This window comes from Arthrobacter sp. MYb213 (assembly GCF_002979915.1).
Lineage (GTDB): Bacteria > Actinomycetota > Actinomycetes > Actinomycetales > Micrococcaceae > Glutamicibacter.
This window is the reverse complement of the sequence record NZ_PCQA01000005.1, coordinates 115,343-230,685: the sequence shown is the minus strand read 5'-3', so window position 1 is coordinate 230,685 and position 115,343 is coordinate 115,343. Positions and strand designations below refer to the sequence as shown.

General features: G+C 57.7%; 103 protein-coding genes, 1 tRNA gene, 1 pseudogene and 2 riboswitches (2 of these 107 running past the window's edge). Of the genes and pseudogenes, 42 read left to right on the top strand and 63 right to left on the bottom strand.

Features of this window, described 5'->3' with window-relative positions; translation table 11 throughout:
• Positions 1–184, bottom strand: the beginning of a protein-coding gene (locus CQ011_RS13470; protein WP_181148130.1) for a resuscitation-promoting factor. It extends 1,007 nt beyond the left edge of the window; the window shows 184 of its 1,191 coding nt (coding positions 1–184); it begins with the start codon at positions 182–184; its stop codon lies off the left edge, out of view.
• 272 nt (positions 185–456) lie between these two features.
• A complete protein-coding gene (locus tag CQ011_RS13465; RefSeq protein WP_181148124.1) occupies positions 457–1,404 on the bottom strand; it encodes a TatD family hydrolase in 948 nt (315 codons plus the stop codon).
• 203 nt (positions 1,405–1,607) lie between these two features.
• On the opposite strand from CQ011_RS13465, the gene CQ011_RS13460 reads away from it, so the two are divergent.
• From CQ011_RS13460 to CQ011_RS13450, 3 genes are read left to right on the top strand one after another with little or no spacing between them, the layout of a single operon-like run.
• Complete coding sequence (locus CQ011_RS13460) at positions 1,608–2,570, top strand: AAA family ATPase (protein ID WP_105678227.1); 963 nt, start codon at positions 1,608–1,610, stop codon at positions 2,568–2,570.
• A gap of 12 nt (positions 2,571–2,582) precedes the next feature.
• A complete protein-coding gene (locus tag CQ011_RS13455; protein ID WP_105678226.1) occupies positions 2,583–3,905 on the top strand; it encodes a DUF58 domain-containing protein in 1,323 nt (440 codons plus the stop codon).
• Positions 3,902–6,310 (top strand): transglutaminaseTgpA domain-containing protein, encoded by a 2,409-nt coding sequence (locus tag CQ011_RS13450; protein WP_181148123.1) that lies wholly within the window; start codon positions 3,902–3,904, stop codon positions 6,308–6,310. Before CQ011_RS13455 ends, CQ011_RS13450 begins: the two co-directional genes overlap by 4 nt.
• A 100-nt stretch (positions 6,311–6,410) precedes the next feature.
• Here the strand turns inward: CQ011_RS13450 and CQ011_RS13445 are convergent, their stop codons facing one another.
• Positions 6,411–7,898, bottom strand: coding sequence for an NAD-dependent succinate-semialdehyde dehydrogenase (locus CQ011_RS13445; protein WP_105678224.1), 1,488 nt, complete (start codon positions 7,896–7,898; stop codon positions 6,411–6,413).
• A 138-nt stretch (positions 7,899–8,036) separates the two neighbouring features.
• Complete coding sequence (gene rsmI / locus CQ011_RS13440; RefSeq protein ID WP_105678223.1) at positions 8,037–8,897, bottom strand: 16S rRNA (cytidine(1402)-2'-O)-methyltransferase; 861 nt, start codon at positions 8,895–8,897, stop codon at positions 8,037–8,039.
• Between the two features lie 67 nt (positions 8,898–8,964).
• On the opposite strand from rsmI, the gene CQ011_RS13435 reads away from it, so the two are divergent.
• Positions 8,965–10,575, top strand: coding sequence for a dolichyl-phosphate-mannose--protein mannosyltransferase (locus tag CQ011_RS13435; RefSeq protein ID WP_105678222.1), 1,611 nt, complete (start codon positions 8,965–8,967; stop codon positions 10,573–10,575).
• Between the two features lie 387 nt (positions 10,576–10,962).
• On the opposite strand, the gene CQ011_RS13430 is transcribed toward CQ011_RS13435, so the two are convergent.
• Both CQ011_RS13430 and CQ011_RS13425 read right to left on the bottom strand, forming a co-directional pair.
• On the bottom strand, positions 10,963–12,552 hold the full coding sequence (locus CQ011_RS13430) for a TIGR01906 family membrane protein (RefSeq protein WP_105678221.1): 1,590 nt from the start codon (positions 12,550–12,552) through the stop codon (positions 10,963–10,965).
• Between the two features lie 255 nt (positions 12,553–12,807).
• A complete protein-coding gene (locus CQ011_RS13425; RefSeq protein ID WP_105678220.1) occupies positions 12,808–13,176 on the bottom strand; it encodes a DUF3499 domain-containing protein in 369 nt (122 codons plus the stop codon).
• Between the two features lie 89 nt (positions 13,177–13,265).
• Here CQ011_RS13425 and CQ011_RS13420 point away from each other — a divergent pair, with 89 nt between their 5' ends.
• Positions 13,266–13,724 carry a metallopeptidase family protein gene (locus CQ011_RS13420; protein WP_096256595.1) on the top strand — a complete coding sequence of 153 codons (459 nt, stop codon included), beginning with the start codon at positions 13,266–13,268 and terminating at the stop codon, positions 13,722–13,724.
• A gap of 5 nt (positions 13,725–13,729) precedes the next feature.
• On the opposite strand, the gene CQ011_RS13415 is transcribed toward CQ011_RS13420, so the two are convergent.
• From CQ011_RS13415 to CQ011_RS18080, 3 genes are read right to left on the bottom strand one after another with little or no spacing between them, the layout of a single operon-like run.
• Positions 13,730–15,913 carry a DUF5719 family protein gene (locus tag CQ011_RS13415; RefSeq protein ID WP_105678219.1) on the bottom strand — a complete coding sequence of 728 codons (2,184 nt, stop codon included), beginning with the start codon at positions 15,911–15,913 and terminating at the stop codon, positions 13,730–13,732.
• Positions 15,913–19,491, bottom strand: a complete 3,579-nt coding sequence (locus CQ011_RS13410) for a glycosyltransferase (RefSeq protein ID WP_105678218.1) — start codon at positions 19,489–19,491, stop codon at positions 15,913–15,915. Before CQ011_RS13410 ends, CQ011_RS13415 begins: the two co-directional genes overlap by 1 nt.
• Entirely contained in the window at positions 19,395–19,916 is a 522-nt protein-coding gene (locus CQ011_RS18080; RefSeq protein ID WP_096256780.1) for a WhiB family transcriptional regulator, read from the bottom strand. Before CQ011_RS18080 ends, CQ011_RS13410 begins: the two co-directional genes overlap by 97 nt.
• 283 nt (positions 19,917–20,199) lie before the next feature.
• Between CQ011_RS18080 and CQ011_RS13400 the strand changes: the two genes are divergently transcribed.
• Positions 20,200–20,928 (top strand): TIGR03089 family protein, encoded by a 729-nt coding sequence (locus CQ011_RS13400; protein WP_105678217.1) that lies wholly within the window; start codon positions 20,200–20,202, stop codon positions 20,926–20,928.
• Here the strand turns inward: CQ011_RS13400 and CQ011_RS13395 are convergent.
• The gene (locus CQ011_RS13395) at positions 20,925–21,482 is read right to left on the bottom strand and encodes a GtrA family protein (protein WP_105678216.1); all 558 of its coding nucleotides are present in this window, start codon (positions 21,480–21,482) and stop codon (positions 20,925–20,927) included. The genes CQ011_RS13400 and CQ011_RS13395 overlap by 4 nt on opposite strands.
• A 241-nt stretch (positions 21,483–21,723) precedes the next feature.
• Between CQ011_RS13395 and CQ011_RS13390 the strand changes: the two genes are divergently transcribed.
• The 4 genes from CQ011_RS13390 to manA all read left to right on the top strand — a co-directional run bounded on the left by CQ011_RS13390 (position 21,724) and on the right by manA (position 26,395).
• Positions 21,724–22,884, top strand: a complete 1,161-nt coding sequence (locus CQ011_RS13390) for a 5-(carboxyamino)imidazole ribonucleotide synthase (protein WP_105678215.1) — start codon at positions 21,724–21,726, stop codon at positions 22,882–22,884.
• Positions 22,885–22,938: 54 nt separating this feature from the next.
• A complete protein-coding gene (gene purE / locus CQ011_RS13385; protein WP_096256589.1) occupies positions 22,939–23,469 on the top strand; it encodes a 5-(carboxyamino)imidazole ribonucleotide mutase in 531 nt (176 codons plus the stop codon).
• Between the two features lie 17 nt (positions 23,470–23,486).
• Entirely contained in the window at positions 23,487–25,097 is a 1,611-nt protein-coding gene (locus CQ011_RS13380; RefSeq protein ID WP_105678214.1) for an LCP family protein, read from the top strand.
• A gap of 83 nt (positions 25,098–25,180) precedes the next feature.
• A complete protein-coding gene (manA, locus tag CQ011_RS13375; protein WP_105678213.1) occupies positions 25,181–26,395 on the top strand; it encodes a mannose-6-phosphate isomerase, class I in 1,215 nt (404 codons plus the stop codon).
• Positions 26,396–26,468: 73 nt separating this feature from the next.
• Here the strand turns inward: manA and glpX are convergent, their stop codons facing one another.
• The gene (glpX, locus tag CQ011_RS13370) at positions 26,469–27,503 is read right to left on the bottom strand and encodes a class II fructose-bisphosphatase (RefSeq protein ID WP_096256586.1); all 1,035 of its coding nucleotides are present in this window, start codon (positions 27,501–27,503) and stop codon (positions 26,469–26,471) included.
• Between the two features lie 146 nt (positions 27,504–27,649).
• On the opposite strand from glpX, the gene CQ011_RS13365 reads away from it, so the two are divergent.
• The 3 genes from CQ011_RS13365 to CQ011_RS13355 all read left to right on the top strand — a co-directional run bounded on the left by CQ011_RS13365 (position 27,650) and on the right by CQ011_RS13355 (position 30,566).
• A complete protein-coding gene (locus CQ011_RS13365) occupies positions 27,650–28,306 on the top strand; it encodes a DUF4245 domain-containing protein (RefSeq protein ID WP_181148122.1) in 657 nt (218 codons plus the stop codon).
• 63 nt (positions 28,307–28,369) lie between these two features.
• Entirely contained in the window at positions 28,370–28,999 is a 630-nt protein-coding gene (locus CQ011_RS13360) for a carbonic anhydrase (protein WP_105678211.1), read from the top strand.
• Between the two features lie 154 nt (positions 29,000–29,153).
• On the top strand, positions 29,154–30,566 hold the full coding sequence (locus tag CQ011_RS13355; RefSeq protein ID WP_105678210.1) for a class II fumarate hydratase: 1,413 nt from the start codon (positions 29,154–29,156) through the stop codon (positions 30,564–30,566).
• 101 nt (positions 30,567–30,667) lie between these two features.
• Here CQ011_RS13355 and CQ011_RS13350 read toward each other — a convergent pair whose 3' ends face one another.
• A complete protein-coding gene (locus CQ011_RS13350; RefSeq protein ID WP_105678209.1) occupies positions 30,668–31,234 on the bottom strand; it encodes a GNAT family N-acetyltransferase in 567 nt (188 codons plus the stop codon).
• 115 nt (positions 31,235–31,349) lie between these two features.
• On the opposite strand from CQ011_RS13350, the gene CQ011_RS13345 reads away from it, so the two are divergent.
• Together CQ011_RS13345 and CQ011_RS13340 are read left to right on the top strand one after the other, a co-directional pair.
• Positions 31,350–32,060, top strand: a complete 711-nt coding sequence (locus CQ011_RS13345; protein WP_286161196.1) for a TetR/AcrR family transcriptional regulator — start codon at positions 31,350–31,352, stop codon at positions 32,058–32,060.
• Positions 32,057–33,748, top strand: a complete 1,692-nt coding sequence (locus tag CQ011_RS13340) for an MDR family MFS transporter (RefSeq protein ID WP_105678208.1) — start codon at positions 32,057–32,059, stop codon at positions 33,746–33,748. Before CQ011_RS13345 ends, CQ011_RS13340 begins: the two co-directional genes overlap by 4 nt.
• Positions 33,749–33,845: 97 nt before the next feature.
• Here CQ011_RS13340 and CQ011_RS13335 read toward each other — a convergent pair whose 3' ends face one another.
• A complete protein-coding gene (locus CQ011_RS13335; protein ID WP_105678207.1) occupies positions 33,846–34,310 on the bottom strand; it encodes an NUDIX hydrolase in 465 nt (154 codons plus the stop codon).
• A 4-nt stretch (positions 34,311–34,314) separates the two neighbouring features.
• Positions 34,315–34,809, bottom strand: a complete 495-nt coding sequence (locus CQ011_RS13330; protein WP_105678206.1) for a prepilin peptidase — start codon at positions 34,807–34,809, stop codon at positions 34,315–34,317.
• Positions 34,810–34,893: 84 nt separating this feature from the next.
• On the opposite strand from CQ011_RS13330, the gene CQ011_RS13325 reads away from it, so the two are divergent.
• Positions 34,894–35,688, top strand: coding sequence for a hypothetical protein (locus CQ011_RS13325; protein WP_105678205.1), 795 nt, complete (start codon positions 34,894–34,896; stop codon positions 35,686–35,688).
• Here the strand turns inward: CQ011_RS13325 and phoH2 are convergent.
• From phoH2 to mca, 5 genes are all read right to left on the bottom strand, one after another.
• Positions 35,685–36,998, bottom strand: a complete 1,314-nt coding sequence (gene phoH2, locus CQ011_RS13320) for an RNA 5'-3' helicase PhoH2 (protein WP_105678204.1) — start codon at positions 36,996–36,998, stop codon at positions 35,685–35,687. The genes CQ011_RS13325 and phoH2 overlap by 4 nt on opposite strands.
• A gap of 256 nt (positions 36,999–37,254) precedes the next feature.
• Positions 37,255–38,016 carry an isoprenyl transferase gene (locus CQ011_RS13315; RefSeq protein ID WP_105678203.1) on the bottom strand — a complete coding sequence of 254 codons (762 nt, stop codon included), beginning with the start codon at positions 38,014–38,016 and terminating at the stop codon, positions 37,255–37,257.
• 99 nt (positions 38,017–38,115) lie between these two features.
• Positions 38,116–40,224 (bottom strand): thioredoxin domain-containing protein, encoded by a 2,109-nt coding sequence (locus tag CQ011_RS13310; protein WP_181148121.1) that lies wholly within the window; start codon positions 40,222–40,224, stop codon positions 38,116–38,118.
• A gap of 160 nt (positions 40,225–40,384) precedes the next feature.
• Positions 40,385–40,666: a hypothetical protein gene (locus CQ011_RS13305; protein ID WP_105678201.1), complete on the bottom strand. Its 282-nt coding sequence runs from the start codon at positions 40,664–40,666 to the stop codon at positions 40,385–40,387.
• 43 nt (positions 40,667–40,709) lie between these two features.
• Positions 40,710–41,576, bottom strand: coding sequence for a mycothiol conjugate amidase Mca (gene mca / locus CQ011_RS13300; RefSeq protein WP_105678295.1), 867 nt, complete (start codon positions 41,574–41,576; stop codon positions 40,710–40,712).
• A 207-nt stretch (positions 41,577–41,783) separates the two neighbouring features.
• On the opposite strand from mca, the gene CQ011_RS13295 reads away from it, so the two are divergent.
• Both CQ011_RS13295 and greA read left to right on the top strand, forming a co-directional pair.
• Positions 41,784–42,203 (top strand): DUF4307 domain-containing protein, encoded by a 420-nt coding sequence (locus CQ011_RS13295; RefSeq protein ID WP_105678200.1) that lies wholly within the window; start codon positions 41,784–41,786, stop codon positions 42,201–42,203.
• Positions 42,204–42,493: 290 nt separating this feature from the next.
• On the top strand, positions 42,494–42,988 hold the full coding sequence (gene greA / locus CQ011_RS13290; RefSeq protein ID WP_105678199.1) for a transcription elongation factor GreA: 495 nt from the start codon (positions 42,494–42,496) through the stop codon (positions 42,986–42,988).
• 73 nt (positions 42,989–43,061) lie between these two features.
• On the opposite strand, the gene ilvA is transcribed toward greA, so the two are convergent.
• From ilvA to CQ011_RS13175, 23 genes are all read right to left on the bottom strand, one after another.
• Positions 43,062–44,333 (bottom strand): threonine ammonia-lyase, encoded by a 1,272-nt coding sequence (gene ilvA / locus CQ011_RS13285; protein WP_105678198.1) that lies wholly within the window; start codon positions 44,331–44,333, stop codon positions 43,062–43,064.
• Positions 44,334–44,337: 4 nt separating this feature from the next.
• Positions 44,338–45,579 carry an AI-2E family transporter gene (locus CQ011_RS13280; protein WP_286161195.1) on the bottom strand — a complete coding sequence of 414 codons (1,242 nt, stop codon included), beginning with the start codon at positions 45,577–45,579 and terminating at the stop codon, positions 44,338–44,340.
• A 155-nt stretch (positions 45,580–45,734) separates the two neighbouring features.
• A complete protein-coding gene (locus CQ011_RS13275; RefSeq protein ID WP_105678196.1) occupies positions 45,735–46,559 on the bottom strand; it encodes a Bax inhibitor-1/YccA family protein in 825 nt (274 codons plus the stop codon).
• A gap of 246 nt (positions 46,560–46,805) precedes the next feature.
• Positions 46,806–46,887 (bottom strand) — tRNA-Leu (locus tag CQ011_RS13270).
• 118 nt (positions 46,888–47,005) lie between these two features.
• The gene (locus CQ011_RS13265) at positions 47,006–48,388 is read right to left on the bottom strand and encodes an NAD(P)/FAD-dependent oxidoreductase (RefSeq protein WP_105678195.1); all 1,383 of its coding nucleotides are present in this window, start codon (positions 48,386–48,388) and stop codon (positions 47,006–47,008) included.
• Positions 48,389–48,638: 250 nt separating this feature from the next.
• Positions 48,639–50,159, bottom strand: a complete 1,521-nt coding sequence (locus CQ011_RS13260) for a S8 family serine peptidase (RefSeq protein WP_105678294.1) — start codon at positions 50,157–50,159, stop codon at positions 48,639–48,641.
• A 70-nt stretch (positions 50,160–50,229) separates the two neighbouring features.
• Positions 50,230–51,153 (bottom strand): Ppx/GppA phosphatase family protein, encoded by a 924-nt coding sequence (locus CQ011_RS13255; RefSeq protein WP_105678194.1) that lies wholly within the window; start codon positions 51,151–51,153, stop codon positions 50,230–50,232.
• On the bottom strand, positions 51,153–51,845 hold the full coding sequence (locus tag CQ011_RS13250; protein ID WP_105678193.1) for a DUF501 domain-containing protein: 693 nt from the start codon (positions 51,843–51,845) through the stop codon (positions 51,153–51,155). The genes CQ011_RS13255 and CQ011_RS13250 overlap by 1 nt, the downstream gene beginning before the upstream one ends.
• 48 nt (positions 51,846–51,893) lie before the next feature.
• Entirely contained in the window at positions 51,894–52,745 is an 852-nt protein-coding gene (locus CQ011_RS13245; RefSeq protein WP_105678192.1) for a septum formation initiator family protein, read from the bottom strand.
• 100 nt (positions 52,746–52,845) lie between these two features.
• On the bottom strand, positions 52,846–54,126 hold the full coding sequence (gene eno, locus CQ011_RS13240) for a phosphopyruvate hydratase (RefSeq protein ID WP_105678191.1): 1,281 nt from the start codon (positions 54,124–54,126) through the stop codon (positions 52,846–52,848).
• Positions 54,127–54,233: 107 nt separating this feature from the next.
• On the bottom strand, positions 54,234–54,902 hold the full coding sequence (locus CQ011_RS13235) for a MazG nucleotide pyrophosphohydrolase domain-containing protein (RefSeq protein ID WP_105678190.1): 669 nt from the start codon (positions 54,900–54,902) through the stop codon (positions 54,234–54,236).
• A gap of 18 nt (positions 54,903–54,920) precedes the next feature.
• The gene (locus tag CQ011_RS13230) at positions 54,921–55,466 is read right to left on the bottom strand and encodes a pyridoxamine 5'-phosphate oxidase family protein (protein ID WP_105678189.1); all 546 of its coding nucleotides are present in this window, start codon (positions 55,464–55,466) and stop codon (positions 54,921–54,923) included.
• Between the two features lie 26 nt (positions 55,467–55,492).
• Entirely contained in the window at positions 55,493–56,035 is a 543-nt protein-coding gene (locus CQ011_RS13225) for a GNAT family N-acetyltransferase (RefSeq protein WP_105678188.1), read from the bottom strand.
• A 315-nt stretch (positions 56,036–56,350) separates the two neighbouring features.
• Entirely contained in the window at positions 56,351–57,532 is a 1,182-nt protein-coding gene (locus tag CQ011_RS13220; protein ID WP_502692888.1) for an adenosine deaminase, read from the bottom strand.
• 102 nt (positions 57,533–57,634) lie between these two features.
• Positions 57,635–58,309 carry a DedA family protein gene (locus CQ011_RS13215; protein WP_105678186.1) on the bottom strand — a complete coding sequence of 225 codons (675 nt, stop codon included), beginning with the start codon at positions 58,307–58,309 and terminating at the stop codon, positions 57,635–57,637.
• 431 nt (positions 58,310–58,740) lie between these two features.
• Entirely contained in the window at positions 58,741–60,054 is a 1,314-nt protein-coding gene (locus tag CQ011_RS13210) for a thymidine phosphorylase (protein WP_105678185.1), read from the bottom strand.
• A gap of 57 nt (positions 60,055–60,111) precedes the next feature.
• On the bottom strand, positions 60,112–60,522 hold the full coding sequence (locus tag CQ011_RS13205) for a cytidine deaminase (protein WP_105678184.1): 411 nt from the start codon (positions 60,520–60,522) through the stop codon (positions 60,112–60,114).
• An 8-nt stretch (positions 60,523–60,530) separates the two neighbouring features.
• Positions 60,531–61,811, bottom strand: a complete 1,281-nt coding sequence (locus tag CQ011_RS13200; protein ID WP_105678183.1) for an ABC transporter permease — start codon at positions 61,809–61,811, stop codon at positions 60,531–60,533.
• On the bottom strand, positions 61,808–63,040 hold the full coding sequence (locus CQ011_RS13195; RefSeq protein ID WP_219844214.1) for an ABC transporter permease: 1,233 nt from the start codon (positions 63,038–63,040) through the stop codon (positions 61,808–61,810). Before CQ011_RS13195 ends, CQ011_RS13200 begins: the two co-directional genes overlap by 4 nt.
• Positions 63,037–64,668: an ABC transporter ATP-binding protein gene (locus CQ011_RS13190; protein ID WP_105678182.1), complete on the bottom strand. Its 1,632-nt coding sequence runs from the start codon at positions 64,666–64,668 to the stop codon at positions 63,037–63,039. Before CQ011_RS13190 ends, CQ011_RS13195 begins: the two co-directional genes overlap by 4 nt.
• A gap of 123 nt (positions 64,669–64,791) precedes the next feature.
• A complete protein-coding gene (locus CQ011_RS13185) occupies positions 64,792–65,880 on the bottom strand; it encodes a BMP family lipoprotein (protein WP_105678181.1) in 1,089 nt (362 codons plus the stop codon).
• 263 nt (positions 65,881–66,143) lie between these two features.
• On the bottom strand, positions 66,144–67,340 hold the full coding sequence (locus CQ011_RS13180) for an amidohydrolase (protein WP_105678180.1): 1,197 nt from the start codon (positions 67,338–67,340) through the stop codon (positions 66,144–66,146).
• Positions 67,341–67,438: 98 nt separating this feature from the next.
• The gene (locus tag CQ011_RS13175) at positions 67,439–68,551 is read right to left on the bottom strand and encodes a mannose-1-phosphate guanylyltransferase (RefSeq protein WP_105678179.1); all 1,113 of its coding nucleotides are present in this window, start codon (positions 68,549–68,551) and stop codon (positions 67,439–67,441) included.
• A gap of 246 nt (positions 68,552–68,797) precedes the next feature.
• Here CQ011_RS13175 and sdhC point away from each other — a divergent pair, with 246 nt between their 5' ends.
• The 5 genes from sdhC (at position 68,798) to CQ011_RS13150 (ending at position 74,099) form a co-directional block, all read left to right on the top strand.
• Positions 68,798–69,211, top strand: coding sequence for a succinate dehydrogenase, cytochrome b556 subunit (gene sdhC, locus CQ011_RS13170; protein ID WP_170947871.1), 414 nt, complete (start codon positions 68,798–68,800; stop codon positions 69,209–69,211).
• A 3-nt stretch (positions 69,212–69,214) separates the two neighbouring features.
• The gene (locus tag CQ011_RS13165; RefSeq protein ID WP_105678178.1) at positions 69,215–69,658 is read left to right on the top strand and encodes a succinate dehydrogenase hydrophobic membrane anchor subunit; all 444 of its coding nucleotides are present in this window, start codon (positions 69,215–69,217) and stop codon (positions 69,656–69,658) included.
• Between the two features lie 48 nt (positions 69,659–69,706).
• Positions 69,707–71,494 carry a succinate dehydrogenase flavoprotein subunit gene (sdhA, locus tag CQ011_RS13160; RefSeq protein WP_105678177.1) on the top strand — a complete coding sequence of 596 codons (1,788 nt, stop codon included), beginning with the start codon at positions 69,707–69,709 and terminating at the stop codon, positions 71,492–71,494.
• On the top strand, positions 71,494–72,276 hold the full coding sequence (locus CQ011_RS13155; RefSeq protein WP_096256550.1) for a succinate dehydrogenase iron-sulfur subunit: 783 nt from the start codon (positions 71,494–71,496) through the stop codon (positions 72,274–72,276). The genes sdhA and CQ011_RS13155 overlap by 1 nt, the downstream gene beginning before the upstream one ends.
• 356 nt (positions 72,277–72,632) lie before the next feature.
• On the top strand, positions 72,633–74,099 hold the full coding sequence (locus CQ011_RS13150; protein WP_105678176.1) for a catalase: 1,467 nt from the start codon (positions 72,633–72,635) through the stop codon (positions 74,097–74,099).
• A gap of 88 nt (positions 74,100–74,187) precedes the next feature.
• Here CQ011_RS13150 and CQ011_RS13145 read toward each other — a convergent pair whose 3' ends face one another.
• The 5 genes from CQ011_RS13145 to CQ011_RS13125 form a co-directional block, all read right to left on the bottom strand.
• The gene (locus CQ011_RS13145; protein WP_181148120.1) at positions 74,188–74,724 is read right to left on the bottom strand and encodes a 2'-5' RNA ligase family protein; all 537 of its coding nucleotides are present in this window, start codon (positions 74,722–74,724) and stop codon (positions 74,188–74,190) included.
• 2 nt (positions 74,725–74,726) lie between these two features.
• Positions 74,727–75,749: a tryptophan--tRNA ligase gene (trpS, locus tag CQ011_RS13140; RefSeq protein WP_105678174.1), complete on the bottom strand. Its 1,023-nt coding sequence runs from the start codon at positions 75,747–75,749 to the stop codon at positions 74,727–74,729.
• 15 nt (positions 75,750–75,764) lie between these two features.
• A complete protein-coding gene (locus tag CQ011_RS13135; protein WP_181148119.1) occupies positions 75,765–76,607 on the bottom strand; it encodes an exodeoxyribonuclease III in 843 nt (280 codons plus the stop codon).
• Positions 76,608–76,675: 68 nt separating this feature from the next.
• On the bottom strand, positions 76,676–77,179 hold the full coding sequence (locus CQ011_RS13130; RefSeq protein WP_096256546.1) for a hypothetical protein: 504 nt from the start codon (positions 77,177–77,179) through the stop codon (positions 76,676–76,678).
• A gap of 75 nt (positions 77,180–77,254) precedes the next feature.
• Complete coding sequence (locus CQ011_RS13125; protein WP_105678173.1) at positions 77,255–78,088, bottom strand: GAP family protein; 834 nt, start codon at positions 78,086–78,088, stop codon at positions 77,255–77,257.
• Between the two features lie 109 nt (positions 78,089–78,197).
• Between CQ011_RS13125 and CQ011_RS13120 the strand changes: the two genes are divergently transcribed.
• Positions 78,198–79,475, top strand: coding sequence for a sensor histidine kinase (locus CQ011_RS13120; protein WP_146112621.1), 1,278 nt, complete (start codon positions 78,198–78,200; stop codon positions 79,473–79,475).
• Positions 79,472–80,116: a response regulator gene (locus CQ011_RS13115; RefSeq protein WP_105678171.1), complete on the top strand. Its 645-nt coding sequence runs from the start codon at positions 79,472–79,474 to the stop codon at positions 80,114–80,116. The genes CQ011_RS13120 and CQ011_RS13115 overlap by 4 nt, the downstream gene beginning before the upstream one ends.
• Before the next feature lie 22 nt (positions 80,117–80,138).
• On the opposite strand, the gene CQ011_RS13110 is transcribed toward CQ011_RS13115, so the two are convergent.
• Together CQ011_RS13110 and CQ011_RS13105 are read right to left on the bottom strand one after the other, a co-directional pair.
• Positions 80,139–80,495 (bottom strand): VOC family protein, encoded by a 357-nt coding sequence (locus tag CQ011_RS13110; RefSeq protein WP_105678170.1) that lies wholly within the window; start codon positions 80,493–80,495, stop codon positions 80,139–80,141.
• A 158-nt stretch (positions 80,496–80,653) separates the two neighbouring features.
• Positions 80,654–81,586 carry a LysR substrate-binding domain-containing protein gene (locus tag CQ011_RS13105; protein WP_105678169.1) on the bottom strand — a complete coding sequence of 311 codons (933 nt, stop codon included), beginning with the start codon at positions 81,584–81,586 and terminating at the stop codon, positions 80,654–80,656.
• A gap of 135 nt (positions 81,587–81,721) precedes the next feature.
• Between CQ011_RS13105 and CQ011_RS13100 the strand changes: the two genes are divergently transcribed.
• The gene (locus tag CQ011_RS13100) at positions 81,722–83,122 is read left to right on the top strand and encodes an MFS transporter (RefSeq protein WP_105678168.1); all 1,401 of its coding nucleotides are present in this window, start codon (positions 81,722–81,724) and stop codon (positions 83,120–83,122) included.
• Positions 83,123–83,216: 94 nt separating this feature from the next.
• Here the strand turns inward: CQ011_RS13100 and CQ011_RS13095 are convergent, their stop codons facing one another.
• A complete protein-coding gene (locus CQ011_RS13095) occupies positions 83,217–85,469 on the bottom strand; it encodes an FtsX-like permease family protein (protein ID WP_105678167.1) in 2,253 nt (750 codons plus the stop codon).
• Complete coding sequence (locus CQ011_RS13090; RefSeq protein WP_105678166.1) at positions 85,469–86,266, bottom strand: ABC transporter ATP-binding protein; 798 nt, start codon at positions 86,264–86,266, stop codon at positions 85,469–85,471. The genes CQ011_RS13095 and CQ011_RS13090 overlap by 1 nt, the downstream gene beginning before the upstream one ends.
• Before the next feature lie 218 nt (positions 86,267–86,484).
• Between CQ011_RS13090 and CQ011_RS13085 the strand changes: the two genes are divergently transcribed.
• Both CQ011_RS13085 and CQ011_RS13080 read left to right on the top strand, forming a co-directional pair.
• Complete coding sequence (locus CQ011_RS13085) at positions 86,485–87,771, top strand: sensor histidine kinase (protein ID WP_105678165.1); 1,287 nt, start codon at positions 86,485–86,487, stop codon at positions 87,769–87,771.
• A complete protein-coding gene (locus tag CQ011_RS13080) occupies positions 87,768–88,478 on the top strand; it encodes a response regulator transcription factor (RefSeq protein WP_286161193.1) in 711 nt (236 codons plus the stop codon). The genes CQ011_RS13085 and CQ011_RS13080 overlap by 4 nt, the downstream gene beginning before the upstream one ends.
• A gap of 129 nt (positions 88,479–88,607) precedes the next feature.
• On the opposite strand, the gene CQ011_RS13075 is transcribed toward CQ011_RS13080, so the two are convergent.
• Entirely contained in the window at positions 88,608–89,474 is an 867-nt protein-coding gene (locus CQ011_RS13075) for a bifunctional methylenetetrahydrofolate dehydrogenase/methenyltetrahydrofolate cyclohydrolase (protein ID WP_105678164.1), read from the bottom strand.
• Positions 89,475–89,528: 54 nt separating this feature from the next.
• Positions 89,529–89,616: riboswitch (ZMP/ZTP riboswitch) on the bottom strand.
• Between the two features lie 201 nt (positions 89,617–89,817).
• On the opposite strand from CQ011_RS13075, the gene purU reads away from it, so the two are divergent.
• Genes purU through CQ011_RS13060 form a run of 3 tightly spaced genes read left to right on the top strand, consistent with a single transcriptional unit; the run spans position 89,818 to position 92,328 of the window.
• Positions 89,818–90,663, top strand: coding sequence for a formyltetrahydrofolate deformylase (gene purU / locus CQ011_RS13070; protein ID WP_105678163.1), 846 nt, complete (start codon positions 89,818–89,820; stop codon positions 90,661–90,663).
• A gap of 39 nt (positions 90,664–90,702) precedes the next feature.
• Positions 90,703–91,224 carry a gamma carbonic anhydrase family protein gene (locus CQ011_RS13065; RefSeq protein ID WP_105678162.1) on the top strand — a complete coding sequence of 174 codons (522 nt, stop codon included), beginning with the start codon at positions 90,703–90,705 and terminating at the stop codon, positions 91,222–91,224.
• Positions 91,225–91,269: 45 nt separating this feature from the next.
• Positions 91,270–92,328: a Gfo/Idh/MocA family protein gene (locus CQ011_RS13060; RefSeq protein WP_105678161.1), complete on the top strand. Its 1,059-nt coding sequence runs from the start codon at positions 91,270–91,272 to the stop codon at positions 92,326–92,328.
• 66 nt (positions 92,329–92,394) lie between these two features.
• On the opposite strand, the gene CQ011_RS13055 is transcribed toward CQ011_RS13060, so the two are convergent.
• The 5 genes from CQ011_RS13055 to CQ011_RS13035 all read right to left on the bottom strand — a co-directional run bounded on the left by CQ011_RS13055 (position 92,395) and on the right by CQ011_RS13035 (position 99,183).
• Positions 92,395–93,435, bottom strand: a complete 1,041-nt coding sequence (locus CQ011_RS13055) for a bile acid:sodium symporter family protein (RefSeq protein WP_105678160.1) — start codon at positions 93,433–93,435, stop codon at positions 92,395–92,397.
• Positions 93,436–93,550: 115 nt separating this feature from the next.
• Entirely contained in the window at positions 93,551–95,251 is a 1,701-nt protein-coding gene (locus CQ011_RS13050; protein ID WP_105678159.1) for an HNH endonuclease signature motif containing protein, read from the bottom strand.
• A 59-nt stretch (positions 95,252–95,310) separates the two neighbouring features.
• A complete protein-coding gene (locus tag CQ011_RS13045) occupies positions 95,311–96,525 on the bottom strand; it encodes a cystathionine gamma-synthase (RefSeq protein ID WP_105678158.1) in 1,215 nt (404 codons plus the stop codon).
• Positions 96,522–97,826, bottom strand: coding sequence for an O-acetylhomoserine aminocarboxypropyltransferase/cysteine synthase family protein (locus CQ011_RS13040; RefSeq protein ID WP_105678157.1), 1,305 nt, complete (start codon positions 97,824–97,826; stop codon positions 96,522–96,524). The genes CQ011_RS13045 and CQ011_RS13040 overlap by 4 nt, the downstream gene beginning before the upstream one ends.
• 92 nt (positions 97,827–97,918) lie before the next feature.
• Positions 97,919–98,009, bottom strand: a riboswitch (SAM riboswitch).
• A 232-nt stretch (positions 98,010–98,241) separates the two neighbouring features.
• A complete protein-coding gene (locus tag CQ011_RS13035) occupies positions 98,242–99,183 on the bottom strand; it encodes a LysR family transcriptional regulator (protein ID WP_105678156.1) in 942 nt (313 codons plus the stop codon).
• 123 nt (positions 99,184–99,306) lie between these two features.
• Between CQ011_RS13035 and CQ011_RS13030 the strand changes: the two genes are divergently transcribed.
• From CQ011_RS13030 to CQ011_RS13020, 3 genes are read left to right on the top strand one after another with little or no spacing between them, the layout of a single operon-like run.
• Positions 99,307–100,299: a DUF1852 domain-containing protein gene (locus CQ011_RS13030; RefSeq protein WP_105678155.1), complete on the top strand. Its 993-nt coding sequence runs from the start codon at positions 99,307–99,309 to the stop codon at positions 100,297–100,299.
• 18 nt (positions 100,300–100,317) lie between these two features.
• Positions 100,318–101,358 carry a methionine synthase gene (locus tag CQ011_RS13025; RefSeq protein ID WP_105678154.1) on the top strand — a complete coding sequence of 347 codons (1,041 nt, stop codon included), beginning with the start codon at positions 100,318–100,320 and terminating at the stop codon, positions 101,356–101,358.
• On the top strand, positions 101,345–101,893 hold the full coding sequence (locus CQ011_RS13020; protein WP_286161192.1) for a flavin reductase family protein: 549 nt from the start codon (positions 101,345–101,347) through the stop codon (positions 101,891–101,893). Before CQ011_RS13025 ends, CQ011_RS13020 begins: the two co-directional genes overlap by 14 nt.
• A 75-nt stretch (positions 101,894–101,968) precedes the next feature.
• Here the strand turns inward: CQ011_RS13020 and CQ011_RS13015 are convergent, their stop codons facing one another.
• Positions 101,969–102,376, bottom strand: coding sequence for an LPXTG cell wall anchor domain-containing protein (locus CQ011_RS13015; RefSeq protein ID WP_146112620.1), 408 nt, complete (start codon positions 102,374–102,376; stop codon positions 101,969–101,971).
• A 10-nt stretch (positions 102,377–102,386) separates the two neighbouring features.
• Between CQ011_RS13015 and CQ011_RS13010 the strand changes: the two are divergent.
• The 3 genes and pseudogenes from CQ011_RS13010 to CQ011_RS13000 form a co-directional block, all read left to right on the top strand.
• A pseudogene (locus CQ011_RS13010) lies at positions 102,387–102,626 on the top strand (transposase); the annotation flags it as partial.
• Positions 102,627–102,790: 164 nt separating this feature from the next.
• Positions 102,791–103,711: a 2-hydroxyacid dehydrogenase gene (locus CQ011_RS13005; RefSeq protein ID WP_181148118.1), complete on the top strand. Its 921-nt coding sequence runs from the start codon at positions 102,791–102,793 to the stop codon at positions 103,709–103,711.
• 75 nt (positions 103,712–103,786) lie between these two features.
• Positions 103,787–105,319, top strand: coding sequence for a deoxyguanosinetriphosphate triphosphohydrolase family protein (locus CQ011_RS13000; protein WP_105678150.1), 1,533 nt, complete (start codon positions 103,787–103,789; stop codon positions 105,317–105,319).
• 35 nt (positions 105,320–105,354) lie between these two features.
• Here CQ011_RS13000 and CQ011_RS12995 read toward each other — a convergent pair whose 3' ends face one another.
• From CQ011_RS12995 to CQ011_RS12985, 3 genes are all read right to left on the bottom strand, one after another.
• On the bottom strand, positions 105,355–105,966 hold the full coding sequence (locus CQ011_RS12995; protein ID WP_105678149.1) for a maleylpyruvate isomerase family mycothiol-dependent enzyme: 612 nt from the start codon (positions 105,964–105,966) through the stop codon (positions 105,355–105,357).
• A 186-nt stretch (positions 105,967–106,152) separates the two neighbouring features.
• Positions 106,153–108,375 (bottom strand): NADP-dependent isocitrate dehydrogenase, encoded by a 2,223-nt coding sequence (locus tag CQ011_RS12990; protein WP_105678148.1) that lies wholly within the window; start codon positions 108,373–108,375, stop codon positions 106,153–106,155.
• A 216-nt stretch (positions 108,376–108,591) separates the two neighbouring features.
• Positions 108,592–109,191, bottom strand: coding sequence for a TetR/AcrR family transcriptional regulator (locus tag CQ011_RS12985; protein WP_105678147.1), 600 nt, complete (start codon positions 109,189–109,191; stop codon positions 108,592–108,594).
• 153 nt (positions 109,192–109,344) lie between these two features.
• Here CQ011_RS12985 and CQ011_RS12980 point away from each other — a divergent pair, with 153 nt between their 5' ends.
• From CQ011_RS12980 to CQ011_RS12965, 4 genes are all read left to right on the top strand, one after another.
• Positions 109,345–110,802 (top strand): MDR family MFS transporter, encoded by a 1,458-nt coding sequence (locus CQ011_RS12980; RefSeq protein ID WP_286161191.1) that lies wholly within the window; start codon positions 109,345–109,347, stop codon positions 110,800–110,802.
• A 297-nt stretch (positions 110,803–111,099) separates the two neighbouring features.
• Positions 111,100–112,473 carry a type IV secretory system conjugative DNA transfer family protein gene (locus CQ011_RS12975; RefSeq protein ID WP_105678146.1) on the top strand — a complete coding sequence of 458 codons (1,374 nt, stop codon included), beginning with the start codon at positions 111,100–111,102 and terminating at the stop codon, positions 112,471–112,473.
• Between the two features lie 285 nt (positions 112,474–112,758).
• On the top strand, positions 112,759–112,929 hold the full coding sequence (locus CQ011_RS17865; protein WP_181148117.1) for a hypothetical protein: 171 nt from the start codon (positions 112,759–112,761) through the stop codon (positions 112,927–112,929).
• A 30-nt stretch (positions 112,930–112,959) separates the two neighbouring features.
• Positions 112,960–113,310, top strand: coding sequence for a hypothetical protein (locus CQ011_RS12965; RefSeq protein ID WP_105678144.1), 351 nt, complete (start codon positions 112,960–112,962; stop codon positions 113,308–113,310).
• A gap of 96 nt (positions 113,311–113,406) precedes the next feature.
• Here the strand turns inward: CQ011_RS12965 and CQ011_RS12960 are convergent, their stop codons facing one another.
• Positions 113,407–113,958 carry a hypothetical protein gene (locus CQ011_RS12960; protein WP_146112619.1) on the bottom strand — a complete coding sequence of 184 codons (552 nt, stop codon included), beginning with the start codon at positions 113,956–113,958 and terminating at the stop codon, positions 113,407–113,409.
• Positions 113,900–114,178: a hypothetical protein gene (locus CQ011_RS12955; RefSeq protein WP_105678142.1), complete on the bottom strand. Its 279-nt coding sequence runs from the start codon at positions 114,176–114,178 to the stop codon at positions 113,900–113,902. Before CQ011_RS12955 ends, CQ011_RS12960 begins: the two co-directional genes overlap by 59 nt.
• A 546-nt stretch (positions 114,179–114,724) precedes the next feature.
• On the opposite strand from CQ011_RS12955, the gene CQ011_RS12950 reads away from it, so the two are divergent.
• Positions 114,725–115,343, top strand: the 5' portion of a protein-coding gene (locus CQ011_RS12950) for a LamB/YcsF family protein (RefSeq protein WP_105678141.1). Its footprint extends 140 nt past the window's final position; 619 of the gene's 759 nt are visible here — the first part of the coding sequence; its start codon is at positions 114,725–114,727; the stop codon falls past the right edge of the window.

Genomic DNA, 115,343 nt, shown 5'->3' with positions numbered 1-115,343 from the left:
TACCTTCTTGTTCAAGAGCAGCCTGCACGGTAGCGGCGCGAGTGGTGAAGCTCTGATCCTGCCCATCGATGGCAACGGTCACGGACTTCTGGCCGGAAATATAAAATACGGCTCCGGCGATAACCACAGCAACAGCTACGGCCTGGGCCAGATATTTGACCCAGCTTTTTTTGAGCAAGTGCATCACGGTAGTGAGGTCTCCATCGTTTGTAGGTCGAACGCCGAGGAGATGATCCCGGTACATCTTGCTCAACCTGGCGGATAATTCCGCCAATCTAAAGTTCGGTGTTGGCTTTGCGCGACCTTCGGACCAAAGGATGTGGTCCGCCGATAGGGCAACTCTTTACAGTGCGAACGGCCCGAAGGCGCGCTCGCAACTCAACGCATTCTGTTAACCGTAACCGAATTGTAATAATTGGCGCAACCTTTATATGGCCGAAAGCACATCCGGCAGTACTACAATGCTCCGTAAACTGCGCCGGTATTCTGAGAAATCTGCTCACAGAACTGCGCAAGATCCGTCGCTCGGGTCTCAGCCATAAAACGAGTGGTATACGGAATCATGTAACTGGCATTAGGCCTTCCCCTAAAGGGGTGAGGCGTCAAAAATGGTGCGTCGGTCTCCACCAGCAGTAGCTGTGGGTCCGCAAGGCGCAGGGCTTCTTGCAGGTCAATTGAGTTTTTGAAGGTCACGGTTCCCGAGAAAGACATGTACCACCCGTTGTCATTGCAGATCCGCGCCAATTCTGCGTCGCCGGAAAAACAATGGAAGACCACGCGCTCCGGTAACACCGCATCTTTGAGTACCCGCACGACATCGCTGTGTGCGTCACGGTCGTGAATTTGCACGGCCTTACCGTGCTCCACCGCGATCCGCAGGTGCTCACGGAAGGAATCTTCCTGAGCTTGGTGACCTTCTTCTCCGGTACGGAAATAGTCTAGGCCCGTCTCGCCAATGGCTCGGACCCGCTCTTCAGATGCCAAAGCCTCGATTTGTTCGATTGCGCTTTGTAGTTCGCCGGCCTCGGCCAGGCGCGCAGCATCATTGGGGTGGATAGCGATAGCGGCCAAAACATTCGAATATTCCTTTGCTGCTTGCACCGCAAAGCGTGAGGACTGGACATCGCATCCCACTTGGATCAGCCCCTCGACTCCGACCGCAGCGGCAGCATCAAGTGCTTGTTGCACCGTGACGTTCAGCGAACCGTCCCGGAAGTCCAAATGAGTGTGGTTATCAATCACCGGATAAGGCAAAGGCTCCGGCGCCTCCGGATAGCGGGTGTTCCTTTTGTTACCGCCTTTTTCGTTCTTAGGTGAGCGGGTACGGTCATTCAACAGTGTGCTGTCATCTTCCGGGAGTGGACGATAGCCCTCCGGAATTGCCGAAAAATCTGAATCGCTCATCTGCTCACCAATACCTTTATTCAAAATGCTGTCAGTTCTTGGGTCTAATTCTTCCATCACGGCCTGAGCAGTAAAGAATCGATACATTAAGACGCTGTTGATGGAGAAAAGAACCCCATATGATGTGAACACAAGCTATGGAAATTGCTTGGCGTGTCAACGACAACCTCGGCACGATAAGTTGCCCAGCCAGGAGGATGCGCATGAGCGCCCACCCAACACTGCCCTCAGTCGATTCGACCTTTAGGTCGAATTACCAGCGGATGTTTGATGCAATTCAGGAAGTCATCACCGGCAAACCGGAGGCGATTACGAACACCATCGTGGTGTTGCTTGCCCAAGGCCACCTGCTGCTGGAGGACGTGCCCGGGGTTGGCAAGACGATGCTCGCCAAATCACTGGCGCGCAGTGTTAATGGAAGCGTGCACCGCATTCAATTCACCCCGGACCTATTACCTAGCGACGTCACCGGAGTTTCGGTGTTCTCCCCGCAGGATCATAAGTTCACTTTTCATCCGGGACCAATCTTTGCAAATATCGTAATCGCTGACGAGATCAACCGTGCCAACGCAAAGACGCAATCCGCGCTGCTCGAATGCATGGAAGAGCAACAGGTAACGGTCGATTCCATTACCCATCCGCTGCAAAAACCATTTATGGTCGTAGCTACGCAAAACCCCATCGATTCCGAAGGAACCTTCGCGTTACCCGAGGCGCAACGAGACAGATTTATGGGTCGGATTTCATTGGGCTACCCCGACAGGGAAGCGGAAATCTCGATGCTTTCCACACATCACATCTCCGAACCGCTAGATGCGCTCACCCCAGTTCTCGAACTTGATCAGCTTCATCAGATGATTGAGCAAGTAAAACAGGTAACCGTCACCCAGCGACTGAGCAGCTATATCGTCGATTTGGGCCGCGCTACCCGTGAACACCCATATATTTCTCTCGGTGCCTCACCGCGAGCACTCGTACAGTGGGTTCGGGCCGCAAAATCCCATGCTGCTATTAACGGACGTGACCATGTTCTACCCGAAGATGTGCGCTCAGTGGCACCGATGATTTTGTCCCACCGCCTGATCCTCACCCGCAGGGCATTATCAGAGGGTGTGGAACCGCTGGCATTGATCCAGGATCTCGTGTCCGCTACACCTGTCGGATAGCTGAGTTTTCCCATGGATCAGATACCACGGTTCGATTCCAAAGACTCACTGTCGTGGGCGCGTACCGTCTCGGCACCACAAAACCTAAAGAAGTTCCGCCTGGACTTACTCACCCGGCGTGGTTGGTGCACCGCAGTAGGCGGGGCTGCTCTCATTTTCCTTGCCTACATTCTGGGCCGTCACGAAATGATGGCTCTCGGAACCGGACTTATTGCTTTGGTCCTGGTGAGCTGGATATTGGTGCTTCGTTTGCGTAATACTTCCTCCCTGACTCGCACGTTGCTCAGCCCAAACCCGGTAGTTGGAGACATCACCAGAGTGCAACTAACTTGCGCGGATCAGGCCACCGTACAGGAGGGTCTACCCGAGGAATTCGGACCAGGACCAAAATTTACCGGCCCCGGCACAAGCACCTACGAATTGGTCTTCCGCAGCCGAGGCATCCATTTGGTGGGTCCGGCAAAACAGATCCTGGCAGACCCTTTGGGCCTGATCTATGGTCTGGTCGACACCGGTCAGGCAACACAGATACCCGTTTGTGCCCAGATCCACCCGTTGGAACGCTTTGCCTCACTGGGTGAAAAGATGCTCACCGGCGATGCTCGCTTCTCCCGCAGCACCACCGCCGACTACTATGACGTGGCCACCCGTGACTATCAACAGGGCGACTCAATTCGCCAAGTGCATTGGAAGGCAACCGCCCGCCAAGGAAAACTCATGGTTCGCCAAGAAAACCATGTGGCCACAGCCCAAGCATTGTTGGTCTTAGACCGAACCTTTGAACACTGGCACAGCAATGGCGCTGATCTCCGGCTAAACATTCCGCAGGGCGAAAAGCCCGCCATTCAAAGCAGCCGCCGCTTCGAAACGGCGTTGAGCTTAGCGTGCAGTATCGGTCAGCGTTACGCGTCCAATGGCTACCAGCTACTCTTTCGAGATTTGGCCGGCGAGCAACTCTTGGACGCTAACAGCGTTTCACTGTCCGGAGCTTCCGCGCGCAGCGGATTTGAAGACTTCCACTCGGCGAGCGCCCAGATGTCCTTACGTGCGCCGAGCACAGTTGCTCCGGGAGCCGAGATCTTAGGCGAAGAACTTCGCAAGTTACTGCAGGGATTACCTGATGAGCCGGTCATCATGATTCTTGGAGAAATTAACAGTACGCAGGCTGCTTGGCTAGCAACACTTTCACGGTCGGTAAGACATGTAGAACTGTTCCTTCTCGTGTCTCATCCGGAGCGCTACCGAGAAATGCAACATACTCTGTCGCAAACCGGCTGGAAGGTGCACGCCTTGGCAGCCAACACAAATATTAACAACTTATGGTCCCGCTCATGAGCGCCACAATCACTGATATTCCTGCTTCGAGTCCGTCCCCTGGGGCGAAAGAGCCTGTTGTCCAGGAGTCAACAAATAACCTCACTGCACGTTTGCTTGCGGCCAGCGCTTTAACGCTCGCAATGCTCGCCGGTTTCGCGTCCCTGAGTGGTGTGGTTCAAGGTGGCGCTTGGTTACAGGCGTTGATTTGGCCGGTCTTTTTAATTCACTTCTGTGCCGGATTGTTTCGTGGGGTGCGTCAGGTGCGCTGGCTTGCGCTACCTGTAGCAGTACTCATTGCTGGTGGTGCGGTATTTCTGCATCCAACCATGCGTACCACCATCCCGGGGCTGGGTATTTTTGATTGGTTTGGCGCGGTGCTTTCCGAGGGAGCGTTGCAGTTCTCCACGCAGGTACCGCCCGTTGCTTACTCACGCTATGTCGAGTTTGTACTGTTGCTGCTGGCGGTCTTACTCAGCGTCATGGTTGAGGTTCTGGGAAGCATTAGACGGTTGGCACCGCTGGTACTGTTACCGATATCTTTTGCGCCGGTGATCGCTTCCTTGTTCAAACAAGAGGGCGCCGGAATCTGGTATGTGGTGCTGGTGCTACTCGCGCTGCTCGGCTATTTTGCTCTACTGCCCTACATCTTTCCGGTGAAGGGAACAGGTCCTGGGCTTCCGCCCAAACGTCAGTTGAATATTTTGTTGCTCACCGCGATGGTCTGCGCTTTGGTGATGGTACTAAGCAGTGCGTTCATGCCAGGGTTTCGCAAAGGCATGCTGCCTGAAGGCACTCGCCCCTCAGGAGACCTTCTAGCAAGAAACGTAGACCCATTGCTGAATCTCGGGCGAGACCTGCGAGCAAATAATGGTTCCGTGGCTTTTAGCTACCTGACGACCTCTAACGAACCGGTATATCTGCGTACCTCGGTGATCGAGGATCTAAGCGCTACCCGGTGGGAACCGGACGAGGGGCTACTGAAATCGGCCTACTTTGGTGACACCGCAATGGATACCGACTCCGATGTTTTTAACGGCAGCGCCGAGGTCACCCAACTACGCTGGAACGACCGGGTGAGCAGTCCTAGTCTGCCGATACCGGATCGAAGTTTTTTCATTTCCGGCATTAATGGCCCATGGAATTGGACCAAGGAAACATCTGTGGCACGACTTGGCGGTGACGCGTTAACAAACACCGAAGAAGTGACTATCGGACACACGCAAATGAATTTGAGTCCGCAGATCGCGCGTAGCCTGGGCTACTACGGTGACGGCATGCAGTCACAGATCGATGACGTGTACCTGTCAATGCCTGAAGACTTAGATGGACAGTTCGGGCAGTTACTTCAACGCACGCTCGCGGAGGCTTATAAACCACTTCAGGGGCCGCCGACTAATGATTTTGACGTTGCCGTTGCGATTCAAGATTTCCTGCGCTCGCCAACTTTTGGGTATTCCGAACGCACTCCCCTGCGCGAAGGCTATGACGGAGCCAACCGACAGGTGGTCAAGGCCTTCCTAGAACGCCGCCAAGGCTACTGCGTACATTTTGCGTCCACTATGGCTCTACTGGCTCGGGCCGCGGGAATTCCCTCACGCATTGTTGTTGGATATGCGCCGGGTGAGCCTACGGGAGAAACACTGAATGCCGGTGATCTGCCGGGCGTTGCAGGGAACGGACTTCCCGCAGGCACAGAGCTGACCGAATTTGAGGTGACCGGGCAGCAGGCACACGCCTGGCCGGAACTATTCCTGCCAGGTATCGGCTGGGTACCTTTTGAACCTACCCCGGGACAAGGTCAAGCCCCGGATTATGCTCCGGAAGCAACCTCCAGTCAGCCACCGGCAGAAGTACCCGAGGAATTGAACCCGTCAGGTGCTCCCACCGTGGATGATCCCGAGGCCCAAGAAAGTCCGGGAGCTACCCTCGAAGAGCCCCGAGCAGATAAGGCGCAAGATTATGGCTGGTTTGTTTTCTCAGGTGTGCTGATCCTCGCGCTTATTCTTGCGGCTATCCCTTGGCAGCGCACACGTTTGCGCCACCGCCGGACAGATCGTCTCAAAGCTGGCGGCCAACCAGCGGCCCAAGCACTATGGGATGAATTGTGTGCGGTGGGTGCCGATACGGGAACCCCCGCAGCTGAACATGAATCAGTTGGCGACTACACCAGACGCCTGAGCTCCACCCACCAGCAGCACGGCCAACAATTGCAACTGCTCAGAACTGCCATCGAAGCGAGCTTTTACGCGCAGCGGCATCCAGAGCCAGAAAATACTCCGGTTCTCGTCGAGGCGTTAGCGCAGGTGCACACACAGTTACACCACGAGCTTCCGCTCGGAAAACGCGTGGCGGCCTTCAGCTTCCCCGCATCATTACGACAGCGGCGGTTACGTCAGGTAGCGCCAACTCAAACGGTTCGCTAAGTTATCCAATACAAAAGCTGTGGCCCCAACATCTGACTAGATGTTGCGGCCACAGCTTATTGTCCTACCGCTGAATTCAGCGGTTAGTCCTGCGTTGGTGTTACTTTACCGGTGCGTACGGATCGGCAATACCGATGTACTGCACGGTGGTGTACTCGCCCAGTCCTTCGGCGCCACCTTCGCGGCCAAGTCCCGACTGCTTCACGCCACCAAATGGTGCCGCAGCGTTGGAGATGACCCCAGCGTTAAAGCCAACCAGACCAAACTCAATCTGCTCCGAGACACGGAACATCCGGTTGAAGTCACGCGAGTAAATGTATGACGCCAGACCGTACTCGCTGGCGTTGGCCAGGCGAATTGCGTCTGCTTCATCCTTGAACGTGGTCACCGGGGCAACTGGGCCGAAGATCTCCTGAGTGAGGATCTTGGCGTCATTAGCCACATTGGCCAACACGGTTGGCTGGTAGAAGTAGCCAGGGCCATCTACCGGCGCGCCACCGGTGACGGCGGTTGCGCCATCAGCGATTGCGGCTTCAACCAGTGCATGGACTTCATCGCGAGCCTTTTCCTCAACCAGTGGGCCCACGGTGGAGGTTGGGTCGGTACCACGGCCTGGCTTGAGCGCCTTCATGGCTGCTGCGAACTTTGCGGTGAATTCTTCGGCAATGTCCTCATGCACCAAGAAGCGGTTAGCCGCGGTGCAAGCTTCGCCCATGTTGCGCATCTTCGCAGCCATGGCGCCTTCTACCGCTGCGTCAAGGTCTGCGTCTTCAAAGACGAGGAATGGTGCGTTGCCGCCCAGTTCCATCGAGGTGCGCAGAACATTCTCCGTAGCATCCTTCATTAGCTGCTTACCCACTGGGGTGGAGCCGGTGAAGGAGACCTTGCGCAGACGGTTATCTTTCATCAACGGGCCGGAGATCTTCGAAGCAGAAGCTCCCGACACGACGTTGAGTACGCCTGCTGGAAGGCCGGCTTCCATCATGGTTGCCGCGAAAAGCTGGGTGGTTAGCGGGGTGAGCTTCGCTGGCTTGAGCACCATGGTGCAACCTGCAGCAATAGCCGGGCCAACCTTGCGGGTGGCCATAGCCAGTGGGAAGTTCCACGGGGTGATTAGCAGGCACGGGCCTACCGGCTTGTGGTGTACCAGAAGCTTGTTTTTGCCTTCTGGGGAAGTGAGGTAGCGGCCGTAGTGGCGCACGGTCTCTTCGGAGAACCAGCGCAGGAATTCGGCACCATAGGTAACCTCGCCGCGGGCCTCGGCCAGTGGCTTACCCATTTCAAGGCTCATCAATAGCGCAAAATCATCGGCGCGCGAGGTGACCAGGTCAAAACCACGACGCAAAATTTCAGCACGTTCACGTGGTGCGGTCAACGCCCATTCAGCCTGCACGGCATCTGCCGCGTCCAAGGCAGCCAGCGCGTCTTCGCTGGTAGCGCTAGCTAGCGTAGCCAGCTTTTCACCGGTGGCAGGGTCCAGCACGTCAAAGGTGCTGCCGTCTGAGGAATCTCGCCATTCACCGTTAATAAGTAATCCGGTAGGTACCTTGGCGAGCAGTTCTGCTTCGCGCTCAGCGGTAATCGACATAACGCGGTTCTCCTGAAATTCGTAAATGAAAAAAATCTTCGTTGATCACAACGCTAGTGCTGGATCCAACGGACTGTATATCGCCCGGTGCACTACAACCTGGTTGTTTCATTGTGCATTCAGCCTAAATGATTGCGGCTATTTTTCCGCTTCATGACGTTCGGCAAGAACCGCTTCATACAGCTCACGTTTCTTCACTCCAGCGGACTCGGCAACTTCAGCGACCGCTTGTTTCATCCGCATCCCTTCGCCTACCAATGCCGACACCTGAGGAAGTAAATCATCAATGGAAGGTGCTTGAGGAGCCGAAGCACCCGAAATTACCACCACAATCTCACCGCGTACCCCTTCATCGGCCCAGGCTTTGAGCACACCGAGTTCATCACGGCGCACCTCTTCGAACTTTTTGGTGAGCTCGCGTGCCACCGCGGCCTGGCGTTGCGTTCCGAAAACCTCGACAGCAGAACCCAAAAATTCAGCGACCCGGTGTGGAGATTCGAAGAACACCATGGTGCGCTCCTCGTGCAGCAAGGCGTTCAGACGCTTACGTCGCTCTCCCGCCTTACGCGGCAAGAATCCTTCAAAGGTGAACCGTCCGGTGGGAAGCCCGGAGAGGGCCAACGCGGTTAGTACCGCAGAGGGGCCCGGTACCGCGGTCACTCGGATACCCTCTTGCATGGCCGCGGCCACCAGTGGGTAACCCGGATCTGAAACTGCCGGCATGCCGGCGTCGGAGACCACAAGCACCGTGGAGCCTTGGCGGGCCAATTCAATGACCTCGCCGAGCTTATGCGCCTCATTGTGCTCATGCAGGCTCATGACTCGCCCTGACGGTTTGATACCCAGCGCGTGCGCCAGGTGATGGAAGTTGCGGGTGTCCTCCGCGGCGATCACATCTGCGCTTTGTATGATCTCGCGTAGCCGCGGGGATGCATCGGACAAGTTGCCTATTGGGGTGGCGCCCAGGACGATTACGCCCTCTTCGTCTGAATTCTGCACACCCTTTAGCCTACGCGAAGTACCAAAAGCACACATTTTGGTGGTTACGCCGGTAGCATGAACAACGATGAGCACCACTGCAACAAAGACCCCAGACACCGGACACGTGCGCTCTGCGCGCGTTGCCTTCACCTTTGAGAGCCTCAAACAGCGGTTATTACCGGTGGCAGCAACCTCAGGTGCGTTGATGTGGATTGTGCCGCTGGTGGTGACAATCATCGGTGGTTTATTGCGTTTTGTGCATCTGTCCCACCCAAATATGTTGATCTTTGACGAGACTTACTACGTCAAGGACGCCTACTCATTGCTGCATTTCGGTTATGAAATGGAATGGGTGGACGATAGCAATGACCAATTTGTTGCAGGAGATCCACAGCTCAAGGACACCGCCTCCTTTGTGGTGCACCCACCCTTAGGTAAATGGCTCATCGCCTTTGGCATGATGGCCTTTGGGGAATTCGACGGATTTGGTTGGCGTTTTGCCACCGCATTATTTGGTACCCTCGCGGTGCTTTTAACCACACTGTGTGCACGGTTGCTGTTCGGCTCACACCTGTTAGCAGGTATCGCGGGGCTGTTGATCGCTATCGATGGACACTCAATTGTCATGTCACGCACGGCATTGTTGGACATCTTCTTGATGTTCTTCGTGCTCGCTGCTTTTTACGCACTGCTCAAAGACCGGGTCCATGGGCGTACCCAATTAGCTAAAAAACTTTCGGTTCCCTTAGGGAACCGACCCAATGAGTTTTTGCTGGATCATGGCCCCATGCTTTGGTGGCGGCCGTGGCGGTTGGTCGCAGCGCTCATGCTCGGTGGCGCGGTAGGCATCAAATGGTCTGCCCTTGCCTTCGTTGCGGTGTTCTGTCTTATGGCCGTGTTGTGGGACTTTGGTGCGCGGCGTACCGCGGGAATCCAACGTTGGCAGTCAGCAGCATTCACTCGTGATGGCATTTACTCCTTCGTGACCATGATGCCGGTAGTGTTCCTGACCTACCTGGCCACGTGGACCGGCTGGCTGATCACCACTGGAGGCCGCTACCGTCAGTGGGCCGTGGAAAACCCTGGGGAGGGTGTCACTTGGTTGCCTGAGACGCTGCGTAGCCTCTGGCACTACCATCAGGCCGCATATGATTTCCATTCAGGGCTGAGCTCTGATCATGGGTGGGCTTCTGCCCCGTGGACTTGGTTATTTTCTGGGCGCCCCGTACTGATGTATTTTGAGGGATACGACAACGGCCAAAATGGGTGTGTACTGGATCGCTGCACCGAAGTGATCATGGATATGCCTAACCCGGTGATGTGGTGGGCTTGCACGATCAGCATGGTTCTCTTAGTTTTCTGGTGGCTTGGTGCCCGCGATTGGCGCGCTGGTGCGCTTCTTTCTAGTGTTGTCGCCGGTTTCCTTCCGTGGCTGATGTACCCCGAACGCACCATGTTTTTCTTCTACACCTTGCCATTAGTGCCATTTATGGTGCTCGCATTGACCTACGTCATTGGCAGGTTCATTCCTCGTAAACCGCGCTCCGACGTAAGCTATCGAACGAGGATCATCTTGGTCGCCGTGTCGCTAGCCTTGTTGTTGCTAGTCTCGGCCTTCTTCTGGTCGGTCTGGTCTGGAGAGCTCACTTCGGATGACTATTACCGTATGCACGTATGGATCCCAAGCTGGGGATAAGCCCTCCCGCGGCGGCTTATAGCCGTCTCCAGACGGTGGCCTGCCTTCAGATTCCTGAGAAGAGGGTTCAGGCATTAATTATCTGTCAGTCTCAGCCATGGCGTACAGCTCGGAAGGCACCCGTACCTGCGGCCGGAAACCAATCACATTGGCCTCAGGTGGGCCTGGGAACAGCCACTATCCGGAGCCGAATTCACTATATTAGATATCGAGAACTTCTACGCAAGGTATCGGCACCATCGACGAAGAGCAAGGCTACTGTCGGGTTCTGAGTCGAGAATCAGGACGTATTGCGGCGAAGGATGAGTCTTGCATAAACAAAACCTCGGGTCCCGTATCAAACGGAACCCGAGGTTTTGTTGTTTCTCGCGTTAGTGCGCAGAACGCTTAGTTGCCCAGTCCGAAGACCCTTGCTTCTTGGCGAAGACGTGAGCCTTCGCGTCGGCGAGCCGTTGGCCAGCAGGCAATGAGCACCACGAGCACGGTCAGCACCATCAGCACACCAATAGCCACGGCCGAGTCCATCCAGAATTGCTCTGGGTAGAGCCGGATGAGCGTATCGCTGACGCTAAAGGTCCAGGTCCCTTCGGAGAAGAAGAGGTTGTGGAAGCCCGTAAAGAAGGTGTTCCATCCGGTAATGGCAAGGGCCGCGACCGCTGCGAAGAGCACCACCGTGACGATAGCGCCTGCGAACAGTGCACGGCGAACTCCACCGGCGTAACGATTAGCTAGGTACACGATGAAAACTATTGCTAGGACAGCAAGTACCGCTCCGATCACATAGCCCAGTCCGATTAAGTTCTTCACGTCTAGCATGTGCTGAACTTCTTGAGCGGTGAACATAGTTGAACCGGTGGGCAATTTGAGTCCGGATAGGTATTCCGGGCCGGCGAAGTTATTGAGGTAATCCACCCCGTAGCTACCGTAGGTCAACCGTTCGGGGTCGGTGAAGCCAAAGCGATCGCTGGGGAAACCGGGACGGGCATAAGCCATGGCCAAGAATGCCGGGGTGGCGACTAAACGAATCGCCGCGATCAAGGTGAGTACGGGAAAGATGATGGCGAGAAGCACCTGGGCGGTGCTCGCCATCGGAGGTTTGGAGTTCAACGCACGTTCGCGGGCAACACGGCGTTTTACTGCGGCTTCAGAGGGCACAGACTCGGGGGTGTAATTACCAAAAACGCGAGTACGAGCCTGGGCCACAGCGGCCGAGGAAGTTTCTGGGTTGTCCTTTTGCGGTGCTGCGCTTACCGGAGGGACACCTTGTTTCGTCGGGCCGACCGGTGCTTTGGCGGTGGCTGCAGGCTTCGAAGCTGGCGTAGCCACCTGTTTTTCAGCTTCAATCTCATGCGGAAGTTTGATCGCACGGATGACATCTTCTACAGGCTCGTCAGCCTTTGGCTTGGCCGCACTGGCTGCCGCCGGTTTGGCAGGTGCAGGTTTAGTAGCAGCTGGTTTTGCGACAACAGGCTTCTTCACCGCCGGCTTGGAAGCGACAGGAGCGGTTGCAGGCTTATCGGCAGCAGCTTTGGCCGGTGCAGCAGCTGGAGCGGCCGGAGGATTAGCCGCGGCGGGCTTAGCTGGCGCTGCAGCAGGTTTGCTGACGGCAGGTTTAGCGGCGGCTGGCTTACTGGCAGGCTGAACCGTGGTTGGAGGTGTGGCGGGGCTAGGCTGGGCAGCGGCTACCGGCTTATCTTCTGCCGGCTTAGTTTCAGCAGTTTTGGACTGCGCAGGTGTAGCCCCTGTGGGATTCAAAAAAGCGGCCTTCGCGGCAGCTGCAGCCTTAGCGGCACGCTCATCTTGAGCAGCCTTAGCCTGCTTTTTGTGCTCTTCTAAACGTGCCGACAGTTCCTCGGCGCGCTGGCTCAATGAGCCTTTACTGGTTTGGTCGCTCGATTCCAAAGGAGTGGCCGCGATGGGCTTATCTGAACCTTCTGGTCCCTTAGCACCGGGGGTATTCTTCGCCGCCTCAGCCATGAGGAGTCCTCCTGCAAATCGCGCGATTTCTGATTAACATCAATAGACGAATCCTGCAGTACAGGCTCCGCGGTTTCAGCTTATCCAGCAAGCCGTGTCAATCCGCGCATTACCACACCTAAATTAGGACCGTGGTGCGGGAAACGGCTTACTGCACCATTCTCATCTGATTGGTAGGAAGGCAATCTCTTCCAAGTAATAACGACGTGGCGTCAAATAGTTCTAGCCGGTTGCCGTTCGCTACAGATTTCTTACTTAGCGCTCATCGGTTTCAGGGGGAAGCATCGCCAGACGCGGACGCGCATCAAAGCGGGTTCCACGTAGCTCACGCGGAGCAGGTGTTTCGGCCGCTTCGCGAGGCTTGCGGTCCTCGCGCACCGCGTTCATCAAGGCATGCAGTTCATCTTCATTTTCAATCACGTCCGGCAACGCGCCACGCAATAAATTCCAGCCACTGGGCACGGTCAAACGGTTAGCGTGCCGAGCACACAGGTCATAACAGTGCGGCTCAGGGTATTGCGCCAACGGACCAAGCACTGCCGTCGAGTCGGCATAGTTGTAGGTAAGCGTTGCGCGGGCCGATTCACGGCACGCAGGGCGAGAGCAAAGACGAAGACTTTCCACGGCTTCAAGTCTACTCTCGTATCGGCCCGGAGCCCGGTAATCTGGACCCAACGGCCACGTTCGCCAGTGCGAACCATTACTCTGGAGCCATGGAGCACAATCAGCACACGCCGCCGCAACGTTCGCGGCGTAATCGGCATGGCCGTGGACGGCGAGGTCCGCTGATGCCCATGCATTTACCGGCTTATCGAACTCGTCCAGAACGTTTCGATGACGCGGTGATGGCTAGCGCGCAACGCTTGGGTGAACGCTGGGGCAGCAAGCTTGCAATCATCGACTTTCGCATCATTCCGGTGCCGGGCGAAAAAGTGATGACGCAGGCGGCGGCCGTCGGCGACCGGATGCCGTTGTCTTCGGCTCGCCCAGCCACCGCGCAACGCCGAGCCCGGATATCCGTTTACCGCCTGCCTTTAGAGCAAGCCAGTCACAATCACACGGAATTAGTCGACCTCGTACACCAGTGTGTGGTGCACGAGGTTGCTAATTTGTGGATGCTCACGCCCCACGATGTTGATCCCGAATATTTTCCCAAAGACCCGGATTTTTAGTTTGTTCAGCCCCCGACGTTGACCACAATGCCGTCACGTCCGGCATTTGCCGGTGGCATCGCAGCCCAAGCCAACGAACGATCCGAGCCGAAAATCAGCTGACCGATGTAGGCGTTGGCATCTGATGAGAAGATCACCGCTTGGGCATCTGCGCTGACATCCTTGGGTTTGAAGACCATGCTCTGCCCGGTCTTCACCGTAAGTTTGGTTGGTTTGGACAGCTTGCCATCCTTATCAACAACAACTGCCTCTACCGAAGCATCGGCCGAGGGAGCTGCAATACTAAATTCACCGGTACCGTTGGCCGAAATCGGCGCGACCTGCGTGCCAGCAAGTGGCATCGTGCTTGCTGCCCAAGCAGTATCCGAGGACTGCTTTGGATCTGCACCACGCACCATACGCACGCTGCTGGTCACCGGAGCATCGGCTTCCACGACCACCGAATACGCTCCAGCATCCAACCCGTTGAGGCTGATGATGCTAGTGGCATCGGAGGAGACAGCGAGGTTAGAACCTAGATCCGCGGCGACTTCACCGTCGGCACCTAAGATTTTCACCTTAAAGCCTGCGCCTTGTGCACCGGTGGCCGAGACGTGGAGCTGCGGAATAAGTTTCTTATCCCCTTTGCTCAGCTTGTCTCGGTCATTCTTGCTACCAATCCATACGCCGGGAATCACCTGGGTATTGGACGCCGAGGCATTCGCAGCCACCAAGTCAACGCCGGCCGGAGTCAAACCACGCAAGGCGGCTTGTTGTACCGACGCGGTAATCTTTCCGCCTAAGCTCGTGATATCAGCGGAGACCGAGTCGAGGTTCTGGGCGTAGCCGCCAAGCACTAGGGCCCGGGAAGTACCCGGAGCGAGCACCACATTTTGCAAGGTGGAGGTATCTATTAGGCCCTCTGGACCACGCAAATCTACGGAGACCTGCGCCGTCGTATGTGTGGGGTTTGACAGGTGCAGGACGCTAGTTGCCCCGGTCAGTGTCTGTAAGCCGGTGAAGCGCCAATTTGAGGCTGGTGCCTGACAGGTCGATGCTGCAAGCCCTGCTAAGTCTCCGTCTTTGGCAAGGAAGCTACGCATCGCGCTGCCCCAGGAAGGCAGTTCGCCCAATGGCTGAAGTGCGAATACTTGAGCCTTGTCTCGGCCATTGGAAGTATCCACTTTTCCAATACGACCGGTGAGGCCTTGCTCGTCGGCTCCCAATGACTTGCTAGCTTCTTCTTCGGCGATCCGCTTGGTCAGATCATTTGCTTCTGAGCTTCCGAGGTCACTGAGCGTGGCTCCAGGAATTCGCTTGCCTAAATCAGAGACCACGGCCGCACGGATATTGCTTGAAATTTTCTTCGCGCCGGCAGCGAACTGTGGATCGGTGCCATCGACACCCTTCAACAGCTGTGGCGTGGCGGAACAAACTGCTTGGGCATCTCCGGCCGGGAGGCTGGTGACCGCGGCAGGCAGTGCAGTTTGAGCTGGTTGCGGGGCAAGAACCGAACCGGCAGCGACTACTGCTCCGGCAGCTACGACGGCTACCACTCCGAGCAATACAGCGCCGGTACGGCGGCGCACCACGGCTGTTTCTTGATCCTTACGCGCAGCCTTGGTGGCTCGGGCTAACTTACGGCGTCGACGGTTCGCAGTAGCGTCCGTGGCGTCCGGGGCATCCGTGGCGGTTGGTCCCGCTGCGCTTGGTACGGCGCCGGTAGCCACCGCTACAGGCTCAGCCTTGTGTTCGCCTGTAGGTTCAGATTTAGTAGCCGCGGTAGACACCGCATCGGTCTTAGGCCGGGAGTTGTTCCGGTCCTTGGCCTCTGCCTTGACTGTGGCCTTGGCTTCAGCCGCTGCCTTGGCGTCAGCTTTGGCTGAAGCCTTGGCCGCGGCCTTAGCCTCTGCCGCAGCTTCTTTCTCTGCCTTGGCCTCAGCACGCAGATCCGACTTGCTCTTCGCACGACCATCCGCACTAGCAGGTTCTTTAGCTGCAGCAGCGGGCGGTGTCTGGGCAGCTACCGGTTGCGGCGCAGGTTTCTCAGGCTCCGTAACGGAGCCCGTTCCTGGCTTGGCAGCTTCGGGCTCTACCTTGTTCTCAGCCGAGGAAGTGCCCGGCTCCGATTCCGGTTTGGCAGCATGGGAGCCATGAGGTGCAGGCTGGTTTGGTGCATCATCGGCAGCAGGGGTCTTCTCGTCACTCACTACTTTTTCTCCTGCTCGGTGTCGGTGTCCGAAATACGGTCACCGAGCTTCGGGGTCAAGTTTTCTCGGATCTCGTGATCCCGTTCGCGTGCTTCGCGACGACTTAACGGTGTAGAGCTGGTTGCAGGTTCAGTCTCTGGCTCAACGTCAACCGTGTCTGCGGGCTGCTCGGCTAGTAGTTCGTTATCGTCCACCGGTTCTTCGGCGGCACGGAAACGATACTCGGTGTTGCGGTAGCTTGCCAGACGTCGGGTACTAGGTACCGGTATCGCCAGCAAGACGGCAACTAGCAACACTAATCCGCCAAGGATCAGCAGCGGCAGAGCCAATGGTTCATCATGGGTCAACGTCAGCTTTCCACCCTCGGCAGGGACCTCGTAGGCCTGAGCCCAGCGGGAATCCGAGTCCTGAGGGTAAGCGACCGAACGCAGCGGCGTACCATCGATACTCGCTCGTAATTTAGGATCTTGAGCGGTGGACAAGACCAGGGTTCGAGCAGCATCTGCCGCCGGAATTTCAAGATTCTGAATCTTCCCACGCTGTGTTGGCACTACCTGTACCCGGTCAGATTCATCGATTAAGCGAGCGAAACCTGCTCCGGTATTCTGAGCCGAATCCTGGTAATTCACTCGCCATAACCAACCATTATCGGTCTGTCCTACGGCGGCTAATCCAGTTGCAGCATCCAACACTCGGACACTAGCGGAAACGGATTCTCCGGTTTCGTTGAGCACCACAAATCCAACGCCCAGATCCCGCAATGCTTCACGTGAGTCCAAGGCGGATTCGGAGAGCAACATCGCCGCTGCTTCGCGCTGCAGGTTGTTGGTGACCGACTGCTCGTTACGCGCTGGTTTCAGCAGCGAACCGGTCAGCTGAGCTACCTGCGAGGAACGGGACATCGAGTCCAGTGTTTCCCCGGCACCCGAGAGCAATACGCTATCGATTTCTCCCGAGGAACGAGGAGTCAGTACCAAGGTACGCTCTGCGGTTTCGGAGCGTCCCGCGTCAGCTGCGGTGGCAGGAATCGTGCGTTCTTGTGAAGCCGCGACTCGTTGCTGGGCAGTCAGCGCGGTCAGCTCGCCATCCGGATTTTGCGAATTTAATTGCGCAGCTAGACCCACCGACCCGGCGGCCAGCAAACTCACAACGCTCAACGCACTCATCAGGCTCAGCGCACCACGATTAGCCGGACGGCGCAGGGCACGTGGCTGATCCTCATGTCGCAGAGCCGCTAGTGCGTTGGCCGCGGCGGCAAGCATCGCGAAGATCGCGAAGGAAACGAACGGTGCGGTGTAGGCGCTGACGGTAGTTGAGGAGTCCAATGAGACCGGGATGAACCCAATCCCCCATCCTGCAACCAATGACAACGCGGCTGCCCAAATGAGTTTGCGCGAGTTTCGGCGCATGGTGGCATCGAGGCTGAAAGCAGATCCAAGTGCACCCAAGACCGCCAAAATTACCAGCGGTGCACCCACCAAAAGTGCAGCGACAAGGGCCCATGGACCGGCCGGTAAAATTCCCCAACCCAGCGGGCTAAGCATCGCATCAAAAGCTTCAGGGAAACCTAGAACCATCTGCCACAGCGGTGCCGGGTCAAATGCCAGAGACGCTCCGGGTTCGGTGAACAATAGCCGAGGATTTCCCAACGCTTCAAAGAGTAACGGCAGGTTCCACACCACTGCTGGCAGCGGAATCCACCACAGGGTGCGTGAGCGGCGTGGAGCGGAAATTGCCAAGATGTATACGAGCACCAGAAGCGTGAGGAAGAACGGCATTGATCCGGTCGAAATAACCCACATGATCAATGCTGCGCACGCTGAAGCGGTCCACGCGGACGTTTTACGCTGTCCGGCAGTAGCTGCAGGCTTACCTTCCGGAAGTACCTGATCGTTGAGCGCACGAAGCATCGCCAGGAAGAACAGTGGCAACATTACGTGGATCAAAACCGAGCCCACGCGGCCTGAAGCTAACGCCGAGAACAGCGCTGGTTGCAGGGCCCAGATGACGGCTGCAAAAAAACGTACGGCTCGTGAACGGCTAACGACACCTACGCCCCACCAGGCGCTCAACGCAGCCAATGGCATGGCTGCGATAAACAAGATCACGAGGCCTTGGTTGGCGTGGTTGAAGCTCACGACGGAAAGTAACCAGTAAACAATGTCGGTGTTATCCGGTGCGGCGCTCAGGCCGGTGCCCACATTCTGCCACCACGATGTGGCGTTGGCGCCGATCTCTCCAAGTGAGCGCGATAGTGGGCGGATAGCCCCGCCACTAAGTGCGCTAGCACCGATCACCGTGCGCCACGCAATCAGGGAGGTCGCCGTGGTGATCAACAGGGCAAGAATCAGTGAAAGTACCGCGGTAGTTCGTGGCGGACGGGCAATACGAACGAAGTCCGAGAAGTTCTCGCCACTGGGTTCCACCATCCCTTCGGCCCCGGAGCCATCACCAAATACCTGTGAGTCATCCTGACCGCTTGAAATGTTGCGACGGTATTCGCGGACCTCAGCATTTGAGGTCATCAACTTGCGCACCTGACGGCGCGGAACCTGACGAGTTTCCTTGACCTGACGCCTCGACGCACCCAACTTCACCGGAGAGAACAAGCCTTTAAGCGTGGCAGCTAAATGACTGAATCCGTGTCCCGGGTCTTTGGCTAGCAAGGCCAAAAGGAAATGCCCAATACCGCCAAAGAGAATCCCTAACCAGATAAATGGCAGCCCTAATGGGGAGGCAAACTTAAGACGCTGGAACACCTCGGCACGACGTGCCTCACCTGGTCCGGCCAGGGAATCGACCACATCAACCTGATGATAAATTTTTGCGGCTGGAACCACGACTACGCGGTGTCCAGCAAGTCGGTTACGCCAGCACAGATCCACATCATCGCCGCGGCCAGGAAGAGCTGGGTCAAAACCACCGAGCTCTTCGAAAACCTCGCGGCGAATGAACATTCCGGCCGAGGACACCGCGAAGTAGTCGCTACGTCCGTCGTACTGGCCTTGATCAACCTCGTCCATGTCGATCATCGTCAGGCGTTGTGCCTTACGGTCAACACTGAGTCCAACCTCGGCCAAGCGGCGTGGGTTGTCGATGTCTAAAATCTTGCAACCAGCGATACTTACGGATTCGGAGGCTTCAACCGTGCGCGTGAGATGTTCTAACGCATCGGGAGCCGGCATCGAATCATCATGGATAATCCATATCCACTCATCGCGATCGGTGCGTGCTTCGGGCAGTGCATCCACTGCTTCTTGAACCGAAAGCCCCAATGATCCGGCGGGAGCCGAAAGCAATGTGGCATTCGAAGGAAGATTTGCCTTTAATACCTGATGTGACGCGTCTTGTGAGGACGCATCCACCCCGAGGTACCGTTCAATCGGCCGCGACTGATTTCGCAGTGCAGCTAAAGTTCGTGGTAAAAAGTCAGCGCCATCGTGCGCAGCAACGATGGCGGTGACGTGAATTGGCGGTCGAATTAGATTGCTCGTTTCCGTAGTCGGCGGCGTTCGCGCTCGGAGAGCCCTCCCCAGATGCCAAAGCGCTCGTCGTTGCTCAACGCGTATTCCAGACATTCTGAACGTACAACACAGGCCCCGCAGACACGCTTAGCGTCGCGGGTTGAACCGCCCTTTTCTGGGAAAAATGCTTCGGGGTCAGTTTGTGCACATAGGGCACGGGCCTGCCAACCCAGCTCACCTTCGTCGACTTCTCCGCCGACGCCGAGCCATACCGCCTTGATACTTTCGCGGACCTGCTCGTCTTCATCCAGCTCAGGAGCCCACGAACCGGCACTCGAGCCACCCTCGGTCTCTGCCGGCGCATGCTCGCGGAGGAAGTCCTCCGCAGCGGTCTCCAAATCTGTGGCTACCGCTACCCGTGCGGATTCCCCAGCCTGTGGATCGACAAACCAATCCGACGGTGCACCCTCAACCCCGTATTGGGCGGATGCTACTGCCGATGTCGAAAAATCGGAGTACCTCTGCTCCAGCTTCGTCATGGTGATGTTGACCTTTCGCTTGGTTTGAGAAGATCGAGCCATCAATGCTCCCGATCCATACGTCTCTCTTTATTCCATCGAAGTAGTGAAATGATGGACGAGCCGAACTCACCATCTAATTACAGCCGTGTAACTCGGTCATAGTCAAGCGGGGAGGTTATTCTATGGAGGGTTCACAGCAAACTCCCGGCACAACACGCCACGAAAAGTCACCAATGAATCCGGCGAGTCGCAACTTCCGCGAATTGTCGGTAAATTCTCAGTAAATAAATTAAGGTGGAAAATGCCGTTCAACACCGCTACCGGAACCTTCGCTGAAGGCCTACTGGCGCCGCGTCGCTCCGACGCTACACCGTGGCTCACCTGGTACTCACAATCCGGGGAGCGAATCGAGCTTTCGGGCAAGGTCTTTGACAATTGGGTTGCCAAAAGTGCGAACCTACTCGTCGAATGTTTCGATCTTGAAGAAGGGTCCCTCGTCGTTGTAGATTTGCCGTCTCATTGGAAATCACTGGTGCTCGGCCTAGCCGCACTGCATCACGGGGCGACGCTACTGGATGCCGGCGATGCTCAGGCTACCAACGCCGCCTTGTGGATCACCCAAGAGCCGAAGGATCAGCGCATTCCCGGGTCATCCGAGATTCTTGCGGTTAATCCCGCCGCCATGGCGCTGTCATTTGGTGCCGACCTAGGTCCGGTCGCCGAGGATTACAACGCAAATGTGCGCACGTACGGGGATCAGTTTTATCCCTCCGCAGTCTCGGGGGAAACTATCGCGTTGCGCAATAGTGCAGGCAATAATCTGTCTTTAGCGGAGCTTTTTGCGCCCGAGGTCAGCCCGTTGGGCAACATCTTGGTTCACGCAGATATCCCAGTGCTGCAACTTTTGCCCTATGCGGTCGCCCAGTGGAAGGCCGGAGACTCCATTGTGCTTGTTGAAGCGCAGATGGACGTCAGTGACCGGCTTCGGCAAGGCGAGAAGATCAGTCACGACTACGCACCTGCTGTTTAGCTTTTGGCGGTAGGAATGGTGCCGGTATCCGGAGTAACGCTCTGGGTATCGGCTCCGTTTTCACGCAGGCTCAGCAGTTCATGGTCGTGGGCGAATTCTGCGTCTTGATCCATTTCTGCGCCGAAGACCCAGAAACGGTAGGCGAAGAACCGGAAGATGGTTCCCAACACCAGACCAACCACGGAACCGGCAATAAAGACGCTGGTCGGATCCGTCATATTTAGTACGTATTTGGTGAACCAAACACAGGCTGCGGCGATACCCAAACCGATGGCATTCATGATCAGGAACATCACCAGTTCACGGGCCACATTGGCTTGGCGACGGTGACGGAACGTCCAGTAGCGGTTGGCCACCCAGGAGAATAGTGTGGCTACGATGCCGGCTATGATCTTTGCTTTGACCTGTGAATCGCTCATTGGGCCATGAAGCAACCAGACATAAATTCCAGAGTCAATGATGAACGCGATTCCGCCGACAACGCCGAACTTTGCCACTTCGCGCCACAGCATCGAAATCAGTCCGGTTAGTTTTTGTGTAATGCGCTCGAACATTTTCCTCCAGACAAATCAACGTGGTTCGCGTGTCGATGTAGACATCGATACGACCACAAGATCGTCAGAATCTTGGGAAGTTCAGTTCCCTAGGTCAGTGGTTTGGTGGTGCCCTTTAACGCCAAGGCGAAGGAACACTAGCTGCCTATTTTATCCGCATTTCCTGACAAAACCCCGGATTTCGTGAGTAATCAGTCAACGCGAAGACGGGAAGCTGGAACTCTTTCGCTAACCTAGGAGAGTGAGCTTCCCTAAAATTGGTGTGATTGGTGGCGGGCAATTAGCCCGAATGATGGCCCCTGAGGCCCTAAACCTCGGATTTGAACTGCATGTTCTCGCCGAAGGTCCGGACGTATCGGCGGCACGTTGCGTGCCTGATGCGCCCGTTGGCGACTACAAAGACTTGGACACCCTGCGGGCTTTTGCCCAGGGTAAAGATGTCGTGACCTTTGATCATGAGCATGTTCCTAATGAGTTCCTCACCACACTTATCAATGAGGGAGTCAACGTCCAGCCACGTCCCGAGGCTCTGATCCACGCCCAGGACAAGCTGGTGATGCGTGCGGCAATCGAAAAGCTTGGACTGCCCAATCCTGCGTGGGCGAAGGTAGAGAATATAACCGAGCTAATTGCCTTCGGCGAAGACACCGGATGGCCGATTGTGCTCAAGACCCCACGCGGCGGTTACGACGGCAAGGGCGTACGCATGCTTGATAATGCGGAACAGGCCAAAGACTGCGAAGACTGGTTCGCGCACGGCGCTCTATTGGCCGAAGACAAGGTGGACTTCACCCGCGAACTGTCAGCCATGGTGGCACGTACTCCCTCAGGCGAAACCAAAGCCTGGCCGGTAGTCCACACCATTCAGGTGGCAGGCGTCTGCGACGAAGTCATTGCCCCCGCCCAAGACATCTCCGATGAAACTGCGGCTACTGCCTCACAGGCTGCCATTCGTATCGCCGAAGAATTCGGCGTCACCGGCGTCATGGCCGCAGAGCTCTTCGAAACTCCCGGACAGGGGGCCGGCTTCGTGATTAACGAGTTGGCCATGCGCCCACACAACACCGGGCACTGGACCATGAACGGTTCTGTCACCAGCCAATTTGAACAGCACCTGCGCGCGGTATTGGATTTGCCATTGGGCGATACCCGGGAGCTTGGGCTCACCGTAATGAAGAATTTCTTGGGTGGAGCAAATCAAGATCTCTTCTCTGCCTACCAAGCCGCGTTGGCTGCCGCACCAGAAGTCAAAGTTCACAGCTACGGCAAATCGGTGCGCCCTGGACGCAAAATCGGACATGTCAATGTCGTTGCTGCGCAAGGGCAAAGCGTCGCCGAGCTACGCGAACGCGCCGATGCAGTGGCCAGCTTAATCCGCGACGGCATCTGCGAAACCGTTTAGGCTTTTACCTAGGCTCACTAACCTGAGCCACAATTTTCAAGGATTAAGATTCTAATGACTCAAGCACCACTAGTCGGACTCGTTATGGGCTCAGACTCGGACTGGCCCGTCATGCGCCTAGCCGCCGAAGCGCTCACCGAGTTCGGTATCCCCTTCGAAGCTGACGTTGTCTCGGCACACCGCATGCCCACCGAAATGATCGAGTACGGTCAGCAGGCGCACGCCCGCGGTTTGCGCGTCATCATCGCCGGCGCCGGCGGCGCCGCGCACCTGCCGGGCATGCTCGCATCGGTCACACCACTTCCGGTGGTTGGGGTTCCGGTACCATTAGCCAAGCTTGATGGAATGGATTCATTACTCTCTATCGTGCAGATGCCCGCCGGCGTTCCGGTGGCTACCGTCTCCATCGGTGGTGCCCGCAATGCTGGCCTGTTAGCTGTGCGTATGCTGGCATCGGGAACCGATGAGCTTGCTAAGTCGTTACAGGTTAAGTTGCTAGCCTTTGCAGACTCGCTTCGCGAATCTGCCTATGCCAAGGGCGCCGCGTTGCGTGCCGAGGTTGCCAACGAGAACTTCTCTTCCTAAGGAAAGTCACTAAGTACATGGGTTCTGCCAATCACCGCGCTCCAAGTCCGCTTCGGAACCCGGAGAGTATTTCGTCTCCGGCCCGGAGCAAACGCGCCCTAATTCTGGTCGTTCTGACCATAATTTTCCCGGGTAGCGCTCAGCTCATTGCAGGCAACCGTAAGCTGGGACGGATCGCGGTCACTGTCACCATGCTGTGCTGGGCAGTGCTGATCTTGCTCGCAGCCCTGTACTTTATCAACCGCTCAATCATCCTTGGCTGGGTGGCACATCCTAACTTCCAGCTGTTTTTGATCGTCGCACTGTCGGTGCTCGCGGTCGGCTGGCTGATCATGTTCATCAATACGCTGTTCATCATCAGGCCAGGTATGTTGGCTCCCGGGATGCGCGCAATCGTTTCGGTTTTCACGCTAGCGGCGGTCGTCGCCACCAGCGGTATTTTCGTTTACGGCGCCACCATTTTGAATACCGGTCGCGAGACCATCGTTAAGGTCTTTGACGAAGGTCCTGCCTTTGACCCAGTTGATGGTCGTTACAACATTGCGGTGCTCGGCGCAGACTCTGGCTCAAACCGTGATGGCGTGCGTACCGACTCCATTGCTTTGCTTTCGGTAGACGCTAAAACCGGTAAATCGCTGATGATCTCCGTTCCGCGTAACTTCCAGAAGGCCCGCTTCGCCAAGGGCACCCCGATGGCTGCGGTTTATCCCGACGGTTACGATTGCGGCGACGAATGCTTGTTCAACGCCATTTACCGTGATGCGGTCGATAACCATGCGGACGCATTCCCTGACTCAGTAAAAAATGTGGGAGCTCAGGCCGTCATGGATGCGCTGTCCGGAACCACCGATCTTCAGGTTCAGGGCTACGTCATGGTTGACATGGCCGGCTTCGCCAACTTCGTTGATGCCTTAGGTGGGGTCACCATTGATTCCGGTGGTTGGGTCCCATACAACGGCAAGAAGTGGGAAAACTCGCTGGTCAATACCCACTGGTTTGCGCCAGGCGTACAGACCTTCAACGGCAAGGACGCGCTCTGGTTTGCTCGTTCGCGTGATTTCACCGATGATTACCACCGCATCAAACGTCAGCAGTGCCTACAGCAGGCAATCATTAAGCAGTTCACCCCACAGACCATCCTGACGAATTTCAGCAGCATCATGCAGGCCGGCGAACAGCTAGTTGAAACGAACATCCCTGCTAGCCAGCTCAGTTCCTTCGTTTCGGTGGCAGACAAGGTGGCTGGTACACCATTTAGCCGCCTGACCTTGGGCGCTCCAGACTTTGAACGTTCGTTCTCCACCTACCCGAACTTCGACCAGATTCATGATCGAATCAACGGAATCATCGAAAAGCAGAACGCACCGAAGAAGCCTAAGGAATCCAAGAAGTCCGAGGCACCGAAAAAATCTAAGGACTCCACCGAGGCTAGTAGCTCCGCAGAAGCTCCACAGGATGCAACGGACATCAACGATGCACCGAAGCTTTCCAACGGTGATGAGGTGCCAATGACCAAGCGTGATGGCTCCCCCATTGATGAGCAGTACCTGGTTGAGCTTGAAATGATTGGTCAGAATTCGCGTCTGGCTCAGATTGCCGCAAACAACGACGAATGCTCGGTTCCATAAAGAGCCTTCACGGTTACGCCACGGTTACGACCCCCCGACCGTTTTGAAACCATGATCGTTAGTGAAAGTTAAGGGTACAAAACGTGTTTGAGTTGAAAAATTCCATTAGGGACTACCACTGGGGTTCAACACAAGAGATCACTGAATTGTTGGGACAACCGGCAATCATCAGCCCTCAAGCGGAGTTATGGCTCGGGGCCCATCCAGGGTGTCCGAGCACGGTGCTGGGCAGCGGACAGCCCCTGCACGAGGCCATCGCAGCAGATCCAGAGCGAACGCTCGGGGAAGATGTCTTTGCACGTTACGGCCGGTTGCCGTTCTTGTTCAAGGTGCTCTCTGCTTCTCAACCGTTGTCGATTCAAGTCCACCCGACCCTAGACCAAGCTCGTGCACGTTTCGCCAAGGAAGAAGCAGCAGGCCTCGCCCGCGATGCGGCGAATCGAAACTACAAAGACGACAACCATAAACCGGAAATGCTTTACGCACTCACCGATTTTGTGGCGTTATCAGGCTTCCGTCTTCCACAAGACATCGTTGCTGATTTACGTCTTTTCCTACCCCGGCTTTCTACCAACGACACAAAACTGGTCAACGAACTGATTCACTTGCTCGAGGGTGCCGAACCGCTGGGGCCCACGCTGAGCTACGTGCTTGCCGGTGGGCGCCCAATCAGCGATCTCGTGCTCAACCTATGCGGAGCGATCTCCGCGGATCCAACGCTGCAAGTGAACCTCCAGCTTGCCGAGCTGGTCAGGATCAACGAAATCTATCCAGGCGACGCGGGTGTCTTGGTGGCACTGCTACTGAACCTGGTGTTCTTGAAGCCTGGCGAGGCGATCAGCCTCGGCGCCGGTAACGTACACGCTTACCTGCGCGGGCTTGGTATCGAGGTCATGGCGAATTCAGACAACGTGCTTCGCGGCGGGCTGACCAGCAAGCATATCGATGTTCCCGAACTACTGGAGATCTCCATCGCTGAGCCCACCGCAGCTCCGCTGTTGGCAGGCCAGAAGGTTTCAGATCATTCGCAGCTGTTCCAACCAAACTTTGACGAATTCCAATTGCAGGTCACCCAGACCGACCAAGCACAAGTTCGTACCGAGTTGCAGTTGCACGGTGCTGCGGTGGTGCTCTGCACCGCTGGGGAGTTCACCTTGGAATCTGCCACACAGACCCTGCAGCTGTCCCGCGGTGAGTCGGCATTCATCACCGCAGAGGATCTGCCGGTAAACGCTATTTCTCGTAGCTCCGAACCAGCCACGCTTTTTGCCGCCAGCGCACAGGAAAAATCGAACTAATCAGTCATTAAACAATTCAAGCCGCTGGCTTCCCCGGAAGGGGAAACCAGCGGCTTGAATGCTTAACGTGTTTTTAGCGGGTGTAAGCTTCCCACTTGTCCTGCTGGTGCTCACCATCAACAAAGCGGATGGTGCCAGACTTGGCACGAGTCACGATCGACTGGGTGTGGATGCGACCGTTCTTGTAACGCACTCCGCGCAACAGGTCACCATCGGTGATACCGGTGGCTGCGAAGTAGCAGTTGTCGGAAGTGACCAGATCGTTGGTGGTCAACACGCGGCCCAGTTCGTGGCCGGCGTCGATCGCCTTCTGCTTCTCGTCATCATCGGTTGGCCACAGACGGCCCTGAATCACGCCGCCCATGGCCTTGATTGCACAGGCGGTGACGATACCCTCAGGGGTGCCGCCGATACCCATCAACGCGTCAACGCCGGTACCTTCACGGGTTGCCGCGATGGCGCCTGCAACGTCGCCGTCCATCAAAAGCTTGGTGCGTGCGCCGGCGGCACGAATTTCTTCGATAAGTCCGGCATGGCGTGGGCGGTCCAGCAAGGTGACGGTGATCTGGCTGATCTTCTTGCCCTTGGCCTTAGCGATCAGGTGCAAGTTCTGCTTGACCGGCAAACGCAGGTCAACTAGGTCGGCCGCTTCGGGGCCGGTTACGAGCTTTTCCATGTAGAACACGGCCGAAGGATCAAACATCGAACCGCGGTCGGCCACAGCCAGCACCGACAGGGCGTTGTTCAGACCAAGTGCGGTCAAACGAGTGCCATCGATGGGGTCAACTGCAACATCGCATTCTGCTCCGGAGCCGTTGCCAACCTGTTCGCCGTTGAACAGCATCGGGGCTTCGTCTTTTTCGCCTTCGCCGATTACCACGACGCCGTTGAAGTTCACTGTGGACAGTAGGCCACGCATGGCATCTACTGCCGCGCCATCGGCGGCATTCTTGTCACCGAATCCAACCCACGGGGATGAAGCGATGGCTGCAGCTTCAGTCGCGCGCACCAGCTCCAGTGCGAGGTTACGGTCCGGTTCCGCGTCGGTTACCGACAGTCGTGGAGATAGGTGGGCATAATTGTTGTCTTCGGTCACGAAAGATCCCATCACTGAGTCGTAGTCATTGCGCCTATGCAAACACCTCCATCATATCCCCATCGTTTTTCTGCTTGTAGTTCATGTCGCTTAAACTGTTCAAGCGTCAACGTGTGATTGGGCACCTCGGTTCGATTTGCACAGGAACTTCGGGGAGAATGGGAAATGTGCAGCCAGAGAATACTTCCCAGAATGATGCCCCGGTAGGCGAACAGCCGGTACGTCGTGATTTGAACGACCCCGAAGCGACCTTTGAGGATCTGCCGTTCACGCCCCTGCTGACCGAGAAGCAGTCAAAGCGTGCAAACCAGACTTTTAAGGGAATGATCTTATCGGTGGGCTTCACCATCGCGGTGATCATTCCGTTGTTGCTACTGAATCCGGCTAATAAGGAAGAATCCTTTCAGCATCCGGTAGATTTGCAGGCTGTAGCCAACGAGGTATCGGGCATCGCCGACTTTGAAGTCTTTGCGCCGCAGGTTTCCGGCGATGAATACGCAAACTTCGCTCGCTGGAAGAGCAACCAGATCCAAGACGTCTCTTACTGGGAATTCGGTTTGGTGATGGATGAGACAAACTTCGTTTATGTCCGTCAAAGCGCAGATGCGAACCCCACATGGATCGCATTGGTAACCGACAACGCGGTTCCAAGTGATGAACGAGTCATTAACGGGCACAAATGGGAAGTTCGCAAGAAGGACCAAACCGTTTACATGATTTCCACTTTCAAGGAATCAACGCTGATTATTTCCAGCGATACCGGCGAAGAAGAACTGATGACCATCGTTCAGGCCGCCGAAGCTCAGGGTCTGTAATTTTTGCCTTGACGATGTCATTAGGTGGAAAGAACACCTTGGCATCGGCGTAGAATTCGAACTATGGAATCTGAACACGGCAAATCGGCACTAACCCCACAGCAGGCTTGGGAAAAGCTGACCAATGGTAACCAGCGATTCATCCTTGGCAACACTCAACACCCCAACCAGGATGGCGCTCGGCGCGAGTCCTTGGTCGCCGGCCAGGAACCATTTGCAGTAATTTTCGGTTGCTCCGATTCACGCCTTGCAGCAGAAATCATTTTTGATGTGGGCTTGGGAGATGTCTTCGTGGTGCGTACCGCCGGTCACGTGCTTGATCCCGCCAGCTTGGGATCTTTGGAATTCGCCGTTGATATCCTCAACATTCCGCTGATCGTAATTCTGGGTCATGACAGCTGTGGCGCGGTCACCGCAGCCATCGATGCCAAAGAGTCAGGCGACATGCCTAAGGGCTTCGTGCGCGACCTCGTGGAGCACATCATCCCGTCGGTATTCGCCGCGGAGCGAGCAAATATTACCGACGTAAATGGCACCGTGGTCGAACACGTCAAACAGACCACCTCACGTCTGGTAGATCTTTCGAGCATCATCGAAACCGCTATTGCTGAGGGACGAACCGCAGTAGCAGGCGTGGCCTACAAGCTTGCCGAAGGTGAAGCTCAGCTAGTTTCAAACATGGGACTTGAGTAAAGCTCAAGCCAAGCAGTAAGTGGTCCGCGGTTCACCCGCGGACCACTTTTGTTTAACTCTCATTTTATTCCCAATTTCTCTTACCTCACTAGTGGTTGTGATGTTTGAGGCAGATCCCTTTTGGACATTGCGTTCCAGGCGTAGGGTGAGCCACATGAGCAACAACAACGAATTCCGCATCGAACACGACACTATGGGCGAAGTCCGGGTACCGGCACAAGCTCTCTACCGGGCACAGACCCAACGCGCCGTGGAGAACTTCCCGATCTCTGGGAAAAAACTCGAACCGGCCCACATCAAGGCGCTGGCTCAGGTCAAAAAGGCTGCTGCGCGCGCCAACGCTGCGTTGGGCGTTTTAGATGCCGAACGTGCAGAGGCAATCGTGGCCGCGGCCGACTTAGTGGCCAGCGGAGACTTTGACGAACATTTCCCCATCGATGTTTTTCAAACCGGGTCGGGCACCAGCTCGAATATGAACACCAACGAGGTACTCGCCGAATTAGCTACCCGTGCCTTGAAAGAGGCAGGCAGCTCGACCGAGGTTCATCCCAACGATCATGTGAACGCCTCACAGTCTTCAAATGATGTTTTCCCAACCTCCGTACACGTAGCGGCCACCAATGCGCTGGTTAACGAGCTTATTCCAGCCCTGGAATCACTGGCGATCTCACTTGAATCCAAGAAGGCGGAGTTCAAGGACGTGGTGAAGTCCGGGCGCACACACCTGATGGATGCAACCCCGGTGACCCTCGGACAGGAATTCGGTGGCTACGCAGCACAGATCCGTTACGGTGTGGAACGAATTGAATCCGCACTTCCCCGGGTAGCTGAGGTCCCACTCGGTGGCACCGCCGTCGGAACCGGGATCAACACCCCCGAAGGTTTCCCAGCTCAAGTTCTAGAGTTCCTGCGCGAAGACACCGGTTTGCAGATCACCGAGGCACGCAACCACTTTGAAGCTCAGGCGAACCGTGACGGTCTGGTTGAAGCTTCCGCTGCGCTGCGGACCATTGCGATCTCGATCATCAAAATTGCCAACGATCTTCGTTGGATGGGTTCGGGCCCCAATACCGGCCTAGGCGAGATCTCCATCCCGGACCTCCAGCCTGGTTCTTCCATCATGCCGGGTAAGGTCAACCCGGTCATCTCCGAGGCTGCCATTCAGGTTGCCGCTCAGGTGATCGGCAACGACACCACCATCGCGTGGGCAGGAACCAATGGGGCCTTCGAGCTGAACGTGGGCATCCCGGTGATGGCCTCCAACCTGCTCGAATCCATTCGACTGCTCTCAAATGTTTCGCGCGTGATGGCAGAGAAAATGATCGATGGGATTACCGCGAATGTGGAACGTGCTCGTTTCCTCGCCGAAGCCTCACCATCCATCGTGACTCCGCTAAACAAGCTCATCGGCTATGAGAACGCCGCGAAGATTGCCAAGAAGGCCGTGGCCGAGGGCCTGACGGTGCGTGAAGCGACCATTGCTTTAGGCTTCGTAGAACGCGGCGAAGTCACCGAAGCACAGCTTGATGAGCTGCTAGACGTTTCGACAATGACCGGGAAGTACTAAACCGTATTCCGGATTACCGAAGAGACTAGAAATTGCTATGAGCCGGCCACCCTGGGAATTCTTCGGGTGGCCGGCTTGCTGCGTTGCTCAACTACGTAGACTTAGAGATCGATCCAATATCTTCGAACGGGCGCAACGGAACCAAATTGGGCGGCGAGCTGGGCCACTGGGAGAATCTTTTCGAGCTGTCCCCCGCAGGCCTCAATCGTTTTTGCTGAACCAATATTTGAATCGTCACAGGTGAGCAGCACTCTTTGCATCCCGCGAGCTCTAGCCACGTCAAGTATTGCCATTAAAGCCTTTGCGGCAAGACCTTCCCCACGGGCACTTGGTCGAATTCCATATCCAATATGCCCGCCGACAACTTGAAGAAAATCGTTGATCAGCGCATAACGCAGGCTCACCGCGCCGAGGTATTCTTCGTCCCGTTCCAGCCATAGCGTGCACTGATTGACGAATCCTGCCGGTGGCTGATTCTGTGTCTCGGCAAGGTCGTTGAGCAAATCCACCCAGCGTGAGAAATCGTTGGGATTTTTCAGGTCCCAATCGTTTTTATCTGCCAAGAAGACCGAAGCGCCCTGTTGGTCCGCGCCATCCCATTCTTCCGTGTTGCGAAGCCATGATTCATGCAGGTGAGCGCTGGGTGGGAGCAGTCGTAACGAGGTCATAGATCACAGCCTATTACGAGGCAGTACGCTCGCGCGCGTTCAGCTATCCAGCTGAGATTGTGTTCCCGCTAACTTAATTTGCACTTAGGCGCAGACAAGTGCAAAACTGCATCTTGTGAATAATAGTGCAATTACCGGTGCTGTCCCGGATATCGCTCCCGCCGGGCTCAGTGCGCGCATGCAAAAAACACGCCTGTCGATCACCCGACATGCCCGCGAACTAACTGCCGAACACGGCTTTGCCGGGTTCACCGTCGACCAGCTCTGCGCTGGGGTGGGCATCTCACGGCGCACTTTTTTCAATTACTTCGCTGCAAAAATCGACGCGGTTTTCGGTCACGACGATGACGGGATCCCAGCCGACGCGTTAGACCGGTTCATTGCCTCGCGTCCGGCCGGAATCCAAGGGATCTCCCCTACCCTGCAGGCAGATCTTGTCGCCTTGTTCATCGAACTGCTCAACCGAGATGAACAGGCCATCGGTAGCACCCAAGGATTCTTCGCCGCGGTACACCGTGAACCCGAACTCTTAGAGCGAATGGTCAAGGTCGGCCCCGAACGCCAAGCCGAATTCATGAAACTCATCGCTCAACGCGAAGGCGTTGAGGCTACGCACCCGGGGCTTGAACTATTGGTTCATTCCCTGCAGTTCGCCGCGTTCAAAGCCGTCGATCGTTATTTGGCCGCCGACAGCGGACGTTCGTTGACTGAGGAATATCTCGAGGTGCTCACCATGGCACACGAAATCTACCGCCAACCGCTCACCCTTCCCGCACCGAGCGCCACCGCGCTCGACTCCCAAATCTCGCAAGGATCCCACGCATGACTTCAACCACCGAATCCCGGAAATCCCCGGAATCGGCTCCGTTGCTCCTGACGCAACGAAGGATTTGGATCATCTTCTCCGCGCTTATCGCCGGAATGATGCTTTCCTCCTTAGACCAGACCATTGTGTCCACCGCAATGCCAACCATCGTTGGACAGCTTGGCGGCGTCGAACACCAGGCCTGGATCACCACCGCCTACCTGCTGGCCACCACCATTGTGATGCCGATTTATGGCAAGTTCGGTGACGTCCTTGGCCGTCGCAACCTCTTCCTCATTGCCATCGCGCTGTTCACCTTAGCTTCCGTAGGCGCAGCCTTCGCCGGAACCTTCTGGACCTTCGTCTTCTTCCGTGCAATGCAGGGTCTGGGCGGCGGTGGCCTGATGATCCTCTCGCAGGCAATCATTGCCGACATCGTCCCGGCATCCCAGCGCGGCAAGTACATGGGCCCACTGGGTGCTATTTTTGGTCTCTCGGCGGTTGCCGGTCCGTTGCTCGGCGGATTCTTTGTAGACCATTTGACCTGGCAGTGGGCTTTCTACATCAACATCCCTATCGGCATCGGCGCGTTCTTGATTGCTTGGTTTGCGCTGACCATCCCGAATAAGAAGTCCACCAAGAAAATCGACATTCTTGGTGTGCTGTTGCTGTCGATCGCAACGACCTGCCTGATCTTCTTCACCGACTTTGGTGGGTCGAAAAACCACGGCTGGACTGCGTTGGAAACCTGGGGTTGGGGCCTTGGAATGCTGACTGCGGCGGTGCTCTTCGTCATCGTTGAAGCCCGCGCCGAAGACCCAATCATCCCGCTGTCACTGTTCAAAAACCGTATCTTCATCAACGCTACGGCGATCGGCTTTACGCTGGGTCTGGGCATGTTTGCGGCAATCGCCTTCGTGCCAACCTTCTTGCAGATGTCCTCCGGGACCTCGGCGGCAGTATCTGGTCTGTTAATGGTTCCAATGATGGTGGGCATGATGGGTACCAGCATTTGGTCCGGTATCGCCATCACCAAATCTGGCAAATATAAGGGCTACCCGATTGCCGGCGCCCTAGTCACCGCCCTGGCAATGCTCGCATTCACCACTTTGAGCGCCAGCACCCCGTTGTGGCTTATCTGCGTGTACCTGTTTGTCTTTGGCACAGGTCTTGGCCTGATCATGCAGGTAGTAGTGCTTGTGGTGCAGAACGCGGTAGATCCGGTAATGGTTGGTACGGCCACGTCGACGAATAACTACTTCCGTGAAGTGGGCGCATCCTTGGGTGTGGCAATCTTCGGTGCAATGTTCACCAATAGACTCTCGGAGAATCTCACCGAGGTCTTCACTGCCTCCGGCGCGAGCGCGTCCGATGCCGGCAACGCAACGGCAACCTTGGACCCGCAGACCTTGGCCCAGCTTCCTGAGCAGCTTCGTGATGGTATTGTCACCGCTTACGCCGACTCGTTGGCTCCGGTGTTCTGGTACCTGATTCCGTTCATTCTTCTAGCCTTCGTCCTGGCACTGTTCCTCAAGCAGGTTCCACTCTCGGATACCGCCGGTATGGTGGCCCGCGGTGAGGCCATCGGTGGCCTAGAAGCCAAGGAACTTGAAGAGGCCGAACGCGCTGCCAAACATGGTGGTGGAGTTCTGCTTACCGATCATGGTTCACCAGCTAGCGACTCTTTGATGGAGCATCCCAAGGAGTAGTTAGCCTCCAGCGCTTCATCGCCCCGTACGAGCGTCGCTCTCCCCCGAAAATTTTGGGTGGGTGCGAACCGCTTCGTGCGGGGCGTTGTCATTTGTCTCAGGCGAAGTACCCTCCGGGCTTCGGGTTCAGTGCCCAGTCGATGGCTCGCTCATGGAGCGGAGGCAGGCTCGGGCGGTCAGAAAGTTCAAAATAGCCGACCTCTAAATTCTCGTCATCGTTGATTCGTGCTTCGCCGCCCAAATGTATGGCACGAAATACGATATCTAAATACTGCGCGTGGTCACCATTTGGATAGGTCGCTGGGGCGGTCACTCCAACACCTAATAAATGCGTCAGCTCGCAGTGCACCCCGGTCTCCTCCAACACTTCACGGACCGCGGTATGCGATGCTTCATCACCTGGTTCAATGATTCCCGCGGGCAAGGTCCACAGCCCGTTGTCCACCCTGCGCACCAGCAAGACCTGAGATCCGTGAAAAACGACGACCTTCACTCCGCTCAGCCAGAGCAGATCATGTCCAATACGAGTGCGCAGATCGGTGATGAATTCCGGAGTTGTCATGGCCCTATGGTGTCATAAGCAAAGCTAGTGCTGCACCTAGGATCATGAACGGGCCAAAGGCCACCGCGGACTTTGCGTTCAGTTTGCCAGCGATCATCCCACTCAGCACCACTAGGCTAGCCAGCACAAACGCGAACACGCTGGCCAAGAAGAGAGCCGATAAGGAAAAGTAGCCCACGTTCAGGCCCAGCACTATCGCAAGCTTTACGTCTCCCATGCCCATGGCTCCACGCGAAATCAGTGCGAGTATCAGATACGCCCCACCCAAAATGAGCGCGCCCAGCCCGGCATTGAGCAACGGGAGGAAGTCCGCGCGCACTATGCTCAGCCCGAGCAGAACCAGCGCACTAATAACTGCCCAGCGAAGTAATAACCTGTTCGGTAGCCGATGCTCTTTGATATCTGTCATCGACAGAAGCACTCCGAAACTAAGGAAACTCGCGCAGAACAGCACCAGGAGCAGAGCGGTCCACGAAGATTCTTGCCAGAGCGTGATCATGTTTAGAGCATAGGGCTAGTACCCCAAGTGCTCTAGTGTCAGGTGCTGGGTTGTGAATAACGCGGGTGCTTCTACACTGGAAATATGATCACGTCAGCTTCCGAGCAGTTATTTCCCGATCACCCGGCACCTGATTCTGCCGCCCGGCGACGTTTCCGTGCGCTGGCTCGCTCCGCACCATGGTTGAGTACTTCTCTGCGTCTGGAACTTAACGTTCCTGAACACCTGACCCAAGCGGGTCTACACGGTACCTTGGGGCTAATACTGCGCGGGCGGGAAGCGATCGCGATCAGCAACCATGAAGATACCCTCTGCTATCAACGTGAACTTTTTACTGCAGACCGAGGTCAAGACTATGTGGCAGCCACCAGCTCTTCTTGGTCCTTACCGGCCTCGCTCACCTCCCCGGTTTATACCGAAGACCATCTCATTGCCAGACGTCCGCACATCGACGGCTATCAAGATTTATTACCCTTAGATTTTTTGGCGTCCGTACTGGATCCCTATGAGCTGGCGGGCACCGAGCCGGCTTCCTTGGATCTAGCTTTTGAACATCCCACCTACATTCATGAGCTCGCCGCGACGCGTAGCTCGCACGGACGCGCGCAACTTTCGGCGGTGCTCACCGCCGGGCATAATTACCATCCAAGTAGCCCGGTGTTCGCTTTAGTTCCGGCCGGGTCTCGAACATTAATCGTGCTGGATCTTGAGACCGGAATATGCGTTGAACGCAGGATTCTGGGCAGCAGCGAGGCCCCGCTAAGCATCACGGTGTTGGCGAAAAATGAGTACTATATCGATTCTCTGTTCACCAGCCCCACCCCGACGATGACAGATGTGCGCGCACACATCCCGTGGACGGTGCGCGCCACATCTTAGGTCAGCGGACCATCCAGCATTTCGGTGACCAGCGCGGCGATAGCCGAGCGTTCCGAACGCATCAGGGTCACGTGCCCGAAGAGGCTATGGCCTTTAAGTTGCTCAACCACGGCAGAGACCCCATCGTGTCGTCCAACATGTAGGTTATCTCGCTGTGCCACGTCATGGGTGAGCACTACCTTTGAGTTCTGCCCGATCCGTGAAAGGACCGTAAGCAGTACATTACGTTCCAACGACTGGGCCTCATCAACAATCACAAAAGAATCGTGCAAGGAGCGTCCCCGAATGTGGGTCAGCGGCAACACTTCGAGCATGCCGCGTTCGACTACCTCATCGATGACGTTCTTAGACACGATGGATCCGAGAGTGTCGAAGACCGCTTGGGCCCAGGGCCCCATTTTCTCCCCTTCGGAACCGGGCAAATAACCAAGCTCCTGGCCACCGACCGCGTAGAGCGGGCGGAACACCGTGATCTTTCGGTGTTCGCGGCGTTCAAGCACCGCTTCCATCCCGGCGCATAAGGCAAGCGCTGATTTTCCTGTACCTGCGCTACCACCCATCGATACGATTCCCACGTTGGGATCCAACAAGAGGTCCAGTGCAATACGTTGCTCGGCGCTTCGTCCATGCAGACCGAAAGCCTGCTGGTCACCACGGACCAGCTTGACGGTGTCAGCCGTGACCTTGCGCGCTAGCGCGCTTCCCCTGGGCGAGGTAATGACAAAGCCGGTATTGATCGGGCTCTGGTTGGCTTCGGGGAGATTGATCAGCTTTTCGGACTCATAGAGCGTAGCCATGCTCGCTTCGTCTAGCTCCAATGATTGAACCCCGCTCCATCCGGTGGAGGCAATCAATTCATTACGATAAACCTCGGCATGGATACCAATGGCGGAGGCCTTGATGCGCATGGGCAAGTCCTTGGTCACCAAGGCCACGTCTTGGCCCTCATCAAGCAGGTGCTTAGCCACCGCAAGAATACGGGTGTCATTTTCTGCCGAGCGCATTCCCACGGGCAGCACATCGGAGGCGATGTTGTTCAGCTCAATGCGCAGGGTGCCTCCGGCGTCGGACACCGGGACAGGCTGGGATAGTCCGCCGTGGCTGGAGATCAGTTCATCGAGCAAGCGCAATGCTTGTCGCGCAAAAAAGCCCAGATCCGGATCTTTGCGCTTATGTTCCAGCTCGGTAATGACTGTCAACGGGATCACCACATGGTGCTCCTCGAAGTGGAACATCGCTTTCGGGTCCGACAACAACACCGAAGTGTCAATGACGTATGTGCGGACGGCCGAGTTGGTAGTTCGGGTCATAACAGCGCACCCATTCTCGAATCCGGCGTGGGGATACTCCCCACGCTTTAGTGGGAAGCTCCACCACCGGATGCCAAGGGTGAACCACGAATCGCTTCGTGTGTACGCCGCATCTTGTCATCTAGTGAGAAACCTTTCGGTCTGACGGGACTTTAGCGTCCCGCCATATCCTCACCATAGACGGCTAATTGACCTAATAGGTTAAGTCCAAGCATCGTTTTTGGAAACGATCGGCACTTAGCGCCTCAGCGCGGTTTTATGCGCCGAACCGGCGCTGGCGATCGGCAAAATCACGCAGTGCACGTAAGAAGTCGACACGACGGAAATCCGGCCAGAGAGCCTCACAGAAATAAAACTCCGAGTAGGCACTTTGCCACGTGAGGAAGCCACTCAGACGTTGCTCACCACTGGTACGAATCACCAGATCCGGATCCGGCTGTCCCTTGGTGTACAAGTAGGATTCGAGCTCTTCGATACACAGCGAATCACTGACGGTCTCCAATGACCGCCCATGTTCGGAAGCATCACGCAGCAAGGACTTAATCGCATCGATAATTTCACGTCGTCCACCATAACCAATGGCCACGTTGACGTGGACTCCGGTCCGTTGTGCGGTACTTGTTTCTAGCGCGGCAAGTTTCGCTGCCAGATCCGCTGGCAACACATCTAACGCACCGACCTGTTGCACCTTCACCTGGTTCGTTTCGCCCAATCGATCCAGCGTGTTGCCGATGACCTCCAACAAATCACGCAGCTCGCTGGGTTCGCGGTTGAGGTTGTCGGTAGAAAGCATGTAGAGGGTGACGACCTTGATGCCTAGGTCCTCACACCATTCGAGGAACTCAAGGATCTTATCCGCGCCGGCCTGATGGCCGGCCATGGTGGGGCTACCTGCTAGTTTCGCCCAGCGGCGATTACCATCAACCATGACACCAATGTGGTGGGGTAGCTTGTCACCGGGTAACGACTTCGCTAGGCGCCGTTCATAGAAACGGTACACAAGAGAGGGAAGACGCACCGGGTTCCTCGCTTTCGCACACGTTCAAAAGTTTTCTTGAAACTAAATCTATCGTGTTTCCCCCACAACACCGTGCAGCCAAGCATCCGTAACTACGGCTTATTTACCTGCCAACAAAGTCAGCAACGATGAAACATCGTGCACCGGAAGATTACACAGCGCCAACCGACAAGGCTGAATTTCTAGGCCTTGCGCGCCGGAAGCGGGCTGCGCCAAGCTTCGGACTTCGATCCCCAGTCCCCGGCATAGGCTTCGCAAATGCTGGCACTCGGCTGCGCTTGCACCGTTTAACTTCACATAATGAACCGCCGAGTCGAGTACCGACTGCACCTCAAGTGCGGTCGCTATCTGGGTGGGAGCTTGACCGGCGAGCGCCACACCATGAGCGCTAAGCCGGTGTGCCAGGTCAAATTTTTCCTGACCCGAATCATCAAAATTCTCGTCTGCCATCCGCTGGATAGCTAGCCTACTCAACGCCTTGGCGTAGAGCGCCGCGGCAGCAGGAATCGCGTCGTCGAGTACCGTCACCGGGGCAATCTGTGAGCGTTGTTTACTCAAGCGGTCATCAAGGGCCAAGGCGTCGCGAGGAATCCCGGTCTCCAGATCGATGAAGCGTGCGGTTTTTTCGATCAGCAGGCTGGCGCGTTCTTGCCACACGCTGTACTGCGGGCTCTGGGTCAGCGCTAAGAACCCGAGGGTAAGCCCGGCATAGTCTTCTAAGGTTCCCTCATTATTTGCCGTGCGTTGACCGGCAAAGCTCACGCGCGCCAACGTTTGGCTCTGCGCATCCCAGTGCACCTCCCATAAAGTGGTGGCCACCTGTTCGGCTAGCTGGGCAAGCTGTGGTTCATCGAGTAGTTCTCCGGCTTCGGCGAGCGCCTCAATGGCAAGCCCGTTCCATCCGGCGATGATCTTCTCATCGCGTCCCGGGCTTGGTCTGGTGGCTCGCACGGTGTGCAGTTCGGCTCTGAAGGCATCCCAAATTTGGGTCTCAGCGTCACCCGGTACCCGGGTCAACGAGACGTGATAATAGCCAGGGTCTTCAGCTATGCCTGCGAGTCGCACCATGTCTGTGGGCAGTTCAACTCCTGCACGGCGTACTGCTTCGAGGCATTCTTCTCTGGTGAACGTATAGGCTGCTCCTTCGACGCTCGTCGTGCCGCGCAGCGAGTCTGCGTCTAGCGATGCGGCAAAAGCCCGGTGGGGTGCACCTGCTTCGGCGGTTAATAGGTCGTTACTCAAGAAGCTCGCCGTATCCAGTGCTGCTTGGCGGGCTAACTGCGCCAGCTGTGTGGCTCGCTGCGCCTGCTGGGGATGCTGAAGCGCATACTGTGTTGCGAAGACCGCGGTACGCGCGCATAAAGAAAGTAAACCGGCGTTGTCATAGAGCATTTTTTCAAAGTGTGGGATCGTCCAATTTTCATCCACACAATAGCGGGCAAACCCGCCGGAGAGATGATCTCGTAGACCGCCAAGCAGTATCGCTTCTAGGCTTGTCGCCAGAGGTTCAAAGGCTTCGGCACCAAGTTCGTCGTCTAGGAGCACCGTGCGCCACATGGTCTTCAGTGCCCAGGTAGCTGGGAACTTTGGTGCAGGGGTGAAGCCGCCTTCGGCTTTACTCGTTGCGATCCAGTGACGGCTGGCCTGTTGTAGCGCCTCGGCAACCGTGGAGTCAGTGCTCATCGTCAACAGGGCGCCTTGCCGTGACCCAAGTTCAGCGAGGTGATCAGCGAGCAGCTGGGCTTGCTCTTCGAGTCCTTCTCGGTGTTCTTCCCATCCTTGATGGACCGCGTCTACTAATTGGGTGAAGGACGGAATTTTTCCGCGCGGCTCACTTGGATAGTAGGTGCCCGTATGGAAAGCACGTCCGTCGGGCATCGCGAAGATTGTCATGGGCCATCCTCCGGCCCCCGTTAGTGCCTGGGTTGCCATCATGTAGGTGTCGTCGACCAGCGGGTGTTCTTCGCGGTCTACCTTGATGGAAATAAAGTTTTCGTTGAGTTTTTGGGCGATCTTCGGGTCATCAAAAGATTCATGGCTCATCACGTGGCACCAGTGGCAGGCCGCGTAACCAATAGAAAGCATCACCGGCACGTCGCGTAGGCGGGCCTGTTCGAAGGCTTCATCCCCATAGGGCCACCAGTCAACCTCTTGATGCGAGTGCTGGCGAAGGTAGGCGCTGGAGCTATTGGCGATTCGTTGTCCCATGACGCCATTCTGCCTCACCACGAGTCCATGGTGTCCTTCCTCACCTCGGATTCGGCCGAAGGCTGAGCGAATTGCTGCGTCGCGCGGCAAAAGAAAAGGCCTCAAGCTGCCCTTCCACATAGTGGCGGGTCAGCATGAGGCCTACTCCAGGCTCTGTAGCCTAGCTGTCTTCGGAGGTCTTCGGATCCACTGGATTTCTAGGCTCTTGAACTGGTTGGTTCTCGCCCTTGAGCATCAGCTCATTTTGCTTGGATTCGGCTTCCGAGGCGTAACGGACACGACGGACGCGGCGCACCATGTCACGAATCAGGAAGATCACTGCCAGTGCCAGAAACGCGGTGAACACGAAGCCGAGGAAGCCCGGGCCATAACCGTTCTCGTCCAGCGCTTCGTTCTGCACATTGGTACTCGCAACCATCATGGTCGCGTAAATCGCATTCACGGTGTGGGGACAACTCTTTTCTGGAACTAGTTGGTACTTGGTTCTATCTTAGTCCGGCAAACAGATCAGTTTCAGGCAGTTCTGTAGCAACCTTCGACGAAATCAGCGTGTAATCCTCCCACGGCCATGACTCGGCATAAATATGTTCTGGCACCGCGAAGAAGAAACCCTCCGGGTCAATCTGCGTTCGGTGCGCTAAGAGTGCCTGATCGCGCAACGTGAAATAATCTGCGCAGTGCACCTGAGTGGTCGTGGTGTGTGGCGAAACCCACTTGAACATTTCGTTCTCTTCGTCATCTTCCCACTTTGCGACGCGCTCGGTGTACGGGGATTCGTAACCACCTTCCAACATCGCATAGTGCAGGGTACGCAAACGATCCGAGGAGAACGCACGGTCATAGTAGAGCTTGTCGACTTCCCAAGGCTCCCCCAGCTCGGGATACAACTGTGCGTTGCCGGCCTGCTCGAAGGCGAAGGCCGAGACCTTGTGGCAGTGAATATGATCTGGGTGTGGGTAGCCACCGTTTTCGTCATAGGTGGTAATGACGTGTGGACGGAACTCACGAATCAATTTGATGATGCCTGCCGCGGCGATTTCTACCGGCTGCAAGGCAAAGGCACCAAATGGGAGTTCTGGCAGCGGGTCACCTTCGGGCAGGCCCGAGTCGACATATCCCAGCCAACGGTGCTTGACGCCCAAGACCGAGGCGGCTTCAGCCATTTCGGTGCGGCGTACCCCCGGTAGATCACGGTGCGCGTGCGCGAGTTCGCCAACGGCAGCGTTCAGGATGTCACCGCGTTCGCCACCGGTGCAGCTGACAACCATCACCTCTGCGCCGGCATCAACATAGGCGGCCATGGTGGCAGCACCCTTGGATGACTCGTCATCTGGGTGGGCATGAATCGCCATGAGACGCAGCCCCTGGGACGGCGCTAACTTCTTCACGTCGTGAATCTCCACGTAAACTCTTCCTTCTGCACTGTGAACAGGCCGGCATGCCGATATGGCATGCCATCAATGACAACTCTCACGTAGCCCTACGTTATTCCCTGAAGGCCCGACCGGTAGACTAGAGACACCTCATAGTCGGCGGCAGAGAGTAGTACAGGGTAAGCAATGTCTGATCCAAGCTTAACGGCTCGATACAACAACCCCAACAAGCGCCCGCTGACTAAGCGCACACGTAACTTGCTCATCGGTGGCGCCTTGACCGTTGGAGTCGTCGGAGCGGCCTGGGTTGGCTTTGGTAATTTTAGTGCCATCAGCGCCCAAGACATCAATTTCTCGGTGCAATCCTCCTCGCAAGCCACAGCGGTCATCGAGGTCGAATATAACTCCAAGCACCGTCTGCAATGCGATGTTCGCGCGATGAATGAGTCAAAGGCCACCGTCGGCTTTAATACCGTCCTGCTTGAGCCAACCGACCCCGGCGTGCTGACCACCAAACGTCTGACGGTTCCGATGCACACCGATAATCTTGCGGTAACGGCCGGCGTTGAGTCTTGTTACAAGGTACCGAACGAGTTCACCAAGTAATAAAGCAGACAATCTTCAACCCCAGAGCTGAACGCATTGGGATTATTTCCCAATCGCGACTATTATCGTGGGAAAGTACGTTTCACCCCGCATCGGTTTGTGCGCCCAGTTGAAGATCAATTGGAACAGGAGCCTAGCGGGGTCTTTGCTTGCATCCGCCGAAATTCGACAGATCACTAATTCGTACCGAATCTGATTTCTTCAACGCCACCGCATGGTGGCGTTTGGCTTTACCGCCCAACGTGGACGGTACACAGAAGAAATCCCTGACAGACCAAAGGAAGTACAACGTGAGCACCAACAGCAACGAACCTGTCGTGTGGCTGACTCAGGAGGCCTTCGACCGCCTTCAGACTGAACTGACCTTCCTCTCCGGTCCAGGTCGCACCGAAATTGTCGCCCGCATCGAGCAGGCACGTTCGGAGGGTGACCTCAAGGAGAACGGTGGCTACCACGCTGCTCGTGAGGAGCAAGGCAAGGCCGAGGCCCGTATCTTGTACCTGAAGGATCTACTGCGCCGCGCCCACGTTGGCGAAGCGCCTGCAGATGACGGAGTCGTCGAGCCAGGCATGTTGGTAGTTGCCACCATCGCCGGCGATGAGACCACCTTCTTGTTTGGTTCCCGCGAGGTTGCTGGCGACAGCGACCTAGAGGTTTACTCCGAGCAGTCCCCTATCGGTCAGGCCGTTCATGGCAAGAAGGTTGGCGACAAGCTGACTTACACCGCGCCTAACGGACGCGATATCGCCGTGGAAATTGTTTCCGCGACACCTTTCGAGGGCTAATTCTCCTCGTATTAAATTAGTGGCTCGACACCTCCGAGGTGTCGAGCCACTTTTTTACGCTTATTTTGTGCCGTTAGGCGACCGAACCGCCGGCACTATTGGTGATGTGCGGGTCAAAGCCCTCGGCTCGCAGGTTATCCAGGACCTGCTCAGAGTGCTTATGCCCCTTGGTTTCCAGATCGATGGTGATGGCTACGTCTCCCATGGATAGTGAGCCACCGATCCGCGTGTGGTCCAAACGAGTCACGTTGGCGTCGGACTCGGCGATGACCCGGGAAATGGTGGCCAGTGCGCCGGGGCGATCTGGCAGCATGATGCGCACGGTGAGGAAACGTCCAGCGGCGTTCAAACCACGCTGGATCACCTTGAGCATCAGCAGTGGATCGATATTACCGCCGGAGAGAATCACCGCGGTGGTGGCCGGGTCGATTCCATGCTCCTGCAAGCGTCCTTCTAAGAGCGCTGCAACTCCCACGGCTCCAGCTGGCTCCACGACGAGCTTATTGCGCTCCAGCAGTACTACCAGCGCTTGGGCAAGCGCGTCCTCGGAGACAGTCACGACCTCGTCGACAAGTTCTTTGATGATCGCGAAGGGCAGCTGGCCTGGCTTACCAACTGCGATACCGTCGGCAATGGTGTGCACGGTATCCAATGGAACCAGCGCATCGGCGGCCAAGGATGGCGGGTAGGCTGCGGCGTTTTCGGCCTGCACCCCCACCACCTTGATTTCGCGGCCAAGTTGGCGGGCCTTTTCCTTGATCGCAATGGCAACACCGGCGAGTAAACCGCCGCCGCCGACACCCATCAGTACGGTTTGAACCTGCGGAAGTTGTTCGAGGATCTCTAAGCCAATGGTGCCCTGACCGGCAATGATGTCCGGGTGGTCAAAGGGATGCACAAACACGGCGCCAGTTTCATCGGCAAATTTTTGCGCCTCGGCCAAGGCCTCATCGACCGTGTCACCATGCAATACCACCTGCGCTCCGTGGTCTTCGGTGGCCGCCAGCTTAGGCAACGCGACACCGCGGGGCATGTAAATGCGTGCCTTGATTCCTAAATGTGATGCCGCCTGAGCCACACCTTGGGCGTGGTTACCCGCCGAAGCGGCTACCACGCCTCGGGCGCGCTCTTCGTCGCTAAGTTTGGCCATGCGTACGTACGCGCCACGAATCTTGAAGGATCCCGCACGCTGCAGATTCTCGCACTTCAAGAATACTTCCGCTCCGGCGTGCAGGGAGAGCACTCGGGAGTGTTCAATGGGGGTGCGGGCGATAACCGGCTCGAGCACCTTCGCGGCTTGTTCGATATCTGCCAATGTCACAGGTAGTTCGGGCTTGTTACTCATCTATCTAGTCCTCAGTTGCGATGTGCTCTGGGCGCTCACGCGCCGGCGAAAGTTCGGGGGATTTTTCGGTGGATGGCTCCGGAGGGGCGTGAGGGTCTTCACCAACCCCATATTGATCGCGGACGAACGGGTCATCGTCCCATCCGCGTCGAGCCAGATATTTCACCACCGCATTTAATACGGCCATAATTGGTACCGCGAAAAGTGCTCCGGGAATGCCTGCGACCATGGTGCCTCCGGCGACAGCCAAGACAACCGCTAGCGGGTGCAGGCTTACTGCTTTACCCATAATCAGCGGTTGCAGGATATTTGATTCGGCTTGCTGTACCAGCAAAACTACGCCGAGCATGATCAGCGCATTGACCCAGCCGTTGGCTACCAACGCCAGCAGGACGGCCAGTGCACCGGTTACCAGTGCACCAATAATTGGAATGAAGGAACCGACAAAAACAATGATTCCCAACGGCATGGCCAAAGGTACGCCTAGGAAGAAGGCGCCAAAGCCAATGCCGACCGCATCAATAAATGCCACCAACAGCTGCACTCTGACATAACTGACCAATGCGGACCAGCCACGGGTCATTGCGCCGTCCATGGCCGGTCGCGCACGGCGTGGCAGGAGGTTGATCAGGAAAAGTCCAATCTTCCGTCCGTCGAGAAGCAGGAAGATCAAGGTAAACAGCGCCAACAATACGCCGGTAAGGATCTGGCCTAAGGCCGAGCCCCAGCTAATGGCTTCGCTCAGGATATTTGTCGCGTTGGAACGCAGTTCACGCAGCGCATCGTCAAAGACGTTTTGCAGGTCGGCGTTGGTAAGTTGCAAGGGGCCTGTGAAGAGCCACGTTTGTATCTGTTCCACACCGACAATTGCTTGATTCCAAAGGGCAGCAAATCCGGCGGTAAGGCGTTGCCCTGCCATCGACAATCCACTAATCACCAGTGCCAAGAATGCAATGACGGTGATTGCTACAGAAAGTACCCGTGGCAGCGCCAGTTTGCGGTTCAGCACGTTGACGACAGGTGAAAGTAAGCCACTGATTAGCGCGGCAATCATCACCGGGATGAGCAGCAAGGAAAGCTTTGAGAGCAACCAGACGAGCACACCCACGGCGGCAACCACCACCAGGAAACGCCAGGACCACCAGGCCGCCAAACGCATCCCATAGGGCGTATCTTCGGCCTCGTGGAAATCTAGGTTCGCCGATACAGGGGCCGGGTCGCCAGCTGTTTTAGCTGGTAACACCACGCGAAACCGTCGCAATCGCGACAGTCGATTACTCTTCATCCCTCTAAGTTACCGTGACTTTGACACCCAACCGGGATCCATGTCGGAATTGTGACATAAAAAATAGAACCAGTGCCCGTATTGGGCACTGGTTCTAGAAATTTATTTCAATATGCTTATTCGTCGCCACGTAGAATAGCCAGAATGCGCAGAATCTCCAGGTACAGCCAGACTAGGGTCATGGTCAGGCCGAAAGCACCGCGCCAAGCCATGATGGCTGGGGCTCCCTGGCGGGACAGCTCCTCGATCATGGTGAAGTCTGAAACGAGCGCGTAGGTAGCCAGTAGTACCGCGATAACACCAATAACTAGCCCAAAGACGCCGCTTCGCATGCCGAACATGCCATCGACGGTGCCGGTCATCATCATGACCATATTGGCCAGCGAGAAGACAACCATACCGATCATCGCGATCATGAACATCTTGTTCAGTTTCGGCGTCATCCGGTATTTACCCGAGCGGTACAGTGCCAGGGTTACGCCGGCGACACAGAAGGTCGCGACGACTGCCTGGATCGCAATGCCGTCGTACATCCTCTCCAGGACCCCGGACAGTCCACCGAGGAACAGGCCTTCGGCTGCCGCGTAAAGAAGGATCAGAGCCGGTGATGGCTTTTTCTTGAAGACGTTTACTAGACCAAGGACAAAGCCGATGAGTGCGCCTGGCAACATCAAAGCTGGTACGGCCCAACCTACGGCGGCACCTACAACAACCAGAGCCAAGCACAGGATGGTCTTGTTGATGGTGTCACCAATGGTCATGCGACCGGTGTCTTGGCTGTTGGCCGATGGCTGCTGGTACATTCCCTGCAACTGATCGGCGCTCAGGTTGCCGGATTCGTGGAATCCGACCGGGCTGCCTGCATTGGAGCCAGTGCCCCAGCTTGCAGACTGGTTCTTGGAACCGAAGATCGGGTTACCGCTCAACCTAAATTCCCCCATAAGTCGTGAGTTCAAGTGCAGAGAGTTCTTCTGCTTTGTATAAATGATCTTATTGGGGTTTGCTGTGAATCGACTCAGCCATAGGGATGATATCGGTATATTTCAAGCGAATTATGCCTAGAGCGTGCCAGCGAATAAGGCTCGAAAGAAATCCTGCACGCTTGTGCTGATCAAGAGTCTATGCCGAGCAAAACAAAAGACCGCTACACCCCCGATAATTCAGGGTTGTAGCGGTCTTTTCACAAGTGCCCCCAGTGGGACTCGAACCCACAAGCCTTTCGGCAGCTGATTTTAAGTCAGCCGTGTATGCCAATTCCACCATGAGGGCAAGACTCTAAAATCTTACGCGATAACTTCGCATTTTCGGAAATTACCGCACCGCTTGGTGCCACAGGAGCTGGAATTTTTTCCAGCTCCCGTGGCCAGCGATCGTCGATCAGCGAAACTTACTTAGCGGCTGGAGCCTTTTTTGGCTTAGCCGACTCTTCGAAAACCGCACGTGGGGTCTCTAGGTTGTTCAGCTGCAGTGCGTCGCGCGAGAAGAACCACGCAACCATCCAGTCGCCTACGACGCGGAATTTGCGTTCGAAGGTTGGCATGGCCATACCGTGGTAACCGCGGTGAGCCATCCATGCTGGCCAGCCCTTGAGCTTCAGGCCAACAACCTTCGCCACGCCCTTGTTGCGACCAAAGCCTGCAACTGCGCCGAGGTTCTTGTGCTTGTATTCCTTGATGGTGCCCACACCGTAACGCGAAGCGTAGAGGTTTTTCGCCAGCAACTTCGCCTGGCGTACCGCGTGCTGTGCGTTTGGAACGCAGGTACCGTCCGGCAGGCCGCCGGTGACGTCCTTGACGGCCGAGATGTCGCCGGCAGCCCATGCGCCTTCCAGCGGGTTACCGTTCTCGTCCTTGATACGCAGATCGGTGCGGGTCTCGATGCGACCGCGCTGCTCAATAGGGAAGTCGGTGGAGCGAACCATTGGGTTCGCCATCACACCGGCACACCAGATCAAGGTGTCAGAACCAAAGGTTCCTGCTGGGGACTTGTCAGCCATGTTGATGAGCTGCAGGACACCGTCGGTGGCATCTGCCAACGAGGTGTTGAGCAGAACCTCAATACCGCGGCTGCGCAAGTGGTCAACAACCCACAACGCCTGCTCTTCGGTAACTTCTGGCATGATGCGGCCCATGGCCTCAACAAGAACGAAGCGTGCTTCCTTCTCATCGATGCGATCGTTGAGCTTGATCAGGTGACGAGCCATGTCTTCGAGCTCGGCGATGGTCTCGATGCCGGCGAAGCCGCCACCGACTACAACGAAGGTCAGGGCACGCTTGCGCGCTACCGGATCAGTCATGTTTGAGGCGGACTCGATGCGCTCTGCAACCTGGTTGCGCAGCGCTACGGCCTCTTCGATGGTCTTCAGGCCGATACCGGCGTCGCCTAGTCCCGGAATCGGGAAGGTACGAGTGATCGCACCTGCAGACATCACAATATCGGTGTACTCCAGCTCGAATTCTTCGCCGCTCACAGGAGCGACGAGTGCCTTCTTTGCTGCGTGGTCAATGCTCAACACTCGACCGTTAACCAGTTCGGAGTGCTTCAGGTGCGCACGGTGGGAAACCACCACGTGGCGCGGTTCAATCTGGCCACCTGCAACTTCTGGCAGGAATGGCTGGTAAGTCATATATGGGTTCGGGTCTACGACGGTGACAATGCCACCGTGATCCTTGACCTTCTTCTGCAACTTCATCGCGACGTAAAGGCCAACATAGCCACCGCCAACGACAAGAATGCGCGGACGCTTCTGGGAGCTTTCGATGATCGACATATTCCTTATTCTACGCGGGTTTTCGGAGTTAGTGAAAACATTCACTAACTTTTTGTGTTGGCTTCGTCTCCAGCCAAGTACGCGGTCTGCACGCGGTCCGGCCCTAGCTACTTTTAACTCTTCAACCACACGAGGTTTTCTGCTGAGTTCGGCTCCTGCGCACCACCGTTTTCACAGCAGTTAACGCATTATGGCGACAGATAAACAAGGGATATGCCTTCGTTTATCTGCCGCCACAACGTTGCGTCAACTATTTTTCGTCTTCGGGAATCTCGTCGAAGAAATCACGCCCATCGTTTGGTTCATCCACCGGGAGTGTACTCACCGCGGCAAGTTCAACCTCACGAATTTTTTTCTGCCGGCGCGCACTAACCCCTATTTGAGTTCCGCCGAGCAGAAGCGCGAGCAGCAGCAACACCCCGCCGCCAACAACGATTACCGGTTGCAAGACGGGGGTCGAATCGTCAGGAAGGATGGGTTTTGGTGCGGCCACTGGGTTGAGTGTGGACTTCTCCATCGAGACACCCGGATCCGGGGCCTCGGTGGTGCTGTCGACATTACGACGGTGAATTCGAATCCATTCAGTAATGGTATTCAACGGGTTTTCTTTGGCCACCGGCACATTTGCGGTCACCGCTGCGTGGGCATCAATAATTCCGTAGCCATACAGATTATCCACGCCCGGTGCTCCGGTATCCCTAGCGGTCTGCAAGATTCGGTTGATCACCTGCGGGGCCTTCATCTGTGGATGCTCCGCACGAATCAAAGCTGCCACTCCGGCGACAAGCGGAGCTGCACCAGATGTTCCTGACCAGCGTGCATAACCACCGCCTGGCAAACCACCTACAAGTTGTTCAGCCGGAGCGGCGACACCGATGGAGATCCCCTCGGTGGAGGAATCTTTCGAAGCCTTGCCCGACTCATCAACACCGGCCACGGTCAACACACCGGGGATTGTTGCCGGAGCGCCAACCTGGCTCATTCCACCGGAGCGGTTACCGGCGGCGGCCACGATCACCACGTCCTTATCTTCGGCGTATTTGAACGCGTCATCCCAGCTCTCGGGCCAGGCCGGCGAGGTAGATCCTAGAGACATATTGATCACCTTGGCACCGGAATCAACCGCCCAACGCACTGCCTTAGGAATCTGTTCTTCCACCGGGATGCCCGAGGGGTTTTCCCCGCCCATCCACAAAGACACAGAAAGCAGTTCCGCCTCCGGAGCCACTCCAAGCACCCCATCACTACCTGCGCGCAGAATAGGGATCTTTTCGTATTCGGGTTCCTCGGGGACCTCTACTTTTTCTTCGTCGTCTTTTTTGTCTTTATTTTCGTCTTCGGCGTGTTTCTTCGCCTTTTCCCAAGCGGTTTTTAATCGTTCGTTCTCGGATTTAACCCGTTCGATTTCTTGCTTGTTATTTCCCCGGCCACCCAGCAGCGTAGCTACCAGCGTGCCGTGTTCGCTCATCACGCCGATCGGTTTGTCACCTTGTGGTCCGCCGGAACCGGACATATCGGCGCCACCGGTGACCGCACCCTTCAGATCCGGGTGGCTGGTATCGATGCCAGTGTCAATGATGGCGACTTTAACGCCCTTGCCCTTAGTCACCTTGTGCGCGTCGCTAATACCGCGTGCTTTGAGCCAGTATTCACTACTGCGAATGTCGTCTGCATGAGCCGGAACGGCACCAACAAAGGTCGCGCTGATCAGCAATGCCGCGAGCACGGCGGCCATCCAGGTCCGCGCCGCAACGGGCTTACCGGTTCTCATGTAACCCACAATCATCTCCTCGCAAGGGGCTCCGGCACACCTAGCCGATAAGGCAAAGTGTTGCAGTTGACTAGTTGCTCGCGGCCGAAGCCGCAATTCCATCGAGAATATCGTGTTCTGAAGCAATCAACGTCATTGGGCGCTGCGCGCTAGTTCGTTCAAGGTAATCCAGTATGCGTTCCACGATTATCGCTCCCGCCTGAATCACATCGACGCGTCCAGGATGCATGAATCCTAGGGCTTGGCGCTCTTCGCGGTTATAGGAGAGCATCTGCGTGGTTGCTCGACGCATGTCGCTAAAGCTAAGTTCGGCCCCGTGAATGGCAGCCGAGTCATAAGCGGTAAGTCCCAAGGCCTGCGCGGTCAGCGTGGTAAATGTCCCCGCCACCACAATCACCGCGTCAACTTCTGACACATCCACACGATTATCCAAAGTGGCCAGCGTCTGATCGATAAACTCGACCGCGTCACGACGCTGGGCGAAGCGTTCGGTCACTCGCACGCAACCCATATCCAGGGAGGTAGCCGCCAGCATTCCAGATCCGTCACCGAGCACAAACTCGGTCGATCCCCCACCAAGGTCGATGACGAGTACTTTGCCGTCTTTGCCTGCGCGTACCGAGGCAGCACCGGTGAATGAAAGATTTGCTTCCTCATCTCCGGTGATCACCTCCGGGGTGACACCTAACAGGTCGGTGACGGTGGAAAGGAAAACATCACGATTTGACGCGTCACGCGCGGCACTTGTCGCAGCAAAACGAATCTGCTGGACCGCATGCTCATCACATAGTGCCTTGTATTCACGAACCGCTGCAAAGGTACGTTCCAGAGCCTCGGGGGCAAAGCCGCCGGTCGCATCCACATCTTGGCCCAGGCGTACTATGCGCATGGTACGAAACACATCGCTTAGCTTCACGCCACTGTCGGTTTCCACAGCGTCGGCGATCAGCAGACGGATGGAGTTGGTGCCGCAATCAATTCCCGCGACGCGCATTAGGCCTGATCCGCTTCGTTGGCTTCACGCTCTGCACGCTTCCGCGCACGTTCGGCCCGCTTGACCGAAGGGTCAACCTTTTCCTGAGTCTTCACATGGCGTGAACGATCCTGGCTTGGTGCCTGGCCGGTAGTCTCCCACGCACCTTCACAGAAGCATTTGTCTTTGGTCCACCACTCGGCGATCTGCGCGATCGCTTCATCCCCTAAGGGGTTAACACCTTCGCCGGCGGCCAGCGAATGGCCCACCAGCACGTGCAAACATTTAACGCGAGTAGGCATACCGCCAGCGGAGACGCCGGTGATCTCCGGGACCTCACCGGTACCGGAGCGCGCGCCGATGGCGTCACGGTTCGCCAGGTAAGCCTCATGGGCCAACACGTACTCGGCAGCCAACGCGGTGTCATCCCCGAGGCGTTCGTTCATCGTGCCCATCAGTCCCGCGGCTTCCAGCCGAGACACAGCGGCGGTAATCACCGGGTGCGTCAGGTAGTACGTGGTGGGGAACGGAATACCACTAGAAAGTCGTGGTGCCGTGGTCGCCACCAGGGGGTTGCCACACACGCAGCGTGCACCAATCTCCACCACATCACGCACCGGACGGTTGAGTTGGCGGCTGAGCGTGTCTAGATCCTGTTCGCTCGGAACTCGTCCGGCGGCGTCGAGGGCTTCGCGGATGGGCTTATCAGTCAAGTTTTTGTCTTTTCGCGTCGTGTGGTTCGGCTTGAGTATGTTTGCTTATTAGTCAGTCGCTGAGCGATGTACCGAATCAAGCAGCGCATCTACCCAAGGAAGATCTGCGCGCACCTCATAGGTGCTGCCGTTAGGTGTTGCGCTAGCTTCCTCGGTAGGAAGTTGACCAACAACCTTGTAAAGCTTTTCTCCGGGCATAACCAAGTTTATCCGCTCACGAGCCTGTTGCTTGATGTACAACGGATCATCCCAGCGCGCGATCTCTGCCTTCAGCTCGTCGCGCTGTGCCTCTTTATCACTGATCGAGGCTCGCAGTTCACTAATCTCGGTCATCTGGGTCCGGTAAAAATTCACCGTAGGTACCAACATCACGGCAAAAAATGCGAGTACCACTAGTAGCGCAGCCACACGTCCGGAAAAACGGTGGGCCGCTACCGGAGCTCCGGCCGGAGTCTGCTGTGTGGCCTGCGCCTTCTCCCCCGGTTTGCGGCGCACCGCTGCGGAGAACTTCACACGGTCATCACGACGGCGTTCGTTTTGTTTCTCTTTAGCGCGCTCCCGCAAAGGAGTTTTCGACTTATTTTCCTGAGCGCCCTGGCTTTTGGCCGTACTACTGCGCGAACCGGCTTTGGGCGCGCCAAAAGAAGGTGTTCGCGATGCTTTGCGCTCTTCGGAAGGCAACTGCCGAACCCGGCGTGCGCTAGGGGTGCTCGGCGACGGCGTTGGCACAATGTGCAACGCGTCGGTGCTTGGATCGGCTTCGTGGGCTCCGCGTGGGGCCTGCGGCTTGTGACCTGCCGATTCGTGGCCCTGTGGATCCGTGTGCGTCGCAGCCACCTCAGGTGGCTGATCACCTGTAGGGGTATTTCGTCGCGGCATACGCGGTGGTCGCTGCGCCATACTCCCCCATTCAAACTCGTACTTCCAACGGTATCTTCATTAAATAACGAAAAGCTCGTCGGTATCCACTACCGACGAGCTTATGCGTTTTACCTGAATATTAGCTGTTGAAACGCGGGAACGCGCTGGTTCCTGCGTAAACTGCTGCCTCGCCCAGGTCCTCTTCGATACGTAGCAGCTGGTTGTACTTTGCTACGCGCTCGCTTCGGGCCGGAGCACCGGTCTTGATCTGACCTGCGTTGGTTGCCACGCAGATCTCCGCGATGGTGACATCCTCGGTCTCGCCCGAACGGTGCGAGGTGATCGTGGTGTAACCGGCGCGCTGGGCCATCGAGATGGCGTCCAAGGTTTCGGTCAGGGTGCCGATCTGGTTAACCTTCACCAGCAGCGAGTTCGCGGTGTCGGACTTGATGCCCTGCGCCAAACGCACTGGGTTGGTGACGAACAAGTCATCTCCGACCAGCTGAACCTTGTCACCAATGTTGTCGGTGAGGGTCTTCCAACCTTCCCAGTCGTTCTCATCGAGTGGATCTTCGATGGAAACCAGTGGGAAGTCTGCAACGAGCTGAGCGTAGTAATCGCTCATCTGCTGAGCGCTGCGAGCTTCGCCCTCGAACTGGTAGGCGCCGTTCTCGTAGAACTCCGAGGAAGCAACGTCCAACGCCAGAGCGATGTCCTTGCCCGGGGTGTACCCGGCGCGCTTGATGGCTTCGGTGATCAGTTCCAGTGCCGCACGGTTGCTTGGCAGGTTCGGCGCGAAGCCGCCCTCGTCGCCCAAACCGGTGGACAGGTTCTTTTCCTGCAGTACGGCCTTGAGGTTGTGGTAAACCTCAACGCCCCAGCGCAGACCCTCGGAGAACGTTTCCGCACCCAGTGGGGCGATCATGAATTCCTGGATGTCCACATCGGAGTCGGCATGGGAGCCACCGTTGAGGATGTTCATCAGTGGCACCGGCAGTACGTGTGCGTTCGGGCCGCCCAGGTACTTGAACAGTGGCAGGTTGGCGCTGGCGGCTGCAGCGTTGGCCACGGCCAGGGAAACACCCAAGATGGCGTTGGCGCCGAGCTTTGACTTATTCTCGGTACCGTCCAACTCGATCATTGCCTGGTCGATGGAGCGCTGGTCGGTGGCGTCAAGGCCTTCCAACTCGTCGGCGATCTCTTCGATGACCGATGCAACAGCGCCCAACACGCCCTTGCCTAGGTAACGCTTCTTGTCCCCGTCGCGACGTTCCGCGGCTTCGAACTGGCCGGTGGATGCACCGGATGGAACCGCGGCGCGGCCGTGGGCACCATCGGTGAGTAGAACCTCGACCTCAACGGTCGGATTTCCGCGGGAATCGAGAATTTCGCGCGCGTGAATGGCGTCAATCAATGCCATGAGTAAGGACTCCTTGTATAAAGGGGTTGTCTAAGGGCTGGTCGATCCAGCGGTCCGATCGACCGTTGGCACCATTGCCTGCTCCTAGCCTAGCGCGTCACACCTTGTTAGGGCGACGTTGTTTCGTTCTTCATCCCTGCATATTTTTTCGTCAAGGCATCACGCAGCACCGATTCGGCGTCTAACCCCAGCTCTTCGGCGCGGGCAGACAAGGCCAGTAATTCTGCGCCAAGACCCTGCTCATCGTGCACCCGGGCACGCATTTGCTCGGTGGCCTCGGGAAGATTTGTGGCACCTGCACGGTGGTGGCGATCCAATAACTTTTGTGACAAGGTCAGCGCGGGAAGACCTGCAGGAAGCCCTGCATTCTTTCGTTTTGGCGCCCCGGCACGTTCGGCTTGTTTCGCCGCATCCCAAATGCGAATAATCTGCGCAACATCTTCGGTGATTACCGGCTCGAGATTTCCCTGAGCATCAAAGACGTGGCGGTTACGCCGCAAAAGTTTGTCGGCCAGGGCTTTAGCTACGTCCTGTAGACCGAAGTTTTCCTGCTCTTTTGCGATTTGTGCATGCAATAAAATCTGGAAGAGCAAGTCTCCAAGTTCCTCGCACAACAGTTGCGGATCCTTCGCTCCGATAGCGTCGAGCACCTCATAGGATTCCTCAACTAAATAGGTGCGCAGCGACTCGTGAGTCAACGCGCCGGTCCAGGCACAGCGTTCTCGCAGGGTTTCAATAATCCCGATGAGCCGGTCTAGTTCGCTCTCACTTCGCATAAAGACAAGCTAATCACATCATGAGCCCAGCCCCGGCAGGCCATCGATGCTCAAAGAATTCTTCTGCTCGCGATATTCTTTCAGCCCCGCTTCGCCCTTTTTCTGCGCCCAGAGATCCATGGTGTCGCGTTCACCGGTCAGCTCCATTTGTGGAACACCCCAGCCGCAAGAGTCACTGATCCGAGTCACTTCTACCTCGATGACAGCGCGGGTACCCAAGTTTGTGGGGTGCAAGGCAACTACTTGGTCAAATACTTGATCACCCGGAACGTGTACCGTTCCCTGACCATGTAGCCGAACAATGCGTGGCCGTTGCTCGAAGGAGTTAAACATCAGGCAGATCCGACCGTTTTCGCGCAGGTGCGCAATCGTTTCTACGCCGCTTCCGGTGTAGTCCACCCAGGCGACCCGGTTGGGTCCCAAAATCGAAAAGGAATCCAAACCCCGTGGTGACATATTCACATGCCCTTGGGCGGAAAGTGGCGCGGTGGCCACAAACCACATTGGCTGTTGCCCGATCCAAGCCTTCAGGTTCTCGTCGATTTCCTCGTATATTTTACCCACGCTATGAGCATAGTTGACGTAGAAACCTAAGGTGCGAGGTCATCCCAGTCAAAAGCGGTGACTGTGTGATTTGCCCAGTCTTGGCGCAACATGGTGTATGCCACCGAGGCGAGGTATCGCCCATCACTGGTCGGCCACGCCATCCGATAATGCGCTTCCTTCACAAACCCGGCACGCAAGAACGTCTTTCTCATGGCGATGTTGTCCTCCCTCGTCTGACCTTCAAATCGCAACACCTGAGGCATAGTCTGAAAAACTAGATCACAAAGCGCGCGAAGGACTTTTAACCCAAGTCCCTTACCCCGCTGATCTTCGGCCAACCGCAGATCAAACACTGGAGAGTCTTCATCTTGCAGGTCTTCCAAGGCGACCATTCCCACTCGGCGGCCATCGTTATTGATCCAGTAGCCTTGGGTATCTTCGTTCCAGAAGCGTCCCGCAACAACTTTTGCTCTGGTACCCGGCTCCTGTGCCGCGGGCTGAACATGAAAGGGGAATGAGTTGGATACCAAGAAGGCGACGACTTCGTCGGTATCAGTTTCGTTCATGACGACAAAAGTGATGGGCATGAGTCGACCTTATCTGCTTGAGCTCAAACCGTGCCTGAAAAATGCACCAAGGCAGTCAGCCAAGGGCCGTGCTCACGTTCTTGCGCTTGTTTCAAGGAACGGCGAAGGCAGGGGTGAGCAGCCATCATTGCTCAGCTGAAAAAGGCTCACAGAACATCATTACTTCTCGCCGGTGGTATTCGAAGTTAAACGCTGACAACGATAAATCCACGACGGTGTTCGCAAAAGTTATATTTCCATCCCTGATGCAGGTCGTTAAAAACCAACAAGGGCCACCGTAAAGGTGACCCTTGTGATCAAAAGATGCGTCGAGAATTAGATCTCTTCGTATTCCTCGTCGTCATCATCATCGTCGTCTTCGTCGAGCAAGTCGGCGTAGTAATCGTTGATGTATTCAACCAGCAGTTCACGCATTTCCAACGGTACGAAGGCAGCCTCGGCTGCGTTCAATGTCAGATCCAGCAGGTCTTCGAGGTCATAGTCGAAGGCTTCGACCAGCAGTTCGAACTCGTCGGACAGGCTGGTGCCACTCATCAGACGGTTATCCGGGGAGATCGTGACGTTAAAACCGGTCTGCACCAGCAGGTCGATCGGGTGGGATTCAATTCCCTCGCCGAAGGAGGCGGTAGCACCGGTCTGCAGGTTGGACGATGGGCAGATCTCCAGTGGAATTCCACGTTCACGAACCCAGTTGGCCACTGGGCCCAAGGCAACCAGTCCGGTGTCCTGATCCAGGGTTTCCCCGTCATCATCAACGCCACCGAATTCAATTTCGATATCTTCGGCAACGCGTACGCCATGGCCCAAACGGGTGGCACGGCCAGCCAAGATCGCGTCCTTGATCGAGTCTAGGCCGGCGCCTTCGCCAGCGTGCACGGTCGTCGGGAAGAGGTTTTCCGCTAGCAGGTCGAAGGCTTCCTTCATCCGCGAGGCCGGGAATCCTTCTTCGGGCCCGGCGATGTCGAACCCGACAACACCATGTCCACGGTGACGCAAGGCTAGCTGTGCGATTTCCAGACCGCGGTCAGCCTGGCGCATGGCAGAGATGACCTGACCCACCTGAATTGGGTGGCCCTCGTTGTTGAGCGCCTCTACGGCCTGCTCCATGCCTTCTTGTACGGCATCAACGACGTCGTCCAGGCTCAGACCTTCGCGTAGGTGTTGTTCTGGTGCGTAGCGTACTTCGCCGTAGATCACGCCGTCGGCGGCGAGGTCCTCTACGAATTCGCGAGCCACACGGATCAACGCGTCACGCGTCTGCATAACCGCAAGGGTGTGTTCGAAGGTCTCTAAGTAGCGTGGCAATGAACCGGAGTCAGCCGATTCATGGAACCAGTCAGCCAAGGCTTCAGCCTCGGTGGCAGGTAGCTCATGGCCGACCTCCGCCGACAACTCGATGATGGTTTGCGGGCGCAAGCCACCGTCTAGGTGGTCATGTAGCGAAACTTTGGGCAGATCCCGGAAGTCGAACTCGGGATCATAGGCAAGATGAATCATTTCTTCAGTCACAGGTCGAGCCTAGTCGTATTTTGTCCGCACAGATAGTTCTAATGGGTAAAGATCTGCGAGCCTGTATGTGACCATCGTCAAGCTAGCAGGTTAACCCTGCTTATGCTCCGGCGGAACAAGTTCCAATACCCCGGTCGATTGCACGGTATCGGCCTTTTGCGGACGCTTACCGTACTTTTTCAACACACGATTAACCAGCAAATCAATGAGGTAACCCAAGACCACGGCGATCACTACTGAGGCGATGATTCCGACCAGTTTGTTGTGTGCCAGCCAGTTTCCCGCCAGCGCTCCGATACCTACCGAATAGGCACCCCAGGTGATACAGCCGATCATGTCGAAGAGCGTGAACCGGCGGTGGCTGAAGCCGGTAGCCCCGGCGGTCAGATTCACCGCCACCCGGCCAATGGGGATATATCTTGCGGTGAAGATCAAAAGTGCGCCGGAGGTTTCAAGCTTTCGTGCGGAGAACCGCAGCACCCGCTGGGCTCTGGCACCGCGCATCCAAAGGAATCCCTTCGCACCCAGTTTGCGCCCGATGAAGAAGGTGATTTGGTCGCCCAGAATTGCTCCGGTGATGCCGAGCAACGCGACGAGGAACAAGTTGGGCGTCCCGGTGCTGATGCCCACGGCAGCAAGCGAGACGAGAAAAGATTCGGAAGGCACTATCGGGAAGAAAGCATCAACCATGCAGAATAAGAACAGCAACGGCAAAACCCACCACGCACTTGCAGCCTGCGTGATTGCCTCGTTGATCAGTTCCATTAATCTTTACTTCTTCCCCGAGCATGCGCGTGTGCGCCGATTATCCATTCTCACTCGAGGATTGGTGCCTTGGCATCCAACCTTCGTCGTATTGTGGAATTTCTTGAGACACACCTCCCGGCGGACTCACCTATTGAACGATTGACTATGGCATTTTGGTTCCCGCGAGTTTGCTGGGAGTTACTGGTGAGCATCATTTTGAGTTCCCTGGATGAAGTTACTCGCCCTGGCTAGCACTTCTCAAGTCGAAGCTCTGGGATAAAAATGCTGACACGACAAACCTCGCAAGTTTCTAGATATGCAACGTTAGCTGTCTTAGCTGTTTGGAACAGGTCAGCGGACAGAAAAAACCGGCGACAGCAGGGAATCAACTTCACTGCTGTCGCCGGATATAAAACAAGTCAAAGTGACTTCGACCTAATTCAACAAAATTATTTTGCTGCGATCCGACCCAAGATCAGTCGGGTATCTGCACGGTCGGTATCCGAGCCGATCAGGATCGCTTTTTCCACCAGTTCGATAGCACGCGGGAACTTCTCCGGGGTATCGGTGAGCAAGGTGGCGATTGGCTGTCCGCGGCGCACCAGGGCGCCTGGCTTCACGTGCAAGCGCACGCCGGCTCCTGCCTGCACCGAGTCTTCCTTGCGCGCACGCCCAGCACCCAGGCTCCAGGCAGCCAGACCAATATCCATGGCGTCGAGCTTTAACAACGCACCTTCCGCCTGCGCGTATACGGTGTGCGATTCCTTGGCCACCGGCAACTTCGCATCCGGGTCGCCACCCTGAGCGATGATCATCTGACGCCAACGGTCCATGGCCTGTCCATTATTGAGCGCGCCGCGCACGTCCACGTCGGTGATCCCGGCTCCTGCCAGCATCTCGGTGGCCAAGGCGACGGTCAGCTCGATCACGTCTTCCGGTCCCCCGCCGGCGAGCACCTCCACGGATTCATCTACCTCGATCGCGTTACCGGCGGTCAAGCCCAGTGGGGTGTCCATATTTGTCAGCAGCGCCACGGTATTCACCCCGGCGTCCGTACCTAGGTAGACCATCGTTTCGGCCAGCTCGCGAGCCATGGCCTCGTCCTTCATAAATGCGCCGGAACCGACCTTCACATCCAAGATCAGCGTCCCGGTGCCCTCGGCGATCTTCTTGCTCATAATCGAGGAAGCAATCAATGGCAACGAATCTACCGTCGCGGTCACATCACGCAGTGCATAGAGTTTTTTATCGGCCGGAGCCAGCCCAGTTCCGGCCGCGCAAATGACCGCTCCAGCACCGGAAAGCTGAGCAAACATTTCCTCGTTGGATAGCGCCGCGCGCCAGCCCGGGATCGCTTCGAGCTTGTCCAGGGTGCCGCCGGTGTGGCCCAGTCCGCGGCCCGAAAGCTGCGGAACGGCAACACCAAAGCTGGCGACCAGGGGTGCCAGGGGCAAGGTGATCTTGTCCCCTACCCCACCGGTGGAGTGCTTGTCGGTGGTAGCCAAGATTTTCCCGGTGGCATCCTTGAGCCCGGAGAAATCCATGCGCTCACCGGAGTTAATCATCGCGTGGGTCCAGCGCGAGATTTCCTTGCGGTTCATACCTTGGAAAAAAATCGCCATATTCAGCGCGGACATTTGTTCTTCGGCGATGGCCCCGCGGGTGTAGGCGTCGATGGTCCAGTCGATCATCTCATCGCTGAGGATTCCGCCATCGCGTTTGGTACGAATGATGTCAACGGTGCTGAATGCTTCGGTAGCCACTTTCGGCTCCTTACTGGTGAAAATCGTCGGTGTTTGAGACCGTTGGGAAACTACTGCTTACAGTGAAATGTCGTTGGGTCCAAAGGCATAGGGCAATAACTGCTCCATGCTCAGTACCCCGGTATCGGTTTGTACTTCCATACCCGGCGCGCGATGTTCAAAGAGCAGCTGACGGCAGCGGCCACAAGGGGTGATCAGCGCAACCGCACCATCTTCGAGCTGGCCCAAGCACAAAAAGTATTGAAGTTTCCCGCCGCCACCGGCAAATAGTTCACCGACCATGGCACATTCAGCGCACAGGGTCACCCCATATGCGGCGTTTTCAATATTGCAACCGGAGATCAACCGTCCCTCGGTGGTCAGTGCCGCGGCGCCGACCCGGAACTTCGAGTAGGGTGCGTACGCCTTGGACAGCGCCGCCGCGGCCGCAGCTTCAAGCTGCGACCACGGCGCGGTGTTGTTTTCCATGAGAATTGTTATTCCTTCACATATGGTTCGCCGGCGGCCGCAGGTCCGCGTGAGCGGCCCACCAGACCGGCGACGGCGAAGATCGTCACCAGATACGGCATCATTGCCATGAACTGGCTTGGCACCGGGGTGCCGATGATCGTGAGGATCACCTGGAGGTTGTCAGCGAAGCCGAAGAGCAACGCTGCGGCGAAGGCGCCGATCGGGTTCCAGCGTCCAAAGATCACCGCGGCCAACGCGATGAAGCCACGTCCGCCAGAGATTTCCTTGGTGAAGGAGTCGATGGCCACCAGGGTGAAGAAGGAGCCGCCAATACCGGCGATGATGCCGCCGAGGGTGACATTCCAGAAGCGGGTGGCGTTGACCTTGATGCCTAGGGTGTCGGCCGCCTTCGGGTGTTCGCCGACCGCACGTACCCGCAGGCCCCAACGGGTTTTGAACAACCCGAACCAGACCAGGAAGACCGCAAGATACATCAGGTAGCCGATGACCGACTGCTTGAACAGGATCGGGCCCAGCACCGGAATGGCACTCAGCCCAGGGATCGCGACTACCGGCAGGTGCGCCGGGGAGTTGAACAGTTCGGGATCTTCTTGCATCACCGTGGTAAATAGGAACCCGGTGATACCCGAGACGAGCACGTTGAGCACCACACCGACGATGATCTGGTTGACCATGTACTTGATTGCAAATAACGCGAGCACCAGGGAGACCAGCGCGCCGGCGATACCCGCTGCGATCAGCCCGGCAAAGGCGCTCTTGGTGATCGAAGCGACAATCGCCGCGGTAAACGCGCCACCGAGCAGCTGGCCTTCGATGGCGATGTTGACCACGCCGGCACGCTCACAGAGCACCCCGGACAGCGAACCGAACACCAGTGGGACGGCAAGCACTACCGCACCGGCCAGCAGGCTGGCCAGCGAAATACTGTTGATATTCGCGCCAGAGACCACCCAAATCAGGAAGCCGAGCACAAACAGCACGGCGGCAAGGACTACCGCGTAGGTGGGCAAGGTGCGTCCCTTGGAACGCAACCACCAGGAGTAGCCGGCCACCGCGAGCAGCAGCACACCGAAGACGATATTCGTGGCCATCCCCGGGAAGACTAGGTCGGGGATCTTAAACGCATCGGTGTTAGTGCTCAGCGAGAAGTTCGCGGCCTGATTGCTACCTAAGAAACCGAAGCTGATCAGCGTGATCAAGGCGATCACGCTGAGCACTATCGGAGTCTTCTTGCTGGGTAACAGGGAGATCGACGGCTGCAGGGCGGCTGAGGTCGTGGTGGTCACTTGGCACCTGCCTTGATGGTTTCGGTTTTGCGGACGCGCTTTTTAGGATTCATCCCAAAGATCGACTTCACCAGCGGTGGGGCGGCGATGAACAGCACGATCAGCGACTGCACCACCAAGACAATATCGATCGGGGTTCCGGTGGAAATCTGCATGTTGACCGCACCGGCGCGGAAGGCACCGAAGAGCAAACCAGCAAAGAAGGTTCCCCACGGGGTGGAGCGGCCAAGCAGCGCGACGGTGATCGCGTCAAAGCCCAGCGAACCTGCCACGCCGACGGTGAGCACCTTCTCGGTGCCGGCTACCTGCGCAACACCAGCGGCGCCTGCCAGCGCGCCGGCAAAGGCCATCGCCAAGATGGTGGTGCGCGCGACGTTCACGCCGGCGGTGCGTGCGGCTTCAGGGTTATGCCCCACCGCACGGAATTCGAAGCCCAAGGTGGAGCGTTTAAGCATCCAGGCCACCAGCACCGTCAATAAGATTGCCATCACAAAACCTAGGTGCAAACGCGAGCCGGTCATTGCCGGGAAGGTCGCATTAGCATCCAGGATCGGGGAGATCGGGTTGGTCTCACCGGGACGCCTAAAGGCGGTGGTATTCATCAAGAAGTCCAGCAGGTACAGCGCCACGTAGTTGAACATGATCGTCAAGATCACTTCGTGCGCGCCGGTGCGAGCTTTAAGCAGGCCTACCAGCCCGCCCCATAGTGCGCCGCCGAGCAGACCGAAGAGCACTACCAGCAATAGGTGCAGCACCAACGGTAGATGCCAAGCGAATCCGACATAACCGGCCATGGTGGCGCCGATAATGATCTGACCTTGGGCACCGATGTTGAACATGCCAGCGCGGAAGGCTAGGGCAACGCCCAAACCCGCACAAATCAGCGGAGTGGAGACCGTAAGCGTCTCCAGGAAGGGGGAAAAACCCTGTGCGGAGTTGTAAATGGAGCCGTTAAACAGCGCCACATAACTCTCGGTGCCGGCGCGCCACAGCTGGCTGAAAAAATCGCTGGGGCGGGCGAAGACGTAGCTTGAGGTCTCGATGACTTTTTTGTCGGTGACAGCCACCAGCAGTCCGCCGATGACCAGCGCAACAAAAACACCGAGCACCGAGACGAGACCCGGACCCTGCGTGATTTTACGAAATAGCTCGTTATTCGAGTTCTTGGCCTCGGGCGGCGCTACCGGCTTCTCGCCGGCAGGCGGTTGACCGATGGTTTGCTCACTCACTGCGCATCTCCTTCCGCTGTGGTGCTGTGCTTAGGTTTGTGGGGGCTCGGCGGCGCTTGGCTAACTACCGGTTGCGCTTCGAGCGGTTCGGCATCGGCCTTGACGAAGTCGGCCTGGCTGATCGCGTCCTCTTGGGAGACTCCGGCCATCATCAGGCCAAGCACCTCGCGGGAGGTGTTGCCCGGCACGATGCCGTTGATCTTGCCCTTGTAGAGCACCGCGATGCGGTCCGCCAGTTCCATCACTTCGTCCAGCTCGGTGGACACGATCATCACCGGGGTTCCCTTGTCGCGTTCGGCGACGATGCGCCGGTGCAAGAATTCAATGGAACCCACGTCCACCCCGCGGGTAGGCTGCGAGGCGATGAACAGCTTCAAGTCGCGGCTGAGCTCGCGGGCCATCACGACCTTTTGCTGGTTACCACCGGACAGGCTTGAGGCCGGGTTCAACGGGTTATCGGTACGCACGTCAAAGTCGGCGATCTGCTTGGTCGCGTTCTTTTTCATCGCGTCAAGGTTCATCGAGATGCCCTTGCCGAATGGTTTGCGGTCATACAGGTCCAGAATCAGGTTCTCTTCGATGGAGAACTGGGTGACCAGCCCATGCACCGAGCGGTCCTCGGGGACAAAGCCGACTCCGGCACGCAAGACCGCCTTGACCGACTTGCCCACAAGTTCTTGCCCATCAAGTTTGATCGACCCGGCGGTGACCGGCTGAGTACCCAAGATCGCCTCGGTCAGCTCGGTCTGCCCGTTGCCCTGCACACCTGCCACGGCGAGGATTTCGCCCTGGTGGATCTCGAAGGAGACGTGGTCCAAGGTGGTGGTGCCCGCAGCGTTAACCACGCTCACATCGCGCACCATCAAGCTGGCGGCGCCCGGGGTGGCCGCTTCCTTGTTCAGGTTTAGTTGCACCGCACGGCCGACCATCAGGTTAGCCAGGTCGGTGGTGGAAGTTTCGGGGGGCACCGAATCGATCACCAAACCGCGGCGCACCACGGTGATCACGTCGGAGACCGCACGGACCTCGCGCAGTTTGTGCGAGATAAACACGATCGAGGTGCCATTGGCCTTGAGCTGTCGCATGATGTCCAACAGCTCGTCGGTTTCCTGCGGGGTCAGCACCGCGGTCGGCTCATCAAGGATGAGCACCTTCGCCTCACGGACCAGGGCCTTGATAATTTCCACGCGCTGCTGCACGCCGACCGGCAAATCCTCGACGATCGCGTCGGGGTCAACGTCGAACCCGTAACGATCGGAGATTTCGCGGATCTTCTTGCGCGTAATTTGAAGGTCCAGGACGCCGCCGGCCTTTGTGGCCTCGGCTCCCAGAGCAATGTTTTCGGCGACGGTGAAGACCGGGATCAGCATAAAGTGCTGGTGCACCATGCCGATGCCCGCTGCCATCGCGTCGCCTGGCCCGGAGAATTGCACGGGCTTATCGTCGATCAGGATTTGACCCTCGGTCGGCTGATACAGGCCGTAGAGCACGTTCATCAGCGTGGACTTTCCCGCGCCATTTTCACCGAGCAAACAGTGGATTTGGGCATTATCGACCACTAGGTCGATATCCTTATTGGCGTAGAAAGAACCGAAGGCTTTCGAGATTCCTCGTAGTTCGAGTTTCACGATTCCACCATCTTTGTTGTTCGGTTGTTGGGCGGTGGGCAGTCATAGAGCGCGTCACCAGTTCACCGCTCAGGCGGTGAGCGGTGACGCGCTCAGATGACTTACTTTGTGGTGCAGCAAACCCTACTTAGGGCTAGCCTTCGATTCAACCTTCAGGTCGCCCGAAATAATCGATGCCTTCAGTGCGTCCAGTTCGGACTTGGTCTCATCGGAGACCTTGGAATCAAAGTCGTGGAATGGGGCCAGAGCCACACCCTCGTTCTCCAAGGTACCCACGTATGGGGTGGCGTCGAACTTGCCATCGGCGTCGGAGACGATCACTTCTTCAACCGCCTTGTCCATGGTCTTGACCACGGAAGTGAGCATGACAGCCTTGTAATCAGGTGCGGTTTCGTAACCATCGGAGTCAACCCAAACCAGCTTGACGTCCTTGCCGCCCTTGTTTGCGTCAACTACGGCAGCGCCTGCGCCCTTACCGACAGGACCGGCAACCGGCATGACCACGTCTGCACCGTTGTCGATGAAGTTCTTGGTCACCTGCTTGCCCTTATCCTGCTTTTCGAAGTCGCCGGTGAAGGTACCGTCCTGCTTCTTCTTGTCCCAGCCAAGGAGCTTGACGTTCTCGCCCTTGTCTTCGTTGAACTTGGCGACGCCGTCGGCGAAGCCGTCCATGAAGATGGTGACGGTTGGGATCTTGATTCCGCCGAAGGTAGCAACGGTGCCGGTTTCGGAGGCTGCAGCTGCTGCGTAGCCTGCCAGGTATGCTGCCTGAGCCGTGTCATAAATGATCGGCTTAACGTTTTCGATCGGCTTGTCGTACTGGAAGTCGACGATCGCGAAGTGCTTTTCAGGGTTCGAGGCGGCGGCCTGCGCAGTCGCATCGCCCAGCAAGAAGCCAACGGTGACGGTCAGATTACAACCGGCATTCATCATGCCAGTGAGGTTAGTGGCGAAGTCCGAGTTGGACTTCGACTCTGCCTCGCGTGGCTTAAAACCAATATCATCGGCAGCAGCCATCAGACCACGGTGCGAGGACTGGTTGAAGGACTGGTCATCAAATCCGCCGGAGTCGGAAACGATGCAGCCAATGTAGTCAGAGTTTCCGGCGGCTTTGCCGGATTCTTCTGGGGCTGCGCCACAGGCGCTTAACGCCAAAGCTGAAATGCCGAGCATGGCCGCGGCCACACCGGTCTTGCGCGATAAGAAGCGCATCTAAACCTCCATGAGTGAAGTGCGAGATTACCGGGAGGCGAGGAACCTTTAGATTCGCGAAGTTGACCTTCGCGAGTGGCACAAAAGTACTAGCTTTCCCATCGTTTCCATAGCCTATCGGAGATACGCCGTAGGTAAAGACGTTGAAGATTACAAACCGGTAACTTCCAGACCACGTTACGGCAAGCGCTTAACGCCAATACCCAAGTCAGATGACAGTTTATTAAAGCGTCAAACAAGTGTTAAAAAATTTCGGGTTTCCCCTAGTTGGCCAGCGCTTCGTCGATGGCTTGAATGGCAGCCGCTGCCATCAGTCGGACGCCAACGGAGATGCTGCGCTCGTCTGGGTTGTAGTCCCCACGATGCAGGTCGAAGGTTTTGCCGCCCGGGGTGCGAGTACCCAAGCGCAACATCGCCCCAGAAACCTTCTGCGTCATCCAGGCAAAGTCTTCCCCACCCATGGACTGCGGAGTTAGCTCGATGGAGGCGGCGCCGAACTCGCGGCGCGCCGCGTCTTCGATCAACGCGGTCTCGGCCGGAGCATTAATTACCGGCGGAACCCCGCGGGTGTGCTGCATTTTAATTTCCACGCCATAGGGCGCGGCAACTTGGCGTACGGTCGCATCCAGCAGCTCTCCGGCGGCATACCAAACCTCACCATCGAGGCAACGCATGGTGCCAGCAAGGTAACCGGTGGCCGGAATCGCGTTCGGCGCGCTGCCGGCGTGAATCTGACCCCACACCACCGAGACCGCCGAACGAACATCAAGTTTGCGTCCGAGCACCGCGGGAACCTGGGTGGCGATCTGACTCATCGCAAAAACAAGATCTTCGGTCAGATGTGGCCGCGAGGTATGTCCACCCCGACCATTAACCTCGATGCGGATGGTGTCACTGGCGGAGGTGATCGCACCAATACGAGTACCGATCTTCCCCACGTCGATGCGCGGATCGCAGTGCAGTGCAAGCACGCGGGGCACCTCGTCCAAGATGCCTTGTTCGATCACCGAGAGCGCACCACCAGGTAGCTTTTCCTCGGCAGGCTGGAAGATCACCCGGATTTTGCCGTGCAGTGCCCCTGCGTCATCCATGGATTTCAGCGCCAAGGCTACCCCGAGCATCACCGTCGTGTGAATGTCGTGGCCACAGGCGTGGGCTACGCCGTCGGTCATGGAGGCGAATTCCAGCCCGGTTTCTTCGAGCACCGGCAAGGCATCAATGTCGGCGCGTAGACCTAAACGAATCGGGCCCCGCCCCACATCGACGAACGCGCCGGTTTGCTCCATTGGCACCGGGTCAAGCCCTGCCTCACGCAAGGCGCTAAGGATCCGTGCGGTGCTCTGGAACTCGGCGAAGGAAAGCTCCGGGTTGCGGTGTAGCTCGCGGCGGAAGTCCAACAGCGCAGGCACTAACGGCTCGGTCCACTGCTGGACGGATGCTAACTTGCCATTTTCATTCATCGAAGACACCTTAACGAAGATACGCGCAGAGCCATGCGCTTCCTAGCCAGCACGTAATCTTTGGACACCCGATGAAATAGTCTTGCGCTCTGCTAGGCCTAGAGGACCGAGGTGTCCCCGCGCTCCTTGAGCTGCTCCACGGTCGCTTTGACCTTTTGCGCGTGCTCCTTGGTGGTCACCAACAACGCATCGGCGGTATCCACCACGATCACGTCATCGATACCGATCAGCGCAACCACACGTGGGCGATCGCTGTAGACCACGCCGGTGGCATTATCGGCGTACACACGCACCGCCTCACCGAGGGTAATGACGCCCTCTTCGGCGTCTTCGCTGTTCAAGCGTCCGATGGCCGCGAAGTCTCCCACGTCATCCCAGTTGAAAATACCCGGGATCACCGCGACGTCTCCGGCGGCCGCGGCCGGCTCGGCCACCGCATAGTCAATGGCGGTCTTGGGCAGGTCTTCCCAGGCCTCGGTCATGACCGCGTCGCGCTGTTCGGTATCCCATGCGTCGGCGATGCGCATAAGTCCGGCATAAAGCGCCGGCTCATTGGCCTCAAGATGTTTGAGCATCAATCCCACGGGCGCGACAAACATTCCGGCGTTCCAGAGGAATCCGCCTCCGGCCAGATAGCGCCGGGCGGTGTCTTCGTCTGGTTTCTCCACGAACTCCACCACACCACGCGCGCTAGGCGCGTTAGCTACGTCCAAAGTTTCGCCGGCCTTGATGTAGCCAAAAGCGGTAGACGCATGAGTGGGGTGAATACCAATGGTGACGATCTTGCCGGTGGCCGCGGTATGGATCGCTTCGACCAGCGCCTGCTGGAAGATTTCGACCGGGCCGATGACTTGGTCCGCGGCGAAAGAGCCCATGATGATGTTGGGGTCGCGGCGGTAAAGAATTGCGGCGGCCAAGCCGATAGCTGCGGCCGAATCGCGTGGTGCGGGTTCGAGCACCAGGTTTTCATCGGAGAGTTCAGGCAACTGGGCCACTACCGCACCGCGGTGGGCCTTGCCGGTGACGACCATAATGCGTTCGCCGGCCAGCGGGACCAAACGATCAAAGGTCGCACGGATTAGCGTCGAGCCCGATCCGGTGAGATCGTGCAGGAATTTGGGAGCCGAGGCTCGGGAGAGGGGCCACAGTCGGGTTCCGACGCCACCGGCCGGGATGACGCCATGGAAGCGCGCTAAAAGGTCTGCATTCACGAGGTCTACACTAATTCATTCGGTGGGCAAACCCCGTCATTGAGACGTTTCGCCACCAATAAATACGCCATGCAACTATGCGTTATTACGCGGTTATTCCCGGCCGTTAAGCGCAAAAGTGCCACTATTCGGTGAACATACTCACAAGCACGAGACTCAAGATAGAACCAAGGCTCATTTGTGGTTTAGACTCGCACAAGGAACGCTCGCACAAGTGCGTCAAATCTCATTGTGTGCAATATACACATGCGCCGTTGCGAGCCTTGGAGGTTTAGTTCAGTGTCGAAGACTTCGTCAGGCACCCTATACCGCGGCCGTGAAGGCATGTGGTCCTGGGTGGGACACCGGGTCACCGGTGTCGTTATTTTCCTTTTTCTTTTAGTGCACGTGCTTGATACAGCACTTGTACGCGTCGATGCCAGTGCATACGACGCAGTGATTGCCACGTACAAAAACCCCTTGATGGCATTAGGCGAAACCGCTTTGGTCGCTGCCATCCTTTTCCACGCGTTTAATGGTCTGCGTTTGATCTTGGTTGACTTCTGGAAACAGGGCACCAAGTACCAGCGTCAGCTGTTGTGGGGTGTCATCGGCGTTTGGGTAGTTGTATTCGCCGGCTTCGCAATCCGTCACCTCTCGCTTGCATTCGGAGGACACTAAACCATGAGCGCAGAAATTGCTGAACCACGTAGCCAGCGTCTAGATCCGAAGTATGTTCGCGGACCAAAGTCGCGTGGCAACTTCGAAATGCTTGCATGGCTGTTTATGCGCCTCTCCGGCGTAGTGCTGGTCATCCTGATTTTCGGGCACCTCATCGCTAACCTGCTCACCGGCGAGGGCGTAAATGGCCTCTCCTTCGGCTTTGTTGCCGGCAAGTGGGCCGATCCAGTATGGCAGTTCTGGGATTTGGCACTGCTGTGGTTGTCGATGCTCCACGGCACCAACGGTGTGCGTACCATCATCAACGATTACGCCGAGAAGCACGCAACCCGTGCGTGGCTAAAGGGTCTGCTCTACGTAGCAACGATCTTCATCATCGTGCTTGGCTCCCTGGTGATCTTCACCTTCGATCCATGCATCGTGAACAGCCCGTTGCCACAGTGCTAGAACCCGCTTTTTAGTCACAAAGATTTTTTAGAAAAGAGAGCATCAAGAATGCAGGTACACAAGTACGACGTAGTCATCGTCGGTGCCGGTGGTGCAGGTATGCGTGCGGCGATCGAATCCGGTCAGCGCGCACACACCGCAGTGCTAACCAAGCTTTACCCAACCCGTTCGCACACCGGTGCGGCCCAGGGCGGCATGTGTGCAGCACTTGCCAACGTCGAAGAAGACAACTGGGAGTGGCACACCTTCGACACCGTTAAGGGTGGCGACTACCTGGTTGACCAGGACGCAGCCGAGGTTATGGCGAAGGAAGCCATTGACGCCGTGCTCGACCTGGAAAAAATGGGTCTGCCATTCAACCGCACCCCAGAGGGCAAGATTGACCAGCGTCGCTTCGGCGGTCACACCCGTGACCACGGCAAGGCAGCGGTTCGCCGTGCTTGCTACGCAGCTGACCGCACCGGCCACATGATCTTGCAGACGCTCTACCAAAACTGCGTCAAGCACAACGTTGAGTTCTACAACGAGTACTACGTGCTGGACATGCTGATGGTTGAAGAAGATGCCTACCGCGAAGATGGCACCGCCTACAAGCAGAAGCGCGTTGCTGGCGTCGTATCTTACGATCTGGCTACCGGCGAGCTACACATCTTCCAGGCCAAGTCGGTTGTCTTCGCAACCGGCGGCGCCGGCAAGGTCTTCAAGACCACCTCCAACGCCCACACCCTCACCGGTGACGGCATGGGCATCGCCTTCCGTAAGGGCATCCCCCTGGAAGATATGGAATTTGTGCAGTTCCACCCGACCGGCCTGGCTGGTCTGGGCATCCTGCTTTCCGAGGCTGCTCGTGGCGAAGGCGCAATCCTGCGTAACTCCGAAGGTGAGCGCTTCATGGAGCGCTACGCACCAACCATTAAGGACCTCGCACCGCGTGACATCGTCGCACGTTCGATGGCCAATGAGGTGCGCGAAGGCCGCGGCTGTGGTCCGAACAAGGATTACGTACTGCTTGACCTCACTCACCTGGAACCAGCGCACATCGATGCGAAGCTTCCGGACATCACCGAGTTCGCTCGTACCTACCTGGGTGTAGAGCCATACACCGAGCCGGTACCGGTCTTCCCGACCGCGCACTACGTCATGGGTGGTATCCCTACCAACATCGATGCCGAGGTCCTGCAGGACAACGACACCGTGATCCCAGGTCTCTACGCGGCCGGCGAAGTCGCCTGCGTTTCGGTCCACGGATCAAACCGTCTGGGTACCAACTCGCTGCTGGACATCAACGTCTTCGGTAAGCGCGCAGGCCTCTCGGCAGCGAAGTACGCGGCTACCGCAGACTTCGTCGAGCTTCCAGAGGATCCTGAGAAGTTCACCAGCACCCAGATCGACGCGATGCTGAACTCCACCGGTACCGAGCGTGTTGCGGTACTGCGTAAGGAACTTCAGGACATCATGGACGCTAACGTTCAGGTGTTCCGCGACAAGGATTCGCTGGATCGCGCATTGGTTGTCATCGAAGAACTGCGTGAGCGTTACAAGAACGTTTCGGTCCAGGATAAGGGCAAGCGCTTCAACCTTGACCTTCTGGAAGCCATCGAGCTTGGCTTCTTGCTGGACATGGCAGAGGTTATGACCGCTGCCGCCATGCACCGCAAGGAATCACGCGGCGGACACTACCGCGAGGACTTCCCGAACCGCGACGACGAGAACTTCATGAAGCACTCGATGTCCTACCGCGACGCAACGGCTACCACCGAGGGCATTTCCGGCATTCGCATGGAAACCAAGCCCGTCATCTTTACCCGTTACCAGCCGATGGAGCGTAAGTACTAATGAGCACGGAACTTCCGGAACCAGCATCAAAGATCGAGCTGAAGCCAGGTGTTGGCGGTGGCGGAGAAATCCCTACCTTCAACATCACCCTGCGCGTTCGCCGTTACACCCCGGAGAGCACCGCTGACGCGTACTGGGAAGACTTCAAGCTGACCATGTACGGCACCGACCGCGTGCTGGATGCCCTGCACAAGGTCAAGTGGGAGCATGACGGTTCGCTGTCCTTCCGCCGCTCTTGCGCACACGGCGTCTGCGGTTCGGATGCCATGCGTATCAACGGCCGCAACCGTCTTGCGTGCAAGACCCTGCTCAAGGATCTAGACACCTCCAAGCCGATCACCGTTGAAGCCATCAAGGGCCTGCCCCTTGAAAAGGACCTCATCGTCGACATGGAACCGTTCTTCCAGTCCTACCGCGAGATCATGCCTTTCTTGATCAACGATGGCCACGAGCCATCGGGCGAGCGTTACCAGTCGGCAGCGGACCACGCTAAGTTCGAGGACACCACCAAGTGCATTCTTTGCGCCGCGTGCACCTCGTCTTGCCCGGTCTTCTGGACCGATGGCCAGTACTTCGGCCCGGCAGCAATCGTCAACGCACACCGCTTCATCTTCGACTCGCGCGATGATGCAGGCGATATGCGTTTGGAGATCTTGAACGATAAGGAAGGCGTGTGGCGTTGCCGCACCACCTTCAACTGCACCGAAGCATGCCCACGTGGCATCCAGGTGACCCAGGCTATCGCCGAGGTCAAGCAGGCAATCTTGTCGCGCACCGTCTAAGGATTAGTCCCTAGTCCTCACAAAGAGGCTCGAACCATTTGGTTCGAGCCTCTTTGTGCGTTAACCGAACAATTAACGCCTAGCAACAATGCGGTAAATTCCACATTCCCTATTTGGATCCATTCAAATTTATGGCATGATGGGAGCTATGGGATTCACCGGTTATTTGTACCAGTTTGCACGCTGCGCCTCTGGGCGTGGACAAACTTTGAGCCGTCCCGAACCCAAGAATTTCATAGGCCTCTACGGTGCGTTCCGCGCCCGTGGATGAGGCTCTTGCCAGGGCGAAGCACCGCGGCGTTTATCCCGCCGCACTCTTCCTGACAAGAACGTAGGATCCATGCAAAGGAGAAACAATGGCTGAGAATCAGAACGTGAACCCCGGCGGTTCGACCACCCAGGCAGGCATCCCAGCGGTCAGTGACCGCAGCTCCCTGACCGTAGGCGCAGACGGCCCGATCGTCCTGCACGACCACCACCTGGTCGAAACCCTGCAGCACTTCAACCGCATGAACGTGCCAGAACGCCGCCCGCACGCAAAGGGCGCCGGCGCTTTCGGCGAATTCGAAACCACCGAAGACATTTCGCAGTACACCAAGGCTGCACTGTTCCAGCCAGGCGTGAAAACCGAAACTCTGATGCGCTTCTCCACCGTCGCCGGTGAGCTTGGCTCCCCAGACACCTGGCGCGACGTACGCGGCTTCTCGATGAAGTTCTACACCACCGAGGGCAACTTCGACCTGGTCGGTAACAACACCCCGGTCTTCTTCCTGCGCGACCCAATGAAGTTCCCACACTTCATCCGCTCGCAGAAGCGTCTGCCAGATTCCGGTCTACGCGACGGCACCATGCAGTGGGACTTCTGGACGCAGAACCCTGAATCTGCTCACCAGGTCACCTACATCATGGGCCAGCGCGGCCTACCTAAGACCTGGCGCGAAATGAACGGCTACGGCTCGCACACCTACATGTGGGTCAACGCCGCCGGCGAGAAGTTCTGGGTTAAGTACCACTTCCTGAACAAGCAGTCCGAAAAGTTCGAGACCATGCCTGGCGCCGAGGCCGAGGCACTGGCAGGATCGGACGCAGAATTCCACCGCCGCGACCTGTTCGACAACATCAAGGCCGGTAACTTCCCTAAGTGGGACCTCTACGTGCAGATCATGCCGTACGACGAGGCAAAGACCTACCGCTACAACCCATTTGACCTGACCAAGGTCTGGTCCAAGAAGGACTACCCACGTATCAAGGTCGGCACCCTGACCCTGAACCGTAACCCGGAGAACTTCTTCGCGCAGATCGAGCAGGCAGCATTCTCGCCAGCGAACATGGTTCCAGGTATGGGCATGAGCCCGGACAAGATGCTCTTGGGCCGTAACTTCGCCTACGCCGACGCACAGCGTTACCGCATCGGTACCAACTTCCAGCAGCTGCCGGTCAATAAGCCAAAGTGCCCGGTCAACTCGTACAACTTCGAAGGCAACATGACCTTCGAGCACACCGGGGACCGTAGCGTCTACGCGCCAAACTCCTTCGGCGATTCCTACAGTGACCAGACCGGACCGGTGGATAACTCCTTCGAGTCCGATGGTGAGCTGGTCCGTGCGGCCTACACGCTGCGCGAGGACGACGGCGACTTCGTCCAGCCAGGCATCCTGGTCCGCGAGGTTATGGACGACGCCCAGCGCGCCGAACTGGTCAACACCGTCACCGGTGCCCTTGACGGGGTTGCCGAGCCAGTGCTGAGCAACGCGTTGGAATACTGGAAGAACATCGACGCAGACACCGGCGCGAAGATCGAAGCCAACGTTCGCGCCAAGTAATACGCCGCTAATTTAGGGCAATAAAAATCCCGTGGAACATTTTTGTTCCACGGGATTTTTTTGGCTATTTGCACTTTCGGGTTCGGGTTCAGCGACCCAACGCGATTTGTTCGCAGAAGTTCCAGGCACCATCGCGCGTGTCAAACAGCTGCACGCTGTGCACCTCGAAGCTCAACTCTACCTCCTGCAACGCGGTGTACGCGGCGGCCAAATCGGCCTCCGGCACATTCTGTGCGATCGTCAGGTGCGGGTGATAGTCGAACGTTGACTCGTGACGCAGCGGCCCGGCAAGCAGCGCCTCATGCAACGCCCAGCAACGCTGCGACCCCTCAGCTAACGGCAGATACACTACCTGACTGGCGGGTTGGAAAGAGCGTGCAGAGGCCAGCCGAACACTAAACTGCGAACTGTCAGCCGCCACCCGATGCACCTGCGTCGCGGCTTGCTCCCAGGATTTCAGGTAGTCCCCGGAGACCAGGGTGATATGGGGGTCGATCGACTCGGTGTCCGCTCCCCCAAATTTCCGGCGCCATTCACGCAAGACGCTGCGCTGTGGTTCGGGCACGGGAATGACGACCCCCAAGGTGAACTGGGGGTCCTCAACTTCCGTGGCCTGATCATTCACGATTAGCTGTGGCTTCCCAGCGGCGGCAGGAAACCGACCTTCTGGTAGACATCGGCGACGGTGGCCGAGGCGACCTCGCGGGCCTTACTCGCCCCGGCTAGCAGCAGCCGGTCAAGCTCGGCAGGATCGTCGAGCAGTTCCAGGGTACGGGTGCGGATCGGGGTTAGTCGTTCCACCACTGCCTCTGCCACCGCAACCTTCAGGTGCCCGTACATTTTGCCTTCAAACTCGGTGACCAGTTCCGGCACGTGCTTTCCGGTCATCGCAGCCAGAATGTTCAACAGGTTGGACACCCCTGGCTTTTCTTCCTTGTCGTAGGCCACGACGCTGCCGGCATCGGTGACCGCGGACTTAATGCGCTTGGCGATCTGCTTGGGCTCGTCGAGCACATTGATCAGGCCTGCAGGCGACTCGGCGGACTTGGACATCTTCGAGGTCGGGTTTTGCAGGTCGTAAATGCGTGCACCCTCCTTCGGGATGAAGGCCTCGGGCACCACAAAGGTCTCACCAAAACGGTGGTTAAAACGCTTGGCTAGATCGCGGGCCAACTCCACATGCTGACGCTGGTCATCACCCACCGGAACACCCTGTGGTTGGTAGAGCAAGATGTCAGCTGCCATCAGCACCGGGTAGGTAAACAGCCCAACGCTGGCAGCATCGGCGCCGCCCTTGGAGGACTTGTCCTTAAACTGGGTCATGCGGCTGGCTTCACCAAAACCGGTGATGCAGTTCAACACCCAGGCCAGCTGCGCATGTTCGGGCACCTGGGACTGGACGAAGAGCGTGGACTTGTCCAGGTCGATGCCGCCGGCGATGAACTGCGCGGCGGTTTTACGGGTACGGGCGCGCAACTCGGCGGGATCCTGCGAGACGGTGATCGCGTGCATATCCGGAATGAAGAAGAACGCGTCGTGATCATCTTGGGTTTTGACCCAGCTGACCAGGGCGCCCAGATAGTTACCTAGGTGTAGCGAGTCGCCAGATGGCTGCATCCCGGACAGGACACGGGGGCGTAGTGTTTCCATGAATTGTGGTTCCTTTTAGAACTGGTAGTCAACAACCAACGGTGCGTGGTCGGAAAAGCGCAGGTCGTAGGCCGAGGCGCGGTCTACGTGAGACTTGATAGCCTTCGCGGCAAGATCCGCGGTAGCCATCTGGTAGTCGATACGCCAACCGGCATCGTTGTCGAAGGCCTGCCCGCGGAAGGACCACCAGGTGTACGGACCCTGAGCCTCGCCGGCCAGTTCCCGAGCCACATCCTTGTAGCCAATCTCCGGGCCGAAGAACCCGTCGAAGTAGGCGATCTCCTCGTCCATCACACCGGCGCGCTTATTGTGGTTCGGCTTCCAGTTCTTGATGTCCTTTTCGGTGTGCACGACGTTCAAATCGCCCACCACCAGCACGTGGTCTTTCTCATTTTTCAACTCAACCAGGCGCACGTTCATGCGGGTCAGGAAGCGGTACTTATCTTCCTGCTTTTGCGTGTTTAGCTCCCCGGAGTGCACGTAGGCGGAAACCACGCACAGGGTGGATCCGTCGGCCATGGTGAAATCGGCCTCCACCCAGCGTCCGGATTGCGCGAAGTACTCCTCACCGATGTGCTCACGCACGGCGGTTGGTTCGGCGCGGGAAAGCACGGCGACCCCGGCGCGGCCCTTGTCCTTGGCTTCGGCGTGCAGAATGGACCAACCCTCGCCGATCAGTTCGCGCAGGATCGCATCCGGTGCACGCACCTCCTGCAGGCAGAGGATGTCCGCGTCACGCGCGTCGATCCAGTCGGGCATATTACGCTTGTAGGCCGCACGTATGCCGTTGACGTTGACCGAGGCCACTCGCACGGCTCCGGCGTTCTTGCTCAAAATTTCCACGCTGGTAGGTATCACAATTCCACCTTACAAAAAGACAGCGCAACGTTCTGCCTGAACGTTGCGCTGCGCGGTAACAAATATATTTAGTTCACGATCTCGCCGTCGATGGCGTCCCCGGAAGGCTTCATCATGTCGCGGGCGTTCGTCGCGGTCATCTGAATAGTTTCCAAGGCGCGATCGATCATCTCGGCGGAGCCGGCATCGTTCTTGGCGCGCTGCTCATCGATCACCCGGGTCTGCACCTGAATGATCTTGAAGGAGTGGTCCAGCTTCATATCGCGCTGGCTGGTGCCCTCGTCGACGACGACGGTGGAGGCACCCTGTGCACGACCGGTGGCCGCCGCGGTCGCTTCACGCAACGAGTTGTTGATCTTATCGGCGCCACGTTTGAGGCCGAACATCATAAATGCTGCCAGCAGCAGCCAACCGGCAGAGATCGCGACGATGAACCAGCCGACGACCTGATTGGAGTTAGCGGCGAAGACTACCGCCACCAAAAGGACGACAACCATCACGGCCATGGCCAAAGTTGATGCGTTCAGGGTAACTTTTTTGCCCTGCTTCGCGGTGCTGCCTAGAGGTTCCATGCTAACAATTATCTCACCTTGTCTCACCGGTGACCAATTAGATGCGCCCGGTTCGCCCACAGCGTGCCCCGGTGACTATGAGTTCAGGACTCGGTCAAACAAGGAGGCTAGATCCGTTCCGCTCAGCGTGCTGCGGATCAGCAGATAACCGGCGATCCCCACCACCCATCCCAGGGTTTCCTGCGCATACCGACCAAGTTTGGTCCCTATCCGTTGCAGCCAGGCATCAAGCCTCGCCCCGGCCAACGCGCGAACCCCCACCAATATCAGCGCAGGGGTGATCATCACCAAGCAGTACAGTCCTAGCGCAATGAGCTGGGTCGATTCCGCCCAACCGGAGTTTTTTAATACCGGCATCGCCCCAAGGTAGGGAAGCATCGTGGGCAGTTCAAGCAACCCGGCCACCAACGCCAACACCAGCACCCCGGATTTGCTATCCAAGGCGCGGCCCAGCAGTGCGCGCAGCCTGCGCGGCACCTGTGGTTGAGCAGTTGCTCCGGGGTTGCTCCCGCTGTGCGGCGCACGGACCTCCGCGGCTCCTGTTTTCACAGCGGCCTTCGCGGCGGTTTTCGCGCGGGTCGCCTCCTTCTGCGCATCAGTTTGATAAGTCAGCGCCCAAATAATCATGCCGACTCCGAGCACCAAGCCCAATAGTCGCAGCACCGGTTGGTGAAAAAACCCTTCGGGAAGCAGGCTGGCACCTAGTTCCCAGCCGGAGCGAAGCAACAACCCAACGACCGCGTAGAAGATCGCCAAGATCCCCAGATAGGCGATCACTCGGGGGATCGCACGTCGATAGTCGCGGCGCAGCAGCAACCAGATCGGGATGATCAGCGTGCCGATGGACGTCGCATCGATCAGCGCCAAGATGATAAGTGTCAGGCCCGGAGCCTGCGTCATGAGATCCATGGTCTCTAGTGTGTTGCCCGCCGGCCTCGGCGCACATCGGGCAACGGTCCACCGGCAGTCCTACTAAAGGAGGACGCGCCGGGCCTACGCTTCTGCGCATACTTATTTGGTGAGAAGAAATTTAGCCACGTTGTTTCGGCGTTTGAGCCGTGGTGATCAGGAACCCGAAACCGCCGGGATGTACGTGGTGCTCACCGTGGTGCTTCACCTGTCTCAGCTGGCCAACCCGCCATGGCCGATGTTTGGGCCGCTGGCCAGCTGGTGGTTCCCGGTGCTGCTGCTTGGCGTCGCAGCGATGTTCACCCGGCGCAAGGCCCCGACGCTCAGCGCCGGGTGGATGACGCTCTTCGCGCTGGTGCTACTCGGGCAGGGCAGCATCGGCGGTTACTTCCTGCTCTTCGAAGCGGTCTTCACCATCTACCTGCTTGCCAGCGAGCCGGTGCGCCGGTGGACGCTGATCATCCTGTGCCTGCTGACCCTGCTCGCCGCCGGATATATGTGGTCGCTAACCGGTTCGTCCAGCGAGGCGGTGCTGGTGGTATTTGTCGCCGGATTCATCTTTTTCACCCCGATGTTGTGGGCGCAAAATGTGCGCACCGCCAAGGAACTGGCCGAGAGCGAATCGGCGCGCGCCACCGCGGTGGGTGCCGCCGCCGCAAACCGCGAAGAGCTGCTGGTCGCCGAGCATCGTGCGCAGAGCGTCGAGGAGCGCACGGCCCTCGCCCGGGAGATGCACGATGTACTCTCCGCGCGCTTATCTTCGATCGCACTACTGAGCGCTGCATTGTTGGAACGTGACTCGGTGGCCACGCAGCCAAGTCTGCGCACCCCCTTGGACAGTATTCGCAGCGAATCGGTGGCTGGACTGGAGGAAATGACCGCTATGGTGCGGATGCTCCATGCCGGGAAAAGCTCGATGCTGCGCGCCGATCTGAGCGGGTTAGCCGCGCTGATCCAGTCTTTCCAAGCCGCCGGTCAGCGCATTACCTTCCGGTCCGCAACGCTCCATGACACCGTGCAGGTTCCCGAACCCACCCAGACCGCGATCTACCGCACGGTGCGTGAGTTACTGGTCAATCACGCCAAACATGCGCCGGGTACGCCGTTGACGCTCGAACTTTCTCGCCGTGCTCAGCGGCTGGTCATCCACGCACACAATCCGCTGCCCAGCACGGCGCAGCCCAAAATTGCGGTGACCGGGGCCGGCAGTGGGTTGCAGAATATTCGTGCACGCACCCTGATGCTCGACGGGCACTTCGAGCGCGGCGGGGACACTGATTTTTGGGTGCGCTGCGAATTCCCACTGAGCGCCGACGCGGCTAACCCACCGGTCGAAACGGCCGAGCCAACCGACCCGACCGCACAGGAAGAGACCGGCCGCCCATGAGTCTGAAGGTATTGATCGTGGATGATCACTCGACGGTGCGCATGGGGATCCGCATGATTCTGGAGGCGGACCCGGAGTTAGCGGTGGTCGGAGAGGCCGCCGATGGACGTCAGGCGGTGAGCATGACCCGCGCCCTGCGCCCGGAGGTGGTGTTGATGGATCTGCGCATGCCAGTTCTTGACGGGGTGGCTGCCACCGAGCAAATTACCGGCGCGCAACTGGCGCGTGTACTGGTGTTGACCACCTTCGACGATGACGACTACCTCTTCGGTGCGCTGCAGGCCGGGGCTCACGGTTTCCTGCTCAAAAGCTCCACGCCGACGCAGATTCTGGCCGGCGTCAAAACCGCTGCCAGTGGGAATTCGGTGCTCGATCCGGCGGTGACCGCCCGAGTTGTCGCGCAGGCGATGAGCGCGCGCAGCGACGCGGCACCGCCAGCCAGCGTCGTACCTGCGACGCTCACCGATCGGGAAATTCAGGTGCTTCGAGGTTTGGGCCAGGGGCTGAGCAATCCGCAGATCGCCCAGGATTTAGGCATTGGTGAAACCACCGTCAAAACGCATGTGTCCCGGGTGATGTCCAAACTAGGTGTCACCTCACGCTTGCAGGCGGCGAAGATCGCCTTCACGCACTGGGGTTAAGCACCACAGCCGCGGTGCTTAGTTACCAACTGACCAGGCAGAAGGGATGCTGCTGCGGGTCGAGGTACACACGAAAGGTATCCGAGCCCTCCCCGGTCAGCGTTGCCCCGAGTGCGAGCACCTGCTCCTCGGCCAGATCCAGATCTTTAACCTTCACGTCCACATGGGCTTGCGCCGGGGAAATATGCCCCGGCCATGCTGGGGCGACATACGGGGTGACTGCCGCAAAGGCGAGCCCCGGTCGATCTGGCGCATCGCCGATGCTCACCCAGTCGGGTTGATCATCGAGGCGAATCATGCCAAGCAGTTGCTCGTAAAATGTTGCCAACGCGCTGGGATCTTCACAGTCGATGACCATCGCCTGCCACATGCCAATCATATCCTTAGCCCCTTCGGTATGTTGCTCCTACGGCGTGCTTCGCCTCCCATTATGCCCAGCACGGCCTCTGGGCGATAGCCCCGAAAGCCTTCGGCGCAGCTCGCACGGCCCCATTGTTCCCCGCGCGAGCTGAACGGCTATCGGGTGAGCAGATACCTCTAGTGGCCCGGAGAATTCTCGCGCCACGAGTCGTTCATCGTGGTAATTGCGAAATCGATCAGCGCCAGCACACGCGCCGAAAGCTGTGCCTTCCCCGGCCAAACGGCTACCACCGCACTGGGGAAATTGGGTTGGCTGAGCCGGCGAATGGCCAGCTTGCGCCCTTCCAGGGAGATTTCGGCGTTATTTGGGCGCGACATCAGCAGGCCATAACCCAACCCGCGTCCGACCATCGCGTTGACCAGGATCATTTGTGGGACCGACGCGGTGATTTTCGGGACCAGCCCTTGGGCGGCGAACAGCTGCATCGTGTACTCGGTGGAGGGGACGGATTCATACATGATCAACGGTTCGTCGACCAGATCCGTGAGCTCCACGGGGCGTTGCAGTTGTGCCAGGGGATGCTCCGGGTGCAGTACTACCTGCATTTCGGTCTCGTAGATGACCTGTTTGTTCAATTCGAGCGGCAGCAGCAGGTCGTAGACGAAGGCGATATCAAGTTCTCCGGAGTTCAGCGCCGGAATGAGCTCGTCGTGCGTGCCTACCCGAACGCTGACATCCAGGTTCGGGTGTAACCGCGGAAAGCCTTCAAGCAATGCCGGAATCACATGCGGGGAGAGCGAGGCGAAACAACCAAAGCGCACCGGACCGCGCAGTTGCCCGTCTTGATGCGGAAAGGTGGCCTGTAGTTCGCCGACCTGGGCAATAATTTTTCGCGCCATCAACGCGAAGTACTCCCCCGAGGCGGTCATCGTGATGCCATGAGCCTTACGCCGCAGACACAACGGTTCCCGGGCGATCTTTTCGATCGCGGTAATCGACTGCGACAAGGCCGATTCCGAAATATTTAGCTCGCTAGCCGCGGACCCGAGGGTTGTATGATCGGGCAATTCGGCCATGATTTCCAGGTGCCGCAGGGAGAAGTTCGACATACTCTTTAGCTCACCTTCATTTGTTCTGCAGATCTTTGAAGTTTATCTTAGGTGTGTGTGGTGCGACACTGATTGGTGACTTACAACTCACGCAGTATCGGCCGTGGGGGCCGCTACGGCTCAGCGAGGAGCATCATGAGCAACACCGCAGCAACAGCAGGACGGACCGCCAAGTCCAATCAACGGCGCGTCGCGTTTGCCACCATCATCGGCACCACCGTTGAATGGTACGACTTCTTCATTTACGCGACTGCCGCAGGCCTCGTCTTCAGCCACCTGTTCTTCGAACCGGCCGGCAAGGACATCGCACTACTGATCTCCTTCGCTTCCGTGGGCTTGTCCTTCCTCTTCCGCCCACTGGGCGCATTCCTCGCCGGTCACTACGGCGATAAGATCGGGCGCCGCGCAATGCTGGTGCTGACCTTAAGCCTCATGGGCGCCGCGACGATGCTCATCGGCGTGCTGCCAACCTACGAGACCGCCGGCATCTGGGCACCAATCCTGTTGCTGTTGCTACGCATCTTGCAGGGTATTTCCGCAGGTGGCGAATGGGGCGGCGCGGTACTGATGGCCGTGGAACACGCACCAGATACGCACCGTGGACGTGCCGGTTCCTACCCGCAGATCGGTGTGCCACTGGGTATGCTGCTCGCCTCGGGAACCATGGCGCTGATGACCGGCGTTATCTCACCGGGTGAAGAATTTGTGCAGTGGGGTTGGCGCGTACCGTTCCTCGCCTCGATCGTGCTGATCGGTATTGGTTACTTTGTGCGACGTGCAGTGGATGAATCCCCGGTCTTCGAGGAAATCGCCGAGCAGAAGGCACAGACCAAGGTCCCAGTCGTGGAACTGTTCCGCAAACACTGGCGCCTGGTGCTGGTGGCCGCGCTGGTCTTCGCTGGTAACAATGCTGCCGGCTACATGACTACCGGTGGATTCTTCCAGTCCTACACCACGAACCCCGAAGGTCCGATCGGACTAGAGCGTACCGACGTGCTGCTCGCGGTGGTCTTTGGCGCGGCGATCTGGCTCATCTTCACGATGATCGCCGGTGTGCTGGCCGATGTACTGGGCCGTGTGCGTACCTACCAGGTGGGCTTCGTCATCCTGGGCCTGTCACTATTCCCGGTCTTTGCACTGGTCAACTCCGGCTCACTGGGCTTGCTCTACCTGGCCTTCGGAATCTTCGGCATCGGACTAGGCCTGACCTACGGTGCACAGTCCGCGCTCTACTCTGAAATGTTCCCCGCCTCGGTGCGTTTCTCCGGGGTGTCGATCTCCTACGCGATCGGTGCAATCGTCGGCGGCGCCTTCGCCCCCACCATCGCCCAGGCGCTGGTGCAGGCCACCGGTGGCACCAACGCGGTGGCCGTGTACCTGCTGATCGTCGTGGCGATCTCGCTGACCGCGGTCAGCCTGATCCGCGATCGCAAGGGCATCGACCTGTCCTTCCGCAACCAAGCTGAACAGGAAGTAGGCGCGCTGATCTTTGACAAGCGCACCGCGGAACCAGCGAAGAAGCTGGCCAAGCACTAAGCAGCATCTCTAACAACGCCCCGGCAAGAACATACCTTGCCGGGGCGTTGCCGTGCGTGCACGAGGTTTCGCAAAGCCATCTTGCACGACCGACCTACTCCACGGACAGCGCCGCTTCCGCCGGCCGTCCGCGGGTCACTTTGAATGCCGGGATGAGCATGGAGCCCAGGATCAGCGCTACGCTCAGCACCACCAGCGCAAGGTAACTCCAAGGCGAGCCGGCCGGTATCATGGTGCCCAATCGCTCCAGGTTGACCGGAACGACAATGATCCCTGCAGCCACGGTGCCGATCGTTATACCGCTGATCGATACGATGCATCCCTCCAGCCACACCATCTGCAGCACCTGCTTGCGGGTCGCTCCTGCCAGACGTTGCACCCCGAATTCACGACGGCGCACGATTATACTGGAGGCCAGCGTATTGATGACCGTGATCGCGGCATAGCCAGCAACCATCAGAACCATGATGTACAGCGCGAAGTTCGCCGTCTGCTTCTGGGCGTCATATTCGGCCAGCAAGACCTCCTTTCCGGAAATTTCCATGCCGAGGTGCCCTGCGGCCCACTGATTTAGGCTCTGCATCAGCTGCTCAGTGGTGCTACCTTCGGCAGCCGAAACCAGCACCTGCGTGGCAAACCCAGTGGTGGTGTGCGAGGCCAGGGTTTCCGCAGGAAGCAGCAAGCTGTCATAACCTTCCGGCGCGGCGAACAAGCCAGCAACTTCCAGCTCTATTGAAGTGTTGTCACCCATTCGAAGCGTGATGTTTTCCCCGGGGCGCACCTCCAGTTGTTGCGCGTGTTGCTCCTCAAGGGCGATGCGGTTGCCGTGAAAATTCCCCAACGCCCCGGAACTGACGGTGGCAGCGGTGAGCGTGTCAGCGCCCCGGGCACTGACACCCACTAGGTTCCAGCCTTCGTGACCGGGAGACTCGTCCTCTGGATGTTCGATGAACCCGGTGCTTTCAACAAATTCGGATGCGACTGCAACACCGGGCAGCGCATTAAGCTGTGCCAACTCCTCCGGTTCAAATCCATCCTCCGAGTCCACCACCGCATCGGCCACCACGGTGCTGGCAAAGCTCTGGCGATCTGCCGCATCATTGGCCGACTGCAGATAGAGCAAGCCAGTAGACACCCCGGTCAGCAAAATAACGGGGGCCATGACCGCAGCCATCCGTCCGCTGCTGCCTCGCGCATTAAGCACCGCAAGCTGGCCCGTCACCCCGCCCACAGCAAGGGCAGGCCACTGCACGAGGAAGGTGCTCAGCTTAGTCAGGATCGGCGACAGCAAGGCGAATCCCACGGCGAGCAGGAGCACTGCCGGTGCCCCGGTCGCCGCCATCAGCGGACCGCTCATTGCCAGCACGGTCACCAGGCTCATTGCAATTCCGGCGGCGAGTACGCCTGCACCCAAGAACAATTGCCCCTTAGATCCACGACCGTTGTGCACCGAGGCCTCGGCCAACGCCTGCGTGGGCCTGATGTTGGCCGCCCGACGACCGGAGCTGAGCGCACCAGTCAAAGCGGCGCCGAGAGCAATCGCCATGGCGCTGACGGTCGGAACCCATCCTTGATGAAAGACCAGTCCCTCGGCGGCGATCCCTTCGCTGGTTAGCAACTTGAACATGGCCCTGCCCAGAAGCTGGCCTGGGACTACGGCCGATGCGGTGGCAATGATGGCCAGCAGCAGCGTCTCTCGGAACACCAAGGATCGGACCTGTTTCGGTGTTCCTCCGATGGCGCGTAGCAACGCCAGGTCACGTTGGCGCCCGGTGATAGACAAGGCGAGCATGGAGCTCACGCCGAAGATGGAAACCAGCAACGCAAAGGCCGTGAAGACTCCGGCCAAGGCCATTACCGTGGTACCGCTGGCTTTCGCTTGGCCATGCTCGGCTTGACCGCGTTCTTCTCCGGTCAGGGTGACTGCGGAGTCATCCAATTCAGCGTCAATGCGTTCACGCAGCGTACCCAGATCTGCTCCGGGCTTCGCCTCCACGCTCAGGGCATCAATTTTTCCGACGGGTGCTGAATTTTCGAAGGTGTGACTACGGACTTGCTCCACCCCGGGCAACGCTTCGATAGACGCCTGGAGCTGCGCGTCGATCCTGACTCGTTCGGGCAAGATCGGCGGTTCATCGCGGTCACCACCCGAGCCGTAGTACTGCTGATTTCCGGCCACAACGAGGTCCGCGACTTCCAGTTGACCGGGAACCACCGCTGTGCGAATGCCCGTTTCAATCAACCCTCCACACGCCATGAGGATGGCGGCGGCGAAGAACATGGCCAGGAAGGCCGCCACAAAAGTTCCTGCTCGAAAGCGCAGGGTACGCAAGGCAAGCTGCAGCATCAGTTCTTCCCACCAGCGTTGGAAAGGGAGTGCACCAGATTCCCGGCAGCGTCGGCATCGCCCAGATGGGTCAGCCTTTCGGCCACGGCAACAGGTGTCGGGTTCTGCAGTTCTCCAGCCAGTTGTCCATCGGCCAGGAACAGGACCCGATCCGCATAGGAAGCCGCAACAGGATCATGGGTCACCATGATGATGGTTCTGCCCATAACCCTGGCCGATTGCTGAAGCAACGCCAAGATTTCCCGTGCGCTTCGGGTATCCAAGGCGCCTGTGGGTTCGTCGGCGAAGATCACCGCGGGTTCGGTGATCAGTGCCCTGGCAATGGCAACTCGTTGTTGTTGCCCGCCGGAGAGTTCTGCGGGCCGGTGGTTTTTGCGCTGTCCGAGTCCCACCTGGTTAAGCACGTCCAGCAGCTGCTGCCGGCTCGGTTTTCTGCCGGCCAGCCGGAGTGGGAGGGCCGCATTCTGTTGCACGGTGAGTACCGGGAGCAGATTGTATGACTGGAAGACGAAGCCTATCCGTTCACGGCGTAACTTGGTCAGTTCGGTCTCGGTCAGCTCATTAATTTTTTGCTGTTCAAGGTACACCGTCCCGGAACTGGGCTGATCCAGTCCCGCCGCGCATTGCAAGAAGGTACTCTTGCCCGAGCCTGATGGCCCCATCAACGCGGTGAACGACCCCTTGGCAAACTGTGTTGTGACATTACGCAGCGCAACGACCTCACGTTCTCCCCTGCCGTAGACCTTGCTGACAGATTCCAGCCGTACGGTGCCGGCATCCTTGTTTGAGCTGTTCACGACGAATTTCCATCCCCTTCTGCGATGCGGCTTCCTGCCGTATCTCTACAGTTATCCAGCATTCCAGCGGGCAGGATTCGGCACATCGTGCGTATCTATCAACTTGCGCCTAGTGCGTGTTGAGCACCAACTCAGTTTTCTAGTGCATCTGCACTAATTGCAGGTCAAGAGGCCACGAAGCGACAGCGTCGCAGGAACTCGTGGTGTAGCCTCGCCTCATGCTCCCTCGGAAAAACACCGCTGATTCGCTCCCGGGGAATGTTCCACCCTCGGCCCCGAATCGCCTTGTCCCGGAACAGTCCCAGGATTCTGCTTCCAATACCCCTTGGCGGGAAGCAGCCGTTGCCTTAGCGACGTTTTTCCTCTGCCTGCTCGGTGGTATCTTCCACGCCGATGATACGGTCGGCGCACCGGGTGCCATGGCCTATGTGCTGGCCACCCTCTCTGCGGCGTTAGTCTTGGCCCGGCATCGTTTCCCGGTCATCGCGTTGGCGGCTAGCACCGCGTGTGCGCTGCTCGTGACGCCACTAGGACTATTGCCGACGCCGCTGATTATTGCGCCGGTCATTGTCGTTTCCTACGCGATGACCAGCCGAAGTGAACGAGGGTCCACCTGGCTACTGATCCTCACCGCGGTGGTGCTCATCGTCGGACCGATGCTGTTCTTCGAGGGTGTTATCTCGTGGGAGGACTCCAGTCGTTTGGGAACGGTCGCGGCCGCCCCACTGATGGCCGGAGTGCTGGGCCGTTCTACCCGGCATCGCCGTGCCTATCTGGATTCCATCCAGGAAAGAGCCCGCAGGGCCGAAGAAACCCGCGATTCCGAAGCACGCAGGAAAGTCGCCGAGGAGCGGCTACGCATTGCCCGCGAGCTACATGACCTGGTGGCGCATCAGGTCACACTGGCTAATGCGCAGGCCGCCGTGGCCGAACGCTTATTCGACAGTCAACCGGACAAGGCGCGCAACACTCTGCGAGACCTATTACAGACCACGCGAAATGCCTTGGATGAATTGCGTGCCGCGGTCGGGCTACTTCGCCAGCAAGACGACCAGAGCGAGGCTCCCGAGCCAGCGCCGGGGCTGGGGCAGCTGCCCCACTTATTCGGCTCGTTCAAGCAGATTGGTTTAGACACTGAACTGCGTTCGGAAGGCAGCGCCCGGCCCCTGCCGCCGGCGGTGGATCTCACCGCCTACCGCATCGTGCAAGAGGCCCTGACTAATACCTCCAAGCATTCCACTGCCAAAACCGCTCAAGTGCAGTTGGCGTGGGAAGCGAAGTGGCTAACGATCAAAATCATCGATCCGGGTCCCGCCAAACGCACAGACCAGCAACATTCTTCCGGTTACGGCATACTCGGCATGGGTGAGCGTTCCAGTGCGGTCGGAGGAGAATTTTCCACCCAACGGCCTAGCTCCGGAGGTTTTTCCGTAACCGTGCGTTTGCCATTGCACAATGCAGATAATCCCGACCGGATTCAACCCACCACACGAAACGGGCAATGATGAAACCAGAGCCTTTAGCTCTCGTCAGGGTACTCGTTGCCGATGATCAGGCGCTACTGCGAACCGCTTTCAAGACGCTGTTGGAAACGGCTGTTGATGTGCAGGTCGTTGGCGAGGCCGGCACGGGTACGGAGGCTGTGCGTCTGGCCCAGCAGCTGCGCCCCGATGTGGTGCTCATGGATATTCGCATGCCCGAGCTGGATGGGCTCAGTGCCACCGCCGAGATCTGCGCAGATCCCGCACTAGCTGCTTGCCGTGTCTTGATCCTGACCACCTATGAAACCGACGAATACGTCGCCAAAGGCCTGCGCAACGGTGCCAGTGGGTTCATCGGCAAGGGCATCGACGCCGACGGGCTGATCGAGGCGGTACGCACGATTGCCCGGGGCGACACCTTGCTTTCGCCGGCCGCGACCCGATCGTTGGTGGAACGTTTTCTCGCGACTCCCCACACTGATCCGGGTCGGCAACCCGAGCAGCTTGCCGAGCTGACCCCGCGGGAACGGGAGATGGTAGCTTTAGCCGCCACCGGCCTATCAAACATCGAAATCGCCGATCGGATGTACCTGAGCCCATTTACCGTGCGCGCCCACGTACAACGCGCCATGACGAAGCTCAATGCTCGGGATCGCTCGCAGTTGGTGGTGATCGCATACCAATCTGGTTTGGTCGACAATCCTGGCGGAAACGCCCCGGGAAATACCTAGACTGTGGCGTCGGGAGCGCGTAGGCAGTTCAGCGGACAGCCTTAGTGCAGAAAGTATGAACCCGTGCAGCCATCGTCCAAAAGGGCGGGAATGGCGGCACGGGTTCAGAGGCACTGCTGCGGGTTTAGCTTAGTTCGCAGCGTTGCGCTCGGCTGCCTCGACCACGTTGTTCAGCAGCATGGCGCGGGTCATCGGGCCCACGCCGCCGGGGTTCGGAGAGATCCATGAGGCGACCTCGGCGGCGGCCGGATCCACATCCCCGGTCACCTTGCCGTCCACCCGGGATACTCCCACATCGAGCACGATGGCGCCGGGCTTGATGGCGTCGGCCTTAATAATATGTGGCACGCCTGCGGCCGCGATGATCACGTCGGCCTGGGCAAGCAGCTGCGGCAGGTTAGTGGTGCCGGTGTGCGCCAAGGTGACAGTCGCATTCACGTCGCGACGGGTGAGCAACAGCCCCACCGGGCGTCCGATGGTCACCCCGCGGCCCAACACGAGCACATGCTTGCCGTTCAGGTCGATGCCGTGGCGCGAGACCAGTTCGACGCAGCCCAACGGGGTGCACGGCAACGGCGAGGTCATCGGACGGTTAACATTCGCAACCAGCCGGCCCAGATTCATCGGGTGCAGGCCGTCGGCGTCCTTGGCAGGATCCATTGCTTCAAGAATGACATCGGTATCGATGTGTTTTGGCAGAGGTAACTGCACGATATAACCGGTGCAATCCGGGTTTTCGTTCAGCTTGCGCACCTGTGCGAGCAGCTCTTCCTGGGTGGTTTCCTCGGGCAGATCCACGCGGATCGATTCGATACCGACCTCGGCGCAGTCCTTATGCTTGCCGCCGACGTACCACTTTGAGCCTGGATCATCACCCACAAGGATCGTTCCCAACCCGGTGCTGTGGCCTTGCTCCTTCAGGGCGGCGACGCGCTGAGTCAGCTCCGCCTTGATCGTCGCTGCGGTCGCCTTGCCGTCGAGAATGCGTGCGCTCATACTGTTCCTTCCGTGGTGGCCCGCGCAAAAATGGCAGGCTCACGATGCTGATCGGTTCCAGACCCAGGCGCGCGGTCCGTATTCAGTGCAGGTTGCTCGCTCCCCGGTGGTTTTCCACCTCACGCCAGTCACGATACTTCTGCTCCCAAGTCTAACCAAGATCACCAGGTGCGCGCCGGTGAATGAAGCCAAGAAAAATGTGATTTCTGCCCGGCCGATCCGAGGTTTGCCCGGTGCTCACAGCCGCGGATGCCAGCCGCAATGGGCACTAGCTCACCGCGAAGCCAGAAACAGAACCCGCACCGATTCGGCGTCCGATGCCCGCGCAGGTTAACCTCGAACCATGAGTAACCAGTACATCGTGACCCTTTCCTGCATTGATCGACCGGGCATCGTGCATGCTATTTCCGGCGGGTTGCTGGGCGCTGGTTGCAATATCACCGAATCCCAGCAGTACGAGTCCCCGGATTCGAACACCTTTTTTATGCGCATCGAGGTGGCCACCGAACAGTCGCTGACCCAGGTGCGGGCCGCCTTGGCTCCGATTCGTGAAGAATTTGTGATGTCACTGCGCGTTGATGATGCAGCTAAACGCACCCGAACCATGATCATGTGTTCCAAGGCCGGGCATGCGCTCAACGATCTGCTCTTCGCCCAGCGCGCCGGGAACCTGGCCATCGAGGTGCCGGTGATCGTGTCCAACCACCTAGATTTGAAGCCGATGGCAGACTTTTACGGGGTCGACTTTGTGCACCTGCCGGTGACCGCGGCCAATAAGTCTCAGGCCGAGGCGGAGCTGTTGGCCCTGGCCGATTCCTACGATATCGAGTTGGTGGTGCTTGCGCGCTACATGCAGATCCTTTCCGACGCGTTATGTGAGCGAATGTCTGGTCGGGTCATCAACATCCACCACTCCTTCCTCCCCTCCTTTAAGGGTGCGAAGCCGTACCACCAGGCTCACGCCCGCGGGGTGAAGCTAATCGGCGCAACCGCGCACTATGTGACCGCGGATTTGGACGAGGGCCCGATCATCGATCAGGAAGTCACCTCGGTCACCCATGCGCGCACCCCACAACAGCTGGTGACCTTGGGCCGCAGTGTGGAGGGGCGCACGCTGTCCCGCGCGGTGCAGTGGCATGCCGAGCATCGGGTGATGCTCGATGGGCAGCGCACCATCGTCTTCTCCTAACTTTCGTTCTCGGTGGCGGGGGTTCGATAGGATGGTGCCATGGCTCACATAATCACCATTGACGGCGCAACCCCTACCGTGGGCGCCGATGTTTTCCTTGCCCCGACCGCGACGCTCAGCGCCGACGTGAAACTTGGCGATCGCGCGAGCGCCTTCTACGGCGTTTCGGTGCGCGGCGATTCAGCACCGATTCGTGTCGGATCGGGCAGCAACTTGCAAGACAATGTGGTGCTGCACGCCGACAAGGGATTCCCCTGCACCATCGGAACCGGGGTTTCCGTAGGACATAGTGCGGTGGTGCACGGCGCCACCGTGGGCGACGGCTGCTTGGTCGGAATGAGCGCCACCATTATGAACGGCGCGGTCATCGGCGAAAAATCGTTGGTTGCCGCCGGCGCGCTGGTACTCGAAGGGACCCAGGTTCCGCCGCGCTCGCTGGTGGCCGGAGTGCCGGCGAAGGTGCGCCGCGAACTGAGTGACGAGGAAGTTCGTAGCCTGAACGTCAACGCCGAACACTATCTGGTGCTTGCCGCCAAACATTTGGCCGCCAACGCTTCCTAGCGTTTGCGCTTATTTCCCACCGCTAGCCAAAGGATCGTACCCCACGTGAATTCCCATATTTCTACGCCTCCCGTCGCCGCGCCAGGGGCCGCACCATCCTCCGCTGCTACCGGACGAACACTAAATTGGGGCGTGGTGTCCACCGGGCGGATCGTCGCCAAAGTTCTGGCAGACCTGCAAGCCTTAGACGATGCAAATGTGTGCGCGGTGTCCTCGCGCGATGAGCTGAAGGCCCGTGCCTTCGCCGATGAGCACGGCATCGCTCGGGCCTACGGGTCTTATCAGGAGCTTTTGGCCGATAGCCAGGTCGACGTCGTCTACATTGCGACCCCGCATGGGCAGCATTTTGAGATCGCGATGGCCGCGCTGGCCGCCGGAAAACATGTGGTGTGTGAGAAGTCGCTGACCATCAACGCCACCGAGGCTCGCACGCTGATCAACTTTGCCGAAGAACGCTCCCTGTTTTTGATGGAAGCGCTGTGGGCACGGTTCACCCCGGTCTTCGCCCGCGCGTTAGCGATCATCGAATCCGGCGAACTGGGCGAGATCAGCTGGGTGCAAGCGGACCTGGGATTCCGTGCCGAATACGATCCGACCTCCCGACTCTTTGACCCGAACGCCGGCGGAGGAGCGCTACTAGATTTAGCGGTTTACCCGCTGACGTGGGCTATCGGTGCGCTGGGATTCCCGGATTCGGTGCAGGCGGTGGCGCAGCTGAACGAAGACGGGGTTGATACGCAGACCGCAATCAACCTGGGTTATGCCGCCGGAACCCACGCGCAACTTATGGTGACGCTGAACGGAGCCGCACCGCAACAGGCGCGCGTGGTCGGTTCGGCCGGATGGCTCGCCACCAATGCGCCACTACATAACGCCAGCAAGCTGTTCATTCACCCGGCGTCCGGGCCGGCCCGAGTCGAAGAGTTCGCTGCGGTGGGTGAAAATTACGGCTATGAATTCCGTGAGGCGACCCGCTGCATTCAGCAAGGTCTCACCCAGTCCCCCACGATGCCCTGGAATGACTCGGTAAAAACCATGGAGCTGTTCGATACGATCCGTGAGTCCGTGGGAGTTCGCTACCCGAACGACCTGATCACGAACTAACCTCACGCCGAGATGACTAGCGCCGGCCCCCACGTTTGGGGGCCGGCGCTAGTCCTTAGTTGTCAGCTACTTTGCCGGTTGTTCTTCTACCAGTTGGCGCTGCGCCTGTTTGGCACTACTGCGACGCCAATATGCTGCGATGAGCGCGCCGGAGAGGTTGTGCCAGACGGAGAATACCGCACCGGGAAGTGCCGCCTCGGGGGTGAAAAATTGCTTAGCCAGCCCGGAGGCGAGACCCGAGTTTTGCATGCCGACCTCGACGGCCATGGTGCGACGGCTAGCGATCGGCTGTTTGAACAGTTTCGCGGTGCCATAACCTAGGGCGATACCGCCGGCGTTATGCAAGATGACCGCGAGCAGGATCAGTAGCCCAGCGCTGAAAATGGCGGCGGAGCTGCCGGCAACCACGATGAGGACGACGCCGGTGATCGCGATGACCGATACCCACGGTAGGGCCGGGAGAACCGAGTTGACAAGGCGCGGAATGATCGCGCGCAAAACGAGTCCGAGCACTACCGGGATGAGCACGATCTGCACAATGGACAGGGCCATGGTGCCGGCGTCCACCGGCAGGTACTGTCCGGCCAGCCAGAGGGTGAGCAGTGGGGTGAATATTGGTGCCAGCAGCGTGGAGATCGAGGTCATCGTGACCGACAGTGCGACATCGCCCTTGGCCAGATAGGTGACGACGTTTGACGCGGTGCCGCCCGGGGCGCAACCGACCAGAATCACGCCGGCAGCCAGGGCCGGGTCCAGCTGAAGCAGGATCGAAATGGCCAGGCCCAGCAGCGGCATGATCACATATTGCGCGATCACCCCGAGGATCACCGGCAGTGGCTTACGCACCACAAGGGCGAAATCTGGCCAGGTGAGCGTGAGCCCCATGCCGAACATGATCACCATTAACAACGGGTTGATCAACTTCGAGAAACCGGTGAAGGTCCCGGGGGTGAGCAGTGCGATGGCGCCGCCGGCTAGAACTAGGAGCGGGAAGAGGGTGACGGCTACTTTGGCGCTGCGTTCCTCGCCGGCCGACTCGGTATTATCGCGCTCTTGGGATGATTGGGGAGGTTCGGGTGCTGAGTGAACAGAAGGATCAGAAGGCATGCGTCAATCTTGACAAACTGATCACCCATGCGCCAATTGTGACGACAAAACGATCAAACTTCGCGCGTTCAGAGCGTTAGCCGCTCACCGGTGGCGGTTGGAAATGATCGAAGGATTAAGGGTCGACTATTTCCACGTCGAGCTTCCCCGCACGCCACAGCCGGGTCATGGAATCGGCCAAGTGGTTAGCCTCCAATGCCTCATTGGGCGATAGAAAAAATGTGTTCACCCGCAACCGCTGCTGGGGATCGAGCTCCTTAGAGAGCAACACCATCGGACGGCATCCTGGAATTTTTACCGCGTGGAACAAGCCACAGTGCCGCTCGATATGATGCACCGGACAGCCCAGGTCCGCGGAACAGATGTCGGTATTGCCACCTTTCTCCCACGCATCCAAATGATCCAGCTCGCACCTTTCGGCCGGCATACTGCACCCCGGATAGGAACAGCCCCGATAGGCGGCACGGATCGCACGCCCCTGCGCCTTGGTGTACAACCGTTGGGTCCTGCCCAAATCCAGCGGAAGACTCTTGCCGTTGAGCACCAAGGGGTACACTCCCGCATTGCATAACGCCGCGCGCGTCTCCCCCACCGTTAAGGCAAAGCCGGAGGAGGTTACCGCGAAGTCCTTGCCGCGTTCGAGCATCTTCTCGTAATCCATAATGATGCTCACCTGTGGAGTGACAAGTCCGGGTTGTTTCCCCGGCGATCCCCCTGATCCGGTGCGGTCGCTCATGAGCAACGCCATGAATCCGATCAAATGCCGCCGCTCGGGGCTCAGATTTTCCCATGGTGCCTCTATTTGCTCAGGTGCCCCGGTATCTTCCGCCGGTTCTGCGGTGGATTTATTGTTGCTCTGCGGCGAGGGCTGGTCGGTTGGGGTGGGCTGGTCGATTGGGGTGGCCTCGGTTCGTGCCCAGTCGGGCATGGTGTGGTCGTCGTCCCATTGGCTGGTTGGCTCTCCGGTCAGCTCCGAATCCAGCTCGCGGAGCGCATCGCGATTCCCGGCGATCGTCTTCGGGTTATTTAGCTGCTGCCGGAATGCCTCGATCACCGAAGCCTGCGAGGGCAGCACGCGAAGTACGTATTCCACCAGTCCGTTGCGGATTCCGACCTTAAAAAAGCCGATTTCCGCCAGCAGCGCCTTCATCTCACGGGTTCCAGACTTGACCTCGGCCACCAAATCCGACAGATGTTTCCGCGCGGTCTCCGGCTCGTTTTTGATGAAGTGAACCGCTTCGGACTGTAGTTTGGTCTTCGCCGCGTCGCGCTCGTGGTCCTGCCCTAGGTCATTTCGCACTGCATGGATCTTCTTGGAGGCGGCCACCACCAGCCGGGGGTCGGTGTTCACGTCGCTAAATTCCTGGGCGAGTGCAGGCAGCCAGGGCCCGGTGACTTGGCCGGCATCGTTGACCCCTGCGACCAGGCAATCGGCCTGCAGCAAACGCTCCCGCGCGGTGGACAACGGGATGCGCAACCAGCCATGTAAGAAGTCCGCGGTGTGCTTAAAGTGCGTACGTGCACTGGTGGTGCGTCCCGTCGTCGCCGCCAGATCCTGCGCGGATGGGTTAGGCCCGGCATCGCTGATCGCCTGCAGAGATTCTTGGTCGAGTTTATGTGCGCCGGTGCGGCGTGCGGCCTCGGCGGCATAAATCTGCGCGCGGGTGAGCTGTTGCCCGAGGTGTTCGGTAAGCATCGCGAAGTAGGCGGCGTGCCCGGCCGGAAGATCGGGCTGGGCAAGCGCTGCCGTGGCTGAGGCGACCAGCGTGGCCGCGTCGGCCAGCTGCCTCAAGGCTTCGTTCATGGATGCTGTCATGAAAACAGCATGGTGCCGTGGCGCGGTGTTCGGCTCAGGCTGCCGGCGAATGTGGATAACTAGGCCGAAGCCATGGCGGGGCGTGGCAGGTTCTGTGTGGCGAGGGAAGTGGCGCTGTGGGCCGCGGCCAGCCCGGCGGTGAGATCGGCGATGAGATCCGCCGGCTCCTCGATGCCCACGGAGAGGCGGACCAGATCGGCCGGAATTTGCTGGGGAGTGCCGATGGTGGAGGCGTGGGTCATCTCCCGCGGGTAACAGACCAGCGATTCCACCCCGCCCAGGGATACCGAAAGCTGGAAGTACTCCATGGATTCGGCCAGCGCGCGGGCCGCGTGTTCCCCACCGGCCAGTTGCAGCGAGATGATCCCGCCAAAGCCGCGCTGCTGGGTGGCGGCCAGCCGGTGATCGGGGTGCGATGGCAGGCCCGGATAGTAGACGCGGGATACCTCGGGCCTGGTTTGCAGCCAACGGGCCAGTTCTAGCGCGGTGGCGCAGTGCCGTTCCATGCGCAGTCCTAGGGTTTTTAGTCCGCGGGCGGCAAGGTAAGCATCTTGCGGGCCGGCCACCGCGCCGCCGGCAAATTGTTGGTAACCTACCGCCTCGGCCAGCGATTGGCCCCGGTGCAGGTAGTCGGCCACGATGACCGCGCCGCCGAGCACATCGGAGTGCCCACCGATGTACTTGGTGGTGGAGTGGATGACCGCGTGAGCCCCAAAATCAAGCGGGCGTTGCAGGTAGGGAGTGGCGAAGGTGTTATCGACCACCAGCAGCGCCCCGTGCTCGCGAACCAGGCTGGCCAGAGCGCTAAGATCGGCGATCTTCAACAGCGGATTGGACGGGGTTTCCACCCAAATCAACGCGGTGTTGGGGCGCAGTGCCGCGGCAGCCGCGGACAGGTCGGTCAGCTCCACGGTGGAAGCGCTGATCCCCCATTTGCGGTGCAGATTGTTGATCAGCCGGTGGGTGCCGCCGTATCCGTCGGCGCCTAGGATGATATGGTCATCTGGGGCGAGCACCGCCCGCAGTAGCGCATCCTCCGCGGCGATCCCGGAGGCGAAGGCGAACCCGGCGACCCCGCGTTCCAGCGCATTCAATTGTTCTTCGAAACCATTGCGGGTGGGGTTAGAGCCGCGTGAGTATTCATGTCCGGCGCGCAGCACGTTGATGCCGTCCTGGATGAAGGTGCTGGTCTGGTAGATCGGCGGGATGACCGCGCCGGTGGCCGGGTCTTTATGCTGTCCGGCGTGTACCGCGAGGGTGTTAAAGCCGCTCATGAGAAAACTCCTTGGGTCAGTTCCGTTGGCGCGGCGATCGCGCTATCTAGGGCGTGGGTGAGGTCGGCGATCAGGTCAACGGGGTCTTCGAGGCCGACAGACAGTCGCAGCACCGCGGTGCTCAACCCCGCGGCGGCGAGTTGTTGTTCGGAGAGCCGGCAATGGGTCATGGTGGCGGGGTGGGCAATCATCGAACGAGTGTCTCCGATGTTCGCGGCCAGGGCGATCAGTTCCAGCGCATCGATCACCGCGGAGACCAACGCCTCGTCGGCCAATTCAATGGCCAATACGCAGCCGGTGCCCCGCGGAAGTAACCGCCCGGCGAGCGCGTGACTTGGGTGGGTGGGCAGTGAGGGGTGGTGGATAGCCTTGATTCCCGGGTGGGCGGCCAAAGCTATGCTGATTGTTTGCACGCTACGGCCGACGTGGGCGGCGCGGACGGCCAGGGTTTCGATACCGGTGAGGATCGCTTGTGCGCTGGCCGGGGCAAGGGTTGGCCCTAGGTCGTGCAGGAATTTGGAGCGCACCAGCATCGCATAGGCGCCCGGGCCGTGGCGACCGAGCAGAGAAGCACCGTTGAGGCGATCTCGGGGTGCGGCAATCTGTGGCCAGCGGGTGGCGTTGGTGAAGTCGAAGCGGCCCGAGTCCACGATGACTCCCCCAAGTACCGAGCCGTGTCCGGCCAGCGCCTTGGTGGCCGAGTGCACCACGATGTCCGCGCCAAAATCTAGGGGCTTGAAGTTGATCGGGGTGGCCAACGTATTATCGACCACCACCGGGATGTTGTGCCGGTGGGCGATGTCCGCGATGGCTGGCAGATCGGCGACGGTGCACAGCGGGTTGGAGACCGATTCCAGGAAGAAGGCCCGGGTATCGGGCTCGATGGCCGCTTCCCAGGCAGCCGGGTCACCCTGGTCTACGAAGGAAACTCGAATGCCGAAGTCGGCGAAGGTGTCCGTGAACAGGTCCACGGTGCCGCCGTAGAGCGAGGCGGAGGCGACAATATGTTTGGCCCCTTGGGTCAGCGCCAGCAGCGAGAGGGCGACGGCGGATTGTCCGGTGGCCGTGGCCACCGCGTGCGCCCCACCTTCTAAGGCGGCGACCCGCTGCTCCAGGATGGAGACGGTCGGGTTGCCGGTGCGTGAATAAGTGAAGCCAGCCTGGCGCAACGCGAACTTCTCGATCGCCTCGGCGTGCGAGGCGAACTGATAGGCCGCACTATTGTGCAGCGGTGGCAGCATCGGACGGAATTCTCCGCTCGGGCGATATCCGGCGTGGACCGCGTCGGTTCCTTGGCTCATAGCTCCTCCTCGATTCTCTGCGAGGGAGTGCACCGATTGGCTTCGAGTCCAGCGCGGCACAAGGCGCTGCACGCAAAAACGCGTTCGGAACTGCTCCATCGTTCCTGGCATTAGCACCTTTCGGTTTCCCGATGGTTGCTGCGACGTCTTCGAGCCAGATCTCTTAGTCGCTCTTGATGGGTTGTTGTTCTTCCATGGTTGGCCATGGGCGTTCGGCGGTGCAAGCGCTATCGGACGGCAGGCTTCATACAAGGCCGCCATGCTTCATATGTCGTCGCCTTGTCATGATGACGCGGTGGCTGGCACCACTTTATGACGCGCACTTTGAGCCAAGTTCAGCAAGATCTAGCTGTTTTTCTCGAAGTTTATGACGATTCGCCACTGCTCGATGACCGAGCGTTACGCTGCTGTCGGCTCAGTCGAGCACTTCTACCCCGAAGCTGGCGACTACCGCGCGGACTTCTTGCAAGTAGCGCTGGGCCTGGTCGGTCAGCGGAATGGCGGCGTGGTCGATCCAGCCAATCTCGATGCGCTCCTCGATGGCCAGCGGGATGGCAACGATGGAGGGATCGAGCTCATCGCTGATGATGCCGGTGGAGATCGTGTACCCGCCCAGGCCGATCATCAAGTTGAAGATGGTGGCACGGTCCGAAACCTGGATTTCGCGTTGGCTGGAGCGTGTGGAGAGGACCTCTTCGGCGAAGTAGAAGGAATTGTTTGCACCCTGATCGAAGGTCAGTCGCGGCAGATCTTCGAGATCTTCGAGCGTGACCTGCGCCCGGGCGGCCAGCGGGTTGCTGCGTGAGATGAAGATGTGCGGATCAGCCAAAAACAGCGGGTGGAAGACGAGCCGGGATTCGCGCAGCAGCTTGTCGATAACCTTCCGGTTGAAGTCATTGCGGTACAGGATTCCGATGTCGCTTCGCAGGGTGCGCACGTCCTCGATGATTTCTTCGGTGCGGGTCTCGCGGAGCGAAAATTGGTATTCCTCGGCCCCGCTGGCCTGGACCATTCGCACGAAGGCATCCACCGAAAAGGAGTAGTGCTGGGTGGAGACGCCCAGCAGTCGTCGGGCGGCGGGACGGCCGAGGTAGCGATGTTCTAGGAGCTCCACCTGCTCCAGGACCTGCCGGGCGTAGCCGAGGAACTCTGCGCCTTCGGCGGTGAGCGTCACTCCCCTGGCTGAGCGCATCAGCAAGGTGCGTCCCACCCGCGCTTCTAGCTCTTTCATCGCCGCGGACATGCTGGGCTGCGCCACGTAAATCAGGTCGGCGGCAGCGGAGATAGAACCCTCCGAGGCGACCGCGACGAAATAGCGAAGCTGCTGCAGTGTCAAACCACTCGTTCCCTGAACCATAGGAAGAGTCTATATGAATCCATAGTTATATCGAGTTACCTGATATCCACAAACACCCTGCATGATTGACGCATCGACTTCCCCTCGGCCCACCAAGGCCCCTTTAGAGACAGATTGGCCATCATGGCAGACGCGTTGACCTTCAGCATTAGCACCACCAAATTCGACGAGAATTACACTCCTTCAGCGAATTCTCGAACCACGACAAACTTCGCCAATTTGGCACGTGGAGAGCGTCGTGAAGAGAATCTGCGCAATGCCCTGATGATGATCAACCGGCGGTTCAATTCCTTGTCTCACTGGGACAATCCTCAGGGAAACCGTTATACGCTTGAATTGGAAATCATTTCTGCAAATGTGCATTTCACTGCAGATAATATCGACCAACAATTCCCCCTTTTAGAAGTCCTTGAAACCACGATTGTGGATCAACTCACCGGCACTCGGACCCAGGGAATAGTCGGCAATAACTTTTCTTCGTACGTCCGCGACTACGACTTCAGTGTGGTGCTTCCAGCCTCGTGTAATGACAGCGGAGCTCCGGTGCTTCCCGAAGATTTTGGTGATCTCCACGGACAACTTTTCCAGCATTTCCTTAACTCGCAGGCCTATGGTGAGCGTTTTGCCCAGCTGCCGGTGGTCTGCATCAGCGTCTCGACTTCCAAGACCTATTTCCGCACAGGCAACAGCCATCCGGTGCTCGGCTTGGAATACCAACAGGACGAAAATTCATTAACCGACACGTACTTCGGCAAAATGGGCTTGAGCGTACGTTACTTCATGCCACCAGGCGCCGCCGCTCCGCTGGCTTTCTACTTCCGCGGTGATCTGCTCAACGATTACACCAATCTGCAGCTGATCAGTCTCATCAGCACCATGGAGACATTCCAGAAGATCTACCGTCCGGAAATCTACAGCGCTAATTCAGCGGCGCCAGCGGTATATCACCCGAATCTTGGCGTAGAGGATTTCTCCCCTACCCGCGTCTTTTATGACCGTGAAGAACGAACCCAATTGGGCAAGATCCAAGGCAAGTTCACCGAAGAGCACTTCATCGCTCCAAATCGCGAATTGCTCAAGCAGTGGGCTGCTTCCTATCCCGCTCCCGTCGCCTAAGAATCCGAAAGATAATTCATGACTTCCCCGCTTATCCCCACGTCGATTGTCGGCAGCCTGCCCAAGCCTTCATGGCTTGCCGAACCTGAAAAGCTTTGGTCCCCTTGGAAGCTTGAAGGCGCGCAATTGCGCGAGGGCCAGCAAGACGCCATGCGTGCCGCGGTTCTCGAACAGGCCCAGCGCGGCATCGACATCATCAGCGATGGCGAGCAGTCCCGCCAGCACTTTGTCACGACCTTCATCGAGCACCTGAGCGGTGTCGACTTCGAAAAGCGTGAGACGGTGCGCATTCGCAACCGCTACGATGCCAGCGTTCCCACCGTCGTCAGTGCCGTTGAGCGCGAAAAGCCGGTCTTCGTTCAGGACGCGAAATTCCTGCGCACGCTGACCGACCGCCAGATCAAGTGGACCTTGCCTGGCCCGATGACCATGGTTGATACCTTGTACGACGCGCACTACCGCAGCCGCGAGAAGTTGGCCTGGGAATTCGCGACCATCCTGAACCAGGAAGCCCGCGAACTTGAAGCCGCCGGGGTGGATATCATCCAGTTCGACGAGCCTGCCTTCAACGTCTTCTTTGACGAAGTGGCCGACTGGGGCATCGCCGCACTGGAGCGCGCCTGCGAGGGACTCAAAGCCGAGACCGTAGTGCATATCTGCTTTGGCTACGGCATCAAGGCGAACAATGATTGGAAAGCGACCCTCGGAGCCCAGTGGCGCCACTACGAGAAATCCTTCCCGCTGTTGCAGGCTTCCTCGATCGACACCGTTTCGCTGGAATCCCACCATTCGAATGTCCCGCTTGAGGTAGTTGAAATGGTGCGCGGCAAACGAGTGATGCTCGGCGCCATCGATGTGGCCAACGACGCTGTAGAGACTGCCGAGGAAGTAGCACAGACCCTGCGCAACGCTCTTGAGTATGTTGATGCGGGCAAGCTGATTGCCAGCACCAACTGCGGCATGGCCCCGTTCCGCCGCGATGTGGCCCTGGCCAAGCTCAGCGCGCTCAGCGCTGGCGCTGGCATCCTGCGCGAGGAGCTTGTTGGTGCACGCGTCTAAAGTAACGGAGCCTTCAACGCCGTCGTTGCCCGCAGATGATTTCAAAGCGATCTTCCGTGGGCACCCCGGTGGCGTCAGCCTGATTACCACTGATGCCGGAGACGGACCCGTTGCCCTCACCGCGACATCAGTGGCTTCGATTAGCGTTGATCCACCACTGCTCGTCTTCTCGATTTCTGCGCTGTCCTCGGCAGCCAAAGTGCTCACCCGCGCGACATCTCTTGTCGTTCACAGCTTGGATGCGCACGACATCGAGGTGGCGAAGCTTGGTGCGACCAGTGGCATCGACCGCTTCGCACAGAAGCAAACCTGGTCAAGGCTGAGCACCGGCGAACCGGTATTTGATGGAGTCCGCGCTTGGGTACGCTGCGAGGTCATAGAACGAGTCCAGGCGGGCACCTCTACGGTTTTTGTGGCCCGAGCGCTTCAGTCGCACATTGAACGCGATAGCGAACCCGGCCAACCCAGCAACGGACTGGTCTACCATAACCGTGCTTGGCACCGTTTGGATGAAAACTCCCAAATAAAGAATTGAAGCTGTTCGGCCACCGACTCAAAGAAGGTGGCCGAACAGCTTCAATTGGTATTTCGCCAGTAATATCTCGCGGCGCTAGTGCTTGGCCGATTTCCTACGACCCAGAGCAACAACGACTGCACCGGCCAGGGCCAGTAGTAGCCCCACCCCGGCAGCCGCGACACCGTCAATACCGGTGTTTGCCAGTGCAGGTGTAGCAGCGTCGGCGCTCTTCTTGGACTCTTCCTTCTTGTCCGAAGACGCATCTCTTACCTGGCCTGCGGGCTCGATGACAGCATTGGCCGAAGGAGATTCACTCTGGGACGGAACCAGTTCTTCTTCTTCACTCACAGTTCCTTCAGAACTGTTCTCGTCAGGAGTTGCTTGGATGCCGAAGAACAGTTCAAGATAGTACGCGCGCCGTTCGGAGTCGTTGGCAACAACCTCTTCGAGGAATGCTTGAATCTCCGCGGCGTCTTCATCGCTCTCAATGCCTTCCATCATGAAAGGCAGAATCAAGTCTGAGCGAGTCAGCCATTCAGGCAACAAGCGACTGAAACGTGCGCTCTTCCTTTCGGCGTTCGCGTCCATTCGTTTCGATCCAACCAGCCGGGAATATTATGACCGGAAGCGAGCTCAAGGTAAACGCCACAACCAGGCGCTCATTGCGTTGGCGCACCGTCGACTGACAGTCCTGTTTGCGATGATTCGAGATGGCTCACTTTATGATGTTCCGGAGCAGAAAATTGCTTGACTTTTAACATAGGGGCATCCCCCGATAATTGGATGTATGCCCTAATCACCAGTTAGTCCATGCTGGACAAATAGTTTGGCATTAGGAAGATAAACTGTAAAAATGGCGATAGGTCCTGCTCCATTTGGTCTGCAGACAAGCGCAAATATTTCAGGAGGCCCCACGTGGCTCTACGTGTACTTGTTCCCAACGGACGCTTATTAGCTCACCTCGACGTTCCTGGCATCACGCCAATCTTTTGGCACATCAATGATTCCGTTGAAGAAGCTCCCGAAGCAGAAGTGCTCATCACCGAGCGTCCGTTGCTCTTCGAACGCCGCGACCGCGTAGCCAAGATTCCGGGTTTACAACATGTGCACTTACTATCCCTTGGTTTTGAATGGATTCTCGATCACCTGCCCTCAACGGTCAGCCTGAGTAATTCCAAAGGAGCAGTGGAAGACGCGACCGCGGAACATACTCTGGCGCTGATCCTCGCGTCATTGCGAGAAATTCCGCGCGCTACAATTCAGCAACAACAGCAAGCTTGGAATCCGCTCTGGGGCGGGACGCTGCACGGTTCGACAGTGTTGCTTTTGGGGTTCGGCGGCGTTGGCCAGGAAATCTACCAGCGTTTGCAACCCTTTAAGCCACGAAAAATCTTAGCGGTAGCTAGCCGGGCACGCACCACCGAGGAAGGATTAGTAGTGCATGGCATCGATGAGTTACCTCAGCTTTTGCCTAGCGCCGAGATTGTCATCGTTGCTTTACCTGATAGTCCCAACACGCGCGGGATAGTCGGTAAAGAGTTCTTGGCTCAGATGCCCAACGGTAGTCTTTTGGTCAATGTGGGACGGGGACCGGTGGTGAATACCGAGGCGTTGCTCGTTGAGCTTGAGTCAGAAAGACTATCCGCGGCACTGGATGTCACAGATCCCGAACCACTGCCTGCTGGCCACCCACTGTGGACGGCACCAAATTGCTTAGTCACCCCGCATATTGCGGGAAACACGACGATGTTCATTGATCTTGCGATGAATTTAGCCGTAGAACAGGTCAAACGCCTAGCCGCCGGAGACGCACCGCTCCATCTGGTGCGCGGTTAGTCGTTTGAATTAGAAACTCCCAATCACCGCTTTTACCTGCTCGTTTGGGACGCATGACCTAGGCTAGTTCCTACGATGGATATCAGGCAGAAAACTCATGACACCGGCGGCCGAGAGCGCGCAATCATCGAGCAGAATCGTACCGGCGAGGACGATTTTCGTATCGATATCGAACGCATCCGCTTCTCTCCGTACTTCTCGCGCTTGTCGGCGGTCACCCAAGTCATTCCGCAAGCGGGTTCGGGCACCACGGTACATAACCGGCTGACCCATTCGCTGAAGGTCTCCGCCGTGGCACGAAGCATTGCCATTAGGCTACGCACCGCAGACGAAGAAACTCGCAAGCTGGTGGCGGACTTAGGCGGTTGCGACCCAGTGGTCGTTCAGGCGGCGGCAGCTGCCCACGATTTGGGCCACCCTCCCTTCGGACACTTGGGTGAGCAAGAGCTCGACCGGGTAGCCCGCAATATCCTGGGGTTGCCCGACGGTTTTGAGGGCAATGCTCAGACCTTCCGTATTCTGACCGCACTGGATAGCTGTGATGCCACGGCTCGCGGGATGAACCTGACTCGGGCAGTGCGTGCAGCGGTGCTGAAATATCCTTGGACGCGCAATGAGTGGCGCACCCTTGCCCCGATTTCCGCGGAGTTACTGCCGCGCGGGGTAGGCACCGATCCGGCCGCGGGGGCTATCAAATACTCCGCCTATGACATTGAAGCCGCCGAAATGCGCGACGTGCTCTCGGTGTTCCCAGCGATCACCAAATTTCAGCAAACCGTTGAAAGCTCGGTTATGGATATCGCCGATGATATCGCTTACGCGGTCCATGATCTGGATGACTTTTATCGTGCGGGAATCTTGCAATACACCACGGTATCGGCCGAGTTCCGTAACTGGTTGGAACAGTCCGAACAGCTGGCCGAGGTGCGTCAGGCAGATCTGGATCTGCGCAAACCGGGCCACGCATTGGAAATGACCTGGCGTCGGGCTTTTGCTAAGGATCCGTGGATTGCCGACGCTGCTGCTTTCCGTGATTCGGTGCAGCGAGTAGGGCATGACCTCGTCGAGGGACTGCTGGCGGTCCCCTACGATGGTGGTTTGGAAGCTGACCGTGCGGTGACCGCTTTTACGCGTAGGTGGATCGACCGACTGCAAGAATCGGTGACAGTAGAACGCACCCCGACGATCCGTAGCGGACATGTGCGGCTGACCAAGGAAGCCTGGCACGATGTCGGGGTGCTGAAGTTTGTGCACTCGCGCTTCGTTCTGGATCGCTCGGATCTGGCCGTGTACCAGCGCGGCCAGACTCGCATCATCAAATCTTTGGCCGAGGGATTTAATTCTTGGCTAAACGATCCTGATGATGCGGCGCGAGCTCCGCGCCGACTCTTGGATTCAGTGCAGGCTGCCACCGAAGAGTATCGGCAATTACGCGCACACTCCCCCGAGCTGTTCTTGCAGGCCGGACCCAATGAGGTGCAACGCTTAGGCCAAGCCCGCGCGATCGTAGACTACATTGCCTCGTTTACCGATGCGCAGGCGGTCTCGTTGAACGCCCTGTTGGCGGGTACCGCAGATAATTTGTGGGAGGCCGGCCGCGGGCTCTAAGCCTGCGCGGCTCCTTGGATGGTTGAACCGCAGGATCAGATAAAGGCGACACCGGGTCCGTGCAAGGAACCTAAACGTTCCTCACGTCCGGTAACCAGCATCAATAGTTCAATCAGCGGACCTCGGATTTCCATTCCCGTGCCGAGGGTGTAATCGTCATCCTCGGCGACCAGAGTGACTCGGCGCGCCAATTCTTTTGCGCCACCGAAGGCTTGGCTCGTGCGCGTCTGGTAGCCAATGGCTAGGTGCACTGACTGTGAAGGGTAGTTGCGCTTAATTCCCAGCGGACGCCGAATGTCTTCGCCGTGAGCAATTTCTTCTACCAAGCGGCTGGCTAGTGGGGCCGGTGGTCCGCTGCGACGTGCGGCCACTTCGCGTAGACCAGTGAGAGTTTCTTGGGTAGTCGCGCCTTTTTCTGCTGCGACTCCGTTGGCGTTCTGCCGGTCAAAATCAAAGCGGGCCTTTGCCATGGCTACCACAAGTCGAGGCGTTGTCGTGCGCGCGTTATCGATCAGATGTGCGGCAACATCTTGCACCGTCCAGCCGGCGCATAAGGACGGGGTGGCCCATTGTTCCTCGCTCAGCTCGGCGAGATCCTTGATCAGTGCTTTGCGTTCGGCATGTACTAGTTCCCAGATCTGACTCATAAATCGAGTCTTCCATTTCGGCAGACCAGAGACAACACCAGACTCTGCGCCCAGTGGCTAACTGCACGGATAGATTCTCAACAAAATGACATTAAACGGGTAACGCAGGTGATCTGCAAACGTTAACGACGAAGGCCGCGTAACTACCAATCGGTGGTTACGCGGCCTTCGTTGACTAGCTTGAGACTACTTGGTTAGTAGTTCCAGAGCCTTGTTTAGGGTTGCGCTAGGACGCATCACGGCGGAGGTCTTTGCCTCGTCCGGACGGTAGTATCCAGCGATGTCTACTGCCTTGCCCTGAACTTCGGCGAGCTCGGAAACGATTGCTTCCTCGTTCTCGTCCAGTGCCTTGGCTACAGCGGAGAAAGCCTGTGCAAGCGCAGCGTCCTTGTCCTGCTTGGACAGCTCTTCGGCCCAGAACTTAGCTAGGTAGAAGTGGCTGCCACGGTTGTCCAACTCGCCAACCTTACGCTTAGGCGACTTGTCTTCCAGCAGGAAGGTGCCGGTTGCGGCATCCAAGGTATCTGCCAGAACCTGTGCGCGGGCGTTGTCAGTGGTGTTGGCCAGGTGTTCAAAGGAAGCACCCAACGCCATGAATTCACCCAGTGAATCCCAGCGCAGGTGGTTTTCGTTCACCAGCTGCTGCACGTGCTTTGGAGCCGAACCACCGGCGCCGGTCTCGAACAGTCCGCCACCGGCAAGCAGTGGAACGATCGAAAGCATCTTGGCCGAGGTACCCAATTCAAGAATTGGGAACAGGTCGGTCAGGTAGTCACGAAGCACGTTACCGGTCACCGAGATGGTGTCCTCGCCCTTGCGGATGCGTTCGATGGTGTACTTGGTAGCCTCGATTGGAGCCAAGATTTCGATGGTCAGGCCATCGGTGTCGTGTTCCTTGAGGTACTCGTTGACCTTGGTGATCAGTACGGCGTCGTGCGCGCGCTTCTCGTCCAACCAGAAGACCGCTGGGGTCTGCGAGGCGCGGGCACGGTTCACAGCAAGCTTGACCCAGTCACGGATGGCAACATCCTTGGCCTGGCAGGCACGCCAGATGTCACCGGCGAAGACCTGATGTTCGATGAGTACGGTGTCGTTCTCGTCCAAGATCTGTACGTGGCCGTCGGCAGCCAGTTCGAAGGTCTTGTCGTGGGAACCGTATTCTTCGGCCTTCTGAGCCATCAGACCAACGTTTGGCACGGTGCCCATGGTGGTTGGATCGTAGGCGCCGTTTGCGCGGCAATCTTCGATAACCGCCTGGTATACGCCCGAGTAAGAGGAGTCCGGCAGGACAGCCAAGGTCTCAGCTTCCTTGCCGTCTGGGCCCCACATTTTGCCGCCGAGGCGGATCATTGCTGGCATCGAAGCGTCAACGATGACATCCGATGGAACGTGCAGGTTGGTGATGCCCTTGTCGGAATCGACCATGGCAACGGCTGGGCCTTCTTCCAGACCCTTAGCGATCAGCTTCTCCACACCGGCGCGAACGTCATCAGAGAGTTCGTCTAGTCCGCCAAGGATGGCAGCTAGGCCGTTATTTGGGTTCAGACCCGCAGCCTTTAGCTCGTCACCGTAGGTTGCGAACAGCTCGGAGAAGTATGCCTTGACGACGTGACCGAAGATGATTGGGTCCGAAACCTTCATCATGGTGGCCTTCAGGTGAGCCGAGAAGAGCACACCGTCTTCCTTGGCGCGAGCTACGGCGTTCTTCAGGAACTCGGTCAGTGCAGCGACGTGCATGACGGTACCGTCAATAACTTCGCCTTCAAGTACCTTGAATGGCTTCTTTAGAACTTTTACTGCTCCGTCTTCGCCAACGAAGCGGATGGAGATGGACTTGTCCTTGTCGATGACGATGGACTTCTCATTGGAGGCGAAGTCATCGGCTGCCATGGTGGCAACGTTGGTCTTCGAGTCCGAGGCCCAAGCACCCATGGAGTGTGGGTACTTGCGTGCGTAGTTCTTCACGCTCAATGGTGCGCGGCGATCCGAGTTACCTTCACGTAGTACTGGGTTCACGGCAGAGCCCTTGAGCTTGTCGTAACGTGCGCGAACATCGGTGTCTTCATCCGAGGATGGGTTCTCCGGGTAATCTGGCAACGCGTAGCCAGCTGCCTGAAGTTCGGTGATCGCAGCCTTGAGCTGTGGGATCGATGCCGAGATGTTTGGAAGCTTGATGATGTTTGCTTCTGGGGTCTTGGCTAGGTCGCCAAGCTCGCTTAGTGCATCGGCGATGCGCTGTTCTTCGGTGACATAATCCGGGAAAGTGGCGATGATGCGCCCTGCCAGCGAAATGTCGCGGGTCTCAAGTTCAACACCGGCGGTAGACGCGAAGGCCTCCACGATTGGCAGGAACGAGTGCGTTGCCAGCATCGGGGCTTCGTCGGTGTGGGTGTAAATAATCTTGGCCATAAGTGTGGCGTCTCCCTGAACGTCGTGCGGAAGCGGGCTATCCGCCCTAAACTCAACGTTCTAAACTTACCTGATTTTGTCCTGCACCACACTTTTGGGCGTTTACTTTATACCGAAATTTCACGCTTTTTCCCCGAAATACCGCAATGAATAGTGCCCGAGCACTTTGTCACACTTAAGTTAATGAACTGTAACTCAATGTGTAAACGAAGAGGTTTAGGCCCTCAGGGAATCTATCGACGTTATCTCCGAGAGGCTAATGATTGCCTTCTCGAAAAGTTCAGCTGGCGTTGAGCTCAGCCCGGCGGCCTCTTCATACGCAAAACACTGCCACGCAACACGCCAAGTAGTAGCCACCAACTCAGCGACCAGCATCGCCTGCATGGTGTCCAACAATTCACGGTCAATCAATGACTGACTTAGTGAAACGACGAGTTCTTGCTCGCGGCGCGTGGCGATCACCAACAGTTTGGGGTCTTGACGCATGAGCCGGGAGATCCGTCGGGTTTCATGGTGACGAATTTCGACACTGAAGTGCGTTCGGCACACTTCAAGCAACGCATGAAAAATTTCAGCGGAGGATTTTCCTGCCTCAATTTCGGTCCCGGCGAGTGTGGCAATAAGTTCACCTTGGCCGGGGACGATGGCCGATTCCTTCGAGTCGAAGTAGCGAAAAAATGTACGCTCGGAGATTCCTGCGCGTTCGGCAATTCGCGCCACGGTAGTTGCCTCAAGCCCCAGAGATTCAATGAGATCTAGGGTCGCTGCCTGAATAGCCTGCTTGGTGGCGGCTTTATGTTCGTCACGAATGCCCATTAAATTTCCTACGTGTTGTTCTGTGATCTAGCCATCATCCTACGACGCTCCAGCACAGAGTTGTTTTCTGTCACACTCTGCCAGTTTCGCTTACGAAATTGTGTCACCTTGTGACAGAATTCGAAAGTTGGACAATTCTAGAAAGAGGAATCAGTGGCTCCTGAGCGCACCGAAATAAAGGCCGAACCCGCGCCTTCACGACCTAAAAATCCAGTACTGCCCACTAAGCAGCTCATCGGAATTATCGGAGCTCTGGCACTGGCCGCGTTCCTGATGATTATGAACGAAACCGTACTGACGGTGGCCCTCCCAGCCATTATGGCGGATATGGGCATTTCGGCTTCGGCCGGGCAGTGGCTCACCACCGGATTCCTCGTGACCATGTCCGTAGTTATTCCGACTACCGGATTCTTACTGCAGCGCTTCACCAGTCGCTCATTGTTCGTCTTCGCGCTGTCCTGCTTCTTGGTCGGCACACTGATTGCAATTTTTGCCCCGAGCTTTGCTTTCTTGTTGCTCGCTCGCATCATTCAAGCCGTTGGCACCGCTATTGTCTTGCCATTGTTGATGACTACTACCTTGTCCTTAGTTCCAGTACACAAGCGCGGCATGGTCATGGGACTAAACTCCATCGTGATCTCAGTCGGTCCTGCCATTGGCCCAACCGTCTCCGGTGCCATTGTTCACGCGTGGGGATGGCATTACATCTTCGTGCTGATGGCTCCGCTGGCAGTGATCACCTTAATCTTGGGCATCATCTTCATCAAGCTTCCATCAACCGCGCGCAAACTTCCGGTCGATATTTTCTCGGTGATCCTTTCCGCACTCGCCTTTGGTTTGCTGGTCTACGGCATCGCCAGCATCGAAAAGGCCAGCGACAATATGGGCTTGACCGTGGCTACCTTTGTCGTGGCCGTAGCCTCCTTGGCACTGTTCATCAAGCGTCAGATTCGCTTGACTCGCCAGGGCAAGGAACTACTGAATCTCACCCCCTTCGCCTCTCGGAACTTCACCTTTGCAATCGTGCTGATCATGATTGCCTTCGGCACATTGCTCGGCACGATCATGATGGTTCCCATCATTCTCGAATCTGGCAAGGGCATTAGCGCTCTAGCCATCGGCATGATGCTACTACCAGGCGGCCTCGCGCAGGCCATCGTTTCACCAATCTTCGGTCGCATCTACGACAAGCACGGCCCTCGCCCAGTCTTGATCCCCGGCGCAATCATGCTGGCCTTGGGCCAGTGGATGTATGTCACGGTCACCACCGAAACCGAACTGTGGATGTTCATGATCAGCCACGTCGTCTTCTCAATCGGTCTGGCATTGCTGATGACCGGTCTGATGTCCTCGGCCATGTCCTCTGTCAACCCCCGTCTTTATGGACACGGTTCGGCGATCTTCAACACCGGCCAGCAGCTGGGTGGTGCCATCGGCACCACGATCTTCATTACCGTGATGTCAGTACTGTCCAACTACGAACTCGCTCAGGGTTCCGATTTGGCGCAGTCGCTCTTCACCGGTGCGCATACAGCCTTTATCGTGGGCGCATTGCTTGGCACCGTCGGCGTGTTGCTCTCGTTCTTCATCAAGGTCGAAAAGCGCGCCTAATGTGAGCTAGCAACTTCGATTGAATCGCTAAGCGGGGTCCGCAGTCACTGGCTGCGGACCCCGCTGCGTTTAATAATGGTAATAACGATGTCGGTGGCAGAAACCACTAAACAAAAAAGACCCGTTGCATCGGGCCTGGGGCATCCTCGGCGGCATCGCCACCGTGGTGATTCTGGGCTATGCACTGATCACCGAACTGTGGGTGACCCCGCGTCAGAACACCACCAAGATCAACCCCCAAAGCGCTGCGATCACCTCAATGATGGGGTTTACCGCCGCGTGGCATAGAGTCCGCCAATTTATGGGCCGTCGGTCACCAAGAAAACCGCAGGAACCTTCATCTCACTGGCGATCTACACCAACGTCTCCAAGAAGGGCGCCCTGTATATCCAGCTCGAGGACAGCATATGGGTTTACGCCCCAGCCCGAGGCGGCAAAACCTCCAGCGTCGTGGTCCCCATGGTGCTGGGCGCCCCAGGACCAGTATTAGCAACGTCAACGAAACCTGATGTGGTGGCGTGGACTGCCACCGCACGAGAAGCAGACGGCGACGTGTATGTCTGCGACTGGGAAGGCATTACCGGTTGGCCAACCAAAGTGAAATGGACCCCAATCTATGGGTGCGAAGATGAAGATGAAGCACTGGAACGTGGCAAAGCGTGGGCGAACACAGCCCCGATGGAAGGCACCAAAAACGGTTCCTGGTTCAGCGCCAAAGCTGGTTCAGTCCTTGGCCGGCTCCTACACGCTGCCGCGTTAGAAGACCGCACCATGGATGACCTACTGCTGTGGATCTTCGACTCCCACAACCCCGAACCCATCACCATTTTAGAAGACCACCACAAGTCCCGGGCCTTCATCCAACCGCTGCGTGAGCGCACCGAATCGAGGGCCGGTGAAACCGAAGACTCCATCAAATCCACCCTCCTCTCCCTGGCTGAACCGCTAGTCACCGAGAAAGTGCTCTCCCAGTTCCGGTTCCGCCGCGAGGAAGCCTTCGATATCAACACTTTTCTTGAAGGACCGAACACCCTGCATATTGTGGTGGACGGTGAGAAGTCCCCGCTCGGTACGTTAAGTACGATGTTCGCTGATCAGGTCTACCGGGCGGCACGGTGCAAATCCAGCACTTTCGCTTCCGGCCGGCTCTGGCAGGTATTTCGTATGGTGCTTGATGAAGCGCCCAACGTGGCAGCATTTAGCAATATGGCAGAACTGATCACCGATACCGGTGGCCGCGGCATCCAAGTGCTCGGCATCAGCCAGTCGTTCATCCAGAACGAAGCACGGTGGGGCAAAGAAGAAGCTAAAGCCATCGAATCCAACGCCAGCCTAAAACTGATCTTCCCCGGCATCAACAGTGAAGATCTGAAAACCTACGCCAGCGGCATGGGCGTCCGCGACAAAGCACGCATCAGCCGTTCCTCCAGCAAAACCGGCGGGTCAACTACTACCAGTTCTGAAGAGAAAGCAATTGTCCGCGCCGAAGAACTCAAGCACCTACGGTTCGGGCAAGCCACGGCCGTGTATCGGATTTTGCCGCCGCATGTGGTGCATACGGAGATGGTGTGGCAACTCTTCACGTCCTCGTTCACTAACCCTTCGCCCATCATCCGAAAGTATGATTTACGGCGCCCGCTGGAAATGTTAGCGTCGTTTTACAGGGTTTAACTTACAAATAGCCTTTATATCTACAGGAAAACGAGCTATTTAGGTTTCCTTAAGTTTTTATCCACGACGCAAAGGAGTCATCGATGTATACAGCATTTGGTGTTTTGCTGGCAATCATCGTAGCGTTCGTCGCTCCTTACATTTGGGATTCTTCCAGGGATCCAGTTCTCTTTTCAACGGTGTCTACGATCAGTGCATTCGTAGTGTTCTGTGGGGTGGGAATGCTGCTTGACCGCAGGCGTAATCGAACAAAAATGAAATAGTTTGTCTTTCAAAGGAGAAACCATGAAACGGTTAGGAAAAGCTGTCACAGCTGTTGCAGTTACTGCCGCGCTGACGTTCGCAACCACAGGACCTGCATTTGCTAGCACCCCGGAAGTTTCGTCGCAGGGTGCAGTGAATGCGCAATCACAAGAAGCACTACACGAAGCTCTCAATCAGGTTCTCAGCACATAATCCCCGGTAGCCGTGCGTACGGTGGGGGAAATGATTGAAAAGGACTACGAATTCGGTTCTGGATCGATCCTGACTATTACTCAGGAAAAGCTTGACCTGCCTGATGGCGTGGCTTCCTCTGCTGTGAGTGCCGGCCAAGACTCTAACGGGTTCTACATTGAATTCTCGGCAGCAGATCAAGGTTCAATTTTCACTGGTGGTATAGGAGCAGTTGGCGCTCTCCTTGGAGCGATTTTTGGGCCTTTTGGAGCGACGCTTGTAGGAATTATTGGGGCTTCTGTCGGCCCACAGCTTGCAGCGGCGTCTTGCTCCAGCTCAGGTAAGGCTGCTCGTTTCTATTATACTTTGGATGGCAACGCTACCTCAGTGCAATGCGTCTAGCGAAGACTAAAAATTGAGAAATGGCACTCGGGTTCCCATACACCATTTCTTTGTTGTACGCTCGGCCGGCTGGCTGGCTGGCTGGCTAGGTAATGGTCAGCCCACCTGGTCCTTTGCGGCGCAGCTCGTCATCCTGGGCATGGTTCTTCTGCTCATCTTGCAGTTCGGTGCGGTTCCTACGCAGTTTCTCAACCAACGACTCCCCGTCGGGGTTGGCTTTGGGCCACTCATTTCATGCTCGGGTTCTGCTGGCACGGTGTTCTCCTGCTCTGTCGCGGGTTGTGCGGCGCCTTGGCTGAGCCTGCGCAGCTGGGCAAGTTTCGCTTCAGCGCTCGTAGGGCTGAGCGTAGTGACGGCTTGATCCTTCTTCTGCTGTGCCGTCTCTGCGTTACCTTCCTCTGGCATCGGTGCACGCGTGGTCAGTTCTGAGTGCTTATGCAGCGCGGCCGCACGATTGCGCAAACCTTGAGCCACTTCGCTCTTCTTCAGGTGAGTCTTCGGTAGTAATTCTGGTTCGGAGTCTGCGATGTTGTAGGTACGACGATGGGCTGCGACTTCGGCCGCGACCCGTCGCCATTGATCGGCTCGGTCACTGCGTCCTGGCACAGGACCTAGTGCGTCCAACCAGACCGGCGGGTTCTGCGCCAACCCGCTGATGCTTGGCATTGAGAACGGGACGGTATCCGACCAGTTGTTGCTTCCACGCGTCTGGGGTGCGTGGATCATGCAGCTTTGCGGTGGGTGCGTACCATTCACCAAGTTCATTGCGACCAGGCGCCGGTTTAGGGGTTGGTTGTTCGAGCTCGCGTAGTTCCAGCTCACGGCTAATACGTTCGATATTCGTTCCGGCAGCGGTGCTGTTCTTCACGCAGTTCATTCAAGGACCAGGACAACAGTTTTTCGTTGTTTTCCGGACCTGAGGGAACTTGGCGCAGCAAGTCATCATTCGTGACTTTAACCCGGTTGGCTAGCGCGTCCTCGCTGTGGGGAGCATACAGCCGCTGTGTAAGTGCTGAGGCCTACCCTGATGACCTGCTCGGTAGCGGTTTCCCGGTATGGAACAAGCAAAATCTCTGCTTGCGCAGTAGCTCGGCACGCGAGTTCTTCCAGATGCTCGGTGATCACATCGCGCAGTGGACGATGTTCCTGCTCCAAAACTTCGGCACGCTCTCCAGTAAAGGTTACATACGCCGGACTAGAACAGCTGCCGGCTGCTCGGCATGCTCAAACAACTGTTAGCTTTCGAAGCAGCCCCGAGAAAGGGTACGTGCTACAGGAATCTTGAGACTGCGTCTAATAATTGCCCTCACTTGGTTACGCATAAATATATTGCCGAAAGACAGGAAAGATTGTTGAACAATATGTGTTTTTGGTGCATGCTTAGATAAACGATGCGGAGAGACGGGGATCACAGATGACGTATATCGACCTTAATTCTGATGTAGGCGAGTCCTTTGGCAACTGGGTCATGGGTGATGACGCAGCAATCTTCGCCTCGGTCTCCTCGGCTAACGTAGCCTGCGGTTTCCACGCAGGCGATCCAAGCGGTATCGCCCAGACCTGTCGTGACGCTGTCAGCGCGGGAGTCACCATCGGCGCGCACGTCGGTTACCGGGATTTGGCCGGATTCGGCCGTCGCTTCCTAGACTGCTCGGCCACCGAGCTAGCAGACGATGTGCTCTACCAGCTTGGGGCCCTCCAAGCCTTGGCACGCGCAGCCGGTTCCACTATCAAATACGTCAAACCCCATGGCGCGCTATACAACACGATTGTTCATCATGAGGTTCACGCCCAGGCCGTCATCAATGCGATTAAAGCTTTTGGTGAAGACCTCCCAGTGCTCTTACTTCCTGGTTCGGTGGCCCTAACCAAGGCAGAACAGGCCGGACTGCGTCCAGTGGCCGAAGCTTTTGCGGACCGCAACTACAACCCCGACGGCACCCTGGTCTCTCGTCTCGAAACCAATGCGGTGCTCCACGACAGTGCTCAGGTGACCGAAAATATGATTCGTCTGGCAAGTGAGGGCACGCTCA

Coding starts and splice junctions, on each gene's coding strand:
- CQ011_RS13360 (WP_105678211.1), top strand. CDS start 28,370: ATGGAATCTGAACACGGCAAATCGGCACTAACCCCACAGCAGGCTTGG.
- CQ011_RS13180 (WP_105678180.1), bottom strand. CDS start 67,340: ATGAATGAAAATGGCAAGTTAGCATCCGTCCAGCAGTGGACCGAGCCG.
- CQ011_RS13045 (WP_105678158.1), bottom strand. CDS start 96,525: ATGAGCGGCTTTAACACCCTCGCGGTACACGCCGGACAGCATAAAGAC.
- CQ011_RS13100 (WP_105678168.1), top strand. CDS start 81,722: ATGAGCAACACCGCAGCAACAGCAGGACGGACCGCCAAGTCCAATCAA.
- CQ011_RS13115 (WP_105678171.1), top strand. CDS start 79,472: ATGAGTCTGAAGGTATTGATCGTGGATGATCACTCGACGGTGCGCATG.
- CQ011_RS12990 (WP_105678148.1), bottom strand. CDS start 108,375: ATGGCCAAGATTATTTACACCCACACCGACGAAGCCCCGATGCTGGCA.
- trpS (WP_105678174.1), bottom strand. CDS start 75,749: ATGGAAACACTACGCCCCCGTGTCCTGTCCGGGATGCAGCCATCTGGC.
- CQ011_RS13215 (WP_105678186.1), bottom strand. CDS start 58,309: ATGGAACTGATCAACGAGGCAATCACGCAGGCTGCAAGTGCGTGGTGG.
- CQ011_RS13110 (WP_105678170.1), bottom strand. CDS start 80,495: ATGATTGGCATGTGGCAGGCGATGGTCATCGACTGTGAAGATCCCAGC.
- CQ011_RS13220 (WP_502692888.1), bottom strand. CDS start 57,532: ATGATTCATCTTGCCTATGATCCCGAGTTCGACTTCCGGGATCTGCCC.
- CQ011_RS13065 (WP_105678162.1), top strand. CDS start 90,703: ATGGCTCACATAATCACCATTGACGGCGCAACCCCTACCGTGGGCGCC.
- CQ011_RS13080 (WP_286161193.1), top strand. CDS start 87,768: ATGATGAAACCAGAGCCTTTAGCTCTCGTCAGGGTACTCGTTGCCGAT.
- CQ011_RS13335 (WP_105678207.1), bottom strand. CDS start 34,310: ATGACAACTCCGGAATTCATCACCGATCTGCGCACTCGTATTGGACAT.
- mca (WP_105678295.1), bottom strand. CDS start 41,576: ATGGCGATTCATGCCCACCCAGATGACGAGTCATCCAAGGGTGCTGCC.
- CQ011_RS13030 (WP_105678155.1), top strand. CDS start 99,307: ATGGCAGACGCGTTGACCTTCAGCATTAGCACCACCAAATTCGACGAG.
- CQ011_RS13025 (WP_105678154.1), top strand. CDS start 100,318: ATGACTTCCCCGCTTATCCCCACGTCGATTGTCGGCAGCCTGCCCAAG.
- CQ011_RS13435 (WP_105678222.1), top strand. CDS start 8,965: ATGAGCACCACTGCAACAAAGACCCCAGACACCGGACACGTGCGCTCT.
- CQ011_RS13235 (WP_105678190.1), bottom strand. CDS start 54,902: ATGCGAAGTGAGAGCGAACTAGACCGGCTCATCGGGATTATTGAAACC.
- CQ011_RS13050 (WP_105678159.1), bottom strand. CDS start 95,251: ATGACAGCATCCATGAACGAAGCCTTGAGGCAGCTGGCCGACGCGGCC.
- CQ011_RS13125 (WP_105678173.1), bottom strand. CDS start 78,088: ATGGATCTCATGACGCAGGCTCCGGGCCTGACACTTATCATCTTGGCG.
- CQ011_RS13350 (WP_105678209.1), bottom strand. CDS start 31,234: ATGACCTCGTTACGACTGCTCCCACCCAGCGCTCACCTGCATGAATCA.
- CQ011_RS12965 (WP_105678144.1), top strand. CDS start 112,960: ATGATTGAAAAGGACTACGAATTCGGTTCTGGATCGATCCTGACTATT.
- CQ011_RS13265 (WP_105678195.1), bottom strand. CDS start 48,388: ATGTCGATCATCGAAAGCTCCCAGAAGCGTCCGCGCATTCTTGTCGTT.
- CQ011_RS13325 (WP_105678205.1), top strand. CDS start 34,894: ATGATCACGTCAGCTTCCGAGCAGTTATTTCCCGATCACCCGGCACCT.
- CQ011_RS13340 (WP_105678208.1), top strand. CDS start 32,057: ATGACTTCAACCACCGAATCCCGGAAATCCCCGGAATCGGCTCCGTTG.
- CQ011_RS13205 (WP_105678184.1), bottom strand. CDS start 60,522: ATGGAAAACAACACCGCGCCGTGGTCGCAGCTTGAAGCTGCGGCCGCG.
- sdhC (WP_170947871.1), top strand. CDS start 68,798: ATGCGCCGTTGCGAGCCTTGGAGGTTTAGTTCAGTGTCGAAGACTTCG.
- CQ011_RS13000 (WP_105678150.1), top strand. CDS start 103,787: ATGGATATCAGGCAGAAAACTCATGACACCGGCGGCCGAGAGCGCGCA.
- CQ011_RS13460 (WP_105678227.1), top strand. CDS start 1,608: ATGAGCGCCCACCCAACACTGCCCTCAGTCGATTCGACCTTTAGGTCG.
- CQ011_RS13310 (WP_181148121.1), bottom strand. CDS start 40,224: ATGGGACAACGAATCGCCAATAGCTCCAGCGCCTACCTTCGCCAGCAC.
- ilvA (WP_105678198.1), bottom strand. CDS start 44,333: ATGAGTAACAAGCCCGAACTACCTGTGACATTGGCAGATATCGAACAA.
- CQ011_RS17865 (WP_181148117.1), top strand. CDS start 112,759: ATGAAACGGTTAGGAAAAGCTGTCACAGCTGTTGCAGTTACTGCCGCG.
- CQ011_RS13445 (WP_105678224.1), bottom strand. CDS start 7,898: ATGTCGATTACCGCTGAGCGCGAAGCAGAACTGCTCGCCAAGGTACCT.
- CQ011_RS13410 (WP_105678218.1), bottom strand. CDS start 19,491: ATGTCTGGAATACGCGTTGAGCAACGACGAGCGCTTTGGCATCTGGGG.
- CQ011_RS13295 (WP_105678200.1), top strand. CDS start 41,784: ATGTCTGATCCAAGCTTAACGGCTCGATACAACAACCCCAACAAGCGC.
- CQ011_RS13245 (WP_105678192.1), bottom strand. CDS start 52,745: ATGGCGCAGCGACCACCGCGTATGCCGCGACGAAATACCCCTACAGGT.
- purU (WP_105678163.1), top strand. CDS start 89,818: ATGAGTAACCAGTACATCGTGACCCTTTCCTGCATTGATCGACCGGGC.
- CQ011_RS13355 (WP_105678210.1), top strand. CDS start 29,154: ATGAGCAACAACAACGAATTCCGCATCGAACACGACACTATGGGCGAA.
- phoH2 (WP_105678204.1), bottom strand. CDS start 36,998: ATGACCCGAACTACCAACTCGGCCGTCCGCACATACGTCATTGACACT.
- purE (WP_096256589.1), top strand. CDS start 22,939: ATGACTCAAGCACCACTAGTCGGACTCGTTATGGGCTCAGACTCGGAC.
- CQ011_RS13450 (WP_181148123.1), top strand. CDS start 3,902: ATGAGCGCCACAATCACTGATATTCCTGCTTCGAGTCCGTCCCCTGGG.
- CQ011_RS13130 (WP_096256546.1), bottom strand. CDS start 77,179: ATGGAACCTCTAGGCAGCACCGCGAAGCAGGGCAAAAAAGTTACCCTG.
- CQ011_RS13035 (WP_105678156.1), bottom strand. CDS start 99,183: ATGGTTCAGGGAACGAGTGGTTTGACACTGCAGCAGCTTCGCTATTTC.
- CQ011_RS13185 (WP_105678181.1), bottom strand. CDS start 65,880: ATGCGCTTCTTATCGCGCAAGACCGGTGTGGCCGCGGCCATGCTCGGC.
- CQ011_RS13420 (WP_096256595.1), top strand. CDS start 13,266: ATGGAGCACAATCAGCACACGCCGCCGCAACGTTCGCGGCGTAATCGG.
- CQ011_RS13255 (WP_105678194.1), bottom strand. CDS start 51,153: ATGCGCGTCGCGGGAATTGATTGCGGCACCAACTCCATCCGTCTGCTG.
- CQ011_RS13095 (WP_105678167.1), bottom strand. CDS start 85,469: ATGCTGCAGCTTGCCTTGCGTACCCTGCGCTTTCGAGCAGGAACTTTT.
- CQ011_RS13260 (WP_105678294.1), bottom strand. CDS start 50,159: ATGAGAACCGGTAAGCCCGTTGCGGCGCGGACCTGGATGGCCGCCGTG.
- CQ011_RS18080 (WP_096256780.1), bottom strand. CDS start 19,916: ATGACGAAGCTGGAGCAGAGGTACTCCGATTTTTCGACATCGGCAGTA.
- CQ011_RS12995 (WP_105678149.1), bottom strand. CDS start 105,966: ATGAGTCAGATCTGGGAACTAGTACATGCCGAACGCAAAGCACTGATC.
- CQ011_RS13085 (WP_105678165.1), top strand. CDS start 86,485: ATGCTCCCTCGGAAAAACACCGCTGATTCGCTCCCGGGGAATGTTCCA.
- CQ011_RS13040 (WP_105678157.1), bottom strand. CDS start 97,826: ATGAGCCAAGGAACCGACGCGGTCCACGCCGGATATCGCCCGAGCGGA.
- CQ011_RS13465 (WP_181148124.1), bottom strand. CDS start 1,404: ATGAGCGATTCAGATTTTTCGGCAATTCCGGAGGGCTATCGTCCACTC.
- CQ011_RS12985 (WP_105678147.1), bottom strand. CDS start 109,191: ATGGGCATTCGTGACGAACATAAAGCCGCCACCAAGCAGGCTATTCAG.
- CQ011_RS13225 (WP_105678188.1), bottom strand. CDS start 56,035: ATGCCCATCACTTTTGTCGTCATGAACGAAACTGATACCGACGAAGTC.
- CQ011_RS13380 (WP_105678214.1), top strand. CDS start 23,487: ATGGGTTCTGCCAATCACCGCGCTCCAAGTCCGCTTCGGAACCCGGAG.
- CQ011_RS13400 (WP_105678217.1), top strand. CDS start 20,200: ATGCCGTTCAACACCGCTACCGGAACCTTCGCTGAAGGCCTACTGGCG.
- CQ011_RS13015 (WP_146112620.1), bottom strand. CDS start 102,376: ATGATGGAAGGCATTGAGAGCGATGAAGACGCCGCGGAGATTCAAGCA.
- CQ011_RS13150 (WP_105678176.1), top strand. CDS start 72,633: ATGGCTGAGAATCAGAACGTGAACCCCGGCGGTTCGACCACCCAGGCA.
- CQ011_RS13455 (WP_105678226.1), top strand. CDS start 2,583: ATGGATCAGATACCACGGTTCGATTCCAAAGACTCACTGTCGTGGGCG.
- CQ011_RS13395 (WP_105678216.1), bottom strand. CDS start 21,482: ATGTTCGAGCGCATTACACAAAAACTAACCGGACTGATTTCGATGCTG.
- CQ011_RS13105 (WP_105678169.1), bottom strand. CDS start 81,586: ATGTCGAACTTCTCCCTGCGGCACCTGGAAATCATGGCCGAATTGCCC.
- CQ011_RS13165 (WP_105678178.1), top strand. CDS start 69,215: ATGAGCGCAGAAATTGCTGAACCACGTAGCCAGCGTCTAGATCCGAAG.
- sdhA (WP_105678177.1), top strand. CDS start 69,707: ATGCAGGTACACAAGTACGACGTAGTCATCGTCGGTGCCGGTGGTGCA.
- CQ011_RS13055 (WP_105678160.1), bottom strand. CDS start 93,435: ATGCCTTCTGATCCTTCTGTTCACTCAGCACCCGAACCTCCCCAATCA.
- CQ011_RS13365 (WP_181148122.1), top strand. CDS start 27,650: ATGGGAAATGTGCAGCCAGAGAATACTTCCCAGAATGATGCCCCGGTA.
- glpX (WP_096256586.1), bottom strand. CDS start 27,503: ATGGGATCTTTCGTGACCGAAGACAACAATTATGCCCACCTATCTCCA.
- CQ011_RS13330 (WP_105678206.1), bottom strand. CDS start 34,809: ATGATCACGCTCTGGCAAGAATCTTCGTGGACCGCTCTGCTCCTGGTG.
- CQ011_RS13430 (WP_105678221.1), bottom strand. CDS start 12,552: ATGGCTGAGGCGGCGAAGAATACCCCCGGTGCTAAGGGACCAGAAGGT.
- CQ011_RS13155 (WP_096256550.1), top strand. CDS start 71,494: ATGAGCACGGAACTTCCGGAACCAGCATCAAAGATCGAGCTGAAGCCA.
- CQ011_RS13075 (WP_105678164.1), bottom strand. CDS start 89,474: ATGAGCGCACGCATTCTCGACGGCAAGGCGACCGCAGCGACGATCAAG.
- eno (WP_105678191.1), bottom strand. CDS start 54,126: ATGGCATTGATTGACGCCATTCACGCGCGCGAAATTCTCGATTCCCGC.
- CQ011_RS13275 (WP_105678196.1), bottom strand. CDS start 46,559: ATGGGGGAATTTAGGTTGAGCGGTAACCCGATCTTCGGTTCCAAGAAC.